The organism is Pirellula sp. SH-Sr6A (genome assembly GCF_001610875.1).
Taxonomy (GTDB): domain Bacteria; phylum Planctomycetota; class Planctomycetia; order Pirellulales; family Pirellulaceae; genus JBKCUI01.
Genome location: NZ_CP011272.1, coordinates 3044861 through 3160203, shown reverse-complemented (window position 1 = coordinate 3160203; position 115343 = coordinate 3044861). Strand labels below are relative to the sequence as shown.

Genomic DNA, 115343 nt, shown 5'->3' with positions numbered 1-115343 from the left:
GATCCATTTGAATCCGACGTGGATGTTTCCTTCGCAGCGAGCGCCGTAGCTTTCGGCAATGCGGCGGGTCAATTCGGTCGTCACCAGCGTCTTGATCACGTACGTCTGAGATGACAATGTTCCCGCCGCTTTCATCTTGCTCAACACAAAGTCGGTAAGAAGAGCGCCGAGTTGATTGCCGTTGATGGTTCCCCACAGCGAGTCTGGGGCAGGTGTGAGGGGAGCGGCGCATCCCATGCGATCGCAGTCGGGATCGGTGGCGAGGATCAAATCCGCGCCGCGTGCCTTGGCTTCCACGATGATGGCATCAAAGACCGCGCTGTTCTCGGGATTGCTCACATGGCCGGGAACATTTGGGAAATTGCCATCCGGTTTCGCATGCGGTTCGTAGACGGAAACGTCTTGGAATCCGCATGCCGAGAGGAGAGGCAGAACGGCATACCCTCCTACGCCGTGGAGGGGAGAGTAGATGACGCGGACATCGCGGGAGCCAGGCCACGCATACTTGGAGGCCGCTTGAAGATACTTTTGATCGATCTCCGAGGTGACGACGGTGACCTTCCCGGCGCTGACGGCTTCGGAAAAGGGAATCGTCTTGATTTGTTGAACATTCATGACTCCGTCGATGATGGCGGAGTCGTGCGGTGGCAAGACTTGCCCACCGGTCGACCAATAAACTTTCACAGCGTTGTCGCTGGGTGGATTGTGGGAGGCGGTGACCATGATTCCGCAGCTGCAGTTCTTCGTTCGGACGGCGTAGGAAAGCTGGGGGGTTGCCCGGTAGTCATCCAGGAAATAGACGTGAAAGCCATTCGCCACCATGACCGAAGCGCAGAGTTCCGCGAAGTGGCGTGAATTGTGTCGGGTGTCGTAGGCGATTGCGCAGGAGAGGGGTTTGGGGATATCGGATCGGCTCAGGATATAGTCCGCCAAGCCTTGGGCGCTCTCCCCGATGGTCCGATCGTTGATCGCGTTGGATCCGACCGGGTACATCCTGCCTCGACGTCCGCCGGTTCCGAACGGGATGATCGTCCAGAAGGCATCATCCAACGCTTGCCACTTCTCTTCTTCGACGTGTTGGCAGATCGAGTCCGCGTATTGGGAATACCGGGTTTCCGTTAGCCAGCATTTCAAGTTTTCAACGGCACCGGCGCTGATTTTGGCCTGTTCGTGAGCGGACTGGATCAAGGCGAGAGCGTTTTGCGTTGAAATCGGCATAGGAAGTTCGAATAGCAGAGTTTGGGAGGAAATGGATTTTCGGTAAAAGGAGGGGCTGATTTTAGGGGCAACCGCTCCGGGACGCTATAACGGGCTCGTTTGCCGGTAGATTCTGTCCGATAAGTACCCTTGCCAAATGGGTGCATATCGAAAAGATGTACACATTCGAACGTTGCCTTACTTAAAGAACGAGGAAAGATCAATTGAGTTACTTTCCAAACATGCCGCCAGTGTTTGATTCACATGCTTATCAGAGCTACCAGCGCCAGCGTCAGATGACGTTGGGGGATTTGCTTTTGGAGAACCGCATCGTGTTCCTCCAAGGAGAGATCTACACCGGCAACGCCAATGAAGTGGTGATGAAGCTCCTTTATTTGCAGAGCGAGAATCGTCGCAAGGACATTCACTTCTACATCAATTCGCCGGGTGGTGAAGTGGTTTCGACCTTGGCCATCTACGACACGATGCAGATGCTTTCTTGCCCGGTCGCGACATACTGCGTCGGTCAAGCGGCCAGCGGTGGCGCCGTTTTGCTCGCAGGTGGTTCCCCAGGAAAGCGATATTGTTTGCCCAACAGCACCGTGATGGTCCACCAGCCGCACGGTGGGGTTCGCGGCCAAGTCTCCGATATCGAAATCCAGGCCAAAGAGATTCTTCGTATGCGAACCCAGCTCAACGAGATTCTCTCCAAGCACACCGGCAAGCCGGTGGACCAGATCGCCAAAGACACCGAACGCGACTTCTTCTTGACCGCCCAACAGGCCAAGGATTATGGACTTGTAGATCACTTGCTCACCAAACAGCAGAGCGAAGAAGAGAGCAACTAGTCCCGCTAGCACCACCGAACTACGATCCATTCCTAGGAGTCACCAGTTATGCCATTGATCCCTTATGTCATCGAGAAAAGCGGACGCGAAGAGCGCGCTTACGACATTTACAGCCGATTGCTGAAAGATCGGATCATTTTCTTGGGTCAACAGGTGGATGACGAGATCGCCAATGCGCTCGTTGCCCAGATGTTGTTCCTGCAGAGCGATGATCCGAAGGCGGACATCCATATGTACATCAACAGCCCTGGCGGCAGCGTCAGCGCCGGGATGGCGATCTACGATACGATGCAATTTGTATCCTGCGATGTGGCGACCTACTGCATTGGCCAAGCTGCTTCGATGGGTGCGGTTTTGCTAACCGCGGGCGCAAAGAATAAGCGCTACTCGCTCCCGAATTCCCGTATCATGATCCACCAGCCTCTGGCGGGTATGCAGGGAACGGCCGAAGAAATTTCTATCCACGTAACAGAGTTCCGACGAACCAAACGACGCTTGAACGAGATTCTGATCAAGCACTGCGGTCAATCGCTCGAGAAGATCGAACAAGATACGGATCGCGACCGCTTTATGGATCCGGAAGAGGCAGTATCGTACGGTTTGATCGACAAGGTCATCGATTCGATGCCACGTGTCGAAGCCCCCGCGACTTGATCGCGTCGGACTCCTGCCAACAATCCTTGAGACTGCAACTATGCTAGACCTTTACGACAAAATCCAGGAATCGACCGACTTCATCCGCAAGGCTTGGAGTCGGACACCCCACGCAGGGATTATCCTGGGAACGGGTCTAGGTCCTTTGGTGCAGCGGATTGAAGTAGAAGCGGCGATCGATTACGCCGAGATTCCTCACTTTTTGAAGTCGACCGCCACGTCGCACCGAGGCCGGTTGGTTTGCGGCATGCTCTGCGGACTACCTGTCATGGCGATGGAAGGCCGATTTCACATGTACGAAGGGTATCCGCTCAAGGAGATCACCCTCCCGGTGCGGATCATGAAAGCGCTCGGTGCTGAGCTACTGCTGGTTTCGAATGCTTGCGGTGGAATGAATCCTCTGTACAAAGCAGGGGACATTATGCTCATCGACGATCATATCAATCTGCTGGGAGACAACCCGCTCATCGGCATCAACGACGATCGGCTCGGGCCTCGATTCCCGGATATGTCGGCGCCTTACGACGCCGAGTTGATCGACGCGGCGTTGCGCGTCGCCAGGAAAAACGATATCGTCGCCCATCGCGGCGTGTTTGTCGCCGTGGCGGGTCCGAATTTGGAGACGAGAGCTGAATATCGATTCCTGCGTATGATCGGCGCCGATGTGGTCGGAATGTCGACGGTTCCAGAAGTGATTGTGGCGGTCCATTCCTCCATGCGTTGCGTGGGATTCTCGGTGATCACCGATATGTGTCTACCCGATGCCCTCGAAGCAGCCGACGTCTCCAAGATCATTGCGATTGCCAACGATGCGGAGCCACGCTTGACCGCTTTGGTCACCGGTGTTCTCGAATACGAAAAGAATCGCAGCGGAAAGTAGTCCAACCATGATCAGTATCCACCCGGAAACAACTCGGCTTGGTTGGATCGGGACCGGAGTGATGGGGCGCAGTATGTGCACCCATTTGTTGAAAGCTGGCTACTCCCTTTCCGTCTACAATCGAACTCCCGAGAAGAGCGATTCACTGGTCCAGATGGGAGCTCGTCGTTGCGAGTCGCCTTTGCAAGTGGCTCAGAACAGCGATGTTGTCTTTTCGATGGTCGGGTACCCGAGCGATGTCGAAGAAGTCCTCTTGGGAGAGTCTGGTGCTCTTCGGGGATTGCGTTCCGGAGGAATCCTGGTCGATATGACCACCAGCCGCCCTGCTTTGGCGGAGGCGGTTTATGACAAGGCCAAGCAGATGGGGTGTCATGCTCTCGATGCGCCGGTCTCCGGAGGCGATATCGGAGCGAAAGAGGCACGGCTTTCCATCATGGTCGGCGGCGATCGAGACGTCTTCGATGCGCTGGTGCCCCTTTGGAAATCGATGGGTAAGACCTACGTTTACCAGGGGCCTGCAGGGAGTGGCCAACACACCAAGATGGTGAATCAGATTTTGATCGCATCCAGCATGGTTGGACTTTGCGAAGCGTTGCTTTATGCGACACGCAGCGGGCTGGATCCCCAGACGGTTCTCGAATCGGTGTCGTCGGGGGCAGCGGGTAGTTGGTCCTTGTCGAATCTCACCCCACGCATCTTGCGAGAGGACTATTCTCCGGGCTTTTTCGTCGATCACTTTGTCAAGGATTTGGGGATTGTTCTCGACGAGGCGGCCCGTATGCAATTGCAGTTGCCAGGGGTCGAGCTCGCGATCGATCTTTATCGAAAGCTTCAAGGGATGGGGCATGGCTCCAGCGGCACCCAAGCATTGTGGCTTGCGGTCAGTCGTTAACACGAAAGAGGCTTACCGATGGCGTGGCTCTATTTGATCGTCGCGGGCGTTTTGGAAGTAGTGTGGGCTTACTCGATGAAGCAATCCGAGGGGTTCACACGCTTCGTCCCCTCTGTCGTCACGATCGTCGTCATGATTGCGAGTTTCGCCCTCCTCTCGCTTTCGATGAAGTCGTTGCCGTTGGGAACCGCGTATATGGTCTGGACGGGGATCGGTGCCGTGGGGGCGTTTCTGGTGGGCCTCATTCTGTTGGGAGAGCCAATCCACTGGCTGCGTATTGTCGCTGCAATTTTGATCACGACGGGAGTCGTCGCGATGAAGCTTTCGTCGGATCACTGAGTTCGCACGCGATGTTCTTCGCCGTGCGAGCACGTGGATTCTTCGCGGTGCGCCCACATGAATTCTTTGTGTGGGAACGGACTCAGGTACCTGCTTCGTTTATACTCTCGGGTTGAAAACGCATTGCCCTGCCAAGCCCCATGATCGGCAATCGCGTCGGCCTCCCCCACTCACCCAACCTGAGACCATGATCCGTAAAGTTCTGTTACTCTCGCTTGTCGCACTGGCGACTACAGCATTGCAAGCCGACGCGCAGATGATTGTCGGCCACCGCGGTGCGTCGTTTGATGCCCCGGAAAACACAATGTCCGCATTTCGATTGGCGTTTGAGCAACAGGCCGATGGAGTGGAAGGAGACTTCTATTACACCAAGGATAAGCAGATCGTCTGCATTCACGACAAAACCACGTTGAGAACCACGGGTGAGGACCTCGACGTTTCGAAGTCGACTCTCGCAGAGCTTCGCAAACTAGAATACGGCTCGTGGAAAGACGAAAAATTCCAAGGAGAGCCCATCCCTACCTTTGCGGAAGTGCTTCAAAGTATCCCCGCGGACAAGAAATTCATTATCGAACTGAAGACCGGACCTGCGATCGTTCCCCTCCTCCAAGCGGAGTTGAAGAAATATCCAACCGATCCCAAAAAGCTCCTGATCATCTGTTTCAATGCAGACACCGTGATCGCATGCAAGAAATTCTTGCCCGATATCAAAGTCCACTGGCTCACCGGGTACAAGCAAAACGAGAAGACGGGCGAGTGGAAACCGCAACTAGCCGAAGTTGTCGAAACACTTCGTCGCACCCAAGCCGACGGGTTGGGAACTCAGGGGAATCGGGATATTGTCACGAAGGACTTTATCGCCGCACTGCGAAACGAAGGGCTCCGCGAGTTCCATGTTTGGACCGTCGATGTACCGGAAGACGCAATCTACTTCCAAAAACTTGGAGCAATGGGGATTACCACCAATCGCCCCGATTTGATTAGGAAAACGCTAAACAAATAGTTGCGCCTGAAAGCGACAACGAACTGCGGGGCCGAGCAACTGACGCGGCACAAGTCAGCAAGCGGCCGATCGTGGTTTTCGGTCGCATCGCTCTGTTCTGGTGTTTCTTCGTGCTCGTGCTCAGCATCGTTCTCGTGCTCGTGCTCGTGCTCAGCATCGCGGTGCTCGTAATCGTTCTCGTTACTGGCTCTTGGCGGCAGATGGAATCGTGAAGGGCTGCGTCCAAGCCTGTTGCTTCTGGTCATCGAAGACAGGGTCAGCTGGTGCGATCGAGCTTGTTACAACCGCTCGCACGATCGTTTCTCCCGGCGCGAGGGTGTAGCTCGATTGAAGATCCTGGAAGGTCTTCGCGACGCGTCCGATTTGATCGAGCTCCGCATCCTTGGAGGTGACGATGAATTCCGTCGTGTATTGCACGTTCGGTTCGGATTGGATTGCCACGGAGAGGGTGGAGGTCTCTTTGTTCCACTGGACGTCTTGGAGCGATAAGCCGCTCGATGCGTAGAAGTCACCTGATTCCATTGCGCGGATCAGATGTTCTGGCGTGAGATAGCGACTTCGGACCATCACCCAGCCCCTTCCAGGGCGGCTTCCCGGTTTGCCGTGGTATTCGTGGCTATCGTCGGTCGCGATACCGAGGAGGAGCGAACCGCCGAGTTTGTTGACGCGGAGGTGGTTGGCCAAATCCCAAATGCGTTCGACGCTCGGGTGATCTTTATCCCCTCGGTGATTGACGCCTGGGTGACCGTTGTAGACTTCAAAGAATTGCTCGCTCATGACGGCAGCAAGATCTTCGAAGGTAACGCCATAATGAAAATTTGGGTGATTGAGGTGTACCATGATTTCTCTACCCAGCTTCTTTTCTTGCTCAAGCACGGCGCGGAGATTGTTCTCCATCACCTCGCGCACGGTCGCGCCACCGACAGGCTTCACCGCCTCTGCTACGTTGGTAGCGTTCATGTGGACAGGCTTTCCCTCCGCTTTGTCCGAGATTTCTTCGGAGGGGATGAGGATGAATTTTTCGCTTTGTTCGAGCAGATAACGATACTCATCCAGAGGTTTCAAGCGGATCTCTGCGCTTTCGGTTCCCGGCTCGCCACGAGTTTCCACCCATGACTCGCCGAACCGACGGATGTACTTGGGAATAACTTCCTTGCCCCCTCGCGATTCCACCGCGGATTGTTTCATCCATCGCTGACCGCTTTGAAGCACGTTGTGATCGGAGATGGCCAAAAAAGAATATCCGCGGGTTCGGTACCAATCGGAGATCATTTCGGGGAAATCGTTTCCATCACTCCAAAACGAGTGGGTGTGAAGGTTCCCTTTGTACCAACCTGGAGATTGGGCGAGAGCACTGGAGACGGAAACGACCAAGGTGAGGCATGCAGGGAGCGCATAGCGCGAGGCGGTTGCTAAAGCGAATCGCCAGAGGGAATACGATTTCATGAGGTGGATCGTGGGGAAGCGAGAATGAAAGGCGGGAAATTTGGGCGGTGCGATGCTCTTAGCTTTTGTGGAAGCGTCCCATCTAGTTTAGCAAGAAACGTGGCCGACAAATTCCCCCAATGCCGTTCAAAGGGGGAGCATTCCCTCAAAATGAACGCACAGAAAATAGGCCTGCCGACGGAGCGGTTATTGCTCGTAGACCGACGTCGTGTTGAGAAGCGTGGATTGATCGAGAGGGTCCAAGCCTAGCGTGGCTTGCAGGGCAGCGATGGCTTGGTAATAGGTGCGTACCTCTTCCAGCAGTTTGACTTCCGCCTCGGTGACTTTCACTTCTTGCTGTAGGAAGAGTTGCAAATCAAAGTCACCTTGGGTGACAGCGAGTCGGAACAGGTCCAGGACCTTTTGTGTTTCCGCTAAGAAGTCTTGGGCGATCCTGACGTTTTGTTGCGCGATCTCAACTTGATTGCGGGCCATCAGCAGTTCGGCGTTGATTTTGTTCCGCTGAAATTCCAGTTTCTGCGCGATCTGAACCAGTTTGGCGTTCGTGCTTTGAATCTTACCGAACGCTTTGTTTCGTTGGATAGGCACACCGCCGACGATGCCGCTTTCCAGCTCGAACTCACGCTTATCGTTGGAGCTCGTTGCAGGTTCGCCAATGTCTTTCCCGGCTTGGATAGTGAAGTCGACGTTGGGCAAGGTTTGATTGCGCGCTAGCTGAAGATCGAGTCGAACTTCTTGGGCTTGAAGCTCGATCAGTCGAAGTTCGGGGCGAGAGGAGAGCGCACTCGAATAGTCCTGTTCGTAGGACGCGAGCGCAATGTCGACCGGCTTGGGGAATCGAGGAGGAAGCCATTCGGGAGGAGCCAGGAGCGGCTGTCCGTTTTCGTCTCGCAAGAAGATCGAGAGCTTGTACGCGGAGTCCCGGAACTTCATTTGCGTATCGTTCACCTTCAATTGTCGTGACAGGATCTCTTGCCGGTTGAGCGATACGGTCAACGCGGTCGCGACGCCGCGCTGGAAGGCTTCTTCGAATTGTCCCGCGCGCAGTTCTGCCAGTCGGAGCAGGTTGCGCTGGGCACGCAAAATGTTCCCTTGTTCGACCCATTGCCAGTAAGCAAATGCTGCGTCCCGGGTAGCGACAAGCAGTTGGAACTGCACTTCAGGTCCTACCGACTGACGTCGCAAATTGGCCTGGAAGAGCTCAACGCGTTGTGGGTCGATGGCTCGACCTTGCAAGAGAGGCTGCTGGTACGCGACTTTGAACTCACCCGCGTCGTCGGTTTGACGTTCTTTGTACCAAGGCTCGTAGTAGCCGCGACCGATGCGGTACCCGGTGCTTAAGTATCCGCCCCACCAGAGCTGGCGAGCGGCACCGATCCCGTTTCGATACGTTTCGTAGTAACCCAGCGGCTGATTGAGCGAGAAGTACTCGAGCTTGGTATCGTAGGCACCCCACGCCGATCGGTACTCACCGCTCGTAACCCCGGTTTGCTGCCGAGCGATTTCGATCAGAGGGAATCCGCGATAGGTCGAAGCGATGACATCGGAGAGAGTTAGGATATCCTGCTCGATGAACGCCGCATTGGGATCCGAGTCCAATGCATCCGCGGAGAGTGCGTCGGGGGTCGGCTTCGACTGGAGAATATTTGGTATGTTGAGCGCGGTCGGATCACTCGGCGGCTGGCTCGGCCCCTTGAGTTGCTGATTGAGTCGTTCCCGGATCGATTCCCCTTGTCGCGACGGCCGTGTCGGCATCGGCGCGGGGGTGGGTGGTTCGGCTTGTCCCCATGTCGGTTCGATAGGGGATATTGCCAAGCCTGATAGAAGAACCGCTTGCAGGATTACTTGAGTTTTGGAGCTTTGACGTCCTTCGATTTTCCACCATCGGGCCCTGCGCTGGCGCGGGTTGGTGGGAATCCGTTGAGTTGACGCCATATCTCAAAGCCTAACGGTACGCTGTCCAAGATAACCCAGGCATTCGCGCGAACACCCTGCCTAAGGTATCGTCTATCGGGCCACTTTTCTTTCGCCGGATCGTCCGGGTCCGGGCCAACAAAGATCTTAAAGTTACCCGTTCCGTCGTCGGCCGGATTGATAGCATTGACAACGCCACCGAAGGTACCTTTGGCGACGCTTGGCCAGCCGACGAACTGGATGGCAGGCCATCCTTCAAACTGCAAACGGACCTTGTCTCCAACCTGGATGAGCGGCTGGTCCATTCCTCGCACGCTGAGTTCGACCCACAAATCATCGGTGTCAGGGATGAGCTCAAAAAGCATATCCTTGACGTCGACCGCCTTGCCGACTTGCCCAAGGATCGACTGAACGCGTCCGGCAGTCGGGCTGACGATGCGAAGACGTTCGAGCTCGCCAAGTTTAACACTGATGTCTTGGGACTCTTTCTCGATATCGGCGAGCTTGTTGCGATACTCATCGACTTTCTGTCTCGCCTCGGAAACCTTCTTGTCGATTTCCTGGCGCTTGCTGTCGAGATCTCGTCGTTTGGCTTCTAGAAAATTCGCGGCTTCGTCTTTGGCGCGCTCAGCGCGGGTTAGCTTCTTGGCCTCGACGATTTCATCGTTGATCGCTTGTTGGTATTTCTGAATGCTGACTGTTTTTCCTGCGAGAGGTTCGTACGCATTGACATCGAATTCCGCCTGCGCGAGTCGCGCTAGCTGGGCCTCGACCTCCGCTTCAGCCGACTCCCATTTCGCATGGGCCGCATCAATTTCGGCTTGGGTGGCACGGATAAGTTGACGTCCGGATTCCTCGGTGTTTTCGACTTGGGTAACGGCAAATTCCAACTGCGATCGGGTGAAGGACTTCTTGTCTTCCAACTGCTTTTGTTGACTTTGGATCAGTTCAATTTGGTCCTTGGCGAGCGTGTCCAGGACCATGATGGTTTCCCCTGCAGCCACATGGGATCCCTCTTGCAGGCCGGGTTTTTGTTCGGCGATGATCCCTTTGGCAGTGCTGAGGAATACCTGGCGTCGTTCGTTGGGATTTCGAGCGGTCACGACTCCTTCGCATCGCGAGGTCTGTTGCCAAGGCACATAGATGGCGGCCAAGAGAAAGACGACCATCAAGAATGCGGTGGTGCGGGCGATGACTCGGCAGAACCAGCTGGAGCGGACCAAGTGCATGGCGGGGAAACGGGTACCTAACGCTTCGGTGGGGCGATACCGCACCATCCTCCGTTTGGGAGGGCTTTGCAACGCTGGAAGCGGCGTCAGTTCGGTTTCTACTTGTGTGCTACTAGGCATGATGACAAATCCTTGTGTCCGTCGCATTGTTCAATGATGACCGGGTCGTGGGTGACAACGACCAGGGTCCAAGGTTGTTTGCTGTCTCGCAAATGATCCCAAATGGCGTAACGCATTTTTGGAGGGAGAACGTCGAGGGTTCCATCGATCAAAAGCAAACGAGGTTTGGTCGCGATCGCTCTGGCAATGGTGAGACGCGCCATTTGAGTGTGGCTCAATGGGTAGCCGCCTGTTTGGAGCATCGTTTCAAGCCCCTTGGTCATCGCCAGGACCTCGTCCCACATCTCGGTGTTGATGAGGGAGTGCCGCACTTCGGAGGAAGGAACGGAGAGTCGGCGCAACGAGATGTTCTCGGAGATTGTTCCGTGGAAGATCTCAGGCGTCCCTGCTACAGAGACCATTGAGCCCTCCGCAAAGCGATTGACTTCTCGGGAATCGATTCCACCGATTTCTGCCATCCCTTCGGTGGGGGGACGCAATCCGGAAAGAGTCTGCAGGAGGAGCGATTTGCCACACTCCCCTTCTCCGCATAGGGCGAAACGCTCTCCGCTGGCGATTTTCATGTCGCCGATGTTGAAATGGAGGTTGCCCGAACCGCTCACCGTGAGGCCGCGCAATCGCACCTCCACAGGGCCGATGCCGGCGTCTAAGGAACGCGAGGGAGGAAGGGTCGGCAGGTCGAGCAAGTGGCCCACTTTGTCGGTCGCAGCCATAAGGTCGTAAAACGCTTCCAGTGACTTCCCGATCGACGCGAACGCCCCGACCACGACCGCGACGACCGATACGCTGGCCACAAGCTGTCCGATGTTCAAACTTTCCGAAAGAACCAACCATACACCCAACGACAAAATGGCGGTGATGGATATGGCGTAGAGCATCAACGAAAAGAGGGTTTGTCGAATGAGCACGACGAAGTGATCGCGACGGGCTCCCAAGTATTCGACAGTCAGTCGATTCGAGCGGTCGGTGACCAGTTCGCCTGCACCGTGCACTTGAAATGCGACAGGATTGCCAATCACATCCTGGAGCCAATGCGCGATCCGGTACTTGACGAGCGATTCTTCGATTGCAGTTCGCACCGCTCCGCGCCCAAGCAGCAGAAGAAAAATCGTCATGCAGATAATCAACACGACGTCGAATGCGAGCAAGTAGGGGCTGTAGATCGCCAACAGCAAAAGACCCGTTACCGTTCGGATTACCAGCGATAGGCCATCGATCAACAGCATGGCTGTCGACTTCTGCATGGTCATGACGTCAAAGAAACGATTCGCCAACTCGGGACCATGAAGTCCATCCATGGAAGACCGCTCTAGTCTCGGTAGACGCTCCGACAAATCTCCGACGATTCGCACGAACATACGTCGCTGAAGGATTTCGACGACGAAGTACTGGATGCCCTTGATCACTGCCGACAGCGACAGGATGCCAAAGAGAAGTACCGCTAACCAAATCAGAGGTTGCGTCAAACTCGCGAAGCCAATGGTGGTCACCATCTGCTCGACGGCGAGGGGGGTGGCTAACTCCAATACCCCAACAACGAAACCAAAAATGACCAAGGTCCAGATGTCGCGAGAGTCAAATTTCAGAAATCGAAGGAACCGCTGTTGGGGCGATATGCGAGGACGGTGGTCGTGCTGGTGGGGAGCATGGTGCGCATGGTCCGCTGCCACGCGCCGGACGCGATCCGTAGACGCGTTCGCTTGAGTCGTGGTGGGCTCGCAAACGAGCGCGCGCTCCGCAATGAAGAAAATCGACTTTTCCGAACTGGCTCGAACACGTCGCACTAGCTCCCGTTTCGACATCGAGTCCGATTGCTTGTTGCGAATCGTAAGCCGCGTCTCGTCGATTTTGCCGATATGGATATTCGAATAGACATAGGCAGTTTCTCCGTCGACCTCGCGCTGCAGCTGGACGATCGCGAATCCCTCGAGAAGTAGCTCCCACACGTCTGGGGCCTGCAACTCCACGGGCGAAAGACGAATTCCGATGCCCTGCGCCGAACGCATCATCAAGAGAGTGATCGCGTCCCAACTATCGTCCGCGATGTCCACGGCCGAATCGGCCAAGGATCGCTGGATCTCGTTGGACTCGATCGGTATATCCAATTTGGCGGCCAACTCACAAAGCGTTAGTCGCATCAATTCGCGGACCTGGTCGATCGACTGGCCTGGATCAGGTTGTTGTCGCAACATAAACGTTCTTAATAGGGAAGGCTGGTTTTCACAGTCGCCCGGTATTATTCGGCTTCCAAGTTCTTCGGAAAGTGGAGTTTACACAATATTTGTTGTGAAATATCGTGGATTTATCGAATTATTCGAGCTAGGCAACAAGCCGGGCCACATGCGGCGCGCCGACCACCGGTCTTTTCGATGGGATTCCATAACTTTCTGAAGCAAACTCGAGAGGGGCAACGGATTTTCCCTACAATGGAGAAGAGATTGCACTAACTAGAGGACGAAAGGAATTTCTGTGAAACCGAAGGCGGTGCTGGCTTACTGTCGCGAAAAAGGGATCCGTAGCTTCGATTTGCGCTACACGGATCTCGAAGGTGGCTGGAGACAAGTCACTCTGCCGATCGCCAATTTGTCGGAGGCGAGCTTTGAGGAAGGGTTAGGTCACGAGGTGGTCGTGGATCCGCAAATGCCCTATCACCCCTACGCGATTTTGGTGCCCCAAAGCCATGCTCACTATCTCGATCCATTCACGCAACAGCCCGCGTTGGTTTTGATCGCAACGATCCAGGATATTCTCCAACGTGAGGAAAGTCCCTTCGATTCCCGATTCGTTGCCGCCCAGTCGTTGCGCTATCTGCAGTCGACGGGAATCGCAGACGATGTTCGTATCCGTACATCGCTCCCCTTCACCTTGAGGACTGTCAAGGTTCTCGAGGAGACGCGCGCCTCGCGTGGGACTGATTCCCAGTACTTGATTCGCTCCCGAATCGCAGACTTTGCTGCCGAAGCGGGGGTAGCCGTCGACCGACATTTTCTGAACGCAAAAAATCTCTCCGAGTTTGCCATTCAACCCAAATCTGTTCTTGAAGCATGCGATGACTGCGCCATGCTTCGCTACCTAATCGAACAGACCGGTGCACAATCGGGATCAACACTCGACATCGCATCGCATTGGGCCGCGACCCAGTGGAGCTTCGTTCGAGCAGGGGAACCCGTTTTTTCAAGCGGTGCGTATCAAGGCCTGTCCGATTTGGGGCGACATGCCTTGGGAGGAATCCTACAGCATGCGGCAACCCTCACCTGCATCTTCTGGCTCTCGGAATCGGATCGTTCGCAGTCCCCATCGACCGTGCCGTTCTCTCAAGACTGCGAACCCCACTCGCCCGCTGCGTTTTGCAAGCCGGCGCATGATGCGACTTCGCCCCGCGAGTCTGTTCTCGAACTCCACGCGGTACCAGCATCCGGAAATCATTACCTGGCCTGTGCGGCAATAATCATGGCAATGATCGATGGTATTCATAACAAGACTCCTCTCCCCACCCGAGATCAAATCGATTCAGCTTCGGTGATTCCTGTTGTTCAGGGGCACTGGGATCGAATGAAAGCCTGCCAAACGTTGGAAATGGATGCCGACTTTCTGACTCAAGGGGATGTTTTTAGCGAGGAATTGGTCGAGTGGATTCGCCTTCGCATTCAGTCGCTCTCATGAATATTGCGGATCGGCTCACCAAGCAGGCGGCTGTACGACCGGATGCCCTCGCGATAGCTTCCCCAGTTGGAAGCTGGAAACAGGGTACCAACCGCAGCTACTCGACATTGAGCCTCGCGGATTTGGATCGCCGTTCGACTTCGATCGCAGCAGGGCTTCAAGCGATGGGGATCGGACCTGGAAAACGCATCGGGTTGTTGGTCCGGTTTGGGGAAGACTTTATTACCCTCGTGTTCGCGCTGCTGAAAGCGGGGGCCACGATGGTCTTGGTCGACCCAGGCATGGGGAAGAAAAATTTGATTCGATGTCTCGAAGCGACCAACCCCGACGGCTTCATCGCGATTCCGATGGCGCACGCTATTGTTCGGATACTGCAATCCCGATTTCCCAACGCGAAGCACAATGTACTGGTAGGGCGGTGGTTTCCGGGACTTCCTTCTGTTACCTTGAGCCGCCTCGAAAGTACCTCGCCCTCGAACTACCGAAATCCCATTGAAGATGTTCATGCCGATTCGGCCGTCATCTTCACCACTGGGAGCACAGGACCACCCAAAGGTGTCCTCTACACCCATCAAACGTTTCATTCGCAAGTCGATTTGGTGGCGGAGCGATTCGGGATCGTTCCGGGGGGCAGAGATTTAAGCTGCTTCCCCCTCTTTGGACTCTTCAATGCCGTGATGGGAACGGCGACCATTCTTCCCGATATGGATCCGACCCGCCCCGCGGATGTGGACCCCCCTCGGTTGCTCGATGCGATCGAACAATGGAATATCAATCAATCGTTTGGTTCGCCCGCCCTTTGGACTCGCATGGGAAACTATTGCCAAGTCACCGGCAGAACGATGAAGCCCCTCCAGTTGGTTCTCTCCGCAGGGGCCCCCGTTCCACCTCGCGTTCTCCAGTCGGTCCGCAATGGGATCGATCCTCAAGGACGTGTCTTCACACCCTATGGCGCGACCGAAGCTCTCCCGATTGCATCGATTGAGTCCCGCGAAGTCCTCGAGGAAACCGCCGCGAAAACCGCTGCCGGAATGGGTACTTGCGTTGGGAGTCGATTTCCATCGATCGAGTGGAAGGTGATTCGAATACGGGACGATGCAATGCACCGAATCGAAGAGACGGAAGAACAACGTCGCGGAGAAATCGGCGAGTTGATGGTCTCCGGTCCTGTCGTCTCGCAGCGTTACGTGACCCGGTTGGATCAAAACCCGCTGCACAAGATTTTCGATGGAGAGCGAGTATGGCACCGCATGGGGGATGTCGGATATCTCGATGATCAAGATCGATTCTGGTTTTGTGGCCGCAAAGCGCATCGAGTGGTCATGCGCGATCAAGTTCTCTTTACCGAGCCCATTGAAGCGATCGCAAACGGACATTCTGAGATCTATCGATCCGCATTGGTCGGAGTAGGACAGCCACCCACCCAAGTCCCCTGGGTGATCCTCGAGCCATGGAATCGGACCTCTCAACCAGATCGACTGGTCAACGAAGTGACGGAGCGATTGAGAGCGTCCGAGGTTTCGCGCTCTGTCGAAAAGGTCGTGGTGTATCCAACCAAACTGCCGACCGACATTCGACACAACTCGAAGATTTTTCGAGAGCAACTGGCCTCTTGGGCGCAGCGCACGAGCGAGAAGAAATAGCAAACGAAGGGGACGTTCCGCCCTTGGGAACGGCTTACCGTTCCTTCAAAACCTTGACCGCTTTCGACGCTCTCGACAGGAACTCCGATTTGGGTTCCCCTGGCTCCAAGAAGATAGGGTGCCCCACAGTAATCGAGCTGAGCAGGGGAACCGGCATGAACTCTCCTCGCGGAAGAATGCGATTGAGATTGTCCATATAGACCGGAATCAATTCCAAGTCCGGTCGCTTCTTCGCCAAGTAATACAGGCCGCTTTTGAATTCTCCCATCTCCCCGTCGGACGCCCGGCTTCCTTCCGGGAACACAATGAGGGAGTACATGTCCCCGATCTCGCGCATCATGACATCGACTGGACTTTGATGCACCTTGATCTGCTTTCGATCGATCAAAATCGCATTGAACGACTGGGCGAGGAATCGACGAAACGACGAGCAACCCCAGTAATCCTGGGCGGCAACGGGACGGGTCAACTGGCGAAGCGTTTTCGGCAAACACGACCACAAAACGACCGCGTCCAAATGGCTGGTGTGATTGGCAAAATAAACCCGCTGGCGGGTATCCGGTTCGGAACCTATCCAACGCACCGTAAATCCGCTCACCAGCTTCGCAGCCAACGCGATCGTGTGCCCTGTCAATTTGCAAAGCGCCGATCGACCCGCCAAATGCGGGGATTCGGGGGTTAACAAACTCGATTGATTGCTAGGAATTGCGGTCAAGGGACAAACTGGGGTGGAGAATGGGGGGCTGCCAACACCCCATCATATTCGCTGATTCGGAGGGGATGGCAAGAGCCAACGACGATTTACAGGCGGGTTCCTGGTATTGTGCGAGATTCCCCACAAACAACGGGGGACTAGCCCGCCGAGACAGGGAGAGGATCCTCTCCAGACCGAGGCCACGATCGGCGCAACTCCCGCTCCCCCAGTATCGCTCGCACCCTACAACCTGCTCAGTCGATACAGTTTGCCGCGAGTAGGCCAAATCCACCGGTATGGCCTGTTGGAGGGGGCCGGCTCGCGGGTTGTGTGGAATAATCGAACGAGTCGGTGCACAAGCGAAAACGGGGTATGAACGTGTCGAAAATCAATCGGGTACTGGTGACAGGCGGGGCGGGCTTTCTCGGATCGCATATTTGTGAACGCTTAGTTGAAGCCGGACACGACGTGATCTGCCTCGACAATTTTTTCACCTCGCAGAAGACGAATGTCGCTCACCTTCTCGGGCGTCCCAATTTCGAAGTGATTCGCCACGATGTGACGCTTCCTATTTTTCTGGAAGTGGATCAGATCTTCCATATGGCCTGCCCCGCAGCGCCGGGCCATTATCAGTTTAACCCCATCAAAACCGTTAAGACTTCGGTCATGGGCTCCATCAACATGCTGGGCATGGCCAAACGTTGCGGTGCCCGCATTCTACTCGCGAGCACCAGCGAAATTTACGGCGATCCGTTGATCCATCCTCAACCCGAGTCGTACTGGGGAAATGTGAACACCATCGGTGTACGATCTTGTTACGACGAAGGGAAACGAGTCGCTGAGACACTCTTCATGGACTACCATCGCAAAAACAAAGTCGACATTCGTATCGTCCGTATCTTCAATACCTATGGCCCTCGCATGCACCCCTACGATGGTCGGGTCGTGTCGAATTTCATCCGGCAAGCGATCCAGGGGGAACCGATCACTATCTTTGGCGAAGGGGAACAGACGCGATCCTTCTGCTATCGGGATGACCTCGTGGAAGGTATTTTCCGCTTGATGAACAATGAGCAAAACGTCATCGGTCCCATCAATATCGGCAATCCTTCCGAATTCACCATCCGCGAACTGGCGGAACTTGTCGTCCAACTCACCGGGGCCAAATCCTCGATTGAAAAGCGTCCATTGCCCCCAGACGATCCCACGCGTCGCCAACCGGACATCACCTTGGCAAAGAAGCATTTGAGTTGGGAACCGACCATTCCTCTGCGAGAGGGGCTTCAAAAGACCATCGATTGGTTCCGAACGATCGATCTCGATCACTATCGTCCACCTACTCCGAACTACGTGTAATCACCGCAGCGAGTAGGTGATTTGGCGCACGATCTCTTTGAGATGGTCTTCGAATATTTCCAGCCCGCTCGTGATCTCTAAATCGACGTCGAGACTCCATACCGGAACCGACTCGATAGCCGGAACAGCGATTTTGGCCAAGTCTTTTCCGGTGCAAAGAATGGCATCGCAGTGTCCTGCATCGTTCGCGCGACTGGCGATCTCACGAATGTCCCCTTCGTGATAGAGATGATGATCGGGGAAGGTGATCTTTCCTAGAAGGTTTGCTCCAAGCGATTCGGTGGTCTGGTGGAATGCTTCCGGACTTCCGATACCGCTGACGACCACCACTCGCTTGTCTCGCAACCAGTCAACGTCGAGAATGGCCCCTTGCGAGTTCCGCAGCCGAAGCGGACGATGCCGACTCTCCAACCAAGCTGCCTTGGGATTGTATCGCTGCACTTTCGTACGAATGCTCGCTAACCTCTGTGCATCGACTTGATCGGAACGGGTGGCGATCACGATGTCCGCACGCTTGAGCGATCGCAAGGGCTCGCGCAGAAGCCCTCGCGGCAAAAGATGGCCATATCCAAACGGCTCGCGAGCGTCCAATAGGACAATTTCCAAGTCGCGATGGATGCGTCGGTGCTGAAAGCCATCGTCCAAGAGCAAAACCTGCATATCCAATTCCTCCACTGCAATCTTCGCACTCGCGACGCGATCGGGGGATTGCAGATGGGGGACATCGCTCAGTCGAAGCTCCAATTCTTTGGCTTCATCATTAACGCCATCCGGACCGGCCCCGTAGCCGCGCGATAGGATCGCCACCCGAATGGCCCGGTCGCGAAACCACTGGGCGAGCCACGCGACGGTAGGGGTCTTACCCGTCCCGCCCGCCGTCAGATTCCCGACAGAGATGACCGGCACGCCTGCGCGCTGGATCTTCTGTATGCCACGGTCAAAGGAAAGATTCCTGAGCCAAATCGCCGCCGCATACGGTTGGCTCGCGCACCACAATGCCGCCCTGATGCTGATGTCGCTCAAGGAGTTCGAATTGTTCGCAATCGTCGCTCGGAGTCTGGGTATCAAGTTTCGAGGGGAAGGCAAAGGAAACGGGCGGGGCGAGCAAATGGAAATGGGCAGGTCAGGATCATAAGGTATCCAGCAGGAGGACGCGACATCGAAGCGGTGGATTATGGTGAAGTCCGCATGCTTCCCAGAATGCAATTGGACTGGCATTCACGAGCTCGAGGGATGTAGAACAATCAAGCCCTACCTATGCGATGAACAGCCCTGCTCCTCAACCCGATCTACTTCAGGCCGTCTACTCCGCGGCCTATCCAATCCCAACAAGGTGCCGACATGAAGACTCTCCTCCGCGGTCTATCTGCTACGTCTCTCGCTCTCGGCATTCTTTACGCTTGGAGCGCGACGACGCAGATGAGCTGGAGCCAAACCGGCGCAAGTCCTGTGCCGAACACTCTGCTCTCAATCTCAGCAATCGCTCCCGCACACGCCGCATCCGCAGGGACCACGGCCATGGCCAGCGCTATTCTCTCGAATGGTTTCCAACAAGTTGTATTGTTTGATCAAACAAAATCCACCATGGCGGTTTATCATGTCGACCCCTCGTCGGGTGATATCCAACTGAAAAGCGTCCGCAAAGTGGACGCGGATTTCGCTCTTCAAGAATTCAATCTGAGCGAGCCGACTCCTTCAACAATCCGCAAGAATGTCCGATAGATTCTCCCAAGCTCCCATCTCCGTCCTCTTCGGGTTCGATGTTCATGATGCTACCGAGTCGGACCGGGAGCTTGGACGCTCTGTGGTCGAGCTGCCGGTCGACAGCCGCCTGCACAATCCGATGGGGCGCGTCCACGGCGGGGTTCTAGCCGCTTTGGCCGATGCTGCGATGGGGATCGCGTTCGGTCGAACGCTGGACGAGGGGCAGGACTTTTCGACCATCGATTTGCACATCCACTTTATGCGACCCGTCGTCAGCAAAAAGTTGATCGCAACCGGCGAATTGATCCAACGCGGTCTCCGCGTCGGATTTGTGCAATGCCGTATCGTCGATGAACGAGGACGGCTGATTTGTCAAAGCACATGCAGCTGCACTGTAATCTAACAGCAATCTAACCGTAATCGAGCAGCAATCTCGCAGCGATTTGACAGCCTACCTCAGCTATTGAAGGGCGTAGAAGCGAGGTCGAAGTGGGTTGTAGGTGCCAGCCAGCAGCAATAAAAAAGCCGAGCGTTTAAGCTCGGCTTCTGGATTGGAGAGCGGGACTCGCTCGTTTGCAGATTTCTGGAACCAGTATCACCGCGAGTCAAAGACTCGCGGGGTAGCAACCGTTCCGTACTTCGGATGCCTCAGACTAGGTAGGCTTAACCGACTTGCTCTCGACACCATCCTCTGGCTTCTCATCGTACTTCGCTTCGGGAAGGGATTGAGTGACTGGGGCCACCAAGAATTCGACAGCGAACTCATCCGGTTCTGCCTTGAGGATCGAACCACCATCGGTGGAACTCAATTTGGCTTCGCCGACAATCGTTTCGATAACGCGTCGTTCCAGAATTTGGTTGCGGAGGGCGTCCATTTGCCCGCTTCGCTCTAGCTTGGCGCGAACTTGTCGAGGCGACAAATCGCTCTGGGTTGCAATCAGCTCGATTTCGGATTCGTATTCGGCTTCCGTTGGCTCGATCCCAAGATCTTCGGCGATCTTCTCGAGGACGAAGTGCTGTCGCAGCGCATCCTGAGTTGTGCCTTCGATGTTGCGTCGAACACCGTTGATCACCGATCGGATTTGATCGTCGGTGAAACCGCTTCGTCGCAGTTCCAAAACGCGGCGATGGAGCTCGCGATCCGCTTGACGGCGAACGACCGCTTGGGGCAATTCCCAATCCGCACCTTCCGTGAGCTTGGCCGTGACCTGCTCGCGGAGGAGTTGGTTTTGGTGGTATTCAGCTTGTCGCTCTAATTCCGCTCGCACAAAATCTCGCAGTTCGGTAGCGGTATCAAATCCCAGCATCTCGAGGGTAGCACCGCTCAAGCCTTCAACGTTGACGCGACGGATTTCGTCAACAGTGATCGTGGCGTCGACTTCCTTGCCTCGCAACGACTCGTTGAGCGACGTTTCGAAAATCTTTACCTTGGTCTCGCGGACGTCCCCTTCGCGGGTACCGACCATCAATTCACCGAAGTTCTCGATGATGGAGTCGGCCAAACTCAGCTTGCTGCGAAGGGTGACCATGCTCTCGTCCAGCGAGCTAACCTCTTTGCCGTCCAAACTAAATCGGATGCTGACGACTACGCGATCGCCGACTTGGGCTTCGCCATCGAAGGCTTCCCCAGCGGTGATCCGTTCCAAAGTCCTGATGAGTTGCTTGTCGACATCCTCGTCGCTCAGCTTGTACTCGGTCTTGGTGAGCTCCAAGCCCTTCCAGTTCGGTGTTTCGAATTCGGGACGAACCTCGATTTTGAACTCGTAGGTGAAGTCGCCGGTATCGGGAATATCGACGGCACCGTAGTCCATATCGGGCTCGGAAATCGCCGAAAATTCACCCCCTTCGGTGATCTGCTGAAGGGAGTCCATCACCAGACCGCTCTTGACCTGATCCAAAGCCGTTTGCTTGAATCGGCTTTCCAAAAGCTTGCGAGGAACCTTTCCAGGTCGGAAACCAGGAAGATCCGCACGGGGAGCGATCTCGTCAAACGTCTTGCGGAAATAACGATCTACTTCAGCCCGAGGAATCGTGACAACGACGTGCCGAAGGCAGGTCGACGGCTTGTCAATCTTGACGGTCAGTTGAAGCTTGGAATCTGGTGCCTGAGTGTCGACAGCTGACATTTCCTGAAAACGTCCTCTTAAAGAAGAAAAAAGGGCACAACCAGACAGAAAGAGCGGGTGATGGGATTCGAACCCACGACAACAACGTTGGCAACGTTGTGCTCTACCAACTGAGCTACACCCGCAGGGGAACCTGTCAAGTTATGCCCGCTGCGTCTATCGAATTTCCGCTTGTTCAGCTCTCTTGGCAAGATGCGCAATCGCTGACGCGGGACGCCGATTATAGGAATCCCGTCTTTCGCTGCAAGTCCGTTCGAACCGATTTATGAAAAAGTGAATGGTCGGATGGTAGGATGGGAGGGCCTTGCATCCAACCTTCCCTGCGACCGGCTATGAATCTTCGACTTACCCCTCCCCCTCGTAACCCATTTCGGGACGCCAGCACCCTGGTGTGCCTGCTTTTTCTACTGTTTTCCTGGGTCTTGGCCAACGACGCTTCTTCGCAGTCGCCGCCGAACCCCCATCCTGCGGACCTGCTGATCCGTAGCGGCAGGGTCCTGCAATGGTCCGGTGCCGATGCAGAGGCGGTGGCCGTTCGCGGAGGGAAAGTCGTTTGGGTCGGTCTCGATCGCGATTCCGCCGGCTGGATCGATCAAACAACGACGATCGTCGAGGCCCATGGGGGGCTTGTGACTCCAGGCCTCAACGACGCGCACGTTCATTTCCTGTCCGGTTCTCTGGGATTGCAGCAGATCGATTTGAATGACGCGCAGCACGCTTCGACGATCCTGGAGAGGGTGGAGGCCTTTGCGAAGCGATATCCGGAGCGACCCGTTATCGTCGGACGAGGTTGGCTCTACGGCGCGTTTGCCGGCGGTTTGCCGACTCGCGATATGCTCGACGCGGTCGTCGCGGACAAACCGGTTCTTTTGCGCTGCTACGACGGACACACGATTTGGGTCAACACCGTGGCACTCCGCCAAGCGGGAATCACCCGGGACTCTCCCGATCCGCCGCGAGGCCTGATCGTTCGCGACTCCACCACGGGCGAGCCGACCGGGGTTCTCAAAGAGTCTGCTCAGCGATTGGTCGATTCCCTTTTTCCAGTTCCGTCCCTCGATGAAAAGAAAGAAGCCTTGCTCCAAGGGATCGCGCTGGCGCATCGCGTCGGTGTGACGAGTATCCAAGAATGCGGCGTGGATGATGCCGAATTGATGGTCTTCGATACCATGATCCAAGAGGGCCGCTTCCCCCTTCGAACACACTTCGCTCTTTCCGGTCAAGTCGGCATGAACGACACGGATTTCGATCGCTTGATGGCAACACGACGCGCGAAAGAATCGATCGGCGTGCGTTCGGTGAAGCTGTTCATCGACGGTGTGATCGAGTCGCATACAGCCTATCTGCTTTCTCCCTATGCAAACCAAAGCACACTCGGGCTGCCCGCCTGCGACGCCACGGAACTGCAACGATTGATCGCTCGCCTGGATCGAGAGGAGTGGAATGTGATGGTACACGCGATCGGGGAAGGTGGCGTGCGGATGACACTCGATGCCTTCGAACATGCGATGCAATCGAATCCCGATCGAAAACGATTGCGCCGTCATCGTCTCGAGCATGTCGAAACCATCGATCCATCGGACATCACGCGTCTAAAGCCATTGGGTGTGATCGCGTCGATGCAGCCTCGACATGCTGAGCCCAATAGCAATATCTTCGACGTCTGGGTCGCGAATATAGGTCCATCTCGGGCTGAGCGGGCTTGGGCGTGGAAGTCGATTCTAGCGAGCGGTGGACGGCTCGCGTTCGGAACCGATTGGCCGGTCGTTCCGCTTGACCCTCGCCCCGGTCTGCAAATCGCCGTCACGCGCCAAACACTAGATGGCAAACCGGACGAACCCTTCGTTCGCTCGCAGCAATTGAAACTTGAGGAGGCTCTCTACGCCTACACCTACGGCGCTGCGTTCGCGGAAGGGCAAGAAACAGAGAAGGGAGCGATCGCACCGGGACAAATGGCCGACCTCGTGATCTGGAAAAAGGACCTGCGCACGCTTCCCGCCTCGGAACTGTATCGCGCGGAAGTCGAAGCAACCCTATTCAACGGCCAAGTCGTTTACCGAGCTGGCCAGTGATGAGGCCAGCCAGTGATGAGGCCAGCCAGTGATGAGGCCAGCCAGTAAGCTGAACAGTGAGCTGGACAGTGAGCGATGGGGCTTACCGCGGTGCGAACTGGCTCAAATATCGGTAGCTTTGGGCGAGCGCTTCGGTGCGTGACTCCACGGTGGCTTCATACGCCCGGTCCTCGACCTCGACACAAACGGGACCCACATATCCCTCATCGCTGAGAACAGAGAAGAACTGTCCCCAATCGATTTCGCCAAGACCCGGTAGCTTCGGGGAGTGGTAGAGCTTCGGATGCGCAAAGATGCCTACTTCATCCAAACGATGCCGATCGATTCGAACGTCTTTCGCATGCACATGAAAAATACGATCGATGAAGTCTCTCAGCGGTTTCAAGTAGTCCATGCACTGCCAGACCATGTGGGATGGATCGTAGTTGAGTCCCAAATTCGGGCTTCCCAAATCGGAAAATAAGCGGCGCCAAATCGCGGGGCTGGTCGCAATATTCTTTCCACCGGGCCATTCGTCCTGCGTGAAGAGCATCGGGCAGTTCTCGATGCCAATGCGGACACCCTGTTTTTCCGCCAAGTCAACGATGGGTTTCCAAGTCTTCAGGAGGCGCGGCCAGTTATCGTCTACGCTTTTCGTGAAGTCGCGCCCGATGAACGTGTTGACACGATCGATTCCTAGTTTGGGAGCTGCAGCAATCACCCTTTTCAAATGTTCGGTGCATCGCTCTGCTTCTGCCTCGTCCGGCGATAGGCAATTTGGGTAATAGCCCAGGCCACTGATGAAGACTCCTGTCTCCTGCTGCAATCGAGCGATGGTAGCTATCGAAGCATCGGACAGATCGTCGACATTGATATGGGTTATCCCAGCATAGCGACGTTCCGCTTTGCTCGGAGGCCAGCACATCACTTCGACGCATCGGTATCCGATCTGCGACGCGGATTGAAGTACCTGTGCCAGCTCCAGTTCAGGCAGGATGGCGCTGACGAATCCAAGTTGCATCATGATGGACTTTGAACCGGAACAGGATTCCGACTAGATTTCAAGGAACAAACGGGAGGGGTCTTCGATTACTTCTTTGATGGTCTTCAAGAAGGTGACTGCCTCGCGACCATCGATAATCCGGTGGTCATATGTCAGGGCCAAGTACATCATGGGGCGAATGACGACCTCTCCGTTGAGTGCAATCGGTCGCTCCTGGATCGAGTGGAGTCCCAAGATCCCGCTTTGGGGTGGGTTGACGATCGGCGTGGACAAGAGAGAACCGTAGATACCCCCGTTGCTGATGGTAAAGGTCCCGCCTTCAAGATCCTCTGGCATCAGTTTGTTGGCCATGGCTCGCGACGCGAATTCGCCGATCGTTCGCTCGATTTCTGCGAAGCCCATCTTCTCGACGTTGCGAAGGACGGGGACGACCAAACCCTTCCCGCCACCGATCGCAATCCCGATGTCGCAGTAGTTGCGGTAGACAATATTGTTGCCACGAATCTCAGCGTTAACCGATGGGTATCGTTTCAGGGCCTCGCAGGCCGCTTTGGCAAAAAAGGACATGAAGCCCAGCTTCACTCCATGCTTCTCAGCAAATGCGTCGCGGTACTTGTTGCGAAGCGTCATGACGGGCTGCATGTCGACTTCGTTGAAGGTGGTGAGCAGGGCTGCCGTGTGCTGAGCTTGAACAAGCCGGGAGGCGATGGTCCGGCGGATCATGCTCATCGGCTTGACCTCCTCGGACCGGTTTGAACTCCCCTGTTGAACCATTCCGGTGGAAGCTGTGGGTGCAGAAACCGGTGGCGCCAACGTCCCGGTGACGGTCTTGGTAGGAGCCGGTGCAGCAGGAGCGACGGGTGCGGGTGCAGCCGGGGCCGCTGGTGAGGTTTGACTGACGTAACGAACCACGTCTTCTTTGAGCAATCGACCGCCCGGGCCTGTCGCGGGTACCTGGGTGGCTTGCAAGTGATGATCGTCCAGCGCCCGCTGCGCAGCAGGCATGACGCGAGGGTCCGCGGCGGGCGATGCCGGTGCGGAAGATACGGGTTGCTGAGGTGCGGACGCTGGCTGCAGAGCAGGAGCGGCGCTGCCTGATGGCGAAGCACCCTTTGCCGCCGGTTGGAACGTAGCGAGGATGTCCCCTACCGAAGCGAACTCTTCATTGTTCTTAAGGATCTTCAAAAGGATCCCATCTTCCGGAGCGGAGATCTGCACGGACGCCTTCTCGGTTTCCAGATCGACGAGATCGGTTCCTGCCGCGACCCAGTCCCCTTCCTTCTTGAGCCATTTGCTGATTTGAACTTCAGAAATACTCTCACCGACCGACGGAACGACGATATCTACCATGGAATGAAACTGAATTTTCGGGGGCCGAGCACTAAAAGGATCGCAACTCGCGGCTGCTACAGGCGATGCTTCCACCCGTCTATCAATGGGAGAAGCAACGCTACTATGAGCATATAGCAAGGGGGTCGGGGTGTCACCCGCACCAACCCGATTTTCCGGGCGCAGAATACCCCTAGCCGTACGGATCTCTGTATCCTAACGGTTCCACCCCTTTTCCCACCTCTATCTCTTTCCTATCGCCTGCGAGTTTGCCATGAAGACATTCCGATGGTTTCGCCTTTTTTGTGCCATCACCTTGATAACGTCACTCCCGGTGTGGGCTCCGTCCCAAACTGCGTGGGCTCAAGGGCAAAACGTCACGAGCTCGGAATCGGCCGTCGAAAAGGACGTTCCCTACGCAGAGCCCGCTCTCGAACGCCAAGTCTTGGATATCTACCGGCCTTCCAATGCAAAGAATGCACCGGTCATCTTCTGGATCCATGGAGGTGGGTGGCAAACCGGAGATAAATCGCAGGTCCAACTCAAACCAAAATGGTTTGTCGATCAAGGATTCGTGTTTGTCTCCACCAATTATCGCCTCCTACCGAAAGTACCCATGGAGACAATCATTCGGGATGTTGCCAAATCGCTGGGGTGGGTGGCTAAGAACATCGGCTCCCATGGAGGCGATCCCAAACGAATCTACGTGATGGGGCACTCGGCAGGTGCCCAGCTCGCCGCGCTCCTCTGCATCGATGACCGCTACTTGGCCGCCGAAGGTGTTCCCTTCTCTTCTCTAAAAGGATGCGTTCCAGTCGATGGTGATACATACGACATTCCCGCCATCATCGAAACCGCCGAAACGCGCCGACGTGTCCATAAACAACCGCAAGCCAAATATGGTCATCGCGAGAAGTTTGGAAACGATCCTGCCAAACATGTCGACTTCTCCGCCGTCACCCACGTCGCAAAGGACAAGGGAATCCCACCCTTCCTGATCCTCTACGTTTCCAGCCATCCGGATACCAGCGCGCAAGCCCAGCGACTCGATGCGGTTCTCAAGGAAGCTGGCATCTCCTCCACCTTGTTTGGGGCCAAGGACTCGGAACACAGCAAACTGAACAACGACTTGGGGGTGCCCGATGACCCTGCTTCCGAAGCGTTGAAGAAATTCATTGCTGCGGACGCGAAGAAATAAATGAATCGAATGCATGAGTTCCTGTGAGCTGCTCGGAGATTGCGATGAAGAGAATGTTACTCCCCGTTACGATTGCTCTCCTTCTCGAAGCCTGGGGCGTCCCGCCCATCGCGCTCGAAAGGGCGAATGGCCAAGATCGAGCCGCCAAAGAGGCGGCGATTGTCGGCAAGCCCCCGTTGGTGGAACGATCCGAGGGTGATGGGAAAAATCTTCTCCATTCGGAAAAACTCTCTGGCGCGCGTTGGCACATCGAAGGGAATGGGATTCGAATTCCGGTCGTGGCCGTACGCGGAACCCCCTATGAGATGGGAGTGCAACTCGGGTCACAGATGCGCGACGAAATGCAGCGCCTCGTCCCCCCGTTGGTGACTGGCTTCCGATCCGAATTGAAGGTTAGCGAAGAACAACTGGATCATGTATGGGCAACGACATCGAGTTACACCGATCCGCGTCTGATGCAGCAATTGGTGGGACTCGCTGAAGGAAGTGGTATTCCTATTCGAACGCTCCAGCATGTCCACTGCTTGCCCCTCTTGATGCCCTACGCCTGCAGCAGCATCGCCGCGTGGGGGGATGCGACGGTGGATGGGCATCTCTACCAAACCCGGAACTTGGATTGGTCCCTCGAAGCAGGGGCGCACGAGTTTCCCGTTCTGGTCGTCTACTTCCCTGACACGGGAATACCCCACGTCTCTCCGTCATTCGCAGGATTTATTGGAGCCCATTGCGGCATGAACGCAGCTGGCATCGTCCTATCGGAAATCGGAGACGCGTCCGCAAAAGAAATGCCCTACGAAACGCACGCTTCCCACTTCACCGCATGGTTTCGCACACTGCTCTACGACGCGAATTCACTGACGGAGGCGATTCGTATGTTTGAACAGATCAAGCCGACTAAAAGTTATCACTTCGTTTTTGGAGATGGTGTAACGGACAAGCGATCGACGAAAATTCGCGCGGCGACCGGAGGTGGACGAGCCAAGCCGGAGATCGATCTCTGGAAGGACAATGACCCGAAGGATGAGCTTGCCCCCCAGGTACTATCGTGCGTTGTTTACCACGACGAAGGGCGAGGCGCGTTCCCAACCTTGGCCGCGCAGCGAGGTAAACTCGATGCGGAGAAACTTATCGCGCTGGCCAACCAGATTCCCATCCAGGGAGGGAACGTCATGAACGCGGTGTTCGATGCGACCGGAATGCGCCTTTGGGTTAGCTATGCCGGCCAAGACAAAGAGGCTTACCAACGCCCTTATCTGCAGCTCGATCTGATGACCATCGATATCGATCGAGACGGAAAGCCAGACTGGCGTCCTTCGCCTTGAACCCCGATCGACCTGAGCGGCCCGGCCCGTCTGACCGATGGCCGCCTGCTCATCAAGCGGAAGTGTGGCAGCGGGCGCGAAGCGCCCTACCGAACTACGCGTTCAATCCTGGGCGGGTTGGATCGATATGGAACGTGGCTCGCGTCTGCTTCGGTGCACCTGGTTTGTCCACAAATGCAACGGTCTGATACTCTGCCTTCCAGTCGCTTGGCGTGACGGTGCAGCTTACGTATCCTCGTTCCGCATTATGGAATTTGACAAACGGGTTCTCCGTAAGAAGAGTCTCCAAGTACTTCGGTTTCTCGACGCCGTTTCCACCCGACGAGATGGAGGTTCCCACGAGCTCGGTTGCTACGACAGGGCTATCCGGTTTGTCGAAATCGACATGGAGATGGTTCGCCCAATTGTTATGAATGTCGCCGGTAAGGACGACTGTACCGGTCCGTTTCAAGTCCGAAACGGCTTGGAGCAATCGTGTTCGCGATGCGTCGTAACCGGACCATTGGTCCATGCTGAACTTGCGATCCGCACCCGGTGCGCGATCCGCGCGTGCCATCATGACTTGCTGGCCGAGGATATTCCACCGTGCATTGGATTTGGCCAATCCTTCGATAAGCCACTTTTCTTGGGCATTGCCGAGCAACGTCGCGTTGGGATTGAGGACTTCGTCTGTAATCGGCTTGCTGCCATCGCCGTTCGGTTGGTCGGTTCGATACTGTCGTGTATCGAGCATATCAAACTGAGCAAGACGTCCGAACGGAACGCGTCGGAAGAGTTGCATATCGGGGCCCTTGGGCATCGACGAAGCGCGGAGTGGCATGTTCTCGTAGTACGCTTGATAGGCATCTGCTCGCCGTAGCGCGAATTGAGCTGGATCGATCCCTTTTTCTTCGGAGATCAAGTTCGCGTAGTTGTTGTCGAATTCATGGTCATCCCAAACGACGAGCCAAGGTGCTAATCGATGCGCGGCTTGCAGATGAGGATCGGATTTGTACTGAGCGTGCCGCGTACGGTAGTCGGCCAGGGACATGATCTCAGGACCCGCATGGACGCGAAGTCTGTCCTCTTTGCCAGCCCCTTCGTAGATATAGTCACCGAGATGCAAGATCAGATCGAGAGGTTCTTTGCACATGTGTTCGAAAGCCGTGTAGTAACCGGTCTCGAAGTGTTGGCACGAGGCGAACGCAAACCGAAGAGAGTCAGGCATCGCATCGGGGCGCGGAGTTGTTCGGGCCCGGCCCACGAGCGAAATCGCATCGCCGCATTGGAACCTGTATGCGTACCAGCGATCGGGCGAGAGACCTTCGACTTCGACGTGGACCGAATGCCCAAGCTTTGCGGTCGCTAATGACTTGCCCGATCGAAGGACTTTGCTGAACGATTCATCGTCGCTGATTTCCCAAGTCACTTCGTAGTCGCGGTCATCCATGCCCCCATTAACGGCAACGGGATCCATCGCGAGTCGGGTCCAGAGGACGAATCCGTCCGGCGTCGGATCCCCCGATGCGATGCCGATCTGAAAAGGATCCTTCGCGAAACTTGGCTTCGTGATGGTTTGCCCGAAACCGATTTGACTCACCCATGGCAGCACGGCGAGGGATCCCCCCGATAGCAAAAAGGTGCGTCGATCTCGCGCATATCGAACGGCTTGGTTAAACGATTCTCGTGACATGTTGTGCCTTGGTGGTAGTTGAGTAATTCAATAGGGCGATGGGTTAGGAATCTTCGCTAAGAATTAAGCGTACCCTAGTGGAATTGCGCACGCAGGGGCGGTATGGTGAAGAATTGGTAAAAGATGTGGTTTGCCCTAAACGCCCTCCTCTCCCTCTTCCGTTTATCTTTTTCCAAATCTGGAGAATTGCTGCATGCGAAAAAATTTGCTGGTGTTCGGTTTCTCTTTAGGTCTCTTGGGTTCGCCTGTCACGCCATCTTACTTGTCGACAGCGACGTTGTGTGCCGAGCCCCCCGTTGGGAGTCAGCGAACGGCGTTAGATGATTATGTCGCCAAACCCGATACTACGTATGAGTGGAAGGTAGAAGAAACGGTCGAGAATGCCGGATTCAAGACGGCGATCATCAAACTCAAGTCGCAGACTTGGCGAACCGAGAAAGATGTCGATCGACCTGTTTGGGAGCATTGGTTGGTCGTAACCGTGCCTCCTAAGGTAACCTCCGATCGCGCGTTCTTGATGATCGGAGGCGGTAGTCACAACAGCAAGCAGCCGACGGGACCCGATGCCATCACGGGGCAGATAGCGCTCGCCACGGGCGGCATTGTGGCCGAACTGAAAAATGTTCCCAATCAACCTCTGGTATTTCACGGTGATGGACAGCCTCGCGTTGAAGACGATTTGATCGGTTACGCATGGTCGCAGTTCTTAGAGACCGGCGATGCAACATGGTTACCTCGACTCCCGATGGTGAAGAGCGCCGTGCGCGCTATGGACTGCATGACGGAATACGCTGCGTCGGAAGCAGGGGGCAAGAACAAGGTTTCGAAGTTCGTTGTGGCGGGAGGCTCGAAGCGGGGCTGGACAACGTGGATGACGGGCGCGGCGGATAACCGTGTTGAAGCGATTGTCCCGATCGTCATCGATGTGGTGAACGTCGATCCTTCGCTCCGTCATCATGCTGAAGTGTATGGGTTCTGGTCCGAAGCGATTGGAAACTATTACCAACACAAAATCATGCAACGATTCGATCATCCGCGATTGAAAGAACTGTATTCCATCGTGGACCCGTATTTCTACCGCGGCCGATTGACGATGCCTAAGTACATCGTCAACGGTAGCGGAGATCAATTCTTCGTGCCCGACTCGTCGCAGTTCTATTATGATCAGCTGCAAGGTGAAAAGCTGATTCGTTATGTACCCAACGCCGACCATGGACTGAAGAACACCGACGCCGTCCAAAGCATCGCGAGCTTCTACCAGCTTATTGCATCGGGCAAACCCCGTCCGGAATACTCTTGGACCTTCGAAAAAGATGGAACCATTCGCGCGACCACCAAGTCAAAGCCTTCCAAGGTGCTGATGTGGCAAGCCAACAATCCCAAGGCTCGCGATTTCCGCCTCCAAACCATCGGACCCGCTTTCACTAGCACTCCTCTTACCGAATCAAGCCCCGGAGTTTACGTCGCTCCCAAAGCGGAGGCAAAGCCAGGATGGACAGCGACCTTCATCGAGCTTACCTACGATGTCGGAACCTCGTTCCCGCTCGTGGTGACGACGGCCGTTCGTATTTCACCCGATAACCGACCCTATGAAGGAGTCGATCTCACGAAAGTTGGGTACGAACCAGAGTTGAATGGCGCTAAAGAACGTACTGGCAAGTAAACCGACCCAGTTCCTTCACGACATTAGATATCAATTGTTCATGTAAGTATTTATTTTAAAGAGGGCAGGTTTATGAAAAAGGTTGTGTACAAGCAAGGTTTCACCCTCGTGGAACTTTTGGTGGTGATCGCGATTATCGGTATTTTGGTTGGTCTACTTTTGCCGGCGGTTCAAGCGGCCCGCGAAGCAGCGCGTCGGATGCAATGCTCCAATAATCTCAAACAACTCGGACTCGCGCTGCACAACCATGAGTCGGGATACAAGTGGGTTCCAGCTTGGCGACGAGAGTTCCCCCTCACGGATACCTACGCCGCAACCGGCAACCCCTATTTCACCCTAACAGGGGATGCTCGCAGCCCTCACGGTCCTCTGGGGCAATTGCTTCCCTTTTTGGAGCAATCCAATGTGACAAACATGTTCGATGCCAAGAAAGCGTTGTTGGATCCTGTCAACAACGTGCCCCCCTTTCCAGGTGCTCTTAACAATCCAGCGGCGATGGCCCGGGTTCCATCTTTCCTTTGTCCCTCCGTCCCGGAAAGCCCTTCGAATTACGGCCCCTATTTTGCGCCGCTCGGAATGCCAGCCAACGTGGCTTACAACTTGCCAAGAACCGACTACGCCCCCATGCGAGGTATCCACTCGTGGTTGGCTCAGTGCGTTGGTTTGCCTAGCCAAAACACCGAAAATGCTATGCTGGGAACGACCAATCCGATCACCAAGTACATGGTGAAATTTGGTGAAGTTCCCGATGGTCTCTCTGCTACCTTCTGCTTCCTGGAAATTGCGGGCAAGCAAAATGTGTACTTCTTGAATAAGAACATCACGGTGCAGCCAGCCTTTATCAACCTGAACTCCTTCTACGGCGATTGGAACATCGCTCGCCAAGTACGAGGGCTCAATACGGCCGTCGTTCCAACCCCGGCTGCCAGCAGCGGAGCCCAAGGCTGCTCGGTGATCAACGTGTTCAACGCGAATAATCCCTACTCCTTCCATACCGGGGGAATCCAAGCGGTTCGCGGGGATGGCTCGGTCGGGTTCTTTAGCCAGAGCATGGACAACCAAGTTTTTGTGGCACTCCTGTCGCGAGACGGCGGGGAAGTTGTCACTTCGGAAAACTAGGCTGCTCCGAGCACCTCCTTTGTTGATCTACAAGGCGAGAGTTCTGTTCTCTCGCCTTCTTTTTTTCCTATGTCAATCGATGCAGATGAGTCCTCAATTCCATTTGATGAAAGTGAATTCCATGTGTGTGGGTGAGAATCGTGTTGGAAGTACGGCAGGCGCGAAGCGAGTCTCCCTCGCGTTTCTAATTCTCGGGCTCGTCGCTTTCACTGGATGCGGGAGCGGCGGCCCATCGCTGGTCAAAGCCAAAGGCAAGGTAATGGTGGATGGCAATCCGGCTCCTGGCGCAATCGTGCTTCTTCACCCCGAACCCTCGACGAATTCGGCAGTAGCAAATGGAGTCACCGATGCCAACGGAGTCTTTGCTCCGTTGACAGGAACCGAAGAAGGAATCGCGGAGGGTACCTATCGGGTTACCGTGGTCTGGCCGGATCCAAAGATGAGTGGAGGTGAAGGCACATTGCAGTTCGGTGCGTCGCAATCGAAGGATCCCCCTGACCTTCTCAAGGGCCGGTATGTTTCGAGGGATAAGTCGAAATTGTCAGTTACCGTGAGTCGCTCCAGTCCGGAGCTCCCTCCGTTAGAACTCACCACCAAGTAGTCAACGTCGCGCGCGCGATACTAACGTTTTAAAAATTCGGTCGTGAAAGCCGCGTCAGGCTTTGCGACCGAGGCATCGATGATCTTGAGCTCCTGGAGCGTCTGCCCTAGCTCTTTCCAGCGATCAGCGGTCATCGTTCCCATCGAGACCGCAGGCTCGCCTTCCGGGTAGCAAAGTTTCTTCAAAGCGACGACCCCGTAATCCAATGCGGCTTTCTCCAGCCCCTGTTTGTTGTTCTTCAAAATCAACGCATTGGATTCCTCGGGGGACTCCAAGTATTTCTGCCAACCTTCGATGCAAGCCTGCGTCATCTTTTGGCAAACCTCTTTGTTCTTGCCGAGGAACGTATCGGTGGTGACCAACAGGCTCGCATAGGGATTGTATCCAATCGTCGACAGCATCAGCTCGTTCACCTCGACGCCCTGCTGACGGGCCATGAGTGGCTCGCTGAAGTTATAACCTTGGCAAGCCACATTCTTTTCGGCTACGAGCTGGGCTACCGAGCCGAAGTAGGGGACGACTTCCACGTTGTCTTGCAAGAAGCCCTTGCTTTTTAAGAAGGGAACATAGGGGCGAGTCGAATCGATTTGGAGCTTGATCCCCTTCAGCTTGTCAAAGGAATCCACGCCAGAGTCTTGCCGAGTTAAGATGCAGCGTGGGCCGTCTTGAATGGGAGCCATCAGGGCCACTAGCGGGATATCGGCATTGCGAGCGATCAATACATCATCCGCATTGGCGACGCCAAACGCGACTCGGCCAAGTAGCAGTTCTTCGCGCACGACGGTCGTCTTTCCACCCGGCTTGATCTCGACATCAAGACCGTGCTTTTGGAATATCCCGTGGACTTGGGCGGCGTAGAAGCCACCGTGCTCCGCCTCGGGGTACCAATTCAGCAGCAGAGAGACTTTCGTCAGCGGAGCTGTTCCACCTTTCCCAGTTAAATCTTTCGCCGCTTCGGCTTGTTCGGGGGAAAGCTTTTGGCTCGCGGATTTGTTCCCAGCAGAAGGAGCCGGACCACATCCTGCGATCCAGGAGGCGAGCAAGGAACAAAGAAGGGAAAAGCCCATGGAGAGCTTCGATGATTGACTCGATGACATGCGACGAACTGCGAGGTTGGTGTTGGGTGAACGATTTCAGCGTGCTGAAATGAGTTTACCAGGAAGGCAACTTCGTTGCATCGCGCAAGGCGTAGTTCGTCAGACGACGATTTCAAGAAGATCGGTTCGCCCGGAAACCAGGGACCGAACCACCGAGACCAATTCGGTCATGCTAAAAGGCTTTTGGAGCAATCGTTCGATGCCATACTTTTGCCGCATGAGATCGGTATCAAGCTCCAGCGTTTTCGCCGAACACATCACAATGTGCATGTCGTGGTTATGAAGCTCATTCCTCAGCATGTCACAAATCTGCTCCCCGTTGAGAATCGGCATCTCATAGTCGGTGAGGAGAATGTCGAAGTGCTCCTGTTGCAGAAGATGGATCGCCTCTTGACCGTTGGCGGCCAAAGTAGCGTCGAGACCCGCGCGTTCGAGATTAAATCGCAACAAATTACCGATGACGATACTGTCTTCGGCAATGAGTACCTTTGCGGCACGTGGCGATTGTTCTGAAACATGGGGGAATGACATATTCGGCTTCTTACATTGCTGAGTACATATAATGGTAATGGGCATGACATCGAGGCGAAGTAATCTAAGACGGAGCAATGCGCTTAGCAAATTTCTTTTCTAGATTTCTAGCGGAATGATTGATTTTGCGTGCTAGATAACTACGGAGGGTTATGCAAACCTTCCCAAGCCCATATCGCATTCCGCACGATCGCTACAAATGATACCAATTCGACAACCGCTGCTCTCGGGACGACATCTTGCTACGGCACATCGATGGGCAAGCGGATTAAGTGAATCGCTTGGGGGATTTCTATCCGTATATCAGCTCAGCTCCGAGCAATCGAGCGAGTACGAACCGATCATCCAGCTATGGTGCGAGCCCACCGAAGCGCTAACGGAGTGTCAACTGGAAACGCTGAGGGTACTAGCTGGCCAACCCATTGCCGGCCACGAAGAAAATACGATTGAGTTATTGGAATGCAATTGCCCGGGAGTCGATGGACGATGTTACGTCGGGTCCGTTCCTCTTTGGGGAATCCGTTTCGCGTGCGTCCTTCCCGCTTCGCTCGAAACCAATGGACGTCATGTGCGAAGCCTTGCCCTCGCACACTTGAAGATGGTGCAATCATTGGAAGAGAACCAAAGTTCCAAAATGCAGGGCCGCGCGTTCGTTCAACAAGTGACGCAGGACTTTGAAGAGTTGACTTGGCTGCGAGGAGTGAGTCAGCAGATTGGGATCGCCGACATTCGATCGTCCATGCTCGACGTTGCAACCTCGCAACTGCCTATGCTGCGAAGCGTGATCCGTAGCGAGCTGATCGCGTTGGTTCCTTCCGATCTGATCGAAAACCCATCAGAGGATAGCCTCTCCCGTATAACTTCCGTTGGAACCCCCCCGTGCGAATGGGAGGCGATTATTGAGTTCGTGCGACGCTGTTCGCAACGAAGCCCGGCTCCGACACTTGTATTCAATGTCCAAACGGTAGCAAATCTATTCGAACCATTTCCTGCTATCCGCAACTGCATTCTGGTTCGTGTGGAAAAGCAGAATCGAAAATTTGGTTACTTGGTTGCCCTCAATCGCGAAATGGAGTTTCTGGGTGACAGCCCGGAAGATTTCTTCAGTATCGATCCAAACGGTTTGCAGTTTGGAACCTTTGAAGCTGGTTTGCTCAGCGTTCTCGCTACGGTTCTTTCAGGGCATGCGACGAACGGAGAACTGTTTCGCGAGCAAGAAAATCTCCTGACCGGTGTCATACGCGCCGTGATCAATGCCATTGACGCGAAGGATGCCTACACATGTGGTCACAGCGACCGCGTGGCATCGTTCGCCAAAGCCATCGCCATGCAAATGGGGCTTGAGAAAGAAGAATGTGAACGGATCTACATGTCAGGGTTACTTCACGACGTGGGCAAGATCGGAGTCCCTGATTCTATCCTAGGCAAGCCAGGAAAATTGACCGATGAAGAATTCGCAGCGGTCAAGAAGCATCCGGAGATCGGGTATCAAATTCTCAAGCACCTCACCCCGCTACAATATGTACTCCCGGGGGTCTTGCATCACCATGAGGCAATCAACGGGAAGGGCTACCCCGCCGGTCTGGTCGGCGAAGCGATTCCGCTTCAAGGAAGGATCTTGGCCGTGGCGGATGCCTACGATGCAATGACAAGCGATCGGCCTTATCGCAAAGGGATGCCATCCGAAAAGGCTGAAGCCATCCTACGGAGCGAAGCCGGAGTCACTTGGGATGAAATGGCGGTTCAGGCGATTTTGAATTGCATCGCGGAAGGTAGCGTGTCGCCTCAATCGAGCGTCCCAGCGGCGATTGCAACCTTGCCTCCCGCCATCCCGTCGTTTCCCCTTGCGAACTCCATCAGCATCAGCGGTTAGCCTCCATCACGCATCCCGCGCGTCTCTCCCACCCTAGAGCGAGTCCCCCGCCCGCTCTCCCCCTTCCCAACTCACCGTCCCCAAAGCCTCCCCCCCAAAAGGGGGGTGCGACCTATTAGCCGTTTTCACCAACTACCCCCTCACAAGGTGGGTGCGACCTATTGGATGGTCCGACGTATTGGATGGTCGCAAGGCGAGTAAGCGTCCCCCTACGTAGGTGGGTGCCTCCTGTTTCTGTTGCGTCTTTGCGCCTTCGCGCGAAATCTTCCCTACCCCCCATTAGGTGGGTGCGGCCTATTGAGCCACTGAAAAGGTGGGTGCCCCCTATCGCTCCTAATTGGAGATTACAGTGCCATTCGTGGGTGCCTCCTATTTCTACCTCCTATTTCTTTACCCCCAGAAGGTGGGTGCGACCTATTGAGCCCCCTACCCCCCATTAGGTGGGTGCGACCTATTGAGCCACTGAAAAGGTGGGTGCGACCTATCGAATGGGAGTCACCAACTACCCCCCAAAAGGTGGGTGCCTCTTATTGGATGGTCATGCCTCTTATTGCTCATGCTCTCGATCGTAGTCGAAGAAGGTGGGTGTTATGCGATCTCTTGTCGAAGAAGGTGGGTGTGATGAGATCTATGAACCTGGGTGGCGATTAGGTTCGGGAGTGACGTGTCTGGTGCCACGGCAGGATCGCAAACGGGGGGCAATACTCTTTGCATCAGGCCCCGAAGATCGCTTTGTAAAGTGTATCTTCAAATTGACGGCGCCGGGATCAAACTGGTGACGCCCTAAGTGGTGCAACTCGTGATCTGGTATCGGCCCGTGATCGAAAGAAACGGTTTCCCTCAGGGGAAGACCACCTACTCGTCTCTTCTAGGCTTGAAGTTCCGTGGCTTGCCACTTCTTGGCACGCCGTTTGTTTCCTTCTACCTCCAACAAGATATTGTCGACGGTTGGTTTCGAAACGGAAGAAAGTGCGAAGGTGCATTATGGCTTGGTGGAAGTTCATTGGATCCAAGAGGATCTTCACGGCTTGGATCGGTTTGGTTTTGGGGCTTTCCATGTCAAGCAGCTCATGGGCCAGAAACCCGTGGTCGAGTGAAGTAGGGGATGCGCGCGCTGTTCAAAGTAAAACCGAAGACATCGCGGAGCGTTTGCGTGACAAGTTTCCGTTTTGCCCTGCGACCAGTATCGCCTCGCATCTGGACCAATCCGCCAATCAACTAGAATCGTTGATTGAGCAAGGCGCTTCGTGGTATCAAGTTCAATCGGCGCTTCGACAAACGCGCTCACTCTCCGGACAAACCCACCGTGCCGCATCGGCCGATCGTCATGTTCGGGAAGATGGACGATTGATGAACTACTTCGGCGAACTCAACCGACGACTCGATAAACTCGATCAAGAGTTGCGAGAAGCTTATGCCAAGTCCTCCTCGCCCGATTGTTTGCCTGATCGTCCTCACGGTGGATATAACGGTGGTTACCAAAGTGGCTACCACGGTGGGCATCCGGGGAGTTTCGCTGGCGACCATCCTATCGGTGGCGTCTATCCAGATCGGCCTTCGCACTATCCCTCCTGGAATGGGCCCTCCTGGAATGGGCCATCCCGCAACGGGCCGTCCTGGGATAGACCCAACGGGAACCCACCTGCATGGGGGACGCGACCCTCGGGGGGGCAACTTGAAATCCATTATCAATCGAATCGTCTCCCGACCCGAAATGCGCCGACGGTCGGCCGACAAGTCCTCTCTTCAGTCCTTAACGAACTGGTGAACGGCTTGTAACCTACGCCAACGGTGACGCTGCAGGAGGGAAGGAGCTCAACGCTCTCGGTGCCAGGCAGGATTGGCGTAGCGAGTTTGCATGAGCTGGTCGACCCAATCGGCCAGCTTGTCTTGGTAGGGATAGTTCTCCCAAGGTTGATCGGCTTGCCAAGTGCTTTGCAGTTGCCTTCCAAGCTCGCGTTCGAATGCGAGGCGATCTACCGAGGAGTCCTGCAAGAGATTTCTGACAAAGCTCCTGTGGGAACGGCGTTCTCGATACTCAGGCTGGCGAGGTGGCTCAAGCAAGTAACGCTCGATCCATTCGAGCGGCATGTCGAGAAGAAGTGTGCCGTGATAAATCATTGCGTGCCGTTTGCATCGAAGCGCATTTCCTGAGAACTTGTAGGGACCGTCGGTTAGATCGCAAGTCCCTTGGAGTGCAATTTTCTTTGTGATTCCGAACTCACGAAGAGCTGCTACCACTGCTTCTTTGGTCCGACTCATGACCTCGCGATGGGCAATATCGAGGGAACGCCATGTCGGCCGCTTGGTATACGAAATCTGCACGGAGACCATCAAGCAACCCGGGCCCGCAACGATGGTGGATCCCCCGCTCGCTCGTCGCAATACCGGGACCCCATCCGCCTCGCATCGCTCTAAACAAACCTCTTCACCGATGCGGCTCGCTCTACCCATGACGACGACAGGGGAATGGAAACTCCACACTCGTAAGGCCTCGAGCGGCGCTAGTTCGCCTGCCTCATCTGGCCGATTCCCGTTTTGGGTTTCTTGCTCGTGCAGTACTTCATCGGCGAGTTCGACGCAAGCTTCCTCCCATGCGACGTTTAACTCGGGTGCCTGAAATGAGTGCTCTGAAAAGTACATCTGGGAAGGGTGGGGTTGGTTGGATCGGCTTTCGGCGTTGACAACCGCGGCTTAGTGCGCTGCGGGTGACGAGGCTGGTTAGCCTAGAAGATACTTTGGAGGAGCCGTGTGAGCTATGCGATTTCCTTTCGTCGGATCCAGCAGCCCTACTTGGTTCCACGGCTGTATTGCCCGTCGCACGGCGGCGATTAGCGATTCTTCATCTTCCAACGCTCCAGCTTTCAATTGCCCGTACAGTCGCTCGGCTGGTTCACGCATCGCTCGACACCCTGACATCATATAGCCGTCGGGCCAATCGTCGGGAGAGCGAACCAATTGTTGCTCGAAAGCGATGGCGGCGATGAAATAGAAGCTGGCGAGCGCCCCGAATCGACGGAAGCCCGGGAGTCCCGCATAGGACAGAGCGACCAGCGAATCGATCCAATCGATCTCGTTTTGAAGTTGGGAATCGTAGTCAATCCATCCCGCATCCATCGTAAATTCCTTGCGTGCGAGCCGCTCCGCCACTCGCATTACTCCGCTCAGGCCGTGCGCTATTCCCGTGCTGTGCAAAGGATCGATAAACCCAAAGGACGTGGGTATCGCAACCCAACCAGGCCCACACGCTTTCTGCATACGCCGGCTGAGCCTGGGCGCGAATTGCAGTCCACCTTCTGGTGCGTCCCAAACAGACGACGCCATCATCGCCTCGATGGTCGGATAACGTTCGCAGGCTCGCTGCCATACTTTCCGACGTTGAGTCGTGTCGAGACAGGGAGTCCCGTCTGCTTGCCATGACTCGGTGGGGAGTACTAAGCCGACACTGGTGACTCCATGGTGAAACCGCAGCATCCAAAACCAGCCATCTTCCAGAACATGGTGCTGCGCCGAATCGTCTGGATCGAAGTAATCTTTAACATCGTTGGCGAACGAGCTCGAGTGTTCCCGCATCGATCCGACATTTCGGAAATGACCCCAAAGGGCACCGGTTTTCGTCCGCATGCGATCCGAATTGTCGCGATTGCCAAGCCATTTGGCTGAAAAACCTCCGCCGCCGCTCGCATCGACCAAGAACCGACTGCGATGATGCGTTCGATCGGTTCCATGGCTCGAGTTCGGTGCTATCGTCACCTTCCATCGATATTCCAACCTTCCCACTGCATCGGAATCTTGTTCAACATCCCGCACATCGCACCCTTCTAGGAGAGAACAACCTGCCTCGGCGGCTTGCTGTGCCAAGAAGTGATCGACATCGCTCCGCAACCATTGCGTGTCGCTCCAAACGTCTTTGGCCGACGCGGCGACCAAGTAGGAGCTCGAGTGATCTGCATCGTCGCGGTGTGGCTCTCCCGATCGATGTTGGTAATAGGCAAAGCCCCGTTTCTTTCCGCATCGCAACCGAGGGTAGGCTCGTTGCCAATCTCCCCAAGCCGCCAAGGGCCGCAACTCCTTCAATCCCCAGCGATCCGCTAGATGGGCGAGGAGAAAATCGGCAGTAGGTGTCGTGGACTCCCCCACAGCGAATCTAGGATGGGACTGCTTGTCGATGATCGTCACCGCCAATCCCTGCTTCGCCAAAATCCATCCCAAAATCGATCCGGTAAAGCTGGATCCGACTATCAAGACATCACTTCGGTGCATCGACATGCAATAACCTCATCCAGTTCACACCAATTTTGATCCAAGTTCACCTGTTCCATTCGCCGGAGTCGAGTTTCCGAACATTGTCCGCACTGACCTGGAATAGAGGACCAATCCCATGTGTCGGCAACGATGACCTGTTCTGGGAACTGTTCCAAACAGCGTTGAAGCGAAATCTCGAGCGCTTCGAGTGTTGGCAATTGATATAGTCCGTCAACTATCAATCGATCCAGCCATGGGTTTCCCCTCCGGGTCGGGATTACAGAGATATGACGCACCCCGGCATTTGCTGCAAACTGGACGGTTTCGATCAACGATGCGATCGCCTCGTCAGGGGATACGCCAGGCGGTTGAAGCAGTACGAAGGCCCGACCATCGATCCCCTCTTCTTGGAGCCACCCCATCGCGCACTCCAGATCTCTAGGGTGCATCTGTTTGTTCAAGACCTGCATGGCGAAAGGATGGACCGTTTCGAGCCCCATCGCGATCTCCAGTTTTCCCTGCAATCGATCTCGGAATCTCAACACGCGTTCGCGGTCCAGCAACCGGGGATGGTTCTCGACAATCACACGATCCAACGACGCGACTCTACGTCCAATTTCGAGCCGGTCCGCATCCGGGACCGCTCGTGGATCGAAGAAGTTGCTGGCGTTGTAGAGCTTGATCCAAGGAGTTGGCGGGAGACTTGCGAGGCCCACTTCGACTTGAGCAATCAAATCACCCGGCTTGGTGGCCGTGTCCAAGGTATGCTTCCAAAGATCGCACATCGAACAGGCAAAGGGGCACTCCGCTCCGGTCAAGAAGAGAGTCGCGACCTCAACGACCTCTCCGCGACGGGCGGGTTCTCGTTGCACGAAGACCTCTGTTGGTTCGCGTGGCGAGAGCGAGGGCTTGGGGCCGCGCGAACGGACGATCTCGGCACGCGTTGCGCGGGTTAAGATCGATTGCTCCTTTTCGCTCAACTCCATAACGACAGGAATATCTTCCGATATTCCATTTCGCTTTTCGGAAACAAGGCTTGGAATCGGGATTTCTCAATCGCCCCGTGTTGGAATCGCTTCTTTGGGAAGGAAGGCATGTCTATACCCGTGAGTGCTTTGATGCCGCTCCGAACGATTGCCCCTTTGAGATCGTATAGTTTCTCATGGTTCCACTGCGTTAAATCGATGAAGGGAATTCCTTCGGCGACTTCGATTACACGAGGCAATGCAAAGGGACTGAAGCCTTCAAAGCCGAAGTGCTCGGCAGGTGCCCAGGTACGGATGTGCCCGCGACTTTGGCCCCCGCTGTAAACGAGTGAATGTTTGATCGCGTGAACACCCCATCCTTCCTGATAGAGCATCAAATTGTTCAGCACGCTCCGAATGGTGAGCTCGGGGTTCTCTTCGATGGGATAGTCTTTGAGATTTTCGTCACCGCCATCGCCGTCGACGAGATATTTCCAATCGGGATAGCGCTGGCGAATTCCGCGGCAGAGCGCCATTGCCATGGTACCGCTTTGCACATCCAGAGGCTTGTAATCCTCCATGACTTGAATGGTCTCACGAACGTTGAGAGATTCGCTCGATTGGTCGATGACTTCCCAAAGTTCCTCGATGCCACACGCTCGAACGAATTCGTGGGATTGGTCTGCATCGGAGGAGTGGCCATCGATTCGAAGCGTGAATGCTTTCAAGCGGGATGGCGACTCTCCTCGCTTTAACAGCAAGTGATACAGCGTGAGGAGCACGGCGCCGGAATCGACTCCACCAGAAAAGAGTACACCGATCGGCGCACGCTTAGGGGTTCGGTCGAGCCATCGGTCGCATTCGTCACGCAAGCGTTCGATGTATTGAGTTCCAATCCACTCGACGTCGCTAGGCAGTTTGTTTCGATCCGGAGTAAAATAGCGGTCATATTGCGGATTGGGGTCAGGGCATCCGATCAATTCCAATTGCATCAAATAGTGCGCTGGGACCATTCGCGTGTAAGAGGGATGGAACTGATCCTCAAGTCCCATCTCTGTCAACTTTTGTCGGAGGGTAGACATTTTTTCGGCGACGATCAAACAGGGGCCCTCCGCCTTCTTCGCGAGGAAGTACCGCATCGGTCGACCGATAGAGCGAGCCATCCGAATCCTCTTCCCCTCTTGAGCCAGAATGGCGAATTGGCCATCGATCTCGCCCACCAATGCGGGGTCTCCCGAAGCAACCCTTCGATGGGCTTCGGAATAGTCCATGTTGAGAAGGATGTTTTGGTTGGGGTCGAGGAGATTCTCAACGCGCGAGATATATGCGTGCTGCTGCATGGGAACAAGGAAACTCCGTGGAGAGGGTGCTTAGTAAGACGTATAAGTTATCGCAGTCTTGGTGGCGAGGAGCAAGTTCCGACGAGGTTCCAGTCGAAATGCTCAAGCAGGGTGCGGACGCCCCGTTGTAATTTGCTTTCGAATCGATAGGCATTCCAGATCACTGCGATCTTGCGCTTGGGTACCGGTGCAGCCATCGATCGATACAAGATTTTTTTGGTGGTACTACAGGCCATATGTGGGACGAATGAAAGGCCCTGTCCAGCCGCGACCAGTTCCAAGACCGTGGCCATTTGCGCTGTTCGATCAAGATGGACAGACTGAATGGATCGTCTGCGGCAATAGGCATCGATTTGGTCGGAAAGGCAATGCCCTTCTCCGAGCATGATCAGGGGTTCGCCCGAAAGATCTTGTGGTTTGAGTTCAGGCTTGCCCGCGAGGGGATGATGAGCCGGAAGGGCGACGAGGAGCTCTTCCTCGTGCACTGTTTTGGAATCGAGATACCCCAGTTCAACGGGGAGGGCTGCGATAACCAAATCAAGTTCCCCCGAATTGCAAGCTTGGAGCAATCGATCGGTGACATCTTCCCGAATATTCCAAGTGGCGTCAGGGAAGGTTTCGCGAGCTTTTCTCAAAATCGGAGGCAAGCAGTAGGGGGCGATGGTGGGGATTGCACCGATGCGGATATTCCCTGTCTTTCCATCGTCACAGATTTCACGAGGGATCTCATCGAGCAGTTGCACAATCTGGAAAGCGCGTTGCTGAAGCACTTTGCCAGCATCGGTCAACACGACGCATCGCGTCTGCCGCTCAAAGACAGGCTGTCCCAACATTTCTTCGATCTTGGCAATCGACCGGCTAAGAGCGGGTTGCGATACCCCAAGCTCCTCGCTGGCGCGGGTGAAACTACCGAGTTCTGCTACTTTTAAGAAGTAGCGCAATTGTGCGATGTCCAAAGTACCTCCCGAAGGGCCTTCTGCGCTGACGTTTTCATCGATGCAAGCAAATTATTCATCTGCCCCCTATTATCCACGGGACGCATAACCTTGAACAGCACACCCTGCGTGAGAAAATCGAACTCCACGCGCCCATGAGGGCCAGGGGCACTAGGTACCCGTGACGAACCATCGTTCTCGACTATTTCCTTTGTCCCTCAAAGAGCACTTGAGCGATTCTGCGTTCTGCGATCGTCAGGTGAGATTTGACGAACCTGGTGGACGTTTCGAATTCGATTCGCATGAGTTGTCTTCGCGGACCATCACGTCTCGAAGAAGGGTTGAGGCGAGGGAATCGAGATTTGGTGAGGAAGAAGTGACGACCTGGGTGCATTCGCGTGTTTGGAGGGTTTCGGTTGCACGCGCGGAAATAGAATACCAGCGTTGCTGAGATTGATGGGGGGAGATCCGATTGCAAGCGTGCTCGGCGATATTGGCGCTGGTGACGAGGATGCCGTGCCAGCGACCGTCGCGGCAAGCCTCCAGAATGGGAGCTGGCCAAGCAGGTACCGGTTTTTGTTCGTACACATTGAGAGAAACGCATTTCGCTCCATGGCTTGTGAGAAGCTCGATGCCTTCGGTGCGGCCCGATTCGTTGCGGATGAACAAAATCGATGCACCGGGGGATTCGGGAATGAGAAGGGGCGCGAGAAACTCGATCCCTGAGACTTGCGGAGTGCGATCGGCCCGTAACGAGTAATGCTGCAACGCTTCGCTAGTTGCTGACCCGACGGATGCAATTTTTGAGCCGCTCAAGTGCCGTGCGTCGTATCCCAGGTGGAATAGTCGTTCCATAAAGGTCTTTACTCCGGCTGGACTGGTGAAAACGAGCCACGTATGTCGAGCCAGGTTGTGTAGGTGCGGATCGATCTCGGTCCAGTCGGCAACAGGTGACGTTTCCATCGCAGGTTGCAAGGTGACTTGGGCACCAAGTTCGCTCAGCATGCGGCTCAGTTTGCTTCCTGAATCCGGTGTGGCTGCAATGAGGTAACGCTTACCAAACAAGGGACGTTGCGAAAACCAATTCATGGTCGAGGTGAGATTGACCACTTCACCGATGATGCTGATGACCGGGGGACGAAACCCTGGGAGGGAGCGGATCGTTTCGCTCACATTCCCTAGCTCGCAGCGAACGACTTGCTGGTCTGGCCAGGAGATTCGACGAACCAAAGCGACCGGTGTCGCGGGAGATTTGCCCGCTGCGATCAATTGCTGGCTCCAGTGATGCGCGGTGGTGACTCCCATGTATAGAACGAGGGTCCCTGGGAATGGAGCGAGCGATTTCCAGTCGATACCGTCGTCGGCATCGAGGCTCCCATCGGAAGGCTGGAGTTGCCCGGTGACGAAGGCGACGGCCGAAGCCCAATCCCGGTGGGTCAATGGGATGCCCGCATAAGCCGTCGCAGCGAGGGCCGCCGTGATACCGGGTACAATTTCAAATGGAATAGCAAGCGCTGCAAGCTGCTCGACTTCTTCGGCTGTTCGCGCGAAGATGGCGGTATCTCCTCCTTTGAGCCGCACCACCGACTTGCCCTCTTTGGCGAAGGCGATCGTGCGCTGGTCGATCTCCTTTTGGGTCCACATCCCGCCATGCCCATGTTTGCCAACGCAGATTAGTTCGGCGTTGGGTGACGCATGCTGCAGGATTTCGGGATTGACCAATCCGTCGTAGAGGACGACATCGGCCGATGCGAGCAGTTGGATACCTCGCAGGGTGATAAGGTTGGCGTCACCCGGTCCTGCACCGACGAGAGACACTTTGCCCAGCGAAGTTGGACTCTTGATCGGTTCAGCCATGCGCTACGACATTCATAGGTCGAGTGTAGATTTTTATTTCGGGAAGAGAGATCAGTATCTCCTTCATGGAAGACGAATGCCTGCAGCCGTGGGCCAAGACATGTTCCAGGTCCAGCGTTTTCTCGAGACCGTTCCAGAAGCATTCCGGTACGGTTGCATTCTGAATATCGAGAACTTTGAGATTGGGTAAGTAGGCCCAGAGGTCGGAGATGGAGGGGGGCAGTTGCAGATCTCGCATCACGAGGACTTGGAGTCGATGCAATCCGACGCGAGCCATCTTTTGGATCTGCTTTTTGACAGGGAGCTCCGCGAAGGCTTGATCGGCGATCCAGATTTGATCGCAGTCACAGGGGGAGACCGCGACAAGCCCGAAGCCCGGTGCTTTCTCGTTCGAGCAGGTTTGGAACACGTGTACCGAGGAGGCAGAGGGGGAGGTAACGCGATTGTGTACCAGCGCCGCCATGAGTCCGACGAAGGCGAATAGCATGGCATAGTAGGTCGTGTATTGGACTTGCTGCGCCCACCATGGATTCCCGATGGCAGCCAAGATCGGCGCGGTAGCGATGGCTACGAGGGTCGTAGCTGTTACCCCGGTCAGAGCGATGGTAATGGGGGACCAGACGAAGTGTTTTTTTCGGCGCAATCGAGGAACTCCTTTTGAAGCCATTATGGGCGAGGGGGGGCGAATGAGCCAGATGGATAGGCCGTTACACTTTACCTAGGTGTTGGGTGAGGCAGGAGGCGTTTAAAGCGACCGGGGAGCGCGAACGAGCTTTGAAAAATACCAGAAGCTGCTTGCATGCCCAGTTTGAGAGCGCATTCTTAAGGCGAATGAGATTGCCAGGGCGAATCCCGCTGCGACAACGACTCGCGGTAAAAGTGGCTAGACGTTGCCACGTTCACAGGGTTTCTTCGCCCCTTCTCATCTTGTTTTCGAGCCGGAGATGCTCGAACGATTCTCACTGATCACACGTTGCGACAAGGGTGATTCTCCCCTTCGCTCTGATTCACGGATGACCCTCAAGTAGGTTGATTGAAACCATGCGATGCACGATGCAAGCAATTCTGCTAACGCTGTCTTTTTCCGTTAGCGTTTCGGCCCAGGAAATCGTCGGTACGACGACACCTTCACCTGTTCACGCTTCCCCGCAATTCCATAGTGAGTCCGGCCTTCCCCCCGTTGCTGCTTTGGGTGGGGAGGAAATGGTTGCGAATGCGGGTTGCGCTCGCTGTGCGAGTGGGACGGGTGTGGCGTTCCATCCGATGGGGTGCGATCGACCTTACTCACCGCTCGCGGCTCGAATGAGTTGCAACGAGAACAGCCCGATGTTGTGGTCCACTTATCCGGCTGAAAGGGCTGCCGCCATCGCGCACTCCATGCGTCACGTCAACGAGCAGTGCGACTGTTTGCATCATCGCAACTTGCTCCATCGCCAGGCAAGTGCGCCAGGCTGCGGTCCGATCGGTGGATGCCACGCCGCTCCCGGGTGCGATGCGAAACCGGGGTGCGATTCGGTCGTCGTGAATCGTTACCAAGTACCGTCCGAAGGTTCCGAACCTACGTTGGCGAATAAGTCCAACGACCGCAGCGTGTTCGGACTGAAGCTTCCAAGCTGGGGAGGGGCTTCGAGTCACAGCGACTCGATTAGCGTGAAGTCCTTCACACCGGCTCCCCCAGCGGCAGGTCCAACGAGTCCCTATTTGAAATCGGAACCACACACTCTGAAGACAGCCACGTTGAGTCCAGTCGCCACGGCTCCCGGGCCGGTCGTATTGGCCAGGTAATCTGTAACGCTTGGTGCCACTTCGCTACGTTTTCCGAGATGTATCGGTCGATACATTTAGCAACACGGATTGGGAAGTCGGATCATTCGCACCCACGGATCCTCCGACATAATGGTCATGGTGTGACGATGGAGCGGCATACCATGACCTTTTTTATTGCCATCGCGAGCAATTCTTTCCGGTACCCCGAAAAACTCCCCGCGTTAGTAGGACTTGGCAAAGACGGCCAGGTTGGACGTTTCTTTGCCGGTAAGGAAGCATTTGCCAGTCGTCTTCGATGGGGCATCGCTTTCTGCATCGGTCAGTGGGATGCAGCGGATGGTGACCTTTAGTTCATCCAGCAATCCCTGCACTTCCTCTTCGCTGGAAAACCAGCAGCGGGCAAATCCGCCTGCTGAGATCTTTGTCTTCTCATCATCGCCGGCGAAGTAGTCGCGAAATTCCTTTTCGGAGTGGAGATCGACCGTTCTGCTTTCACGCATTTGCAGAGCGCGGGTAAAGAGATTCGATTGCATTTCCTCGAGCATGGAGCTGATATTTGCAATCAGCTCCGCGCGAGGCATTCCCGCGGACTGGTTGGTATCGCGCCTCGCGACGAACGCAGCGTTTGCCGCCAAGTCTTTTGGACCTACTTCGATGCGGATGGGAACACCTCGGCGAACGTGGTACCACTTCTTCTCGCCGCCGCGCAAATCGCGGTCATCGATATCGACACGGATTTTTTCTTCGCCGAAGGATTGAGCGCGGAGTTCGCGTTGGAGAGATTTGCAATACTCGAGGACTTCGGCTCGTTGCGCATCATCGCGATAGATCGGCATGATGATCGCGTGGAGCGGCGCCAACCGTGGAGGGAGGACGAGTCCATCGTCGTCCGAGTGGGACATGATCAGGGCGCCGACGAGTCGCGTGGAAACTCCCCATGAGGTGGTCCACGCGTAGGCGATCTCGCTGTTCTGGTCTTGGAATTTAATCTCCTGGGCCTTGGAGAAGTTTTGACCAAGGAAGTGAGACGTTCCTGCCTGCAAAGCCTTTCCGTCCTGCATCATGGCTTCGATGGAAAAGGTGTGAACGGCACCGGGAAAGCGTTCGCCAGCTGTCTTTTCGCCTTTGATCACCGGCATCGCCATGTAATTTTCGGCGAAGTCGGCGTAGACATCGAGCATTTTGCGAGTCTCCTCCATCGCTTCTTCGGAAGTGGCGTGCACCGTGTGTCCTTCTTGCCAGAGGAATTCGGCGGTTCGAAGGAAGAGTCGGGTGCGCATTTCCCAGCGGACCACGTTGGCCCATTGGTTGATGAGGATGGGGAGATCGCGATAGGACTGGACCCATTTTGCGTAAGTCGCACCGATGATTGTCTCGCTGGTGGGGCGAACGATCAGCGGTTCCTCAAGGGGGCCGGCGGGACGAAGCCCACCTTTCCCGTCTGGTTCCAATCGATGGTGCGTGACGACCGCGCACTCCTTCGCGAATCCCTCGACGTGCTCCGCTTCCTTTTCCAAGTAGCTCATCGGGATAAAGAGCGGGAAATAGGCATTTTGGTGCCCCGTTTCCTTGAACATGCGATCCAGCGCGCGTTGCATGTTCTCCCAAATCGCGTATCCCCAAGGCTTGATGACCATGCAGCCCCGGACGGACGAGTTCTCGGCCAAGTCGGCTCCCCGGATGACTTGCTGGTACCACTCTGGGTAGTCTTCGGCTCGGGTTGGGGTAATCGCTGTTTTGGCGGCCATGGAATCTTCTGTCCTCAAGATGTTCTGGGAATGGGTTGGGAAAAGTGTATCGGAAACGCTCGTCCCTTCCAGCCGAGATCCCCATGCGAAGGGATCGCTAAGGGAGGGATCGCCAAGCTCGGAGTGCGTCCTGTGGAGGAATTGCCGAGACATGGCGAGATCGCGCTCATCGGGGCCTTTCCTAGCTCGCCACGGCTGCGAGTTTCCCAAGGGAGATAGGGGTGGAGTACAATACGGTTCCCGCCCCTGGCTCCATGGCTCGATAACATCTCCCTGTTTTCACAGAAGCTCCTTCCATTTTCATCATGCGCAATCCTTTCCGTCCTAGCCGCGTTTCTTCCGCATTCGGTTCGTTCTGCCTCGTCGCATCGTTGGCTTGTGTTTTCACAGCGAGCTGGAGTAATTGCATCGGGCGAGCTTGGGGAGACGAGTTTAAGCCGGACCAATCCAAAATCCCTGTCGCTCCACCCGAGAAGGCGATCGTGCTGGTGGGAGAAAAGGAGCATGCGTTTCTCGCGATGGATGGCAGCCCCATCAATTGGCCATTTCAAAACGGGGTTTTGACCTCGACCAAGGGTAAGAACCAGAACCATATCGTTTCCAAGTGGCACTTCCGTGATGCCGACATTCACGTCGAATTCAAAGTGAGCCCCCAAGGAGAGGGGAACAGCGGTATCTACATCCATGGCCACTACGAGCTCCAGATCCTCGACAGTCATGGAAGACCGGAGGACAAGCTTTCGCAGCAGGACGAAGGCTCGATCTACGGGTTTGCAAAACCCCTGGTGAACGCTGCGAAACCTGCTGGAGAATGGCAGGTCTATGACATCCGTTATCGCGCCCCACGGCGAAACGAATCGGGGGTCATCACGGAACCGGGCCGTATCACAGCTTGGTTGAACGGTTCGAAGGTTCAAGAGAACACACCGTTCGAAGAGCCCCGCTCCGTATTCCATCCCTTTCGCTTCGGCACGACTCCTTATTTACAAGTTATTGCACCTAAGTTAAAAGAGACTCAAGTGGGGCCTGTGTTTCTGCAAGATCACAACAGCCCCACCGAGTATCGAAATGTTTGGATCGTGCCGCTGGATGATTTGGCGAAGATGTACGAGCCTGGGAAGTAGTGCGAATGAGTCGCATCCCTGGCATGAGAACTTGTTCGTATTTCCTGCATGAGTTGGGGCGTTTGGAGATGTTTTCGATGAAGAACCTGTGGATGGTATGCGTGTTCGGAGCGTTGCTCGCGGGTGCGATGAACTCGGTCGCTTGGGCGGGTAGTCCAGTGGGAACTTGGAAGGGTCAGTGGAAAAGTCAGTCGACGGGTCATCAAGGACCAATGCGGGCGACGATTCGGGCCAACGGGCAAGGCGGATACGATGCTCGCTTCAGCGGTCGATTCTTTGTGGTGATTCCTTTTACGTACAAAGTTTCCATGCAACCCAGGATGGATGCGGCGGGGAATGTGCGGTTGATGGCCAACAAACCGCTGGGGCCGATGCTTGGCAGTTACCGCATGGACTCGATGGTGTTAGGAAATGGCTTGTACGGATCCTTTGCAGCGGCCAAGGATACGGGAACGATTTCGATGCGACGCGTACGGTAACGAGGAGGATACGACATGGCTAGACATTCGCAGAGGGTCGTCATTCCGACCTCGGATGGTTTGGAATTGACCGGCATCCTGGAGGTACCCGATGCGGAGCGGCTAGGGACGATACTTTTCTCGCATTGTTTTACATGCAGCAAAGATCTCAAAGCGATCGTTCGAATCTCTCGCGAGTTAGCGAATCTCGGTTGGATCGTCTTGCGATACGATTTTCGAGGGCTCGGAGGGAGCCAGGGAGAATTCGCCAAGTCGAATTTCAGCACCAATTGTGTGGATTTGCAGGCCGCCGCGGAGTTCTTAGAACAGGAGTACGACGGGGCGGATTTTCTGATGGGGCATAGTTTCGGCGGGGCTGCGAGTTTGGCCATGACTCAATCGATTGAGTCCGTGATCGGCGTGATCGCATTGGCTACCCCGAGCGATACCCACCATTTGGCTTCCCTCTTGGAGTCGATGGATCCATCCATCGTGCTAGAGGGGCGAGGGGAAGTCACGATTGGAGGATTTACCTATCCGGTTGAGCGGCAGATGCTCGAAGATTTCCGCAGTTTTGATCTTCCTGCGAGTGTTGCGGCGCTGAGAAAGCCGATGTTGGCATTGCACTCTCCGACGGATGAGACGGTTGCGTACGAGCACGCGTTATGGAATTGCGATTTCGCCAATGCAAGGACTCGGCCGGAGGGGCCTCGATCGCTGATAACCTTACCCAACTGCAATCACTTGCTCACCGACGAAAAGCATTGTCGATGGGTCGCAACTCAAATCAATAGTTGGTGCCAGTCGTTCGACTGATAGGTGCACTGATTGGTGATACTACTTTTTGAAACTTCATCCTCGTCCTTAATGGATTTATGAATAGCACAACCCTGGCCCCGGCCAGTACCACGGGAGTTTGCTCACCTCGATTCGAGTTCGTGTCGACCCAGATCTGTCGGCATCGGGTGATTGCGAAAGATACTTGGCAATTGACGGTCGCGATTCCTGCGTTTGCCCGCAGGACCTTGCCCGGACAATTCTTTATGGTGCGCATCGCCGGGGCAAACGATCCTTTGATCGGTCGAGCGTTTGCACTCTACGATGTCCATGATGGCGCCGATGGGAAGCCGGAGGCGATCAGCGTGGTCTATATCGTGAAAGGTAAATTCACGCGCGCCCTTTCGCAGTGTGTTGCGGGTGATCAAGTGGAGATTTGGGGGCCCTTGGGCAATCACTTCTCAACGTCCCCTGTCGAGCATTTGATCCTCGTTGCGGGAGGAGTCGGACAAACTCCCATGCTAACAACGGCTCTCGCCGCTCTCGGAAAACGAGCATTCGGAACAGATTCTTGCACCGAAGCCTACGCGAAGCGAGTTTCGCTTTGCTATGGAGCTAGGAATCGCGAGTATTTGGCAGGGCTTCCCGAATTTCAATCGGCCTGCAGCGATGTCCACATCGCGACCGAAGATGGTTCGATCGGAGTTTCAGGAAGGGTGACCGACGTGCTGGTCCCCTTGTTGGAGGAGAATCCCAGCAGTAGCAAGCGAATTGTTTGTTGCGGGCCGGAACCGATGATGCGCGCCGTGAGCCAGATCGCTGCTCGCTACAGCGTTCCATGTGAAGTCTCTTTGGAAACACCGATGGCATGCGGCATCGGCATTTGTTTCACATGCGTTGCCAAGGTCCGGCAAGAGGATGGCGAATGGGATTACAAGCGAACGTGCATCGATGGTCCGATCTTCCCGGGCGATACCATCGTTTGGGAATGAGCGACTAAGCAAGACCTTTTTCGATAGCGAGGGTCAGTGCATCCGGTTGTTCTAAACCGATAGAGAAGCGAAGCGTTCCGCCGTCGATCCCGAGTCGTTGCAACGCATCCGTCGCATAGGAGCGGTGGCTCGTGGATGCGGGGTGGCTCAACGTGGTTCGTGTGTCACCGAGGGAAGGGCAAAAGGGGATCGCGTTCTGGGTGCGTGCAATAAATCGATTCGCAGCGTCTATGCCTCCGTGAAGGTGCAGAGTCATCATGTTTCCGAAGCGTTGGCCAAATTGGGCGCGGGCGACGTGATTGCTTTTGTCGGTGGGAAGGCCCGGATAGTCGAGAAATCTTAAGGAAGCGTGGTTCGCGAAGCGTTCCGCGAGGATTTGGGCGGTTGCGGCAGCTCGTTCCATGCGGACATCGAGGGTCGCTAGGCCTCGCTGAGTCAGCCAGCAATCGAGCGGACTGCTAGCCAGTCCGTAGGCGCTGACCGTGCTTCGTATGCGGCCCCACACCTCCGAGTTGCCGCCCAGGAAGCCGAGCATGGCATCGCCATGCCCGCACGCGAATTTGCTCAAGCTTTCCATTACGAGATCGGCTCCGAAGCGACTCGGTTGACAAAGAGCGGGGGTCGCGAAGGTGTTGTCGACGAGAACGATGCAGGGGTCGGGGTTGGCTCCGTGGGCCCGATCGCAAATGGCTTGGAGATCCGGGACGCTCATCCGTGGGTTGGTGATGGTCTCGACGATGGCAAGTTGCGGTCGTTGGGCCAAGGCTGTATCCCAAGCGTTGAGATCGGTCGCATCGATATCGATCCACTTGATACCCCACCGGTGGAGCTCTTCTTTGACCAGGTAGGAGGTCTTGCCGTATAAGGGTTGAGCGAGGATCACCGTGTCGCGCGGTTTCAAGAGGGACAAGCAGGCTGCTGCCAGTGCGCTCATCCCTTGCGCGGTCACTATTCCGTGTTCGAAGCGATGGAGCGCTGCCAGCTGGTGGGCGAGGTCTGTGGCGTTGGGGTGGCCGTCGCGGCGATAGACGAAGCCTTCTGTGGTGCCTCCGAGAATCCCATCGGCTTGTTCGATAGAATCCATTTCCCAGACGCCGGAGAGTTGGATCGGAGGTGACAGGGGTCGTGGGTTGGGCTGTTTCATGTTTGGCTACCAAATCGCTTTGAACTGAAGATAGGACCACCAGCAGATCGCCGCGGTGATTCCGATCAAGGCGAGCGTATAGAGCGTGTTGATCACCGACCAAACTATTTTCTCACGCCGGGAGAATGCGCGGCTGAACCATAGGAGTGGCAGGCCGAGGAACCCAGTAACTCCGAACAGCGTGACGAATACAATCACACGAGTCGTCTGCCGATCGAGCAGCGGCGTGCGCCCAGAGGGAAGTTGTGGGGAAGGTTGCGGAGGAGCGGCCGTGGGTTCCGTCATGATCCGATTACAGTCTGATCCGATTACGAAGGAAGCTTTCCTTCTGCGATTTCTTGTTCCCATTGATCGATCAATGGCCAGCCGATGGCACAAGTTCCGAAATCGGAGAGGTGCAGATAGCTGTTCAGCCTCGCGATGACTTGATCGATCATTTTCGGATCCTTGCGAAAGTAAGGTCCATGGCTGGGAAGAAGCCACTCGACGTCCGCCTCTCGGATGCGTTTCAGGGATGCGATGAAGTCGGGAATATCGCTACCGTGGTGTGCGTCGATCGCCCCCACTCCCCCATCCCGATAGATATTGTCCCCGCTCAGCAGGAGGTTTCCAAGGCGAAAGGCGAGCTGACTGTCTGCGTGACCGGGAGTTGACCAAACTTCGAGCGAAAGGTTTCCGATGGTGATGATATCCCCATCGTTCACATGGTTCTCTACCGTGACAGCAGGCATCTCCTCATGGATACCTTGCGCTTCGATTTCGGCAAACGTCTTGAGCCGGTCTCCGGCCTCGAGCAAGCTAGCGGCTTTCGGGTGGGCCGTGACGGTGGTCTTGAGAATTTGTTTGAGTTTCGCGAGCCCTTGGCAGTGATCGACGTCAGCGTGCGTGGCGATCAGGGTTTTGCATTTCGAGAGGCCGAAGTCCAAATTTCGAATGAGCTCAACGATCTCATCGACATCGTCTTCGTATCCGACGTCGATCAGAGCCCACTCTTCCGAGTCGTGAATAAGGTAGACGTTGCATCCGATCAAATGTCCCGCTTGGACGTTCAGTTCGATCACATTGGGAAAGATGTATTTGCGCTGGAGCATTCGGTCTGCCTACGGAGTGGAAGAGAAGACGTGACGACTCGCCATCGGTGATGGTCGCGGCGTCGCCGACTGGGCATTGTAGGGAACAGGAAAGCAAATGAAAAACGGTTAGCGGAGTGGAATGTCTTCTGGCGGGGAGTTTTCGGTGGTCAGGGTCATCAGGGTACCCGATTCGTATTTGACTTGGATCAAGGCCTGCATGTGCTCAACCTGTCGGGTGGCGAGTTCGCGTTCCGCGGCGACCAACCGCATTTCGGCATCGATCAATTCGTTGAGGATCGAGCTGGTAGACCCGTTTTCCGAGAAGTAGTCTTCCAGTCGGGAATCGTACGCTTCCACTTCTGCGGCAGCGGCTTCGGCGGCTCGCAGCGCTGCGAAGATAGAGAGATAAGTCCCCTTGGTCCGTTCCACCGATCGGTAAACTTGCGCTCCTGCTTCCATGAGTTTGTATTCGAAATCGCACACGAGTTTTTCGAGCGCGAGCGATTTACCGAGTTGGTTCGCTCGCGCGGTTCGGTTATGGAGCGGGTTCTGATAAACGAATCCTCCCGCGTAGCTCGGCGCGCCGGTATCGAACTGTCTGAGGAAGGACTGCATGAGTTGTTTGTCCCCTTCCAGTCCGCGCACGTAGCCTTCCAAGACCAGATCCAGGGTAGGTTTCAGTTCTTGGTAGGCCATTTGTTTTTGGATCGAGGCGATCGCAATTTCGTGTCGAATCGCTTGGACATCCCCACGGTACATAATCGCGTTGTAGTATTCGTCCTCGAACGAATCGATCGGGGGGAGGGATGCGACGGGCAGGGTCATCGGGATCAGTTCATCGCAAACGGTCCGTTGGATGTCGGGTGCCCCTACCATGACGGCGAGTTCCGCTTGGAAGCCACGTATTTTGGCTTTGAGTTCGGCGATCAACGCGTCTTGTTCGGCAATGGTCTTGTCGGCACGAAGCAGATACATGGCGAGCAAGTCCCGGCCTTCTCGGTATTGCAACCGGGTCTTCAAATCTTCAAAGCGGGACCTCGCATTGATGGCTTGGACCATTTGAAATCGGGCGAGGACAAGTTCCCAATAGATCGAGTGGATACGAATCGTCTGGTCTTGCAATTCCCGGTTAGCGACCGCGATAGACCCTGCCGTCTTGGTTTCGTTGATGACGACGGTGGAGGTATTGTAGAAGACTCCGGACCCACGCATTAAAGGTTGGGTGTAATTGAGGGTCAGTTTCGAGTCGACTTGGTTTTTCGGCAGAAAGAAAAGGGAATTGCTATCCCGCGCGTTGAAGGATTGGCTGAACTCCGTCTTGCCACCGAACGAATTGCGATCGCGAATACCGGCTGCGTTTTCCCAGAAATAGTCGTTGAGTCGGCGTGGGCCGCCCGTGGTGAGGGTATTGCCAACTGGGTCCGAGGTGTCGTGGAATGTCGATTGCGCGAAGCTGCGGGGGTCGAAGTCGCCGCGAGCGACATCGATTTCCGTCCGCTGGATGCGAGGTACTTTCAGGATGCTCTGCAGGCGTTTGGAGTACTGGGTCGAAAGCCAGACGAGTTGGTCCAATTCCACGTAACAAATGCGATCCTGGCGTGAGGTCAGCAGGGGGCGTTGGGCACCGCTGGTGGGGGATTCCCACCAGGCTCCTCCCCAAGGCTGGAAAGGTATCTGGTCCTTTTCGTCCGGCATATAGGCTTCGACTGCGGGTTGTCGGGATAGCGGAGGCCGGACATCAGGCTGCGGGAGAGGAAGCGGCGGAGAGAGTCGGATCGGCTGTGGGGCCGGGGAGGGAGCCGTAGGTATCGCGGTGGCGGCAACGGCGACGGGGAGGTTTGGAGCGAGATTCCGGGGATTGGATTGGAGAAAGCGTTCGAAATCCTCGCTGGAGACGTCTCGGTGGAAAGCAGGGGGGGAGGGTGGTTGCCATGCTTGGAGGGGCCGCGACATCAGGGCGCAGAGCGATACGGACGCGATAAACGCCCACCCTACGGCTCCTTGAGTCACCCTGCCCCGCAAAAACACTCGACACTCCTTTGATCGTGTTACGGTCCTTCCTGGCCCGCATTCCACGTTATCGTTCGGTTAACCGCTTCCCTCAAAACAAACCGCGCGGAGTGCGGCTTATTCCTGATGAATCGGTTGATTGCGAGGCAAGGAGTGCAAGGTTTTCCCAGGCGGAACATCCTGCCCAGTTGTCAAAGCGTACGCTTCCGCTGGAGCGGGAGGGGGCGGCTGTTTCCCGCGATCGTCAAAATCGTTACGGTCGTTTTATTCTCACGACGATAAGCCGCAATTGATTGCAATTTGAGCGGTTATCGGGGCGCGACTTCTAAATTGTTCAACAGTTGGGAGGTTTCTTCTGCAGATTATGCGGTGGAAATCCGAGCACGCGTGTTTTCCGTCGCACCCCCCCAAGTTTCATCTCCCATGCCAAGGTTAAAGATCACCTACAAGATGGCGATCATCCTCGCGACGATGTCGTTTGGACCGATGGTGGCTGGGCAGTTGACGGGACTTTTTCAAGACGAGACGATCGAGTTGCAGAAGGAGCGGGTGGAGAAAAGTCGGTTGGTTGCGACGGCTTGCTCGACCCAGCTCAATAACGTCGACAGCATCAAGTTGCAGATGGGGTGCCGAGACTTGCTGCGTAAAATTGAGGACTTGCGAAGCCTTCGGATTCTGCGTCATGATGGGTTGGTGCTCTATGCCAGCCCTGGGCACGAGCAGTATTGGACACTCCCGATCGAGTCCCCCTCGACGTTGGATCAAGTGCGCATACCCCTGATGCGTGGGAATTCGGTTTTTGCCGAATTGGAAATAGCGTTTCAACCGGCAGCCCCCGATATGGTGGCCATGCTTGCTCGGTGGTTGGTGGTAGCAGCGATTGGCTTTGCGTTGAACTTCGGAAGTTTCTCTTTGTTTCTAAACAAGGCGCTGAGTGTGCTCGATCCGAAGAGCGCGGTGCCGAAACGCGTGCGGAATACATTGGACACCATCGTCGGTGGGGTGGTGATTCTCGATGCCGAAGGGAAGATCCTTTTGGTCAATGACTCGTTTGCCAAGTACGTTTCGCAATCGATAGATGAACTGACCCGTCAGCGGCTCAATCAGCTGGGGTGGTCGCGCGAGGCTTCGGAAGAAGATTGGCCATGGGAGTATGTCATTCGTGAGAAGTCGCAAAAGGCTGGTGTGAAGATCCACTTGAAGTCCGGTGATGAACCGAGGACCTTCATGGTGAATGCCACTCCGGTATTCGATGCTCAAGAGAATATCTCCGGTGCATTGGTTAGTTTCGAAGACATCACGTTGATGGAAGTGCAACGGCGACATTTGTTGACAGTGTTGAGCGATTTGGAAACATCGAAGGAGCAAATTCGCAGGCAGAACGAGGTGCTGCATGAGTTGGCCACACGCGACGGGCTAACAGGAGCATTGAATCGCCGCGCGTTGCTGGAGAAGATCGACAAGCTGTGGGGGGCAAGGAATCAGGGGGATCGGGGGTTGGTGACCATCATGATGGACATCGACCATTTCAAAAAGTTGAACGACCAACATGGCCACTCCGCAGGGGATGCGGTTTTGAAGGAAGTCGTGAAGACTGTTTCGCGGATTGTCGAAGGTCGGGCGGTTTTAGGACGGTTCGGCGGGGAGGAGTTCTGTGTGGTCCTTTCTCAAGCGACTTTGGAGGAAGGGGCTGCATTGGCGGAGGAGATTCGTGGAGGAATCGCCACCGAGCTTGCGAATCCCTATCGAGTGACCGCGAGTCTTGGGGTATCGAGCAGCCTCCATGGGGCACCGACGATCGAGGCCCAGATCGAGCAGGCGGACCAGGGGCTTTATGCGGCCAAGCATGGGGGGCGAAATGGGTATCGAGTCTGGAGTCCAGAATTGGAGGAGCAGTCGAAGGAAGAAGAGCGAAAGAAGGCGGCCAAATTGGCGTCGACCGACGTGGAGGAGCAACCTGTTTCCTACCATGCTGTCGTTACGTTGAACTCCGCGTTGATTGCGAAGTCGCCGGTGATAGCAGCGCACTCGCATCGCGTGGCCGAGATTTGCGTGACGATGGCCCGAGGGGTACTGCCGGTCGGGCAGCTCTATACGTTGGAAATCGCTGGGATGTTGCATGACATCGGCTGTTTGGCGACCCATCAGGACGCGGAGCATTCGGACGAGCATGTCAGTCCTGACCGCGTGGCGAAGGGGGTTCAGATTCTCCGATCCGCGTTCCAGAGTCAGGTGCTTTTGGGGATCGTTACGCACCAAAACGCATCGGTCCGAGAGATGGACGCTTTGGAGGACATCGCTGTGGTCGCGGGAGCGAAGATCCTTGCGATTGCGAATGCCTACGACATCGCTACTTCCGAGCTTTCTGAGTCACCTTTGTCGCATGAAGAGGCCATTGCGTGGTTGAGACAGGAGGTAGGGAGTCGTTTCGATAGCGAGTGGGTCGAGCGGTTTGCCGATTCGCCTTATGGATGGCGACCTGTATCTGGAATGGGAGACGTGGCGATGCTCGACAGCGCGTTGATGGTGGGGTATCAGTTGGAGCGGGTGATTCATTGTTTTGAGTCGGGGAATTTGATGGGGCTCAAGCCTCGGTTGGAGAGTTTGCAGACGTTGGCGCGGAAGATCGAGATGCCTTGGATTGGTAGGATCATCGAGGAGCTTCAAGGGGATTTGGAGCGGAAGGCGGTTGCGGATTGGGGATCCCTCGCGCCGCTGGTGCAGGATTTGGTGGAGATCTGTTTGAGCATCCAGCGCGCCCACTTGCGCTCGGACCTTGCCGTTTGCGAGCCGACCGTTGCGAGTGTTCGGTAGCCGGCCTTCGATAGCGGGACTACTTTACCGCGAGTGGGACGGGTTGTTACACCAAGCTTTTCATTTTGTCCCGAGCGCGGGATAGGAGCGGCCCGACGCTGTTTTCGGGCATCCCGATTCGGGATCCGATTTCTTGGTAGGTGCAGCCTTCCAGGTGGAACATTTTCAGCGCTGTCGCCTCGTTGGGAGAGAGTTTGGCGAGTGCGGATTGGAAGTCGAGCGAATTGTGGAGATGCGGGGCGGGTGCGGATCCTGGTACGTCGAACAGGAGGCTGGTGTGGGAGTTGGGGATTCTTAGTTGGGAGAGTCTGCGAACGATAACGCGTCGAGCGATGACGGTGAGGTAGGTAGCTAAGGAGCTTCGGCCGCGGAATCGTCGGAGTGCTGCGAAGTCCTTTTCGATCCAGGAGAGGAAGACTTCGGCGACCAGATCATCCCGAGATTCGGTGGTGATTTGGATATTTCGTGAGGCTGCAGTGTGGTTGACGACGTGGACGATCAAGGCGAGGAAGCGGTCCGTGAACTCTTGCCAGGCAGCGGTGTCCTTAGCGAGGCACTTGTCGAGCAGTTCGCGATCGAGATTGGAGAGTGCCACGGCATTGCTGGGAAAAGGGGCGAACGAATTCGAGTCGCCGGGAGCGATTCGGTTGCAGCGGGATTTACTCAATATTAGGTAGCGAGATGGACGACAGCAAGCAGATTCAAGTTTCTTGACACCTGGTTTCCTCGCCCCTACGATGCGAGTCGCGTTTGTTCCGGCTTGGAAAAACCAGATTGATTTGGGCTTGCCCGACAATCTTTTCGATAGGTTTCGCACAAAGAAAGAGGGAATGGAAATGACGCACGTTGTAACCCAACCATGCGTTGGCTGCCGATACACAGACTGCGTGGTGGTCTGCCCCGTGGAGTGTTTCTATGAAGGGGAGAAGATGCTCTATATCCATCCGGATGAGTGCATCGACTGCGAGGCGTGCGTCGCCGAGTGCCCGGTAGAAGCGATCTTCCACGAGGACAATGTACCTGCGGAGTGGCAGAGCTATATCGCGATGAATGCGGAGCAAGCACCTCAGAGCAAGGTTATTACCGAGAAGAAGAAGCCGTTGGTCGATTCGTGATTCTTGGGAATCTTGGGAATTCTGGAGCAGACGGCTCAAGAATGGACTGAGAAGGAACGATAAACTGGTCTCCGCAAGGATGCACGGCAGACCTTGAAAAAGCGGGTCGACGTGGTTTTTGGAAAAACCGCGTTGACAGGAGCGAAGAGATCGATAGGATTCTCGCTCCTGGTTCCGGCCAGGAACCCGCTAGTTGGATTCGCGCACGTAGCTCAGTTGGTTAGAGCGCGTCGCTGATAACGACGAGGTCCGTGGTTCGAATCCACGCGTGCGCACTGGTTAGTTCGGGGGTGTAGCTCAGTTGGGAGAGCATCTGCTTTGCAAGCAGAGGGTCATGGGTTCAAGTCCCTTCACCTCCACTCGAAAATCATCCAAAACAATTTCAAAAAAGGCCTTGCGGCCGACAAAGAAATCTGGATGATTCTCGCCTCCTCGACCGACGCAAATCGGACGCGACGCAAGTCGCCGAAAGAAATGCGAAAGTCGAGACGGTCAAAAAAATCTTACAAAACCACTTGACGCGAGTCAGTGACCTCAGTAAGATGGTGACCCCTCGCAAGTGACGGAAGTCGCGAGCGAAACTGATCTTTGGCAATTTGGTTGGATTGGTAGATGGCATCTGAAATCGTGCTGAGTCCTTGATTTTTCCGGTTAAGGACGAGAGCACGAATGATATGTTTAAACCGGTTCTGAGAAGAACGCTTGCTGATTATTCAGTTGAGCTTTAATGAACCGTTTTGAACGAGCGCAAAAAAGGATAGGCGAACCGGTGTTGCGATGTGAATCGCGATAACTGGTTGGATGATCGGATCGAGCGGCTCGGTGCAGTGTTGTTGGTTGTTGGCTGCGAAAGCGGTGAATGAACAATGATGTTGGGTTGAGTTGAGTTCGAGATTCCGATGGTCAAGTTACTAAGGGCGCACGGGGGATGTCTTGGTATTGAGAGGCGATGAAGGGCGTGAAAGTCTGCGAAAAGCTTGGGTGAGTCGACAAATAGGCGTTGATCCCGAGATACCCGAATTAGCGTACACTGAATTCATAGGTGTACGCGGCCAACCCAGGGAATTGAAACATCTTAGTACCTGGTGGAAAAGAAAGAAAAATCGATTCCGTTAGTAGCGGCGAGCGAAAGCGGAAGAGCCCAAACCGAGGAGGTTTCCTCTTCGGGGTTGTAGGGCCACTCACATGGGAGTTACAAAGCGACAACTAGCTGAAGTGTCCAGGAACGGCACACCATAGATGGTGACAGTCCAGTAAGCGAAAGTTGAGCGCCTCCCGAGTGGTACCTGAGTAGGGCCAGTCACGTGAAACCTGGTCTGAATCTGCGGGGACCATCCCGTAAGGCTAAATACTCCTCAATGACCGATAGTGAACTCAGTACAGCGATGGAAAGGTGAGAAGAACCCCTGTTAGGGGAGGATAGTGAACCTGAAACCGTGTGCTTACAAGCGGTCGGAGCACTATTAAAAGTGTGACGGCGTGCCTTTTGCAAAATGATCCGGCGAGTTAGCGTTTGCAGCAGGTTAAGGCTCTACGGGCCGAAGCCAGAGGGAAACCGAGTCTGAATAGGGCGACTAAGTTGCGGGCGCTAGGCGCGAAACTGCGTGATCTACCCATGGACAGGTTGAAGCGTGGGTTAAACTGCGTGGAGGACCGAACTCATTTGGGTTGAAAACCGATGGGATGATCTGTGGGGAGGAGTGAAAGTCTAATCAAACGCAGAGATAGCTCGTTCTCTCCGAAATATTTTGAGGGATAGCCTCGAGCCACTATGCAGCGGGGGTAGAGAGACTGAATCGGACGGGGGCCCTTCCTTGGGTACCTCGCCGAACCAAACTCCGAATACCGTTGTAACTATCTCGGGAGTCAGTCTGTGGGGGATAAGCTCCATGGTCAAGAGGGAAACAACCCAGATCGTCAGCTAAGGTCCCGAAGTTCTATTCAGTCACTAAGAAAGTTGAATCTCTGTGACAGCCAGGATGTTGGCTTAGAAGCAGCCACCATTTAAAAAGTGCGTAACAGCTTACTGGTCGAGAGGTTCTGCGTCGATAATGAACGGGAGTAAATAGAACACCGAAGCTGCGGGATCCGTAAGGATCGGTAGGAGAGCGCTGATGGGGAGATACAAGACGTACCGTAAGGAGCGTTGTCGGCCCCATCAGGTGATTATGCCGGAATGAGTAACGATTAAACAGGTGAGAATCCTGTTCGCCGAACACCTAAGGTTTCCTGGGCAAGGTAAATCCGCCCAGGGTTAGCCGGTACCTTAGTCGAGGCCGAAAGGCGTAGACGATGGATGGACGGTTAATATTCCGTCGCCGGCCTTGTGAAGTGATGGAGGGACGGTATCCGAAAATACAGCAGTACGACTAGAAATGTCTGTTGGTCCTGATGAGGCGTCCGGTTGGCAAATCCGCCGGGCACAAGCCAAGACAGGATCACGAGGGCACTTAAGATCCCGAAGTGTGTGGCAGGATATCCAAGAAAAGCTTCTAAACGTTAAAGCAAGGTCGACCGTACTAAAACTGACACAGGTAGGTGAGAAGAGTATTCTAAGGCGCTCGGGAGAACGGTGGTTAAGGAACTCTGCAAAATGGCTCCGTAAGTTCGCGATAAGGGGCGCCTACGAAAGTAGGCCACAGAAAATCGGCAGCAGCGACTGTTTATCAAAAACACAGGACTCTGCGAACTCGTAAGAGGAGGTATAGAGTCTGACGCCTGCCCGGTGCTGGTAGGTTAAGGAAGAGGGTTAGCGAAAGCGAAGCTCGCGACCGAAGCCCCAGTAAACGGCGGCCCTAACTATGAGGGTCCTAAGGTAGCGAAGTTCCTTGTCGGGTAAGTTCCGACCTGCATGAAAGGCGTAACGACTGCTGCACTGTCTCAACCACCGACCCGGTGAAATTGTAGTTGTGGTGAAGATGCCACATACCCGCGGCTAGACGGAAAGACCCCATGAACCTTCACTGTAGGCTGATATTGGGTTGAGGTATGTTCTGTGCAGAATAGCTGGGAGGCTTTGAACTGGGGACGCAAGTTCTCAGGGAGCCATCGTTGAGATACCAGCCTGGATATGCTTTAATTCTAACTTTGACCCATGAATCTGGGCTTAGGACATTGTCAGTTGGGCAGTTTGACTGGGGCGGTCTCCTCCTAAAAAGTAACGGAGGAGCGCAATGGTACCCTCAGCCTGGTCGGCAATCAGGCAAAGAGCGTAAAGGTAAAAGGGTGCTTGACTGTGAGACAAATAAGTCGAACAGGTACGAAAGTAGGCCTTAGTGATCCGGTAATTCCGAATGGAAGGGTTATCGCTCATCAGATAAAAGGTACTCTGGGGATAACAGGCTTATCGCCACCGAGCGTCCACAGCGGCGTGGCGGTTTGGCACCTCGATGTCGGCTCATCGCATCCTGGGGGTGAAGAAGCTCCCAAGGGTTTGGCTGTTCGCCAATGAAAGCGGTACGTGAGCTGGGTTCAGACCGTCGTGAGACAGGTCGGTCCCTATCTACCGTGGGCGCACGAAACTTGAGGAGGATCAACCTTAGTACGAGAGGATTTGGTTGGACGTAGCTCTGGTGTACCAGTTGTCACGCTAGTGGCACGGCTGGATAGCTAACTACGGAAAGGATAAACGCTGAAAGCATCTAAGCGTGAAGCCCTCTCCAAGACTAGGTTTCGTAGCTACTTGTAGCGAGAGTCCCCTGGTAGACTACCAGGTTGATAGGATGGATGTGTAAGCAGGGTAACCTGTTAAGCTAACCATTACTAACGGACGAACGCTTGACCATCGGTATCTTGCACTTAACCGTGCACGATCCGATAACTATCCTAGACGCAGATAACATTTACCAATCCAACATGGGCAACGACGGGTTACCACCCTCGTTGCTCCCTTCCGGTGACTATATCGAAAAGGATCACCTGTTCCCATCCCGAACACAGTAGTTAAGCTTTTCGAGCCGATGATAGTGCCCACCAGTGCGAAAGTAGGTATTGCCGGATTTTAAAAAACCCTTTGTGGATTCGTCCACAGAGGGTTTTTTTATTGCTATTTCGCTCTTTCCCTCCAAGACCCCCTATTCTCCCCTCTTTGCTATATTGAACGGACGCTCTGTTCGCTCTTTCTCCACCGTCGATATAGCAACGCCATGCCCAAGAGCAATACGACATCAACCGTTCGGTCGTTTGGAATTGCATCTCTCATCGTTGGATTGCTCGCTTGTTGGGGGTTTCTTAAATGGTCAACTCCCCCAGCTCCGCCGTTGGAGTTCGCCGCGTCCCCTGATTCGGATCCAAAGGTGATCCTTTACCGTGGTGCCGACGCCCAAAGTAAAGAGGAAATGGCTTCGCTATTGAAGAAGCGATTGGAAAGTTTGGACGCTCCCAAATTGGGGGTGATTGACGTCTCTGTAGATTTGCTGGAGGAACGCGCACAACAAAACCCCCATTTTGCAGATAGCTTGCTGCGCGGGGATCAAATCCCACTTCTTCCGAAAGATGATCCCGCCCGTCGAGGTCCCTTTCAAGCGGCTGCGAGGGTGATGGTCGAAGATTTTTATCGGGCCAATCCATCCGCCGCGGAGTCATTAGGAAAGTCCCAGCAGGAATGGATCGAGTATCTAGCCGATAGTTGGATGGCAAGTTTTCCGTCCCGTTCGAAAGTCGAAGCGGCGGCAAAGCAATCGCTCGAGGATCCGTTTATTGCATATCTGCAAATGCGCACTTCGAAGTCGTTCGAGGAATTGGTGCGCGCGAGCGAGAATGGTATGCGTTGGTGGAAAGAGGACAATCGCTCCCCGGTTCTAAGAATTTTGCTCGCGGCAAACCGTACCAACATCTACGGGCGGATGGCGTCGGAGTTCCAAGGACGGGACATTGAGGACGGGATCGAGGCGATCGTAGCTTGCGCGAAGTTGGTTGATACATCTCCTGAACTGGAGGAGTTTCTATTTTTGCGATTCCATCGACTCGTAAGTAGCTACAACGTCCATTCGCAACTTTTTCTGCTTGATCGTTTGGATTCCGAGACAGAGGGTAGGTGCTCAGAATTGTTCCGAAGTGCTCTTCGTGGTCGAATTGCAGAAGTGATTGCGTTCAAATACCGGGGAGCTTCCTATACGTACTTGGTCGAAGAGAAGGATTTGGAGCAGTTTGGGAATTGGGCGGAGATTGCGACCCGGTTTTATTTGGAAACGCTGCAACATTCTGCCGAGTTGGCCCCGGTCGTCGATGCCTTGATGAGGTTGGAACGCTCTGCAGGGTGTACCGGCGTCGCGCCGGACCACTGGTTTCGGTATGTTCTGTCGGTCGATCCCGAGTATCTCCCCGCCCACGGGACATTTTTGTCCTCTCGGGAGACCAAATGGGGAGGTGGAGAGGCGTCTTTGCTTCGTTACGCGGATCAATTGCATGAGGCGTTTCCGAAATCCCCAACCCTAGGACTCTTTTCTTTGCAAGTTTTGGAGGAATGGGCCGAGGAACGAGGATTCGGAGCAACTTTCGATTCGGAGCGGGTAAAGTCGATCTGCGATTCCACGATGAATTATCTCCAAAGCGACGTTGGGAAAGCGGATCACTGGATGCTTCCGCCCAACTCGGTCCGTATTCTGGCTCGATTTCTCTGGGATTGTGGTGAGTTCGAGGGCTTGCACTGGCTTCTTACCACTCATGGGGAGGACCTTTCGGTCCCATACGGAGTGGGGGTGGAGTTTGATTTGGAGCTTGCAAAGGATTTTTGTGGCGCAGCAACCAGCCCCATTGGCAGTGAAGTGGATTGGTTCACGCTTCAGCGAGGGCTTTTTTTCGAGGAAGCAATCCGGATTTCCCACCCCTTGGATCGCGTTCGCAAGGAGCTCGACACACTAAATACCGCGCCGCAAAGGCTCGATTCGGCGCCACTCGCGAAGATTGCGAGCCTTTGCCAGAAGGTTTTCCAATGGCGTGAGGATTGGGAGACCCAAGGAGAAGTGGTTTTGGACTTCGGAAGCGACGCGCGGGGATGGCTTGCGATTGGGGATTTCAAGGTGACTTCGCAGGGATCGATGGAATGGGCCGTGAAAATGGACGATGCGTCCTCCGTCATCATCCCGCGATTTCGGTTCTCGCCCCCTTTGTTGGTGGAAGTCGACGTGCACTATGACAAATCCAGTGTGGATCTGTACGGATTCGCGCTCTTGTTCGGTCCGCTGACCCGCGACACACTCGATGGGAATGGCGTTTTGTTTCGAATGATTGGAACCCGCCGGCTTGGGATGCTAGATCATCTCCCTCAAGCCAACGGGAAATTGGAGGGAATTTCGTCGACGGAAATACCTTGGAACTATCTCGTGACCCACAAAATGCTCCTTCATGCGGACGGGGTAGAGGTCAAGGCGAGCATCGATGGTAGAAATCTGCCGCCCGTGAAGGAAACGTTGAAAACCCAAGGGCTATTCAAGATCGGCCGCTGGGCCCCTTACCAGGCGAGAGGGGATTTGAGCGCGACGGGGCGCTATGAAATTCAAAAAGTGCGTTTCGCTAAGGCGCCGTAGAAACAGGATTGGCGTTCGGGGGTCCAGAATTCGGACCATTGTTGCAGACTTCGGTCTAGTTCCTGATTGTCGGCCGAGATCTGCTTCTCGAGAAATGCCTGGTCTTTGCGCCTTTTCCTGCCGCATTGATAACCGCGAAGCATTCGTATTCGGACGGCCAAGTCGTTGATTTCCCCCAACATCCTTTGGACTTGGGACAGGAGCGACTCGTCCATCGACAAGGAAATTTCGCCGGCGATGGAGGTTGCCAGTTCCAGGCTGTACCGGAGTTTCTTGATGCGAAGCCGAAGTTGGTGCGCTGATTCCGTGTCCCACTCACCAACGTGGATATCGCTAAGAATCTGAAGGGCAACCTTTTGGAATTCCTGCTTGGCCCAATCGGCGGCGGATGCCACTGGGGCGGCCTGAGTGGGGGCAAGGGATGGAGCTAGCATTTGGGAATGTAGCTTTGTTTTCATGGAACCGAATTCGAGTTTGCCTACTTTCTTTTGAACATCTCGAAACTCCCGCTTTCGATCCTTTTTCAATCGTCGAAGGAGTTGGGCTGCTCCTTGCGAATCGTCCTCTTTTAAGGCTTGGATGATCACATCCAAATCTCGCCCTAAGTTGCTTCTGCGTAGGAATTTCCGGAGCTTGGACCTCAGTCGTTCGTGGCAACTCTGGGGAATGACGGGTTTGTAGAAGTCCAGAGCTGCGAGACCTTTGCGGCAATCGACCCGCAGATCGTGGATCGGTTCACCAAGATTCGAGGTCGAACGAGATATCAGCGAACCCTTTCGTTGGATCTCGTCGAGACATTTTTCTAGGGATCCGAAGACGAGAAGAGAAAGAGGGTGGTGGGTGGACATGGAGAGGTCCTAAAAATCAGGTGGCGGGCTCGCGGTCTGCTGGCACCCGTTGGGACTCCAGCAACCTTATCGCAAATAGTCTGGCCTTTTCTAGGTCGCGAGCATTGGGACGGCCACGGTGTATGCCTCCAATGTACTGGAGCGGTCCGACGGTGTCCCAACCTGGTGAGCAAAACTGACCGATCACTTCGCACCCTCTTTCTTCCAGGATGCGGACCAGCGGCTGGTGCCAGAGCTTATACATCCACCGGATACCGGCCGTTGAGAAAACGAAGCAACGGTGCGGAAGGTGGGAGCATTCTTTCGCAAAGCTCAAAACCCGTGGATGGTGTTTGCCAAAGAAGACTCCCGATCCGATTCCGAGGACATCGAATCGCGTGAGGTCGTGGTCGGTAATCTCACCCAGCGGGATCACCTCAGCCTGAACGGATTCCGCCATGGCTTGGGCAATCACCTCCGTGTTGTGGTGGTGGATGCTCAAGTGAACAATTGCGATTCGCAAACTAGCATTTATTCCGTACTACAAAGAAAGATTATTTACGTTGAATCCGTTCGCCGCCACTTGGAGTGATCATTGCCCGGAGCGCTGCTTCGTCGATTGATTTCTCCACAAATAGTACGGATCCGTCGGCTCGTGCGGCGTTGAATCCGGCGTCCGTGAAACCACCCAATTTCGGAAGTGGGCCAGTTGGATCGAAAGCAATGTCTTCCGGCTTTGTCCACGGAATATTGCTCTTTGCCTCTACGACCAAAAGGGTCGCAGAGGTCCCATCGGAGATGTCGGAAATCTTACTTGGTTTGTTAGGTTGGAAAATGGTTGCTTCCCCAACGAGAACAACATAGTCGGTCGTGGTCGAATCGAGGGGTTGGGAAGGATGTCGAAACAGGGATGGCATTTTCGCGAGGAGCTTTTTGTTGTTTTCGCTATCCCACGGTTCGTCGAATCTGTACAGGTCGTAAAGCTCTTGTTGTTCGATATAAGGAAGGATGGCAACTCGCCAGCTATAGGGATAGACGCTGTTAGTCGCGGTCAGCTTGGAATGAGGGAACTTTTGGAAGGAACCCTCGTAGTTGTAAAATCCGAGAGCGATTTGTTTTAGGTTGTTGCTACTGTTGCTTCTGGAAGCTGCTTCTCTCGAAGCAACTAGCAGACTTGGCAAACGCTTGGCCAAAACCCCATCACACCGAATGGTCGTTTCAGCGAAAATCGTGTTCGCCTCTTTACCGATCTTGGCAGACTGCAGCGAGGTTAATACGATTTCACCTGCCTGCCGTACCGTATCGTTTACGGAGGGATCGTTCGCGATCACGTTTTGAAGGTCCCTTGACGGAGCGGAGGCAGCCCCCAGCATTTGGCTGGAGCCTGCATCGCTTTTCGTTACACGTTGAAACTCTCGAACGAAAATTTTTGCGAGTGTAGTCGTGGCTTCGAGAGATTCTTTTGCAATTTGGCTATTTGCCTCGTCTGAACTTAACACGCGAAGGTTCAAGACCAATTCGTCTGTCGAGGCGGAGGTACCTATTCCCCAAAAGTCTGCTTCCTGCATGATGGTTGCAATCATGGCGAGCATTCCATTTCCGCGAGCAACTTGCGGTCTTAGCGCCAACATTAGCAACGTGGATTGTTTTTTGTTTGCGACGAATAACGCATCGCCTTGGCTAAGCCGTTTCCAAACATCGGACTGAGTAATGGCGGAAGGAATCTGTTGCCCTTCGATGAGGTTTTCGATTCTGTTCCCAACACCTTTTTCTCGAATGACGAAGGAATTCCGAGTCGGAAACCATGCGAGAAAGCCACGCGGCATTTCGTAAAAGGTCGTCTCACCCAGCTTGCTGCTTTTACCGTTCGGAGAGATTGCTATTTTCTCAAACGACTCGAACGAGGAACTCGATTGCGCGAAGAAGGAGATCCATTTCAATTCGGATTTCGCGATAGTTCCTTCTATTACAATTTGCTCGACGGTTTGAATCTCGATTCCCAACTGAGTTGTTAAAGATTGGACGATAGGGAGAGATTCGAAAGCATGGAACGCTTCCCTTAGTAAGTGATTCTTGAGCAGATCCTTTGGCCGCAGTGCAATTAAAAAACTGCCTTGGTCACCGACGTAGCGCAATTCAAATTCTTTCTTGGGCTCTCCATCTGTGGCAGCGGTCTCGCTTGACTCGATGGATTTCACTACAGGTGCAGCGATGGAATCGGCTGGTCTCAGTCCAAGCAAACCGAAAAGCAGCAGTATGATGAGAACGCATGCAACATAGGGTATAGCCCTATAGTTCGACCTTGAAGAAACGTTAGTGCTCTTTAACATCTTGACTCTCCTCAATAAAGTTCGCCCACCCAGGAATTGAGTTGCGGGCCATCCAGTGAAACATTTGGGACGAGATTCCTGCTTCAAAGCAAGTTCTGCTAAAAGGGACAGATAGTTTTTGCTTCCACCCAACGATTCGGCTGCCCAATGATCCGCGGCCCATTCTTGTTCCAAGCGGAGTCGATTCACCAGCCAATGGATGATTGGATTGTAGAAATGGAATGCTAAGCAAGTTTGTGCAGCGAGTTGCGCCAGATGGTCACGGTTTCGAATGTGGGTCACTTCGTGTGCCAAAATCCCTCGCAATTCGAGGTCGGTCCATTCGCTCCAATCCATGGGTAACCACAAGACCTGTTTGATGATTCCGGTCGTTGCAGGCGATAACACGCTGGGGGAAGTGCGAGTTTCGAACAATATCCCCTGTTTCGAATGGTCGGGTAGCTCAACGAGCAATTGGCTCAATCGAGGATCATCGATTACGGTACTGTTCCGCTTGAACTTTCTTACGCTAACGGCTCCGGCGATCAATCGAAATAGCCCAATTGGTATTGCTAGGATAGGAATCGAATATGCCCACCAGATCCATGAAAAGGAGTTGTTCGGTGAACCGACTTGTTTCGGTCCGGAGGTCGCGATTGGAATGGTCTCGGTCGCAGGCGCGATCCCTTTCGGTAACCAGGACCTCCAACCCTCAGTACTGAGGGTTTCCAAAGAGATCTGCTGTTGATTGCTCCCAAAATTCTTCCCTGCGTTTGCTGTGAACCGCTTACCCTCGGGACGCGATTGCAATGTCGAATCGAGGGTTTTCCCTTCAAGAACCTTGCGTTCGACCCAGTCCAGTGAATTGTTTGTCCAGCCGGGCAGGGCAACGAACTTTCCCAGGGTTAGAACTAAGATTGCGAGCAGCCCCATCAGTGGAATATTTGGTCCCTGAGGGGTCCAAGTCCGAATGCAAAGTAGCGATACAATGATCGCAAAAATGGCAACTTGAGACGCGCACGAAAGCAATCGTGGGCCGAAGGTCGAAATCCAGTCAATGATCATGATTTGTTCTCCTTTAATACCCTCTCTAATGCTTCGCGCTCTTTGCGAGTCAGTTTCCCGCTGTCGAACAATCGGAGAACAAGTTGTTCGCGAGAACCTCCAAAGAGTCGTTCTAATAGATCGCCAACCATGCTCTTTGAGACATCTTCAAAGGGGCGTGATGGTTTAAAAGAGTAGGGACGTTGATCACCCGTTTGTGTGAGAAAATCTTTCTCATGAAGAATCTTGATCAGTGTAGCTACTGTCGTGTAGGCCAAGTTCCGCCCCGTCGATGCTAGATGATCTCTCACCTGAGGCGCTGTTAACTCTCCCTTATCCCAAAAAATATGCATGATCTCTAGCTCCCGCTCGGTTAACTCTTTTGCTGCAGGTCGAGCCATTTGTGCCTCACGTTTGGTTTGTTAGATTTGGTTTGATAGTAGTGATCGCGTGCAAGCGAGTCAACGTATTTGTAAAAATTCTCGAAGCGAGTCTAGGGACAGACGGAGGCTAGGCTGAGGAACCGGCTCACATAATCACATAGGCTCATGGGGCCGTATGCGCTTCGATTCGTTGCAGTAGCAGGTGGATGAGAATGGCGGCGGCGATGAGATCGGCGTGCGTTCCTGGATTGGCAAGTCGCTTCCCTTTTGTGCTTCGTAGAGATCGCAACCAGCTGTCCAGGTCTTGCCAAGCTTCCCGCCAATCCGGAGACGGTCGGGTGGAAAGACGGAGTACGTGCGCCGCCCTCACTCGGACTTCTTCGGCCAGCTCTTTGCCCCCCTTCCTGGCGATGAGGCTGTCCGGACGGGCGGCGAGGAGTTCGAGTTGAAGCAAGGTAATTGCATCGAGTGTTCCTGCGTAATCCCCCCCAGGAGATAGGATCGATAGTCTATGAGCTAACGCGAAACACAATTCAAATCGAGAGACGTACTGCAGTGCGACGTCATCGTAGCTAGACGCAAAAGCCATGGCGTCCAGAAGTCGAACCGGGGGACTGGAGGCGATATCCATTTCTGCCGTGGCCCCCAACCCGCCCGGACTGCAGAGTCGAATCGCTTCATAAACATCCCGCGAATCCTCCGAGCTGAGCCTCTGCAGAACGTCTTCATCGAGTAATCGCTGCCAATGCTCCGAGGAGACGCCATGCGCGTTGGCTGCATGCAACGTACGAGCGAAAGATTTGATCAGCGGTGCGACAAGAAGAATGGTACCGAGGCTCGTGTTGCAATCCACCGATTCGAGCATCGCTCGGGTGCACTGAAGAACTGCGTCCCCAGGTGCAACGTTTTGCTTATCGTCCCCGTCCGAGTACAATCGATCGATACGATGGCCGATCGCGCTTCCTGCCGCGAGAAAGGTGTCATGGTTCATGTCCTCGAAAGGGTGACCCGGGTAGACATTCCCAAGTTTGGGAGCGGTGCACTCCAGCTCGATGCTCCGACGGACAAACTCTCCTAGCGTTGGCTTCATAGTCTGTCGTCGTAGAGTGTGATCACCGAATCTCGAAAGTGGCTATCACCGGATGGTGATCGCTGATATCCCGTTCGGCGCGGTCCTTTGTATACCGAGTATCCCAGTGGTCCATGTCTGCTTGTTCCCCTCGGATATTCAGGTCGCTTCGAACTTGAATCGATTGGAATAGGATCCCGTTTCCATCCTTTTTGAGCATGGAAGGGGAAGCGACCATGCGATCAAACTCCTTTTCCAAAATGAGATGCGTCTGACGCTTGTCGGAGGGAGCGTATTCAAGTAGATCGATGAGATCATCTTTCTCGTCGGGGGTGTGTTTTCCCAGGATGATGTGCATGCCATCGCCATCGGGCTGGATTTGTCCGACGCGTTCTTCGACATTGAGATCGCCTAGGACCAACACATTTTCGCCTGCGGCCACACGAGCTCGAACCCAAGCGTGCGCGAGTTTGCATTGACGCTTTCGCAGATCCGCTGCATCGGCGGTTGCTCGCAGATGGAGTACCAGCAGTGTAAGAGCTTCGGTGCGATTGCCTACCTGCCATTCAAAGCGGGCGAAGAGATGTTTGGATAAATTGTAAAACTCATTGGATCGAAACATCTCATTGGTCTGCTCGCGGCGAGAGAACTCCACCAGTCCTGACTGGAATAGAATCCCAACATCCTGTTCGGTCCCGCCATCAAACCCTTCGATGAAAGCGACTCGGTAGGAGAGATTGTGCCGCTCCTTCAGTACCTTCGTGAGGGATTGCAGAACGCTTCGGTCCTCGATTTCCTGCAACGCCAGGATCGTCGGCTGCATTTTTGCGATCGCGTTAGCTGCGATGTTCTGCTTCCATTCCCATTCTTCGCGGCTAGGGGACGATTGCTGTTTTGCCACGTCACTTCGATTGTTGCTCAGATCCTCGTCGAAAAACCATTCCAAGTTCCATGTAGCGACCGTCAGCGGTTGAGGAGGAGTATCCGCTTGGCACAGTGAAACAGAAAAGAGTGAAACAGAAAAGATAGAGGCTGCGGCGACGAGCGTCCGAGCTAGGGTCGCGTGCAAGCCAAAAACGAATGGAGAGGAACTCAGAGATCGGAACTCGAAAGAGATCATGCCGTAATACCCTTGTTGTTCTTTCTGCCGGGCGTTGGCCAACGATCTTGTACGAAAGGAAATAGAAGCTGGGACGATTGCCTCCTCGTGAGTAGGATAGCAGTCCGTAAGGCGATAGCCAGTCGTCCTATCGCAACAATTTGGTACCTTCCCAAAGGCGAACGAGATGAATGTGGATCTTGGGCCCGCAAGGTGGCGTTTACTGGTGTGCAACACGGTCGGCTGCTTGATTTGGTTGATTGCAAGCGTCTTGCCCTGCATCGCGCAAAGCGACCCAATTACGATAGCGCGCGGGGCGCTACCGACAATTGCCGAGAAATCCGCCTACACCTCCACGGCCAGCGGGCCGGAAGTGGCCGAGTTTCTGACCCTGCTCTCGGAACGCCATCCGGAAGCGACGTTAAGTTCAATCGGTGAGACGACGGAACGTCGTTCTTTGGATGCGATTGTCCTGTCGAAAGAGCCGCAATTGCAGCTTCCTTTGCCTGAAAGCGATCCCCGCTTAACGGTTTTGATTTTGGGGGGCATACACAGTGGTGAATGCGATAGCAAAGAGGCGATCTTGTCTCTTACGCGAGACTGGTTGGCCAACCCTCAGAAGAAACGAGCGTTGCTCGAAGCGATGGTCTTTGTCATTGTGCCGAACTTCAATGCCGACGGAAACGAAAGGGTTGGAGCCCAGCACCGCCCAGGTCAAGAAGGGCCGACCGGGGGAATGGGAACACGCGAGAATGCCATGGGGCTCGATCTCAATCGCGACTTTGTCAAATTGGAAAGTCCGGAAGTCCGATCCCTGGTGCGAACCCTCGATGCTTGGGATATCGACGTCCTCTTCGACGCGCACACCACCAACGGATCCCTTCATCAATACGATCTTACCTACGATCTTCCTCACAACCCTGCAGCGCATCCGAAGTTGCAAAATTGGATTAGGGCCGAGTTTCTTCCCACGGTGACCAAGCAGCTGGAATCAGCGGGCCTACCTACCTTCTACTACGGCAATTTTTCGCCGGACCACAAGCGATGGGAGTCCTTCGGACACGAACTTCGTTACAGCACCGAGTACATGGGAGTGCGAAGTAAAATCGGGATTCTCGTGGAGTCCTATTCGTATGCGAGTTACCAGCGCAGGATCGAAGCCTCCTATCAATTTATCGATGCGTGTGTCGAACAATTGCGATTGCGCCGCGAGCAAATTCGAAGCTTGCTGGCGACACCTGCTTGGGACGACAACCGGATTCCTATTCAAGGCCGTATTGTTGCCGCATCGGACAAGGTCGATGTTCGGGGATATGCGTGGGGCGATACATCGACGTCTGAAGAGAAGCAAGATGCGGAGGTGGATGCGTCGCACCATGACGGGGTTTCGAAGAAAGAGCTCCCCTCCCCGCGCGGAGCGTTCCCGTCTCCTCGCGATCGAAACCGAAAGAAGGAGATAGTTCCCAGTACCTACTCCGTTGAACTGGTGAATGTCGGTGAAGGTAAATTGCATGTGACTGCACCGAAGTACTATTTCGTTCCCTTCGACAACGCTTGGGCGGCCGGACGATTACGGTTACATGGCGTGGAACTCCTGGAGAGTGTCGATCCACGTGCGTCGGAGCAACGAGAAGTGAGCGGCTATCGCGTTCGATCCATTCGCGAGCTGCCTGAGTTCCAGGGGCATGCCATCAAGAGGTTTGAAGTGATGGAGGAATCATTTCAAATCTCCATGCAGAATGGATGGTTGGTGCCTACGGATCAACCGCTAGGTGTCTTGGCGACATGTTTGTTGGAACCGCACGCAGATGACTCGTTGGCAGCTTGGAATTTCTTTGACCCATCGTTGAACGTCGACACAATTTATCCGGTGTGCAAAGTCAACGATCTGCCTGCCGATTGGAAGTCCAAGCCGATCGCGAAGCTGGGGCAGAACGATCGCCAACCTCGCGACATGGCGTTCGAGAAACTGACCCTTGAGAAGCTCTTCAAGCGAGGGGAGAAAGTGGCATATACACCGACTGCAACATCCGCTCCGCGATGGATTGCGGACCGAGACGCTTATTTGATCGTGCAAGCGGATCGCGTATGGGAGGTCGATTGCAAAACGGGCGCGATGAGTCCCTTTGATAAAACCAGCAAACTAGCCGATGCCCTCGCAAAGGAGGATGCATTTCAAGATGGCAAGGCGGCGTCCTACCGTCGCAACTTTTCCGTTTTCGATCCTACTTTTTCCCATGCGCTGATCGAACAAAAGAATGACTTGTATCTTTACACATCGGAAACCGATTCCGTCAAACGCTTAACCCGTTCTCCAGATGGGGAAAAGAAGGTCCCGACGCTGAGTCCCGATGGGAAAAATGTGGCGTATGTCCAAAACGGAAACTTGTGTGTCGTGCATCGAGAAACGGGCGAGACACGTGCTCTCACCCGCGATGGGGGTGGTGAAATACTCAATGGTTATCTGGATTGGGTGTATCAAGAGGAGGTGTATGGACGAGGAAAGTTCCAAGCCTATTGGTGGAGCCCCGATGGGAAACGATTAGCCTTTTTGCGGCTGGATGAGAGTCCCGTCCCTACCTTTGTTATCGACAACTCGATTCCATTCGCGCAGTCCCTCGAGCGAATGCGGTATCCCAAAGCGGGTCAGAACAATCCGCACGTCTCCCTGCATGTGGTCTCGTTGGAGACGGGAGCGATTCAAGACGTACCGTTGTCGGACTATGCCCAAGATGACCGACTCGTTGTTCGCGTCGGCTGGTCACATTCCTCGCCGAATGTGTTGGTTTATCAGATTCAAAACCGGATCCAATCCTTCTTGCACGTGTGGTCCTTTGATTGCGATAAGAGCGAGAACCGTAAATGGCTGGAGGAATCGTCGCCGGCTTGGGTGGATGTGATCGAGGAGCCTCGTTGGTTGCCGGATGGAAGTTTCTTGTGGCTTAGCGATTCAGCCAGCGGTCGACGTCATCTGTATCGTGTTATGCAGGGTGGTGAGAAGCTTCCTGTGACCGAGGGAGATTGGGATATTCGTGAGCTCTTGTGGGCAAGCGAGGATCGGGCATTGGTCACCGCTCGACGCAGCGGGCTGGCCAACACCGATTTGCTCGCCATCGATTTGGCGACCAAGAGTATCACCGAGCTCGGGGAACCGGGAGGGAATCATCGGGTATCCGTTCATCCGCGTGGCGACTTTTGGTTCGATACTTGGAGCGACAACGATACGCCAGGGGAGCTATGGCTTTGCGATCGAGAAGGGAAGCGGCTGCGCTATTTGGGAGGAGTGAAAAAGGATCGGTTGGAATATGTGCGATCCAAGCATCCCGAACTTTTTTCGATTCCTGCCCGCGACGGATTCGCCATGCAAGCGTTGTTGTACAAGCCATCCGATTGGGAGGCGAGAAAAGTGACCGGGAAGATGCCGGTGCTCATCCATGTCTACGGGGGTCCGCAAGCGCCGACGGTTGAGAACACTTGGACGCACCGAAGTGATCTTTGGCATCGATGGATGGCGGAACAAGGGATCGCGGTGTTGTTGTGCGACAACCGTTCCGCATTGGGGCGAGGGAACCAGGATACTTGGACCATTTACCAAGACATGGGGCGAGTGGAGCTGCGCGACTTGGAGGATGCTGTGAAGTGGCTTCAGGGGCAATCGTGGGTGGATGCCGAGCGGATTGGAATGTGGGGATGGAGTTACGGCGGTTACTTTACCGCCTATGCCATGACCCATTCGAAGCTCTTTCGGGCGGGAGTGGCCGGAGCCCCTGTCACCGATTGGCACAATTACGACTCGATCTATACCGAGCGTTACATGTCGACTCCGCAGCTGAATCCTGAAGGGTATCGGACCAGTTCCGCGGTGGGAGCGGCCAAACATTTGCAGGGTCGGCTCATGATCTTGCACGGAGAGATAGATGACAATGTCCACATGGCCAATTCGATGCAATTGGCCCAAGCCTTACAAAAGGGGGGCAAGACATTCGATCTGATGATCTATCCGGGCAACCGGCACGGGATCACCGATCCCGATCAATCCGAGCACCAGTATCGGACGATGTCGGAATTTTTCTTCCGGGAGCTCTTGGGCAAGCCCCTTGCTCCATGATCCGGCTCGTAACCCGGTTGGCGAGCCATCGGTTGCCCGATCGTGCTCGCCGCCCAACGCCAGAAACGACGGAAATGCTGCTATTCGGCCTTGGACGGACGGGTCCGCTGAGGGCTGATTCGGGGCGGCGATTGGGCAGGTCCACGGCGTGGGGGTGGCCGGCGGTTGTCAATCTGCGAAAGCTTTGGTAGTTTGCTCGGAAGTTTTGGGATGTTACTCAGATTAGGAAACGGATTGAATAACATGCGACTGGTTTTAGCAACTCTATTGATGGTATTGGTAACAATGAGCAGTGCATCGGCAGAATCCCCGTCCAAGGGAAAGATCACCACGAGCGTCTTTTTTGACATCGCGATCGATGGCAAGGATGCTGGTCGAATTGTCATCGGTCTCTTTGGCGAAGACGTTCCTCGCACCGCCGAAAACTTCCGAGCTTTGTGCACGGGCGAAAAGGGGAAGGGAAAGAACCGCGAAGGAAAGAATCTTCACTACAAAGGGAGCTTCTTCCACCGAGTGATTCCTGATTTCATGCTTCAAGGTGGCGACTTCACCCGCGGCGACGGAACAGGTGGTGAAAGCATTTACGGGGAGAAGTTCAAGGATGAGTCGTTCAAGTTCGTGCACGACGCACCTGGCTTGTTGAGCATGGCCAATGCGGGCCCCAACACGAATGGTTCCCAATTCTTCATCACGACCGTCAAAACCGAATGGCTCGATGGCAAGCACGTTGTGTTCGGACGCGTGACCGAGGGTATGGATGTGGTGAAGGCGATCGAAGCCTTGGGAAGCCGTAGCGGTAGCACCCGATCCAAGATCGAGATCAAAGACAGCGGCGAGATCAAGGCTGCGAAGTAATCCATCGCATTGCGGTCGTGCAATGAGCAGAGATAGTCTGCGAAATCAATAAAAAGGGCTGCTCGACCGAGCAGCCCTTTTTGTTTGGTGCATCTTTTTGTTTGCTATTCGATGGGGGCGGAAGAGGTTTCTCGCCAAGGCGCTAAGACGCAAAGGGGAGGAACCACGGAATACACTGAACACACAGAAATAAGTTCACTTTCATTTGGCATTCCCTTTCCGTGTGTACCGTGTCGTCCGTGGTTAAAATCTGTTACTTGGATTCGAGTTGGAAGTCGAAGGTGTTCTTACCGGACACGACTTCGACCTTCAGTTCGCTCTTTGTGTTGTAGCGAGCGGGGACGACGGGCTTTCCGGACTTCGACTTCTTCGAAGCCGTCTGTGCTTCGCCATCGCCCACTTCTGGTTCCTCGGACTCTTCACCTTCTTCACTCGGCGCGATCTCTACACGATTCGGACCTACTTTCGACCCTTTGGTTTGTCGAATGTAAACCAATTCGTATTTGCCTTCGGCATTCGTCATTCCCCGAGCTGGGCGACCGTTCTCGGGTTGGAAGACGACCGCCACCCCTGTTAGGGGTTTGCCGTCCAAAGTAATCGTACCGGTGACTTGTCCCAATTCGGGTTGATCACTGCTGGTGCATCCCGATGCAAACAGGGACAACCCGATGAGAACCAAACTCCAACATCGAAACACATTCATATTAACTATGCCAACCGGGGAAAGGATTGTTTAGGAAAACTACTCGGTGAAGCTAGCGGACTCCCCGCCATTGCGAGTGCTAATCGCTTGGTAGGTTTTCATGTCCATATTCTCAGAAAAGAATTGAATACTTCCGTCACCAATCAAGAAATGCGCTCCGCCGGTGTGCCAGCTTCCTGCCGCTTCTTCCGCACCGCCGTTGATAGGGTCGTTACCTTCAGCAGCGATGAGAAACTCGGTCATTTCCGTGGGAGGATTGGAGTCTGCCCCACCCGAAAACATGGCTTTTCGATCCGCACCTGCGCCGAAGCCACCCATCGCATTTCCGCCCGAGTCAGGTACTTCGCTGACGAAGATGGTATTCGACAAGCCATCCGACACATCGCTGAACTTCGTTTTGCTTCGGACGTAGAAGACCCCATTGCCGTTCATGCAGCCCCATGGATTGGACATCATATCGGCCAGAGTAGCCACTCCGGTGCAAATGCAGTCATCGTTTCCGTTGCCAATGCGCGTCCCCATGTTGCCGTTGTAGTTGGACGGTTGGTAGCCATCTTTCTGCGCACCATTGCGGACGTCTGGCTGAGATGGGCACCAGAACAAAGGCACGACATTCGCTTTGACCACTAGTGGTTTACCGGAAGTCGTACCGCCGAGTTCATTCCCCATTCCGTCGGGACCTTGAATCGCGTCATAGAGATTCGTCTGTTCGATGTACGGCAACAGGCTGGCATGCCAAGTCCATCCGTGGCCGTTGAAGTTGGTCCCTGCTGCATTGGTGATACCATTGCAACCTGCTGGCAAGGCTTTGAAGGCTGTTTCGTAATTATGGATGGCGAGTCCGATTTGTTTGAGGTTATTCGAACATTGCATTCGCCTTGCCGCTTCGCGTGCCGCTTGAACGGCTGGCAACAAAAGTCCGACCAAAATCCCGATGATGGCAATGACAACCAGCAACTCAACAAGGGTAAATCCGCGACGAATCTTGGATACTCTCAGCATGGGGTATGAATCCTTTAGGGATGAAATTCGATGTCGGTGGAGGTCGTGAGCGATCTCATTTAAGACCAGCTGCGACTCCTCCAAACCGTTTGGGAGGGAGGTCCTAACGTTTGGCGAGCAAGTTATCGAATCGACCCCAAATCGTCGATCCTCTGAACACAATGTTCATGCAAACTTCACAATATAGCGGAGGTGCAGGCTTCGGAGTTACGTTTCCCGGATTACCGGGAGCCGTATTACCATAAACGTGTTAGGAAGACGCGGAGAATCGTTGAAACGAAGGATACTACTGCAAATGGGAAATGCGTCGCTCGCGATGGGAAAATTAGCTGCATTGGAGGCCATGGCGGATACACTCCCGAAGACCGACACTATGCCCGGCCTGTTTGTCGGTCACGGTAGCCCCATGAATGCGGTCGAGGAAAATGAGTTTGTACGAGGCTTCCGAGAGATCGCACGTTCGATCCCCAAGCCCGAAGCGATTTTGTGTATTTCGGCTCACTGGTTTGTCGATGGCACCAAAGTCACTGCGATGGAAAAGCCTCGCACGATTCACGATTTCGGCGGATTCCCTCCCGAGCTCTACGGGATCCAATATCCTGCGCCGGGTAATTCGACTCTTGCTGGTTTAGCCGCAGAGATGGCGAAACCCACTCCGGTGGACTTGGATCTCAGCTGGGGCTTGGATCATGGTGCCTGGACCGTTGCGATGCACATGTATCCTGAAGCGGACGTTCCGATCGTTCAGCTTAGCGTTGATCGGAAGCTTGCACCGCACGGGCATTTCGAGTTAGGTGCACGACTCAATGCGCTTCGCAGTCGAGGCGTCTTGATCCTTGGCAGCGGCAATATCGTTCACAACTTGCGGTTGGTGGATTTCCAGAGTTTTCACCGGAAGAACTACGGATTTGATTGGGCGATCGAAGCTCGCGAATTCGTCAATCGCTGTATTCAAAGCGGGAGTTACCAACCTTTATGGGAGGTCGCCGAGCGGAATCGGGCGATGCAATTAGCGGTGCCGACTCCCGAGCACTTTTTGCCGCTGCTCTATATCTTGGGGCTAAAACATGACCCCGCAAATCATCGGTTGTTCAATGATGAGATGCTGGCGGGGAGTCTGAGCATGACGTCGCTGAAGGTATTTTAAAAGGACAGAATGTCAACACAGGTCGTAAACGGATGTGACAGTCGACGCGGCGCACTAATCGGGTGTGTAAACAATTTCTCCAGACTCCAATCGGTAAGCGGTTCCAAGACGCGTTCCTTTCCCTGTCAATTCGGAATCGGTTGCCCGAAAGGTTTCGATAGGAAGGGAGTCTTTGGTTGCCGCGAATGGGTCATCGACTCGCGATTGCATGCTCGGGACTTGCTGTGCCGACTTGGCCAGAACGAGGATCAACGCGATGACAACAACAATCCATAAGTCGAATAGGTTAACAAGACCGCTGAGCGGATCTTCTTCTCGATCCAGATCCCAGCGCCGAGTCTTCTTCGTCATGATTGGCTCCTGACTGCAATGCGGGAGAGAGATTACCGAGCGAGTGGATCAAATCCAGATCCGCGAGATCCTTTTCCGCCCAAGAGCGATGAAGGATGAACAAGGCGTATGCGAGCGCGCCGATCATGATGCCGAAAACGGTCATCGTGAAGGCGATATTCATATGTTCACCGAGCGCTCCGATGTCGGAATGGGCAAGGCCTTCGAGCGCGGGGCCCAGAGGAAGGAGTGTACCTACCAAACCGAGCATCGGCCCGGTTCTTACCAGGACCTGCAATCGACTCAGCTTTCGATGGACCATCACTTCCGCGTCTCGGACGAAAACCTCGATATCGTGCGTACTTTTACTGCGGTGAGCAACCCATCGATGGAGGGGGAATCGAGCCTCGTGAGGCCACGCCTCGGGCGAGACCACCCTCTTGCGAACTCCATCGATGTACTGACACCAAGATGCGCCAGTCATCCAACGGTCGAGGGCTTGCCGAAGGGTCAAGCCGGTTTGGAAGACAAGCCATAAACCCGCAAGCGACATTCCGATCAGGATTGGAAAGAGCAGATACTGCGAGATTTGGTAGAAGAGGGATAGAACGTATTCTTGCATTAGATCTTTTGCCGAAGAGCAAACCCTCCTAAGAATACCATCGCGATAACAAGCCCGATCCACCAGTACGAGTTTCGAGCATCCGATGCGGGGCTCGCATCGGAGACGTTGGAAAGTTGCTGGCCACGAACCATGGATTCGGCATCTTCCAAAGATGCATCCTGAGACGCATCCTGAGAGCTTGAGGTCGAATCGGCGGACAGGAGATCCGGCGATTCGGGGGGCAGTGCCAAGGGAGGAGGGGCTGCGTCGATCGCAGGTTCCGGTAGCGGCTCGTTTGCCGGCGAAGGTGATTGCGTCGCAACATCCGAGGGCGCGACTTTGCGTTGGTAGGTCTCCACCAACTCCGGGGCGTTTTGAGCAATCAATCCTTGGACGAGAGTGTGAAGCTTTTCGTTTCCACCGCTGGTAAGGTGTCCGGAAAGTCCGTGTTTCGCGACATTGGCTGCGTATCGATTCGCAAGATCGGACAGGGTCAGTTCATCGGCGCGCCAGTATCCTTTTCGGGAAGACTCCAGCATAGTCGCCATGGCATCTTGGAAAGCGTAGGGGTTGTTTCTTTCGAACCAGTCGTTGAGCCCAAGATTTAGTTTGTCGTCGACAAGAACCCGTTTCATTTCGTCCCAATTGTCATTTCCGACACTCCCTGGTCGTGTTACCTCCCAACCGAAACTATTGGATACTAGAAATCGCATGTGGTCGGCTCCTGCGTAGCCTTCCTTCATCATCCCCTCTAGCCATTTTCTATTGAAAAGTCTCGTTCGGTACTCACGTCGAAGTGCATCTTCGGCTGGGATCATTCCTGCGCGATCGGGATCGCGAACATCCGAGAACACATATTCCGGGCGTCGTCCTGTCATTCTTTCGATAGCCAAGCAGAGGGAGCCTCCGTGCAACCATGTGTAACGGCTGGCCAATGGTCCGGTCAAATGGTCCGACCAACTGCGAACCACGGTGTGGGTCCCTTGGATTGTTTTGTCGTATGCTTCGCCTGCGGCCTCTCCCCATGCGCCTTCGGTGTAGATATGTTTGTGCGTGGCGAGGTAGGTGTCGGCGATATCCTCGCGCGTGTCCCATTCTCCGGAACGAGCGACGCGGTAACTGAGCATCCCTCCATTCTCGCGGCCCGGTGCGATTCCAAATATCCGACCTCGAGAGAGAATTCGTGCGCGCTCTTCATTCATTCCCTCTTGCATGAGATCGCTCGCAATGGATTGCGCATGTTGTTGGATGACGTTGTCTGGCTCGTTTGATTCGGTCACCAAGCGGATCGCCTTGTCCCACAGTTGCAATCGACTCGGTAAATTGGATTCGTACCAACCTCCCGCGGCGATGAAGACGTCCACTCGTGGGCGTCCTAACGTTTCCCGTGAGATCAATCGGACATCGGTAACCAGTCGCTTGTCATCCCAGACGGGCTCGACGCCGAGGAGGTAAAGGATCTGGGCCTCCATGACGCCGTAATCTCGGAAAGTCGCGCTGCTCCGCAAATCAAAGCCGATCCTCGTAGGCATCGTTCCGTGGTGCTGCGTGTGATTGGCAATCATGTCTTTGGCTAGTCGGACACCAAGTTCCCAACTGGGGCGCGAGGGGATTTCTTCTGGATTGAGCAGAACCATATTGCGACCGGTCGGGACAACATTGGGATTGCGAATGGGGCTATTTCCAGGACCAGGTGGAACAAACCGCCCATCGAGTCCTCGCAGCAAGTTCTCGACTTCGTCCCCCGTTTTCAAAAAGGCTTCGTTCAGTTCGACGGCCAGCCGAAGTCCTTTTTCGATCGCTTCCGGTAGTGACTCGAATGGACGACCCGCCACCATCCCGACGGCCATGCGAGGTTCTACCTTCTGACGAACGACTAGTTCCACGATGCGTTCTGCCGTCGAACGAAGCTGATGATCGGGGTGGTCATGGGAATGGCCTGGTCCATTCGGTCCTTCGTCCTGTCCGTGCCCGTCGAGGAGATGTTGCAATTCATGCAGGAACGGGCGTCTCAGGATTTGGACCAAATACGGAATGAGCAAGTCTTCCCGGGGAGTCTCTCCGAAGACATGGAGATTGGTCGGGATGCTCTCCTCCTTGATATCGTGCAGATACTTCGCAACCGCCGTCAACTGTTCGTCTGTCAAGGCGTTGGTGTCGGGCTGGGTCAGATGAAGATCGGTGTCCAGTCTCGTTTGTCGCACGAGCTTGGTCAGCTCTTTGCGAAACCCCTCTTTGAGGGCCCCCTCTTCAAGAGTCTCCCATTTGTCGAGCAGTTCGTGCAGACTTTCCAGTTCATCGCTTAAATCCGCATCGACCATCGGAGGTGGGAGATGGCTGATAAGTGTCCCATAGACGCGGCGACGAACAGGGGAGGATTCGACCATGTTTTCGACAATCCACGGATTGAAATTTGGCATGCGCCCCATGAGGATGTCCGGCCAATCTCGCCGCACCAATCCATTCGGTTTTCCCGGAAGAGCGAACTCCGAGCCATGGGTGCCGAAGTGGACCACCGCATCCGCCTGGTACTCCTGTTCCAGCCAGAAGTAAGTTGCCATGTAGTTGTGCGGAGGGGCTGTGACCTTGTCATGCGTTTGCGAGGAGACGGATTCCCCTTCGTGCAATTCCCCTCTTAGTGGCTGAGGTAGGAGAACGACATTTCCCAGGTCGATGCGTGGCACGACGATGTAGGACTCCTTACCATCATTCCAAACCATGAATTTGCCGGGCGGCGGTCCCCACTTTTCCTCCATCTGCAACCGGCGATCGGAAGGGATTTTCGCTTCATACCACTGACGATATTGTTCGGCAGGAATCAATGCTGGAGATCCCTTACGTACCAATCGCTCCAGTTCGGAGGGGGCCCAAACCCCAATTTGTCGTCCGCGCTCCATCATCCATCCGAGCAACTCCTCTTCGGCCGAGGGGGCAGGAGCGATGCGATATCCTCGTTCCCGCATCTTGGCGAGAACATTGATCAAGCTTCGGGGGGCATTCATATGCATGCCGGTCGAGCTACCTCGCATCAATTCCCCTTTCCCCAACTCGCGATCGTAGTAGACGATTGCAACTCGCTTGTCCTCGGGTGGAGAGTGACGAAGTCTCGCATGGGCTAGTGCTCGGGCAATCAAGTGTTCGACTCGCTCGGGAATGGGCTGGATTGCCTCCGCGCTTCCTTGACCTGTGCGAGTGCCTCCTCCGATTTGTGGCTCGATCGCACCGATCAATTCTTGCCCGATGATATGAAATGCCAGTTCGCTCCCCGCGAGTCCGTCGACGCTTTCTTGGTACTCAACTATCGATTGCTTTCGGAAGAAGATCGAGTGAAGATGCGGGACATCGAGCTGCAATCGAAACGCTAAGGAATCGGTGCTGTGGCAAGTGTGGATCACTACCGACGGGGAAAAGGATTTGGCCAACACTTCATATTCTCGGTACCTGCCATCGATGAGAGCCGCGGCAACTGCACCTTGCTTCTCCGCTTCGAGGATGATCGCATCGACGACGGCAGGCTGCTGGAAGGCGAGATGGGTTCCGTGAACCGCGATGAGCAACCGAGGTTGATCGGGGTGGATGTTTCGCTTGGCTCGTTGCCATAGAAGGAACTCCTCGGCAGTCTCGAAGAGGTCTTGGTGGGCAGGGTGGTAAAGACCGATGCGATCGATCTCGACAGGTGGTTCGATTTTCCAATCTTTTTTCAGGTACTTCGAGCCTGTGTAACGCAGCAATCTCCGCAGATTCTCCTTGGTACTCCCGTAATAAGCGCCTGCTTGCTCGTCTTGGGTGAGGAGTGGAGAGATCCCTAGGCTGGCGAAAAGTTCGTTCGTGTTCGCTTGAAAGGCAATGATTTGAAGCGATGGGTTTCGCTCCTTCGCACTCTGGAAGAGCGTTTTGTACTGTTCCCGGTCCTCGGCACGTGTGTGTTGGATGTAGAGGATCTTTACTGAACCGAAGTCTGCTTCGCCTCGCTGAATCGCGGAATCTTCAAAGTAACGAAGGGATAGATCGAGCTCAGGTGCAAAGGTTTGCAATTGTTCATAAATACCCCCATGAAGGCCTAGGAAACCGATGTCCGCTGGAGATGTCTCGACCGGAGTCTCCGATTGCGCCCAGGAATGCGACGGCATCCATCCCAACGCCATCGTCACGAAGGTCCAGATCACGAAGAGGCGCTGTCGTTCCATATCGTTGGGGTTTTCTGTTGCCATGTGCTAATTGCCTTATTCGTTGGCGGTGACTTCACCGCCGCTGCGCGTGCCGAACGACTCGTAGACGATCGGGTCGATGGCAGAGGAAAGAAACCGAACCGATCCGTCTGCTGATCCCATATTGACACCCCCGGTATGAAAACTCCTTGCTGCAAAGTTGGTGCTTCCCAAGCTTGGCCCCCAGCAATCGACATAGTGGTCGTTGGGTGGGCGTGTGGTGACGAACGTGCTATTCAAAGCTTGCCCGCCTATCCACGTACCTCCGCGGTCGCTGAAGTTCGGTGCAAGTGCTTGGCAGGTCGCGATATCCCCCGCATTGGAAACATTTCGAACACCAACGTAGTTGTCTCGAAGTGTGGCAACATTGAAATCCCCGCGGAGGCATTCGCTGAGAAGGTAGGTGTTGGATGACCCATCGGTCAGATCCCCAAACCGGATTTTGGAGTTTCGATAGAAGACACCATTACCCGATGTGAAATTGACCGAAGAGCCTTGATTGCCGACGTAGTTTGTCGGAGCTCGCCCGCCATCTGCATCAGGTTGGCGGGTCGATCCAGCGGGATCCGACGGGCAAATAAAGGTTGGTATCCATACACGCGACGCAGGCAGATTGTTCTGGTCGATCGCATTACCCAAGGCCGAATTGTCAACATTCGACGTCGAGTAATACGGATCATCCACTCGGCGTGATGGAAAGGATACAAGGTTCCAGACGTTGTCCTGTTCGATGTAAGGCAACGTATACGTGATCCAGTTGTGCTGTGTGGAGTAAGTGGGGCCGCTGCTCCCAGTCGTCAAGATAGGTGGGAAGGCCTTCTTCGCGTCGTGGTGATTGTGGTTGGCGAGAGCCACCTGCTTTACGTTGTTGGAGCATTGCATACGTCGCGCCGCTTCGCGAGCCGCTTGGACCGCGGGCAAAAGCAGTCCTACCAGAATGCCAATGATCGCCACGACGACAAGGAGTTCGACGAGCGTGAAACCTCTTCGGTGCAATGTCATGTTTTTATCGGTCGATATCTTGAGTGTGAAGCTACGGAGGCTGTGGGGTTCCGCATTTATTTCTGAGTGGGAGTGCCGAATTGGGCGCGATGCCATGCCATCTGTTTGTTTTTGCAATCGGAGCTGCAGACGATGTATTGACCCGCTCCGATTTGAAGCCGGTTTTCCGTTTGAGCACTATCCAGTCTCTTGCCGCATTGATGGCATGTAATCCACAAGGGGCTCTCGCCTGAGGGGAGTTCTGGGTACCCGCCTTCGGAGCTGCAGCCCGACACCGTACCTATCCAAATCCCAAGGATGACGAGCAAGAGAGTACGATTCTTCATCACTTAACCTATCGATTCGAGGATACGCGTTCGCGGCGAGAGTCGTGGCATGAACCAAACTTGGTCGCGGAGAAGCAATCCTAAAAGAGAGGCGAGAATCGATCACGCGTTGGCGAAAGATTGTCCAAGCCGTCGATGTATCTCAACCCATCTGGAGAAAGATGGTGAGCTAGGTGGAGCCAGGAATGGCTATGGCGTCGAAGTGGTCCCAACGGGTGACATCGGCTTCTTCGATGCGCTCGTGGGGGTCGATATTATGAACCGGATCGGTGGTATAGACGGTGTACCCAAGCCGAGTGAGGTAGGCCCAGAGCATTTTGCGTCGCTCGGTGCTGAGATGCTTGTAGAACTCCACATGAATGGTGGGACGCTGTCGCACAAGTGTGGTTTCGAGCGACCGAAGAACCTCGAGATCAAAGCCTTCCGTGTCCACCTTCACAAACCGAATCTTGGCAGTCCATTGGGGGTACTCACGTTCCAGCCAGCTTTCGACCCGCATTGCTGGGACTTGCAACTCGAAAGCGTGGCCATGGGTCCATCGACTGATGCCAGCCAAGTTGCCGCCGTTCGAAAAGCCGGGATCGGAGTAGTGGAATAGGAGTTGGCAATCCTCCGGCGCCGCGGCGGCTTGAACAGGCACGATGCGCGTCGCATGCCGATTGAGGGAAGCGTTCTTCTCGAGAATTTCGTAGACGTATGGGTTGGGCTCCCAAGCGAAGACAATTCCCTCAGGGCCAGCGGCGAGAGCAAGGGGAACGGTGAAATCACCGCAATGGGCGCCGATATCGAGAATTGCGTCCCCAGGCTTGATGTAATCCCGAAGGCGGTCGATATAGGATTGCCGAAAGGGGACGAAGCGATCCTTAGGGTGCAACCACCGTTCGAACGAGATAGGTCCTTCCCGTTCCAGCTGGAATTCGAGTCGCTCCGAACCATACTTCCGTATGGAGGGTTTGAGTCCCAAGGTCCATAGGAGAGATTTCAGCTTCATGCTGATCTTTCGCTGCTAGGTCGATCCATCACGTGTTCGACAGATTCAGTTGCGCCGTCCGTTTGCTAATCACCATCTCTTTGTACCGGGTGCGTACATGCGCCATCCAAAAGAATTGATAGATGTTGATCACGAGCAACATCAAAGTGATCAGGGGAAGCAATTTATCAAAGGTCACGCCTGGTTGAGTATCTGCAGGAGACAAAACACTCGAGGGGATCCCATTCGCATTGGGGAGGTTTCCCGCGTTTGGATTTCCTAAGTTTTGGGCGGCAGGGTTAGGTGGAAGTCCAGTGCCCGCCGGATTCGATAAAGGAGCGGGAACTGCGGACGCCAACCGGGGATCGTAAGGAGCAGGCTGGAGGAGCGGCAATCCATAACCTTGCGATGCGCCCGGATTGCTGCTGGGGGTGTTGGGCTGGTTGTAACCAACGGGTGCACCGTAGTTCGTCCCGTTTTGGTTTGGAAGCGGATTGGACGCAACATGCGGGACGGCGGGACTGGAGCTGGCGTAGGGGGGGCTCAGGCTTCCTGCACCGGTTGTCGGATTTGTGGAGGGAAGAGGTTGTGTGCCGCCTGTGAGGCGACCCAGCATAGAACCCGCATTGGAATCGGCGCGAAAGCCATCCGTTCGACCCATGTTCGTAGACGATGGATTCGGCATTGCTGGATTGGGTGAGGTCGGGTTCTGGAAGGTGGAACCATTGCCGGTCGGCGCACCGGAGAGGGCCAGGCCGCTCGGAGGGACGATGCCACTATTGGTCACGGGAGGAAGTGGGCTGGGCTGCCTCGTTCCGGAGTTGCCGAGCAAGCTGGGAGCGTCGTTGCCGTTCGGGGACATGCCAGGTGGCAAAATACTTCCACTGCCGGACCCTGGGTTGCCCATACCGCTATTTCCAAGACCACCTTGGCCTGCAGCAGGCAGGACGGGGTCGATATCGGACAAGGAGTTGCGGTCGTCGAGCATGGTCATCATCGGCGGTGCGTTGCGGGTGATAGCGGCCCGCATCTCCGGTGTCGGGGCGGTTCGAGGCAGAGTGCCGGTTCCAATCCGAATGATGACTTCTTCCACGAAGGGACGGATGTCGGGCGGAATAGGGGCACCGAGATCGTTGCCGAAACGCCCGGCCGTGAAGGCGGCCAGCGATTCCGGGGGAATCTGAATGGTGAAGACAAATTTCTTGGTCAAGGGGTCCATTCCCCAGCCTGACTGAACCAAGCTCGCCAGCCGCTCGATTTCGGCCGTGTTGTTCTGGGCGCCACTCAAGGTGTTAGGCAGGATCGCTTGTTCCTGCAAGAACAAGGTCGTCAGGATTAGAAAAGCTTGGATCATGCTGAGGCCTTGAACGTCCGTTAATCGACAGAGCCGCGGATCTCGCTGGAATGGATTGGAACACAGGGAACAGTCGGCAACGAAGGTCCTTCCTGGATCGCTGCAGCCTGCGTGGCTTGGCAATCATAGAGGAACTGGAGGACTCGCGTAAAGGTTGATCGCCGGGGTGGACCTGGCAAAACGGGCAAGCTTTCGAAAAAGTTACGCGAGCTTATTGGGGGAGATTGAGGAGGATGTAGGTCCCGCTCTTGCCCGCGACAGCGATATCGGCTCTGCCGTCCCCGTTGAGATCGCCGGTCGCGATTTGGAGTCCTACCCCAATATGGCCTTGCTCGATCGCGCGCTTGACAAACTCCTTACCGTTCCAGTGGTAGGAATGGATTTCGGGCATGTCTTTTCCACCTGGGTCACCACCATTATGGGCGAAGTAGCGTTTTCCGGAGATCAAATCCTCGACGCCGTCCCCATCGAGATCGCACAATGCCAACGCATGGGGCTGAGAAAAGGACTTGTCGATCACGACCGAGTCGAATGCTAGCGGTTCGCCGGCTGGCGTCTTCTTTCGCTTCCACCAGTAAAGTCCGTAATCGTGCCCGGCTCCGACGAGCAAGTCGTTGAGGCCGTCGCCGTCGACATCCTTTACGAGCATAGGAATGCTCCCTTGGATATTCCAATCGGCATGGTATTGCCACGGTTGGTCCCACATCTTCTCGGTGGGTTGTTCGTACCAGCCGGAGCCGATCAGCACATCGACGCGACCGTCGTTGTTGATATCCCCGACTCCGAGTCCGTGTTGGTTTCCTTCTTTGCCGACGGTGCTCCCTACCAATTCGAATTTGGCTGGGTTTTCCTTTGTCGCTTCGCGGGGGACGAATCGCCACACGACCGTGGGGTTCTGCTTGTTCCAGCTGTTGACCACCCATTCCGGTCGTCCGTCTCCATCGAGGTCGGCCATGAGCTGGGCCTCGTTTTGGCTCGCTTTCGTATCGACCAGTAAATGCTTTTTCCAGGTTTGACCGAGACGCCAACCTTCAGCCCCCGGGTTTTGGTACCAGTGGACTTGGGTGGGGATAAAGGAGCCGGCGACGACATCGAGCAATCCGTCTAGGTCAACGTCCATCAGGAAGTCCCCGTTGGATTCTACGTATCCGTTCCAGTCCTCGATGGTTCGCAGCGGTCGGGGCTTGAAGTCGGGAGCGGCATACCAATTGCGGCCCGCGACGACATCGTTTTTACCGTCGCCATTCAAATCGCCGATGGCACACCCTTCGTTGGCATCGAGGGTCAGCATCTCGACCTTCCATTTCGATGAACTGGGGGCCAGGGTGGGCTCGGCGGCCGTACTCGTGTTGGCTCCGAGGCAGGAGACGCCCGTTGCGAGGAGGGCGGCGAACAAAGATCGATGTTTCATGGCGGGTGGATGCGATGGGAGAGGAAGGGAGGGTTCGTGCGAATACCCCGTTGTGCGAATACCCCGTTGAACGCTCGGTTCGAACGCTCGGGTTCCATGTCGGCTGGGATCGCATCCTAGTTTACCTAAACGGCCGATCGAAAGAGACACCGACGGTGCGATTCTCGGCAACTTGTCGGAGTCTCTTTCGATTGCCAGCTTCCAGCGTACCAACTACACTGTGGTTGTGAATTGGAGAGTGCGGGAGAGTGTTGCCCTGGACCAGGGAAACCACCGAAGGCGCAAGATGCGAGCCCATAACCGCTCAGGTATCGAGAACTGCATCCTCCTTTATTCATCTCTGGAGAGCGGTCTTGTTCGATCAAGACCCACCGAAGGGGAAAGACTTTATCGCACGGCAATGCCATCTCTGGTTATCGCAATCAGGGGATGGGAATGCCGGTCGAGCGGGTCGAGATCTCTCAGGTAAAGGGACAGAGGGGCCAGCCATCGCAGTGCGATCGACCGCGCGATTTGTTCGTTGCTGGTTCTTTCAAATGCGATTGCCGTTCCTGTTCTTTTACAATCGCACGATCGAGGATCTCGGATGTCGAACGCAACCCCGCTGTCTCCTTTTGTCTCCCGCCACATTGGCCCTCGCGATCACGAGATTCGCGAAATGCTGTCCATGTTGGGGTACGAGTCCCTCGACCATCTCACCGATACGGTCGTTCCGAATGGAATCGCTTATCGCGATCGATTGCACTTGTCAGGCGGTGTGAGCGAGGAAGAAGCACTCGCCGAACTGAAGCAAATCGCTTCGAAGAACCGAGTGGTCAAGAATCTTATTGGACAAGGCTACTACGGAACATTTACTCCAAAAGTCATTCTCCGCAACGTTCTCGAGAACCCAGCGTGGTATACGGCCTACACGCCTTACCAACCCGAAATCTCTCAAGGCCGCTTGGAGGTCTTGTTCTACTTCCAGACGATGGTTTGCGAATTGACCGGAATGGAAATCGCCGGTGCCTCCTTGCTCGACGAAGGAACCGCAGCGGCGGAAGCGATGACGCTTTGCTTGCGATCGACCAAGAAGAAAGGAACGCAGTTCTTGGTGGCGAAGCAATGCCACCGCCAGACCATCGAGCTTGTCGAGACGAGGGCTAAGCCGCTGGGGATTGAAGTCGTAGTGGTCGATCAAGCCGACGCGGCCCTCGATTGGGCCAACGCATTCGGCGTTTTGGTCCAGTACCCAGCGACGGACGGTTCGGTTCCTGGTTTGAAAGAGTTTTGTGACGCTGCCCACGCGTCGGATTGCATGGTCGTCGCAGCGACAGATCTGCTGGCATTGACATTGCTCAAGCCGCCGAGTTCCTTTGGAGCGGATGCGGTGATCGGCAATGCGCAGCGCTTCGGTGTACCCTTTGGTTACGGAGGTCCTCACGCTGCGTTCTTAGCGACACGCGATGCCTACAAGCGGACTTTGCCTGGTCGATTGGTAGGGCAATCGGTGGACTCTCACGGCAAACCTGCCTATCGATTGGCGCTCCAGACGCGGGAGCAGCATATTCGCCGCGAGAAAGCCACCTCGAATATTTGCACAGCGCAAGCTTTGTTGGCGATCATGTCGACGTTGTATGCGTGTTATCACGGCCCGCAGGGTTTGCAAGGGATCGCCAGACGTGTTCATGGACAGACGATGCGATTGATCCGTTCGTTGCGAGCGGCTGGATGGGAAGTTCTCAGCGATCAAGTCTTCGATACGTTCGTCATCAAGACAAGAGATGAAGATGCTTGCAAGCTGATGGAGCGGGCTGTTGCTGCGGGATTCAATCTTCGTTACGTCGATGCGAGGCACGTTGGGCTTTCGCTGGATGAAACGATTTCTTCAGAGGACTTGGTCGAGATCGCTGGAATTTTTCAGGCGCAGCTCGTGGAGAGCCATGGAGATTCGGAGCGATCGACGTTGCCGGTCGACGGGTTCCGCGATGATGCTTACATGACGCAAAGCGTTTTCCATCGCTACAGAAGCGAAACAGAGATGATGCGGTATCTGCGGCGATTGTCCGAAATGGATATCGCCTTGGATCGGGCGATGATTCCGCTCGGTTCGTGCACAATGAAGCTCAATGCCGCGTCGGAGATGACTCCGGTGACATGGCCGGAGTTCAATGCGATCCATCCCTTTGCGCCGGCGGATCAAACAGTGGGCTATCGCGAAATGATCGCATCCCTCGAATCGATGTTGTGCGAAATCACCGGTTACGATTCCATTTCCCTGCAGCCCAATGCGGGGTCGCAAGGAGAGTACGCGGGCTTGCTCGCGATCAAGCGATACCACGAATCGCGAGGGGATCACCAGAGAGATATCTGCCTGATTCCCAGTAGTGCGCACGGTACGAATCCCGCCAGCGCCCAGATGGCGAACATGCAAGTCGTCGTGGTGAAATGCGACCAGTACGGCAATATCGACGTGGCCGATCTCGACGCCAAGATCGCGGCTTACCCAGGTCGCGTCGCGGCGATCATGATCACCTATCCTTCGACACACGGAGTCTTTGAAGAGGTAGTCACCGAGGTATGTGAGAAGGTCCATGCGGCGGGTGGGCAAGTCTACATCGACGGTGCAAATCTCAACGCGCTCGTGGGAGTTGCCAAGCCGGGTAAGTTTGGAGGGGATGTCTCGCACCTGAACCTGCACAAGACCTTCTGCATTCCCCACGGTGGCGGTGGTCCAGGCGTTGGGCCAGTCGCGGTGAGAAGCCATTTGGCGCCGTTTCTTCCTAAGGATGGTGTGAATGCGGATCGCCAGGGACCGATCGTCAGTTCCGCTCCGTTCGGCAGCGCGAGCATTTTGCCTATTTCCTGGATGTACATTCGGATGATGGGGGCGGAGGGGCTTCGGCGGGCCACACAAGTCGCGATCTTGAACGCCAATTACATCGCACACCGTTTGAAGAAGCATTATCCGATTCTGTATACGGGGCACCGAGGTTTGGTAGCGCACGAATGCATCCTGGATACCCGTCCGATGGGGCAGCACCATGTCAGCGTGGAGGACATTGCGAAGCGTCTGATCGACTATGGTTTCCATGCTCCGACGATGTCGTTCCCGGTCGGTGGGACACTGATGATCGAGCCGACTGAAAGCGAATCGCTGCAGGAGTTGGATCGCTTTTGCAGGGCGATGGCATTGATTTTTGAGGAATATGAAAAGGTGCGCGAGGGAGTGTGGCCGGCGGATAATAATCCCTTGCACAATGCACCCCATACGCTGGACACACTGCTCGAGGGAGCGGAGTTCCCTTATTCGCGTCGTGAAGCGGTTTGTCCGGACAGCGAACAAGACTATGCCGTCAAGTACTGGCCACCGGTAGGACGTGTCGACAATGTCTACGGCGATCGCAATCTCGTTTGCGCGTGCCCGCCGATGGAGACCTACGCGGCAGCTGAGTAAACGATCCAGCTCGCACCCCTACGCCCTGCTCTTAGGAGCACGGCGTAGGGAGTCTGTTCGGAGAGGCTGCAATGTCCGGGATAGCGGATCATCGACTGGGAGCGATGGACGGGTCCCGTCGATCTCGACGTTTAGGCAGAATGGCAAAGATCCAAATCGCAAGCCCGATGGCGATTCCGATTGCGCTGATCCACTGCGAGATACTCAGGTCCGTTCCAAACTGGCCTCCTTCATCCACTCGAGTGTATTCTTCCATCGAGCGAACGACACCATAGGCGATCAGTCCGGTAGCAAAGAGTGTCCCGGTGCGGAGGAGAAATGGTGAAAGAGCGACCGTCCAAAGGAATAGGACCAATCCACCGGCGGAGGCGTAGATCTGGGAAGGGTGAACCCCCACCGAGGAGCGAGGCACTTCCTCCGACGGGATGTAAAAAGTCTGGCCGTCGACGACCAATACCCCTTCAAAGGCGGGGCGTCGCAACGGTTCTTGGGGGTTGGGGCCATCGACCGGAGTCCAGCTCAGGCGATCGATCCGTCCTCCTTCGCGAATTCTCTTCTTCGCCCCCCATGAGTCAGGCTTGACGGAAACGATGCGTCGATCCTCCGTTTCGATTCCTAGAATTCGACCCGTGGAAAGTTGTTCCTCGTACACCGGCGATCCGGCCGGAAAGGAAATCGATGGCAATTCCGCTTCGCAGACACCGCCATAGCAGCAACCGTTGAGCAAGCATCCAATGCGTCCAAAGGCCAGGCCTAGAAAAAACGCGGGCGTCACCGCGTCCGCGACGAGCAAAATGGATACGCGATGGCGAAGGGTCCAAAAAATCATCGCAGCCAAACCACCGATCACGCTCCCATAGACGACCAACCCTCCCTCGGTGATCTGCAGAACGGAGAAGAGTTTGGCTACCAGCGTATCCCCCTCCATCTCGTCCCAATATTGAACGACATAGAACAAACGAGCGCCCACGATCCCAGAGACAACGGTCCACGTCGCCAGGGAAAAAAAGGACTCCGTAGAAATTCCGCGCGCGCGAGCGCGGCGAAGCGCTACCCAGACGCCGAACAAAACCCCCAGCATGAGCAAAACACCGTACCCGCGAACCGGGAGCCCAACAGGCCAGTCGTCGATTCGCGTTTCGATGCGAGGGAGCAGCAGGGCGTTGAGAAGCAGCATTGCTCCCCAAACAAACCCGTTGTTCTTCAGAAGAGATTCTCGCAGTTCGGCCGTCCGAGCCGCCGCCAATGCCAGGATCGCAATGACGATAAGAACCAGCGTTCCCCAACTCACCAATCCGAACACGGGGAGCCCAAGGAACGCATGGGGAATATGAAATAATGTTTGCCTCATGCCTTAACGTTAAAGCATGAGCCCCACGAAAGATAGAGAGCTATTTCTTCTCCATTTGAGAAAGCTCATCTCCAAAATCCAAAACCGGTTCGGAACCAGCAAACGGGTCCGCCGCCTCGCTCTCCTGCTCCGCTGCCTTGCCCTTTTTAGGCTTCTTGGGCCGTGCCCGAATCGCCGCCACGATCACGGCGAGAATTGCCCCTACGAGAAGAGCAAGCCAAAAATAAGGAAGCAAAGGAAACAAAAAGTTCATGGGTGGAAATCGCAGGGCAGGAAATGGCCATCCGTCCAGTCGGGTCTCCTCTAACCCTAATCTCCGATTCCCCCCTCTTCAAGTTGACAAGATCGACTTTCCTTGCGAAGATACCAAGCCCAAGACTTTTGTATAAGTTTTTTCGATTTTGGGAACCAACGGGTTCGCTGGAGTTTACTGTGCCGAATATTCAAAGCGCTAAGAAGCGTCTTCGACAATCCCTAGAGCGACGCTCTCGCAACCGAGCAGCCAAATCGCAGCTCAAAACGGCTATTAAAAAGTTGCGTGAATCGGTGACGGCGAAGAATTTTGACGAAGCGAAAGAGCAATTCAACAAGCTCTGCAAGATGCTGGATCAGACTGCTTCGAAGAGAATCATTCACGTCAACAAAGCCGCTCGCACCAAGAGCCGTTTGAACGCCTACATCAAAAAGGCATCGGCTGCTTAAGCGGTCGATGGAGCGATCGAACGATCCAGGGCTTGAGTTGGCAGTTTGCTAGCTTGTGGCGTCCTCGTGAACGCAGGGAGCTTCGATTTGAAGATACTCCCTTGTTGGTCACCACGGACCTGATAGAGCCCGATTCAGGTGATTGCCACCCCTCTCAAACCGATTTGTTGTTCTGGAAACAGGTCGTGGGCTATCGGTACGCCCAATTCTCACTTCGTGCGCTGGATGTCGGTAAGGATGTTTTTGCGTTCGAATTTGCCCCTCGTTGGGTGCCTTGCTTTGCCAGCCGCTGGGATGTTCTGCAAGACAGTCTTCGGCCTCGCGTCCCGGACGGGGATTGTGTCGTCTATTACGCGTTTCCCTATCGAAGTCCAGGGTTTATGGCCGTTCAGTATTTGGTTTGCGGTAGGCATACCCCGTACGGGACTTTGAGACGATGCGTCCAGTTGGTGGCTTGGCTCGCACAGGTCCGGCGATGCCAGGCGGTGGTTTGCCAAGCCATTTCGGACCGGTTGACCGAGCGATTGATGGATCGCTGGGGTTATGTGAGGCATGCGAAAACCTTAGGGCCCGGCCACTATATCCACCGCTTGCCAGACCCCTCACCCGACTAGGTTTTACAAATCTTTGACAGACCGATAACCTCGCCTCGACATAGAAATCCGGGGACGAACGTTATTCTTTATAGCCGCACGCTTCCATTGGGAGCCGCGATCCATCCGGCTAGGAGCGGAGCATGGCGGCTCAGGGCTATGGCGATCTCATCGAAGGTTCGCTACGAATCAACACAAGGAAAAAGGATACAGCCGAATGAAAGGCTCCACTGCAAACCATGAAGCCGGACCACAAGCCCGGAACCACCATCCAGGCAATTTGGTCGCTCCCGTCCAACCCATTGTGGACGAAATCGGCAATGCCTCGCACAAAGGGGTGTCGGGTGGAAGCAAGGCTTCGCCTGTTCCCGAGATCTACCACATTCAGTGGGGACCTTCGGCTTGGCTTGTTGTATTGCATATCGGCGTGCTGTTCGCACCTTGGACCTTCACCTGGTCAGGCTTGGCGTTGGCCCTCGTTCTCCACTGGGCGACAGGTAGTTTGGGCATTTGTCTTGGATTTCACCGGCTGTTGACCCATACCGGGCTGGTCGTTCCCAAGTGGCTTTACAATACGCTCGCTTTGATCGGAACCCTGGCTGGTGAAGGGGGCCCGATTTCTTGGACGGCCAACCACCGAAAACACCATGCCTATAGTGATCAGCCTGGAGATCCTCACTCTCCTCACGATGGCCCTTGGTGGGCTCACATGTTTTGGTTGGCATTCACCACCGACAACGGCGATTTCAAGGGATACGCTCGCAAGTGGGTTCCCGACTTGTTGAAACATCCGTTCTTGATGACGTTGGAAAATTGGTTCCTCCCGATTCACCTGGCGTTTGCTGCGATGATCACCGGAGCTGGATACCTGATCGGCGGTACCGAGCTAGCCGTCTCGTGGTTGATTTGGGCGGTCTGCGTCCGCATGGTCGGTGTGCTCCACGCTACTTGGTTTGTCAACTCGGCCTCGCACATGTTCGGTTATAAGAACTACGAGACCAAGGACGATAGCCGGAACAATTGGTGGGTGGCGATCATCGCTTACGGCGAAGGCTGGCACAACAATCACCACGCACATCCCCGCTTGGCACAGCACGGGCACAAGTGGTGGGAGTTCGATATCACTTACGCCGCAATCCGACTCCTGCGAGCCGTCGGTTTGGCCACCGACGTGGTCGATCTGGCGAGCATGCAAGAAAAGAAGCGTGCCCACGCGGAACGCAACGCCGCTTAATGACGAGCGGACGATTATCCGGCTGGGGTCATCGATCCCAGCCTAATACGGCGAAGGCTGCGATACCCGCGTAATGCGTGGCGCTAGCGAGGATTACCATCACGTGCCACACGGGATGGAAATACCATTCTTTATGATCGTTCTGCAAGAACAGAACGCCTAGCGTGTAGAGCACTCCCCCCAAAAGCATCGTCGCGAAGCAAAGGGTGGATACGAAGAAAAAGAGAACCATCGCGGGTCCCCAGCCCAGCAGGATGCACCACAAAGGATTCATATCGTCGATCCGGTGCTTGCTGAAAACCTTCGATAGAAATCCAGCTATCGCTGCGACCCATATGGCAGCGAGCAGCGTACCGCGACCCCAGCCCTCCATGTTTGCCCAAATGAAAGGGGTAAAAGTCCCGGAGATCAAGGTATAAATGACGCCTTGATCGAGCGCTCGCATGCGATGCCGCTGATCCGGATTCTTTACCGCGTGGGAGAGCATCGAGAACAGGTACATCGCCGATAGGCTGCATCCATAAACGATGCACGCGACCAAGAGCCCTGTATCTCGATCGAACGAAAGGCTCGCCAGAAAAAGAAGCGCAGGAATGCTAAGCAGAAATCCGATTCCGTGAATCAACGCGTTCAGCTTCTCTTCAGAAGCATTCTCGAGCGTCCATGTTTTGGCCATGTTCAGAAGTTGGGAGTAAGACCGGCGTTAGGAAAAGAATCGTGCGTTAGGTTCTCGAGAGGCTACCCACTCGACGCGCTGATTCGTAATGGGGTGCCGCAGCGCCATACGGTGGCAGTGAAGCTGCATCGGTTGTGCCATTCTAACTTCATCTGGCTGCGAACGCGTGTTCCCCCCTGGTAAATACAAAGGATCATTGACGACCGGGTGTCCCAGCGATGCCAGGTGCAATCGGAGTTGATGGGTGCGTCCGGTGATCAGTCTCGCTTCCAACGTGGTCGAATTCTCGCTTCGCTCCAAAACGGTAAAGATCGAATGGGCATGTTGCCCCTTTCGATCGATGCACCGACCGCCATTGGGGAGCGACTCTTTCGAGATGGGCTCATTGCATTCGATGCAATCCCACTCCACGATCCCGTCCACTTGAACGCGATACACCTTCTCCACCAATCCATCGGCGAACTGCTGTTGAACGGCTTGCGCAACCTTGTAGCGTCTCGCAAACACCACCAATCCTGTCGTGTTCATGTCCAGACGATGGCAGGGGCGAAGCTTCTCCGGCGCGTACGCCTCCTGCAAGATCGATACCAGCGTATTCCTCGCGTAACGTCCAGAGGGGTGAACCGGCAGGGGAGCCCCTTTGCTCACCACAACGAGCGCTTCGTCTTCATCGATCAAGTCGATCGACTCGCTCACCGGTGGTTCGACTGTCCCGGGCTGGGAGTGAAGGAATCTCGCCCCTTCTTGAACAATCTCCTGCGCCGAAGCGGGCTGGTAGTTTCTTCGAGGGCATTGCACGAGTCCTTGATCGATCGCTTCGATCCAAGCCTCCTTGCCATATCCCGGCATGAACTGGCAAAGCGCGTCGAGTAACGGCAGGCCGGCGAATCGTTGTGGGATGGAGATCCAGCGTCGATTTTCGTACGGGACACACCCTCGCTGCTCCGAAGCGATCTGACGAATGCGAGTTTGTCTCGCCTCTTTTCGCTCCTCTTCGGCTTGGTAGCAGTAGGGGCAAAACTGGCCTTCGCGGTACCGATCGGATTGGATCTCTTCGGAACTGAGAACGTGCTTGCACGCAAAGCACTCGTACGAGTCGGAGGGGGACAAGTTTGGGTCGACGGCAACGCGTTGATCAAAGACGAAACAATCGCCATGGTAATGGGACTGTTGGCACTCTTCGAAGTACTTGAGAATCCCACCCTCCAGCTGATAGATGTTCTCGAAGCCAAGCCCCTTCATGTAGGGACCGATTTTCTCGCAGCGAATGCCGCCGGTGCAGAACATCACGACCGGATTCTTTTTGACTTCGTCAGGCAGGGAGGCGGCAGCCTGTGGGAATTCGCGAAAGGTTCGCAGCCGTAAATCGATGGCACCCTCGAATGTACCCAAATCGGTTTCGTAGGTATTGCGGGTGTCTAACAATGCGATCGGCTTCCCTTCGTCCAGCCACCGTTTCAACTCCTGGGGGGGGAGTTTTGGGGACGCATTTTCCATTGGCTCGACCTCCACCACGCGGTCTTGAACCTGCACGGCGAGTTTGCCTCCATCACCGACGGGGATGATCTCCTTCTTGAGCTTGACCAACATGCGATGAAACGGTTGGTAGTCGGTGAGGCTTTCCTTTACCACCAAATCGGCCAGGCCTGGATGGGATGCGCGGAGAAAACCCAAAAAGGCATCGATCGCGACCCGTTCTCCGGCTAGGAACAAGTTGATACCTTCGTGGCTCAGAAGAATGGTTCCTTTGAGCTGCCACTCCGCGGTAATTTGTTTGAGATGAAGGCGACGATTGTCTAGGTCGTCGAGCTCAACGTACTTGTATGCGGCGATGTTGACGATGCTGGACATGCAAAAACCTGAACGGCAAACGAACCCTTAAATCCAAAGATGAAGCCGACCGTCGAGCCGGTCGGGGATCGCTTTGTCAACCCAACGGCGGATCTGCGAATCGTTGTAGCGCGTGCTAAAGTGACCGCAGATGACGACTTCATTCTGAAAATCGTCCCGTCGTGCGACGATGTCGTCCAGGTGCATATGCCCGTGTTTGTGGATTTTCTCTTTGCGATGTTCGGGGGCTACGAAGGTCATTTCTGTGATCAGAATCTTGGCACGGTAAACGTCGGGATTCGTATCCAGGCCTTGCGGGGCGGTGTCCCCCGTGTAAGCGATCAGCGGAATGCGCACCTCATTGGTCACGTCGACACCGCTCATCTTGATATCTCGAATCTGCTCACCGGTGAGTTCCGCGTACTCCGGTTTGAGTTTGCGTCGTCGGTCCCACACGATGAAGCCGAGCGAAGGAACGGTATGCTTCATGGGGATGGCTGTAACGACTAGCTCGCGAGAGAGTTCGATCTCTTGATGGGCCGTCAGCGGAATCAATTCGCAAGGTAATCGTCCGCGGTCGAGACGCGAAAAAGCCTTGAGCATCGAATCCACTGGCGATACGGCGGATTCGGGCAGATAGATAGTTGGCCGATCCATCTTCATCATCCGACGGCGTGCGACATACGAGGGGAGCGCCGCGACGTGATCGAGGTGGGTGTGGGAGACAAAATACCGGGGGAGCGCCATGTGATCCCAAGGTTGCGCTCCGAGATCGAATCCGATTTTCAGTTCGGCGATCCGCCAATAGGTCTGCACAGCCGCTCGAGAATATCCATCGATCGTGAGGTTGCCATGCGCGAGCTCCAGTGTCGGGGCATTGTCCACCGAGCCGATGGTTTCGGCGAGCTGCGAATCCATGTTGTCCGTCGATTTGGTGCGTCGGACCGAAGCGTCGTGGGAGGAAGAAGGATTGTTTGACAAGGAACCTGACTCGGCGAGAGGGAAATGAATCTTAGGTCAAGGAGGAGACGTTGCTTCGATCCAGAACATGCGGGGCTGGTATGGAAGAGGGGGACCGCCGCCAATCCATCACTTGCAATTCAACACGATGGTTCCCCCCAAACTCGTTGATGCTCGGGCGAAAGGCGATATCGATGAAACCGGAGTGCTGATTGATCGTCTCCACCCACTCGCTTTGCCCAAAAGCGATCGCGCGAATGGCTGTCCCGTGTTGGACAAAGCGGGCTTGGAAGTGGCGATCTCCATTTCCCATCGTCTTCGCCGGCTCTGTCAATTGGACTTGATTGGCTACGAAAATGGGCCGAGGGTTCGAGGCTCCGAATGGAGCCAATCGCTCAATTCTTTGGACCAACGACAGACTGCTAATCTGCTTGAGCGTCACTTCCGCATCGATTTCGAGCGTGGGGTTAGGGCGTGAACCGCCCAGTCGCGATGCAACCGCTTCTAAAAGCGCTGCACGGAAGCTCGGTATGCAATGTTCCTGGATCTTGAGCCCTGCCGCTGCAGCATGACCACCACAGCTTACGAGATGTTCGCGGCAATCTTGAAAAGCTTCGTACAAGTTCACCACGCCAGCCGATCGCGCCGAGCCCGTTCCCGGTTTTTGCCCTAACGGATCCAAGCCAACGACGACGACAGGGCGATGGAATTTCTCTGCTAAACGCCCCGCCACCACTCCGATCACTCCGAGATGCCAGCCCGCGCCATGCACGACCAAGGCCGGATCGTTCTCCACGTCGAACTGCTCTTTGATTTGCTTAGTTGCCGCCAACGTGACCGAGCGCTCGAGGGATTCCCGATCGCTATTGAGGCGGTCCAGGTATTCGGCCAGCGCTTTGGCTCGGTCTGGATCCTGGGTGGTCAGGAGTTCGACCCCCAACTGCGCCTGCCCCAATCGCCCTGCCGCGTTGAGTCGCGGGGCCAACGTGAACGCGATGTCCTCGGCTCCGAGGGAGGACTTCGTGTGCAACTTGGCTCTCTCCATCAAGGCCTTGAGGCCAAGGGGGGCGTGTTGCAGAAGCAGCTTCAACGCGCTTCGAACGATAATCCGATTTTCATCCACCAAGGGTACAACATCGGCGACCGTCGCAATGGCCGCAATACAAGTCGATTCCAATAAGAACTGCCGATGGGCGGGTGTGACACGTTTGTCCTGGCTGTCCAGTTGGCAAAGCGCCCACGCTAGCTTGAACGCAACGCCTCCGCCGCACAAGCCATGAAAGGGATAGCCAAAATCGGGAAGCGCGGGATGCACGATCGCTGCCGCATCTGGCAGCACTTCGCCGATGGTGTGGTGATCCGTGACGATCAAGTCCAGTCCGAGCTCTCGGCAGTGCGCAGCTTCCGCGACCGAACCGATTCCACAATCCACGGAGATCACCAATCGCCGCCCTCGCTGGTGCAGCTTTGACAATGCCTCGCAGCTCAGTCCGTAACTGTCCTCGAGCCGGTTTGGAATGAAGTACTGAACATCCGCTCGCAGCATCTTCAAGCAGTTGTAGAGAATGGCGGTCCCGCACATCCCATCGGCATCGTAATCACCATAAATCACGATGGGCGTTCGGTCTTGAACGGCCCGATAGATGCGTTGGGAGGCCGGCTCCATGTTGGGAAGCAAATTAGGCTCCCGGAGCTCCGAGAATTTCGGCTCTAAGAAGGTTTGAATGAATCCGGGGTCGGTGATTCCCCGCTGAAAGAGCAGCTGGGCGACGACGGTTTCGACGCCCGCGGTCTTCGCCAAATGCTGAATTGCTGCGGCGTCAAAGCCGCGATACCGCCACTGCTTGGTCATGACTTACCCTCCCAAGACTTGGCCCCTCCAAGAATAGGCCCTCCCAAAAATGGGCCCGCCCCGGAATCAGCCCTCCTCGGAATCGGCCAGGAATCCCCAAGCAAACCAAAACCGAACCACTTTCGACAACTCGATTCAGGCAGGAGCTGCGTTCAAGTCCGCGCAGGGGCGAACCCAAACGAAATAAAGGCTCCGAAGACCGAGGTTTACTTGCGCTTTTCGATGTGAAGCGTCACGCGGCGAAGACGTGGGCTGTATTTCTTCAGCTGCAACTTCTCACCCCCTGGCTTTCTCAACATCACGTAATTGATGTCCCCGGTTTCTTGGCAAACGAGGAACGTCGTTTCCTTTTTCTTTTTGCTCTTAGCCATGGTCGGTCGGTAGAGATCTCAGATGGAAAAAAATGAATTCCCGCATGGGAACCGCGTATTATGCTGTCGGGCCGTCGACATGACTAGCTCAATTCCAATCCGTTCTGAGCGGAACTATCCCGAGAATCGCTGCATCCAAACCCAAGCCACCCGATTTCGCCAGTTTACCACCGCGAGGTTTACCAAGTCTCCAGGGGGAGATCTCCTCGACGAATCGACGGATTATCTGGCGTAACCCTCAAATTCACACGGCGGACCGTCCGAGAATGAGGACTACGGAGAGTGGAACGACGCTGGTCGCTGGCGGCGCGAATATGATTGGGATTACCCAGACACCCAGGGTTCGGCCCAAACTCCTTTTCACCCTTTCTAGCACCCCCTCCCAAGAGGGGCAGGAATGAGACGCATGGCTCCTGTTGAGAGATCGCCCCTACAAGATCATTCGCTTTCCGAGGCAAGAAACTGGTTTCGCGCTCTCCTGCGGCGGGTTCTCGATGACGGCTCGACGAGGACAACTCGACCGATTCACTTTGAACCCCTGGAAACACGCCAATTGATGGCGTCCGACTTTTATTCCAGTGCAGCGGGCTACTCCAACGGTCTCGATTCCTCCGCATTCGGAGACTCGGCCTACTACACGAGCGGCGTCATGGACAGTTCCTCCTTGGTCGGGGAAGGAGAAGACGCGCCCAATCTGGTCGAGTTCGCCAAGGCTTTGCAGCAGGCGGGGGTACGGTTCTTCGGCGCGGACTGGTGTCCTTTGTGCACCGAGCAAAAGAATCTGTTCCAAGACGGGAAGAATTACCTCCCATTTATCGAAATGACCAACCCTGATCGCACGCGTAATGCGACGGCGATCAGCGAAAATGTGACCGAATATCCCACTTGGGAATTCGCCAATGGGACCCGTGTCACGGGGGTCCAGACCCTAGCCCAGCTTTCGGCCCTGTCGGGTGTTGCGATTCCATCCGGAAGCGATCCGACCATCGTCGAGATCCCGAACCAGACGGTTCTCAACGGATCTCCGTTGCACGTTCCTATCGACGCGTATGACCCCAACGGCGGTCCGCTGACGATCACCGTGCAGAGCAGCAACCCCTCGGTGATCGCCGCCGAGATGGTGACCAACCAGAAATCGCTCCGCTTGAATATCAACGGTTATGGCGAGATGGTCTTCCGGCTCTTCGCCGACGAGGCGCCCCGTCCGGTGTCCCGCATTGAACAGTTGGTAAACAGCGGTTTCTACAACCAGTCTGGTTCGAACAAGATTATTTTCCACCGAGTGATCGATAACTTCGTTTTGCAGGCAGGCGATCCGACCGGAACCGGCAGTGGTGGCTCTACCCTTGCCGATTTTGACGACCAGTTCGATTTCGATTTGCAGCACAACCGAACGGGGATTCTTTCCTACGCCAAGTCGGCGGACGATACCAACGATTCCCAGTTCTTCATCACCGAAGGGGCTCAACGGCACCTTGATTTCAACCACTCGATCTTTGGTCAATTGGTCGAGGGAGACGCCGTTCGCGAAGGAATCTCTCGAACGCAGGTTTCCAACTCACGGCCTGTGAACGAAATTTCGATCAACAGCGCCGAGATCTTCAATGACACCGAAAACGGAATGATCCGATTGCGGGCGCTCGCTAACACGGGGACCTCCACCATCACGGTCACTGTGACGGATTCCACAGGGCGCAGTTCGACGAGGACCTTCACCGCGACAGCTGGCGCCGATACCGCCAACGGGGGTCCCTTCCTGAGCGATATCACCGTTCCCGCTTCGATCGTCGCAGGCCAAGCCACGACGGTTCAGCTGCAAGGGAACGATGTGGAAGGGGACGCGGTTTACTACGACGCGACGCGGGTGGGATCGGTCAATTACACGTTCAATATCAACAACGACACCGGTCTTCTTACGGTGACCCCGCCGGCCAACTACACGGGCCAGCTTCAGATCTCGGTCGGCGTGCGCGCAAAGACCGGAACGCCGACGACACAGGACACGTTCGATACGCAGCTGCTGACGTTCAACGTGGTGGCCAACAATCTCTCAGCGCCGACGAGTGTCGATTTGCTGGCCAACTCCGATACCGGTTCGAGCGACTCGGACAATACCACCAGCGCACCGACCATGGAGTTTGTCGTCAATGGGACGGCGGCCGGAGCAACCGTGAATCTTCGCGTCGGGAACGATATCGTTGGGACTGCGGTCGCTACAGGCTCCACCACCACCATCACGACAGCCCTCGTGGCGCAGTTGGGAGCGGGGACGCGGAGCATCGTTGCCACGCAGACTTTGAACGGTGTCACCACTTCGCCATCTCCCGCGCTCTCGCTCACTTACGACAACACCCCACCCGCCGCCATCCCGACCAATCAATTGCCAACGAATGTGAACCTCGGTTCCACGTTGACCTACGACTTGGCCCATCCCGAGGAAGGACAAGGGCTGCGGTATGTGCTTGAAAACGCACCCGCAGGCCTATCGATCAATGCAACGACCGGCGTGATGACTTGGACTCCCAGTCAATCGCAGCTTGGTCCCCAGACCGCCTCGCTCCGTCTAACGGATACCGCCGGGAACTCTCAGGTGCAGCAAGTTGCAATCAATGTCGCGGAAGCGGCAAAGATTTCCGTGCAATTGCTACCGGTCGATTCGCAGGGGAATGTGCTGACCTCCCTCTCGCTAGGCCAAGAGTTTTTCCTACGGGTCGTCGTGAATGACTTGCGAAATACGGGCAGTCCTGCCGGAGACGGAGTTTTCTCGGCCTACATGGATATCCAGTACGATGCGAGCCGAATCGAACTCGTTGGCGATCAACCGATCGAATACAGCAATACTTTCGGCAATGGCCGAACGACGCCTAGCACCTCAACGGCGGGATTGATCGATGAGCTCGGAGCGTTCTCCAGCTTTACGGTTGGTCCTGGCCGCGATCCGCAAGTCTTGGCCGCAATCCGTATGCGTGCAAAAGCGAGCGGGCAAGCTCTCTTCTCGGCAAATCCAGCCGAAGGGGCCAGCCGTGGCTTCTCGATCTTCAAGGTGGATGGTGCGATCGATTCCGCGCTGGTGAATTTCATCCCAACTAACGTTTCCGTCGCTCAGAACTTCACGGCGGTGAACGATACGTACAACTTCAACGAAGACTCTACGAACAACACACTCAATGTTCTTGCCAACGACACCATCGTCGCGGGTTCGGGTGCCGTGCTCACCATTCAATCGGTAGGGGCGACTTCCAATGGCGGTACTGTCACGATTGCATCGAACGGACAATCGCTAACCTACGCTCCCGCCGCAAACTTCAACGGTCAAGAAACGTTCACTTACACCGTGCGTGATCAATCCGGGGCCTTGGGGACGGCGACCGTGACAGTGCAAGTCGCTTCGGTGAACGACAATCCCGTCGCGGTTGCGGACACGATTACGACAGTGAGAGCTGGGGATCAAAATGTCTTCTTGAATGTCCTGCAAAACGACACCATGGGACCTGACACAGGGGAAACCCTTATCGTCACCAGTGTCACGACGCCTTCGCAAGGCGGCACGGCCACGGTGGCATCGGCAGGGACTGGAATCGTCTATACGCCTCGAACCGGCTTCACCGGAACCGAGACGTTGACGTACACCATCAGCGATGGACGCGGCGGAACTTCGACGGCGACCGTCACGATCGTTGTCGGTCCCGCGGTACCACCTCCTACTGTCGTCGGCGATGCCTTCACCGTAACCGAGGACGCAGCGGCTGCCGAGTTCCATGTTCTTGCCAACGATACGCCGGCAGCGACCGGCGATACATTGACCATCATCAATGTGACCGCACCTAACGGTACCGCGTCGATCACCAGCAACGGCACCCGTATTACCTACGCGCCCAAAGCGAATGCGACCGGGACCGAACTGGTTGTCTATACGGCGCGCAGCACGAACGGTGGCGTCGCAACCGGCACGATCACCTTCACCATCACGGCAGTGAACGACGCGCCCAACGCGGTCGACGATAGCTTGGATGTCCTGTCCCAGCCCAATCAAACGGTCAACGTCCTGGCCAACGATACGAATGTCGATACAGGCGAGTCTTACACCATCACGTCGGTTACCCAACCAGCATCTGGGCAAGGAACTGTGCAGATCGGCCCCAATGGTAAGACCCTGATCTACACCGCTCCGAGTACCACGTACACCGGCACGGTTACTTTTTCCTACACCATCAGCGACGGAAGCACGTTAACCGATTCCGCGAATGTTACGCTGCGCGTGTTGAACTTTGTACCTCGCGACGTGGGCATCGTTCTCGATAGCAACCTGCAAGGCCTGCCAATCACTGCTTACTACGCCTCGTCGGTTGGCGCTTCGACCTCGCCGGTCGCTCAAACCATCGTTCGCAATTCGAACGGTGTGCAAGTCTCGGATGTGGGGCCTGGGGAAGTCCAGTTCGTGATTCCAAAACTGCCGTTCCTTACCGGGGAAGCCCAAACGATTCGCGTGCAGTCCGCGTTCAACGATGGAGACTCACTTTCCAATCCGGTCAGCGTCGGTACCCGCGATGCTCGATTCGTCGACATTCGGGACTTCATGGGCCAAAACCTGCGAGGGGGAGTAACCGCCGCGGTCGTCCCCAATCAATCGGCTCGCTGGTTCGAATCGCAAGGGACTTGGGGGACCTACCGAAATGTCTCTATCACCATGAACCAAGCGGGAACGTCGGTCACCCTGCGAGCGATCAATCCATCGAACCAATCGGTCGAGGCGACGCTTCCTGTCACCGATAGCCGAATCCAAATTCGAGCTCGGGATGGCAATGCAATGCTGATTCGCCTTCGCGCGGAGCCAGCGCAGATATTCACCAGTACGAGCACCAGCACCAGTACGAGCACGAATGGTAACGGCGAAGGCGAAGGGGGAGCGACAGCGGATTCTGTTCTAAGTCCTACCTCGGTGGATGCCGCGATGGAGCAAATTCGCACGAGTGAAAGTTCCCCATCCACGGAAAGTGCCTCGTCCACAGCGTCCACGCCACCCGCGGCTCCCGCGACGTGGGATACTTCGGCAGTCCCTATCGAAGAACTGGACGCTATCGCTCAGTCGATATCGACTGGGTACCGACGTGGGTTTCGAACTCGGTAACCCTATCTCGGCGGCGATGTGACCTCCAAACACTGCTTCCTATTCTGCTTTCTATTTCTCGCGCCGCTGCAGATCCTGTCGGTCTGCGGCAGCCCATGGTTCTCGCAACCTCCTAAGCCGATCGGCGATGGAATCGACTACGAAGCGATCGGTTACTCCGTCTCCAAAGGTGACGGCTGGTCCACTCACTTCTCGGATCCCATTTGGAAATCAAGCTACCTTCAAGCTGATTCCTTTCAATACGGATTTTTGGTAGCCAAGCCAGGACCCATCGTTCCCGATACGAATCGCCCGCCTCTGCTGCCCACCTGGATCGCTGCGGTCTACCAAATCCTTCCGCGCGGACCCGTCGCGTTTGCTGTTGTCCGAATTTCCCTCGCATTGGCTTTGGCCGCAGGTTGTTCCCTCTTTGCATGCTGGGGGTTTCAACTCGTTTCGAATTCCCCATCGGAGCCTCTTCGGCAACTCACTCCGTGGCTTGCCCCCGGCCTAGTTGCGATCGCGTACAGTGAGCGAAACCTTCGCAATTACTTGACGGACTTTCTCACGGAACCTTTCGCATTCCTCCTCACCGCCGCCTTTTTGCTGATCCTTTGGGATGCCTGCCGCCGTCCATCCTTGGTTCGTATCGCGATCGTCGGTGCATCGTTTAGTTTTTTGATTTACTGCCGAAGCTCGTTTCTCTTGTGGCTCCCCTTTTTGGCGATCACGATTCCCTTCTTCCTCGCATGGAGCGCTCCGTCCTTTCCGCGTCGATGGAGTCATGCAATTCGATACACGGCCTTCTTTCTTGTCATCGTTTTCGTCGTCCAATCCCCGTGGTGGATCCGCAATAGTCTGGTTCTCGGGAGATTTCAACCGCTTGGAACCAAAGGTTCGACCACTCTCTTAGGGGGCTATTGTGATGAATCGGTTGCCAGCCGGGGCGAGTGGCAATTCGCGCCGGAACGCCGCCTTCGAGCGCTGATTCCTCCTCCTGTCGAATCGAACCATGCCAGCGATTGGATTGCCAACGAACTCGCGATCGCCGCTCAAGCCGCCGAAGAAGTGAGGGGGTGGACGACCGAGAATATGTCCATCCTGCCTGGGTTGATGGTGCAGCGAGTTGTTACAGAGTGGAACCCTTATACGGGCAAGGCGCTTTTGCTGAAGATCTTTGCCTTGCTCGGAGCCATAGGACTGGTCTTCCGGGACCGGCGCACTCTCGCGTGGCTCGCGGTTCCGCTGCTCATGCAGACAATCGTTACCGCGTTGACCTATTCGGTTGGCGGTCGATTTCTGGTCCCCGTCTACGGATGCGTTTACCTCTTAGCGGTAATCGGCATGGCTGAGCTAGCTCGCTTGAGCCAACAAGCCATTCGCTCCTTCGCCTCGGCCCGCTCAAGGCCCACCGGACGTTACACCGCCGGAGTTGGCACCGCCAGAATTAACATCTCCAGAATTGACACCGCCGGAATTGACATCGCCGGAATTGACATCCCCGGAACTGCTCCCACCTGATTGGGCACCCGTTCCACCCCCTTGCATCACGCCCGGGCGAGGCGGTCTGCCTCCACCGCCGGATCCGCTATTGGATCCAGGTCCTGCCGCCCCGACTCCTGCCGGTGCGCCGGGGCGGTTGGAACCGTTCGCACCAAATTGTGGCGGGCCTCCTGTGGGACCGCCCATTCCTGCTCCTTGAAGCGCCTGCATCGCTCCCATGCCCTGAAGCACCAGGGATTTGAGATCGCGTAGGCAATCATCGACGTCGGACTGGCTTTCGGCTTCGGCCAGAATCCCGATGGTCAACGCGGCGGCGGCGGATGCTTGGAGAATCTGTCGATTGATCACTTTTTTGTCCTGCTTTGCCAACGCCTGGATTTGGACGGGCAGTTGCTTGGCCTGTTGCACACTGTTTTGATCGACCCACTTTCCGTCCAGCCGCACCCAAAGAGTCGTTCGAGGTGGCATCCCAAACGCGGCGACGGTGACCTCGGCTTCGGTTGGTGTTCGCTGCTTCGATTGGACCCCCTTGATGTAGTCGGACATCGAAAATTGCAGCTGCTCCACTTCCGGTATCTCTTTCAGCACCCGTTCGACTTTTGGAGAAATTTGTTCCACTGAGAGCTTGATGAGATCTCGCAATTTTCCATTCTGGATCGCGGAGACATCCCAAGCGTCGTTGGGGAGGATCGTCTCCAAAAGGTCCACAATCGGGTCGTACAGCCGTTGGACCCTTTCCAGAGTCTCTTCATCCAACTCCAGTTCTTTGCTCGCCAACAACCACTCTTTTTTGGTTCGTAGGGTCGTGATCAAGCTTTTGCTGGTCTTACCTAGTTCCTTAACGGTCGCGGGATCGATGAGCCCGACTGCTGTTTTGACTAGGGTTTCAAGATCCTTTTGGAATGTGGCTGGTAATCCATCCCAAGAAACCATGTAGTTCTTGGCTTCGTACTCCTGCCCGACAATATCTAAGAATTGCTGGATGTTACTCTCTTTCGGAAACTCGACAGGAGTATCCGATAGATGGAGGGGGGTGGCCAAGAACTCCGGCTTCGCACCTTCCCCAGCCGAAGCCACAGATGCTAGCTTCGCTTTGGCCATTTTCCGCGCTTGCAATCGACTGGCATCATCGAGCTTGTAAAGAGGAATGACGACTTCGGCTCCATCCCCTTTTTTCAAGGTGAGTTGGATTCCTTCCAGTTGGACAAACTCTGCCTCCAAGGTCTTGGTTCCGGAGCTGTCGGTCCACTTGTCCGCACCGCATGCCGCGCTAGACACCCATACCGCAAACAAGCACGCTGCGGCAGGCTTTGGAAGATTCATTCGCCATTTCATGGTTGTGGCATCCAGTACGAAAACGTCGAGGTAGGGGAAACGAAGGTTTTATTGTAACGATCGGTGCGGTGTCGGAAAAACAAATTCGGCGCCGGAGGGGACGCTCGTTCGATGATCTGCGTGCGTTATTTGCGTCGGTTCAGCGTGTAATAGGCTTCACGATGCAGCAATGGTTTTCCAGCCGCCGACCGCATCGCTGCTCCGATTCTCAATTCATGCACGTGCCCAATCTGCAGTCCCTCCACGTCCAATTCAACCTCCTTGCCGTCCGCGGAGACACGGACCGCGCTAAGGGTCGGCTTTGTATGATCGACTTCGGGGCTGCCATACTGCTCGCGGTAGATGTAGGTATAGGTCTCCATGGCGTATTGGCTGAGGTCTCCTGCTGCAACTGGGTCGACAGGCTCGGTAAATTCAAGCTTGAAACCTTGCGGAGTGAGTCGCATCGTTTTGATCTCAAAAGGGGTCTTGCCCGTCCAATCCAATCGTTCCAACGCAAAGTCCTTCGGGCCGCGCGAGCCCCAACCCCGGTTGGTCCCGCCGACAAAGACCGAACCATTCGGCCCCATTTCCATTCCGACCACACCGGAACCAAATCCTCCGCGAAACGGAAAACAAGCTCCTTGATAAACACCGTCCACGACTTCTAGATCGACTCGCATCAGCGTGCTATGCGTCTGGTCTCCCACGAACAACTGATCGACAAAGGGACCCCATTTTCCACCGCTCTTGTCGCACACAATCCCGCTCGCCGATTGACCCATCTTGTTGTAGGGAAATAACACAGCGGTGGGGACCAAGTCCTGGTGCTTGGCCGCTTCGATCGCCATACGGCTATTATCAAGTGGCTGCACCGGTGTAACTCCTTGAAAGGGTTTTGCGTCCCGAATCCATTTGTTGCCACCAGGATGTCCTACAAACTTTCCAGGTACCAACTGTTTGAGACCACATGTCCCGTTCCAGGGGCCTTGATTGTCTGTGTAGAAGACATCTCCTTTTGCATTGAAGCCGATACCTCCTGGGGATCGCAATCCGTAGGTGGTCGGAATGGTCTCTCCATCCTCTGTCACTCGCAGGGCCCAGCCCCGAAACGGGACATCGCTTCCAAAAGATCCGGTCAAGCACAACGCGACCCAGAGATTGCCATCCCGGTCGAATTTGGACCCGAACGCATACTCGTGGTAGTCACCGTTGATCTCCCAACCATCCGCAACGACTTCGAAATCGTCCGCAACGCCATCAGCGTCACGGTCTCTCAAACGCGATACGTCACTGCGTTGTGTTACGTAAAGCCAACCATCCTTTTCCGCCAAACCAAGCGGTTCGTGCAATCCGTGCGCGAAGCGAACAAACTGCGAGGCTTTGACCTGCGGCGCTAGAGGGTCACGGACCATCCAAATCTCGCCGCGGCGGGTCGCCACGGCCAGCCTGCCGTCGCTCATCCACTGCATCGCCCCGATCTCGAGTACGGCACCCGGTGGTGTTTCGAAGGTTGTGATCGAATAGTACTCGTCTTCGCGAATGCTCCCTGTCCCTTGCGAGATGGCAAGGCCGACCCAGCTGAGCACTATGCAAATGGCCAAG

General features: G+C 55.1%; 89 protein-coding genes, 3 tRNA genes, 2 rRNA genes and 1 riboswitch (2 of these 95 running past the window's edge). Of the genes, 42 read left to right on the top strand and 52 right to left on the bottom strand.

All coding sequences use genetic code 11. From position 1 onward, the window contains the following. Positions 1–1218, bottom strand: partial view of a phospho-sugar mutase gene (locus tag VN12_RS12305; RefSeq protein ID WP_146677119.1) — the 5' portion only. Its footprint begins 603 nt before the window's first position; only the first 1218 of its 1821 coding nucleotides appear in the window; it begins with the start codon at positions 1216–1218; its stop codon lies beyond the left edge, outside the window. Between the two features lie 221 nt (positions 1219–1439). Between VN12_RS12305 and VN12_RS12300 the strand changes: the two genes are divergently transcribed. The 6 genes from VN12_RS12300 to VN12_RS12275 all read left to right on the top strand — a co-directional run bounded on the left by VN12_RS12300 (position 1440) and on the right by VN12_RS12275 (position 5813). Next, positions 1440–2045, top strand: a complete 606-nt coding sequence (locus tag VN12_RS12300; protein ID WP_146677118.1) for a ClpP family protease — start codon at positions 1440–1442, stop codon at positions 2043–2045. A 48-nt stretch (positions 2046–2093) separates the two neighbouring features. Beyond that, positions 2094–2699, top strand: a complete 606-nt coding sequence (locus VN12_RS12295; RefSeq protein WP_146677117.1) for an ATP-dependent Clp protease proteolytic subunit — start codon at positions 2094–2096, stop codon at positions 2697–2699. A 40-nt stretch (positions 2700–2739) separates the two neighbouring features. Further along, a complete protein-coding gene (locus VN12_RS12290; protein ID WP_146677116.1) occupies positions 2740–3579 on the top strand; it encodes a purine-nucleoside phosphorylase in 840 nt (279 codons plus the stop codon). Positions 3580–3586: 7 nt separating this feature from the next. Further along, positions 3587–4471, top strand: coding sequence for an NAD(P)-dependent oxidoreductase (locus VN12_RS12285; protein WP_146677115.1), 885 nt, complete (start codon positions 3587–3589; stop codon positions 4469–4471). 18 nt (positions 4472–4489) lie between these two features. Beyond that, positions 4490–4810, top strand: a complete 321-nt coding sequence (locus VN12_RS12280; RefSeq protein WP_146677114.1) for a DMT family transporter — start codon at positions 4490–4492, stop codon at positions 4808–4810. Between the two features lie 187 nt (positions 4811–4997). Further along, the gene (locus VN12_RS12275) at positions 4998–5813 is read left to right on the top strand and encodes a glycerophosphodiester phosphodiesterase (protein ID WP_146677113.1); all 816 of its coding nucleotides are present in this window, start codon (positions 4998–5000) and stop codon (positions 5811–5813) included. A 180-nt stretch (positions 5814–5993) separates the two neighbouring features. On the opposite strand, the gene VN12_RS12270 is transcribed toward VN12_RS12275, so the two are convergent. From VN12_RS12270 to VN12_RS12255, 4 genes are all read right to left on the bottom strand, one after another. Continuing rightward, positions 5994–7259 carry a PHP domain-containing protein gene (locus VN12_RS12270; protein WP_146677112.1) on the bottom strand — a complete coding sequence of 422 codons (1266 nt, stop codon included), beginning with the start codon at positions 7257–7259 and terminating at the stop codon, positions 5994–5996. A 186-nt stretch (positions 7260–7445) separates the two neighbouring features. Then, the gene (locus VN12_RS12265; protein ID WP_168164362.1) at positions 7446–9014 is read right to left on the bottom strand and encodes a TolC family protein; all 1569 of its coding nucleotides are present in this window, start codon (positions 9012–9014) and stop codon (positions 7446–7448) included. Between the two features lie 86 nt (positions 9015–9100). Further along, positions 9101–10522: an HlyD family secretion protein gene (locus VN12_RS12260; RefSeq protein WP_168164361.1), complete on the bottom strand. Its 1422-nt coding sequence runs from the start codon at positions 10520–10522 to the stop codon at positions 9101–9103. Continuing rightward, a complete protein-coding gene (locus VN12_RS12255) occupies positions 10501–12714 on the bottom strand; it encodes an ABC transporter ATP-binding protein (RefSeq protein WP_146677109.1) in 2214 nt (737 codons plus the stop codon). Before VN12_RS12255 ends, VN12_RS12260 begins: the two co-directional genes overlap by 22 nt. 277 nt (positions 12715–12991) lie before the next feature. Here VN12_RS12255 and VN12_RS12250 point away from each other — a divergent pair, with 277 nt between their 5' ends. Together VN12_RS12250 and VN12_RS12245 are read left to right on the top strand one after the other, a co-directional pair. Further along, the gene (locus VN12_RS12250; protein WP_146677108.1) at positions 12992–14185 is read left to right on the top strand and encodes a hypothetical protein; all 1194 of its coding nucleotides are present in this window, start codon (positions 12992–12994) and stop codon (positions 14183–14185) included. Further along, entirely contained in the window at positions 14182–15828 is a 1647-nt protein-coding gene (locus VN12_RS12245) for a fatty acid CoA ligase family protein (protein ID WP_146677107.1), read from the top strand. The genes VN12_RS12250 and VN12_RS12245 overlap by 4 nt, the downstream gene beginning before the upstream one ends. Before the next feature lie 34 nt (positions 15829–15862). On the opposite strand, the gene VN12_RS12240 is transcribed toward VN12_RS12245, so the two are convergent. Next, complete coding sequence (locus VN12_RS12240) at positions 15863–16462, bottom strand: lysophospholipid acyltransferase family protein (protein WP_315850190.1); 600 nt, start codon at positions 16460–16462, stop codon at positions 15863–15865. 432 nt (positions 16463–16894) lie between these two features. Here VN12_RS12240 and VN12_RS12235 point away from each other — a divergent pair, with 432 nt between their 5' ends. Then, on the top strand, positions 16895–17878 hold the full coding sequence (locus VN12_RS12235) for a UDP-glucuronic acid decarboxylase family protein (RefSeq protein ID WP_146677106.1): 984 nt from the start codon (positions 16895–16897) through the stop codon (positions 17876–17878). Here the strand turns inward: VN12_RS12235 and lpxK are convergent, their stop codons facing one another. Beyond that, entirely contained in the window at positions 17879–18874 is a 996-nt protein-coding gene (gene lpxK / locus VN12_RS12230; protein ID WP_240491430.1) for a tetraacyldisaccharide 4'-kinase, read from the bottom strand. It abuts the gene before it with no gap. Here lpxK and VN12_RS26470 point away from each other — a divergent pair. From VN12_RS26470 to VN12_RS12220, 3 genes are all read left to right on the top strand, one after another. After that, on the top strand, positions 18807–19013 hold the full coding sequence (locus VN12_RS26470; protein ID WP_240491465.1) for a hypothetical protein: 207 nt from the start codon (positions 18807–18809) through the stop codon (positions 19011–19013). The genes lpxK and VN12_RS26470 overlap by 68 nt on opposite strands. Positions 19014–19219: 206 nt before the next feature. Continuing rightward, a complete protein-coding gene (locus VN12_RS12225; RefSeq protein ID WP_146677104.1) occupies positions 19220–19600 on the top strand; it encodes a hypothetical protein in 381 nt (126 codons plus the stop codon). Then, complete coding sequence (locus VN12_RS12220) at positions 19590–19985, top strand: PaaI family thioesterase (RefSeq protein ID WP_146677103.1); 396 nt, start codon at positions 19590–19592, stop codon at positions 19983–19985. The genes VN12_RS12225 and VN12_RS12220 overlap by 11 nt, the downstream gene beginning before the upstream one ends. A gap of 250 nt (positions 19986–20235) precedes the next feature. Here the strand turns inward: VN12_RS12220 and tig are convergent, their stop codons facing one another. Next, positions 20236–21708, bottom strand: a complete 1473-nt coding sequence (tig, locus tag VN12_RS12215) for a trigger factor (protein ID WP_146677102.1) — start codon at positions 21706–21708, stop codon at positions 20236–20238. A gap of 52 nt (positions 21709–21760) precedes the next feature. Beyond that, positions 21761–21833, bottom strand: a tRNA-Gly gene (locus VN12_RS12210). Positions 21834–22040: 207 nt separating this feature from the next. On the opposite strand from VN12_RS12210, the gene VN12_RS12205 reads away from it, so the two are divergent. After that, positions 22041–23780: an amidohydrolase gene (locus VN12_RS12205; RefSeq protein WP_168164360.1), complete on the top strand. Its 1740-nt coding sequence runs from the start codon at positions 22041–22043 to the stop codon at positions 23778–23780. A gap of 82 nt (positions 23781–23862) precedes the next feature. Here VN12_RS12205 and VN12_RS12200 read toward each other — a convergent pair whose 3' ends face one another. Next, positions 23863–24783, bottom strand: coding sequence for a sugar phosphate isomerase/epimerase family protein (locus VN12_RS12200; RefSeq protein WP_240491406.1), 921 nt, complete (start codon positions 24781–24783; stop codon positions 23863–23865). A 30-nt stretch (positions 24784–24813) separates the two neighbouring features. Continuing rightward, positions 24814–26112: a 2-oxoglutarate dehydrogenase complex dihydrolipoyllysine-residue succinyltransferase gene (gene odhB / locus VN12_RS12195; protein ID WP_146677100.1), complete on the bottom strand. Its 1299-nt coding sequence runs from the start codon at positions 26110–26112 to the stop codon at positions 24814–24816. Between the two features lie 253 nt (positions 26113–26365). Between odhB and VN12_RS12190 the strand changes: the two genes are divergently transcribed. Together VN12_RS12190 and VN12_RS12185 are read left to right on the top strand one after the other, a co-directional pair. Beyond that, on the top strand, positions 26366–27289 hold the full coding sequence (locus VN12_RS12190) for an alpha/beta hydrolase (RefSeq protein ID WP_146677099.1): 924 nt from the start codon (positions 26366–26368) through the stop codon (positions 27287–27289). A gap of 44 nt (positions 27290–27333) precedes the next feature. Further along, complete coding sequence (locus VN12_RS12185; protein WP_146677098.1) at positions 27334–28611, top strand: C45 family autoproteolytic acyltransferase/hydolase; 1278 nt, start codon at positions 27334–27336, stop codon at positions 28609–28611. 94 nt (positions 28612–28705) lie between these two features. Here VN12_RS12185 and VN12_RS12180 read toward each other — a convergent pair whose 3' ends face one another. Next, a complete protein-coding gene (locus VN12_RS12180; RefSeq protein WP_146677097.1) occupies positions 28706–30283 on the bottom strand; it encodes an alkaline phosphatase D family protein in 1578 nt (525 codons plus the stop codon). A gap of 193 nt (positions 30284–30476) precedes the next feature. Between VN12_RS12180 and VN12_RS12175 the strand changes: the two genes are divergently transcribed. The 3 genes from VN12_RS12175 (at position 30477) to VN12_RS12165 (ending at position 33666) form a co-directional block, all read left to right on the top strand. Beyond that, positions 30477–31946, top strand: a complete 1470-nt coding sequence (locus VN12_RS12175) for a PhoPQ-activated pathogenicity-related family protein (protein ID WP_146677096.1) — start codon at positions 30477–30479, stop codon at positions 31944–31946. 72 nt (positions 31947–32018) lie between these two features. Next, a complete protein-coding gene (locus VN12_RS12170) occupies positions 32019–33065 on the top strand; it encodes a DUF1559 domain-containing protein (RefSeq protein WP_146677095.1) in 1047 nt (348 codons plus the stop codon). Between the two features lie 85 nt (positions 33066–33150). Next, the gene (locus VN12_RS12165) at positions 33151–33666 is read left to right on the top strand and encodes a hypothetical protein (protein ID WP_146677094.1); all 516 of its coding nucleotides are present in this window, start codon (positions 33151–33153) and stop codon (positions 33664–33666) included. Between the two features lie 20 nt (positions 33667–33686). On the opposite strand, the gene VN12_RS12160 is transcribed toward VN12_RS12165, so the two are convergent. Then, on the bottom strand, positions 33687–34733 hold the full coding sequence (locus VN12_RS12160; RefSeq protein WP_168164359.1) for an ABC transporter substrate-binding protein: 1047 nt from the start codon (positions 34731–34733) through the stop codon (positions 33687–33689). A 129-nt stretch (positions 34734–34862) separates the two neighbouring features. Beyond that, positions 34863–35294: a response regulator gene (locus VN12_RS12155; protein ID WP_168164358.1), complete on the bottom strand. Its 432-nt coding sequence runs from the start codon at positions 35292–35294 to the stop codon at positions 34863–34865. Positions 35295–35493: 199 nt separating this feature from the next. Between VN12_RS12155 and VN12_RS12150 the strand changes: the two genes are divergently transcribed. Then, the gene (locus tag VN12_RS12150; protein ID WP_146677091.1) at positions 35494–37167 is read left to right on the top strand and encodes an HD-GYP domain-containing protein; all 1674 of its coding nucleotides are present in this window, start codon (positions 35494–35496) and stop codon (positions 37165–37167) included. Between the two features lie 984 nt (positions 37168–38151). After that, positions 38152–38946 (top strand): hypothetical protein, encoded by a 795-nt coding sequence (locus VN12_RS12145; RefSeq protein WP_146677090.1) that lies wholly within the window; start codon positions 38152–38154, stop codon positions 38944–38946. 36 nt (positions 38947–38982) lie between these two features. On the opposite strand, the gene VN12_RS12140 is transcribed toward VN12_RS12145, so the two are convergent. From VN12_RS12140 to VN12_RS12110, 7 genes are all read right to left on the bottom strand, one after another. Next, positions 38983–39810: a biotin/lipoate A/B protein ligase family protein gene (locus tag VN12_RS12140; RefSeq protein ID WP_146677089.1), complete on the bottom strand. Its 828-nt coding sequence runs from the start codon at positions 39808–39810 to the stop codon at positions 38983–38985. A 78-nt stretch (positions 39811–39888) separates the two neighbouring features. Continuing rightward, the gene (locus VN12_RS12135) at positions 39889–41436 is read right to left on the bottom strand and encodes an NAD(P)/FAD-dependent oxidoreductase (RefSeq protein ID WP_146677088.1); all 1548 of its coding nucleotides are present in this window, start codon (positions 41434–41436) and stop codon (positions 39889–39891) included. Beyond that, positions 41409–42398 carry a radical SAM protein gene (locus VN12_RS12130; protein WP_146677087.1) on the bottom strand — a complete coding sequence of 330 codons (990 nt, stop codon included), beginning with the start codon at positions 42396–42398 and terminating at the stop codon, positions 41409–41411. Before VN12_RS12130 ends, VN12_RS12135 begins: the two co-directional genes overlap by 28 nt. Then, the gene (locus VN12_RS12125; RefSeq protein ID WP_146677086.1) at positions 42389–43717 is read right to left on the bottom strand and encodes an asparagine synthase-related protein; all 1329 of its coding nucleotides are present in this window, start codon (positions 43715–43717) and stop codon (positions 42389–42391) included. The genes VN12_RS12130 and VN12_RS12125 overlap by 10 nt, the downstream gene beginning before the upstream one ends. 47 nt (positions 43718–43764) lie before the next feature. Further along, positions 43765–44673, bottom strand: coding sequence for a LysR family transcriptional regulator (locus tag VN12_RS12120; RefSeq protein WP_146677085.1), 909 nt, complete (start codon positions 44671–44673; stop codon positions 43765–43767). A 234-nt stretch (positions 44674–44907) separates the two neighbouring features. Beyond that, complete coding sequence (gene cobA, locus VN12_RS12115; protein WP_146677084.1) at positions 44908–46509, bottom strand: uroporphyrinogen-III C-methyltransferase; 1602 nt, start codon at positions 46507–46509, stop codon at positions 44908–44910. Beyond that, positions 46502–47152 (bottom strand): hypothetical protein, encoded by a 651-nt coding sequence (locus tag VN12_RS12110; RefSeq protein ID WP_146677083.1) that lies wholly within the window; start codon positions 47150–47152, stop codon positions 46502–46504. Before VN12_RS12110 ends, cobA begins: the two co-directional genes overlap by 8 nt. 398 nt (positions 47153–47550) lie before the next feature. Here VN12_RS12110 and VN12_RS12105 point away from each other — a divergent pair, with 398 nt between their 5' ends. After that, positions 47551–48294, top strand: coding sequence for a hypothetical protein (locus VN12_RS12105; protein WP_146677082.1), 744 nt, complete (start codon positions 47551–47553; stop codon positions 48292–48294). A 203-nt stretch (positions 48295–48497) separates the two neighbouring features. Here VN12_RS12105 and proS read toward each other — a convergent pair whose 3' ends face one another. Beyond that, positions 48498–50024 carry a proline--tRNA ligase gene (gene proS, locus VN12_RS12100; protein ID WP_146677081.1) on the bottom strand — a complete coding sequence of 509 codons (1527 nt, stop codon included), beginning with the start codon at positions 50022–50024 and terminating at the stop codon, positions 48498–48500. A 305-nt stretch (positions 50025–50329) separates the two neighbouring features. On the opposite strand from proS, the gene VN12_RS12095 reads away from it, so the two are divergent. From VN12_RS12095 to VN12_RS12080, 4 genes are read left to right on the top strand one after another with little or no spacing between them, the layout of a single operon-like run. After that, entirely contained in the window at positions 50330–51148 is an 819-nt protein-coding gene (locus VN12_RS12095; protein ID WP_146677080.1) for a DUF1080 domain-containing protein, read from the top strand. A 5-nt stretch (positions 51149–51153) separates the two neighbouring features. After that, positions 51154–51627, top strand: coding sequence for a hypothetical protein (locus VN12_RS12090; protein WP_146677079.1), 474 nt, complete (start codon positions 51154–51156; stop codon positions 51625–51627). A gap of 15 nt (positions 51628–51642) precedes the next feature. Continuing rightward, positions 51643–52422 carry an alpha/beta hydrolase family protein gene (locus VN12_RS12085; protein WP_146677078.1) on the top strand — a complete coding sequence of 260 codons (780 nt, stop codon included), beginning with the start codon at positions 51643–51645 and terminating at the stop codon, positions 52420–52422. A 59-nt stretch (positions 52423–52481) separates the two neighbouring features. Beyond that, positions 52482–53375, top strand: coding sequence for a dihydroorotate dehydrogenase electron transfer subunit (locus VN12_RS12080; protein ID WP_146677077.1), 894 nt, complete (start codon positions 52482–52484; stop codon positions 53373–53375). Between the two features lie 4 nt (positions 53376–53379). Here VN12_RS12080 and VN12_RS12075 read toward each other — a convergent pair whose 3' ends face one another. The 4 genes from VN12_RS12075 to VN12_RS12060 all read right to left on the bottom strand — a co-directional run bounded on the left by VN12_RS12075 (position 53380) and on the right by VN12_RS12060 (position 57620). After that, a complete protein-coding gene (locus VN12_RS12075; protein WP_146677076.1) occupies positions 53380–54519 on the bottom strand; it encodes a trans-sulfuration enzyme family protein in 1140 nt (379 codons plus the stop codon). A 6-nt stretch (positions 54520–54525) separates the two neighbouring features. Then, positions 54526–54804 (bottom strand): hypothetical protein, encoded by a 279-nt coding sequence (locus tag VN12_RS12070; RefSeq protein ID WP_146677075.1) that lies wholly within the window; start codon positions 54802–54804, stop codon positions 54526–54528. Between the two features lie 23 nt (positions 54805–54827). Beyond that, a complete protein-coding gene (locus tag VN12_RS12065) occupies positions 54828–55610 on the bottom strand; it encodes an MBL fold metallo-hydrolase (protein ID WP_146677074.1) in 783 nt (260 codons plus the stop codon). Positions 55611–55718: 108 nt separating this feature from the next. Next, complete coding sequence (locus VN12_RS12060) at positions 55719–57620, bottom strand: TolC family protein (protein WP_146677073.1); 1902 nt, start codon at positions 57618–57620, stop codon at positions 55719–55721. Between the two features lie 405 nt (positions 57621–58025). Between VN12_RS12060 and VN12_RS12055 the strand changes: the two genes are divergently transcribed. Then, complete coding sequence (locus VN12_RS12055) at positions 58026–60416, top strand: diguanylate cyclase (RefSeq protein WP_146677072.1); 2391 nt, start codon at positions 58026–58028, stop codon at positions 60414–60416. A gap of 46 nt (positions 60417–60462) precedes the next feature. Here VN12_RS12055 and VN12_RS12050 read toward each other — a convergent pair whose 3' ends face one another. Then, on the bottom strand, positions 60463–61011 hold the full coding sequence (locus VN12_RS12050) for an RNA polymerase sigma factor (RefSeq protein WP_146677071.1): 549 nt from the start codon (positions 61009–61011) through the stop codon (positions 60463–60465). Positions 61012–61252: 241 nt separating this feature from the next. Here VN12_RS12050 and VN12_RS12045 point away from each other — a divergent pair, with 241 nt between their 5' ends. From VN12_RS12045 to VN12_RS12020, 6 genes are all read left to right on the top strand, one after another. Next, on the top strand, positions 61253–61531 hold the full coding sequence (locus VN12_RS12045) for a ferredoxin family protein (RefSeq protein ID WP_146677070.1): 279 nt from the start codon (positions 61253–61255) through the stop codon (positions 61529–61531). A gap of 201 nt (positions 61532–61732) precedes the next feature. Then, positions 61733–61806: transfer RNA gene (locus VN12_RS12040), tRNA-Ile, on the top strand. Between the two features lie 11 nt (positions 61807–61817). Continuing rightward, positions 61818–61890 (top strand) — tRNA-Ala (locus tag VN12_RS12035). A 542-nt stretch (positions 61891–62432) separates the two neighbouring features. After that, positions 62433–65316 (top strand): 23S ribosomal RNA (locus VN12_RS12030). A 106-nt stretch (positions 65317–65422) separates the two neighbouring features. Next, a 5S ribosomal RNA gene (gene rrf / locus VN12_RS12025) occupies positions 65423–65530 on the top strand. A 146-nt stretch (positions 65531–65676) separates the two neighbouring features. After that, entirely contained in the window at positions 65677–68058 is a 2382-nt protein-coding gene (locus tag VN12_RS12020) for a hypothetical protein (protein WP_146677069.1), read from the top strand. Here VN12_RS12020 and VN12_RS12015 read toward each other — a convergent pair. The 6 genes from VN12_RS12015 to VN12_RS11990 form a co-directional block, all read right to left on the bottom strand. Further along, positions 68028–68906: a CHAD domain-containing protein gene (locus VN12_RS12015; RefSeq protein WP_146677068.1), complete on the bottom strand. Its 879-nt coding sequence runs from the start codon at positions 68904–68906 to the stop codon at positions 68028–68030. The two genes, VN12_RS12020 and VN12_RS12015, sit on opposite strands and share 31 nt — an antisense overlap. A 16-nt stretch (positions 68907–68922) precedes the next feature. Further along, entirely contained in the window at positions 68923–69408 is a 486-nt protein-coding gene (locus VN12_RS12010) for a flavodoxin domain-containing protein (protein ID WP_146677067.1), read from the bottom strand. Between the two features lie 31 nt (positions 69409–69439). Further along, on the bottom strand, positions 69440–72259 hold the full coding sequence (locus VN12_RS12005) for a M56 family metallopeptidase (RefSeq protein WP_146677066.1): 2820 nt from the start codon (positions 72257–72259) through the stop codon (positions 69440–69442). Next, positions 72256–72639, bottom strand: a complete 384-nt coding sequence (locus tag VN12_RS12000; RefSeq protein ID WP_146677065.1) for a BlaI/MecI/CopY family transcriptional regulator — start codon at positions 72637–72639, stop codon at positions 72256–72258. Before VN12_RS12000 ends, VN12_RS12005 begins: the two co-directional genes overlap by 4 nt. A gap of 145 nt (positions 72640–72784) precedes the next feature. Next, the gene (locus tag VN12_RS11995; RefSeq protein WP_146677064.1) at positions 72785–73711 is read right to left on the bottom strand and encodes a triphosphoribosyl-dephospho-CoA synthase; all 927 of its coding nucleotides are present in this window, start codon (positions 73709–73711) and stop codon (positions 72785–72787) included. 22 nt (positions 73712–73733) lie between these two features. Further along, positions 73734–74810, bottom strand: a complete 1077-nt coding sequence (locus VN12_RS11990; protein WP_168164357.1) for an endonuclease/exonuclease/phosphatase family protein — start codon at positions 74808–74810, stop codon at positions 73734–73736. 166 nt (positions 74811–74976) lie between these two features. Between VN12_RS11990 and VN12_RS11985 the strand changes: the two genes are divergently transcribed. Together VN12_RS11985 and VN12_RS11980 are read left to right on the top strand one after the other, a co-directional pair. Beyond that, entirely contained in the window at positions 74977–78897 is a 3921-nt protein-coding gene (locus VN12_RS11985) for a DPP IV N-terminal domain-containing protein (RefSeq protein ID WP_146677062.1), read from the top strand. A gap of 285 nt (positions 78898–79182) precedes the next feature. Then, positions 79183–79752: a peptidylprolyl isomerase gene (locus tag VN12_RS11980; RefSeq protein WP_146679892.1), complete on the top strand. Its 570-nt coding sequence runs from the start codon at positions 79183–79185 to the stop codon at positions 79750–79752. Between the two features lie 253 nt (positions 79753–80005). Here VN12_RS11980 and VN12_RS11975 read toward each other — a convergent pair whose 3' ends face one another. Next, the gene (locus tag VN12_RS11975) at positions 80006–80455 is read right to left on the bottom strand and encodes a carboxypeptidase regulatory-like domain-containing protein (RefSeq protein WP_146677061.1); all 450 of its coding nucleotides are present in this window, start codon (positions 80453–80455) and stop codon (positions 80006–80008) included. 39 nt (positions 80456–80494) lie between these two features. Then, positions 80495–81457 (bottom strand): DUF1559 domain-containing protein, encoded by a 963-nt coding sequence (locus VN12_RS11970; RefSeq protein WP_146677060.1) that lies wholly within the window; start codon positions 81455–81457, stop codon positions 80495–80497. Between the two features lie 271 nt (positions 81458–81728). Between VN12_RS11970 and ygiD the strand changes: the two genes are divergently transcribed. Next, positions 81729–82604, top strand: a complete 876-nt coding sequence (gene ygiD, locus VN12_RS11965) for a 4,5-DOPA dioxygenase extradiol (protein WP_240491405.1) — start codon at positions 81729–81731, stop codon at positions 82602–82604. Between the two features lie 54 nt (positions 82605–82658). On the opposite strand, the gene VN12_RS11960 is transcribed toward ygiD, so the two are convergent. From VN12_RS11960 to VN12_RS11925, 8 genes are all read right to left on the bottom strand, one after another. Continuing rightward, positions 82659–82955: a DUF2149 domain-containing protein gene (locus VN12_RS11960; RefSeq protein WP_146677059.1), complete on the bottom strand. Its 297-nt coding sequence runs from the start codon at positions 82953–82955 to the stop codon at positions 82659–82661. Then, positions 82891–83556 carry a MotA/TolQ/ExbB proton channel family protein gene (locus VN12_RS11955; RefSeq protein ID WP_146677058.1) on the bottom strand — a complete coding sequence of 222 codons (666 nt, stop codon included), beginning with the start codon at positions 83554–83556 and terminating at the stop codon, positions 82891–82893. Before VN12_RS11955 ends, VN12_RS11960 begins: the two co-directional genes overlap by 65 nt. Further along, on the bottom strand, positions 83556–87749 hold the full coding sequence (locus VN12_RS11950; protein WP_146677057.1) for a cobaltochelatase subunit CobN: 4194 nt from the start codon (positions 87747–87749) through the stop codon (positions 83556–83558). Before VN12_RS11950 ends, VN12_RS11955 begins: the two co-directional genes overlap by 1 nt. Before the next feature lie 12 nt (positions 87750–87761). Beyond that, positions 87762–88748 (bottom strand): DUF1559 domain-containing protein, encoded by a 987-nt coding sequence (locus tag VN12_RS11945; RefSeq protein WP_168164356.1) that lies wholly within the window; start codon positions 88746–88748, stop codon positions 87762–87764. 56 nt (positions 88749–88804) lie between these two features. Beyond that, on the bottom strand, positions 88805–89074 hold the full coding sequence (locus tag VN12_RS11940; protein WP_146677055.1) for a hypothetical protein: 270 nt from the start codon (positions 89072–89074) through the stop codon (positions 88805–88807). Positions 89075–89243: 169 nt separating this feature from the next. Further along, on the bottom strand, positions 89244–90065 hold the full coding sequence (locus VN12_RS11935) for an FkbM family methyltransferase (RefSeq protein ID WP_146677054.1): 822 nt from the start codon (positions 90063–90065) through the stop codon (positions 89244–89246). A gap of 28 nt (positions 90066–90093) precedes the next feature. Beyond that, on the bottom strand, positions 90094–91398 hold the full coding sequence (locus VN12_RS11930) for a hypothetical protein (protein ID WP_146677053.1): 1305 nt from the start codon (positions 91396–91398) through the stop codon (positions 90094–90096). A 211-nt stretch (positions 91399–91609) separates the two neighbouring features. Continuing rightward, positions 91610–92809 carry an FG-GAP repeat domain-containing protein gene (locus VN12_RS11925; RefSeq protein ID WP_146677052.1) on the bottom strand — a complete coding sequence of 400 codons (1200 nt, stop codon included), beginning with the start codon at positions 92807–92809 and terminating at the stop codon, positions 91610–91612. Positions 92810–93139: 330 nt separating this feature from the next. Then, positions 93140–93296, top strand: a riboswitch (glycine riboswitch). A gap of 99 nt (positions 93297–93395) precedes the next feature. On the opposite strand from VN12_RS11925, the gene gcvP reads away from it, so the two are divergent. Then, the gene (gene gcvP / locus VN12_RS11920) at positions 93396–96245 is read left to right on the top strand and encodes an aminomethyl-transferring glycine dehydrogenase (protein ID WP_146677051.1); all 2850 of its coding nucleotides are present in this window, start codon (positions 93396–93398) and stop codon (positions 96243–96245) included. An 88-nt stretch (positions 96246–96333) separates the two neighbouring features. Here the strand turns inward: gcvP and VN12_RS11915 are convergent, their stop codons facing one another. Both VN12_RS11915 and VN12_RS11910 read right to left on the bottom strand, forming a co-directional pair. Then, positions 96334–97596 (bottom strand): prolipoprotein diacylglyceryl transferase, encoded by a 1263-nt coding sequence (locus VN12_RS11915; protein WP_146677050.1) that lies wholly within the window; start codon positions 97594–97596, stop codon positions 96334–96336. A gap of 40 nt (positions 97597–97636) precedes the next feature. Continuing rightward, positions 97637–97849: a hypothetical protein gene (locus tag VN12_RS11910; protein ID WP_146677049.1), complete on the bottom strand. Its 213-nt coding sequence runs from the start codon at positions 97847–97849 to the stop codon at positions 97637–97639. Between the two features lie 179 nt (positions 97850–98028). Here VN12_RS11910 and rpsT point away from each other — a divergent pair, with 179 nt between their 5' ends. The 3 genes from rpsT to VN12_RS11895 all read left to right on the top strand — a co-directional run bounded on the left by rpsT (position 98029) and on the right by VN12_RS11895 (position 100125). Beyond that, entirely contained in the window at positions 98029–98298 is a 270-nt protein-coding gene (rpsT, locus tag VN12_RS11905) for a 30S ribosomal protein S20 (RefSeq protein ID WP_146677048.1), read from the top strand. A 32-nt stretch (positions 98299–98330) separates the two neighbouring features. Beyond that, positions 98331–98912, top strand: coding sequence for a hypothetical protein (locus tag VN12_RS11900; RefSeq protein WP_146677047.1), 582 nt, complete (start codon positions 98331–98333; stop codon positions 98910–98912). A 196-nt stretch (positions 98913–99108) separates the two neighbouring features. Beyond that, complete coding sequence (locus VN12_RS11895; RefSeq protein WP_146677046.1) at positions 99109–100125, top strand: acyl-CoA desaturase; 1017 nt, start codon at positions 99109–99111, stop codon at positions 100123–100125. A gap of 28 nt (positions 100126–100153) precedes the next feature. Here the strand turns inward: VN12_RS11895 and trhA are convergent, their stop codons facing one another. From trhA to rpmG, 5 genes are all read right to left on the bottom strand, one after another. Further along, entirely contained in the window at positions 100154–100801 is a 648-nt protein-coding gene (trhA, locus tag VN12_RS11890) for a PAQR family membrane homeostasis protein TrhA (protein WP_146677045.1), read from the bottom strand. A 27-nt stretch (positions 100802–100828) separates the two neighbouring features. After that, positions 100829–102652 carry a pseudouridine synthase gene (locus VN12_RS11885; protein ID WP_146677044.1) on the bottom strand — a complete coding sequence of 608 codons (1824 nt, stop codon included), beginning with the start codon at positions 102650–102652 and terminating at the stop codon, positions 100829–100831. A gap of 27 nt (positions 102653–102679) precedes the next feature. Further along, entirely contained in the window at positions 102680–103549 is an 870-nt protein-coding gene (locus VN12_RS11880) for an MBL fold metallo-hydrolase (RefSeq protein ID WP_146677043.1), read from the bottom strand. A gap of 94 nt (positions 103550–103643) precedes the next feature. Beyond that, positions 103644–105443 carry a single-stranded-DNA-specific exonuclease RecJ gene (gene recJ, locus VN12_RS11875; protein WP_146677042.1) on the bottom strand — a complete coding sequence of 600 codons (1800 nt, stop codon included), beginning with the start codon at positions 105441–105443 and terminating at the stop codon, positions 103644–103646. Between the two features lie 206 nt (positions 105444–105649). Beyond that, complete coding sequence (gene rpmG / locus VN12_RS11870) at positions 105650–105814, bottom strand: 50S ribosomal protein L33 (RefSeq protein ID WP_146677041.1); 165 nt, start codon at positions 105812–105814, stop codon at positions 105650–105652. 79 nt (positions 105815–105893) lie between these two features. On the opposite strand from rpmG, the gene VN12_RS25820 reads away from it, so the two are divergent. From VN12_RS25820 to VN12_RS11860, 3 genes are all read left to right on the top strand, one after another. Beyond that, positions 105894–106049, top strand: a complete 156-nt coding sequence (locus VN12_RS25820; RefSeq protein ID WP_168164355.1) for a hypothetical protein — start codon at positions 105894–105896, stop codon at positions 106047–106049. A 171-nt stretch (positions 106050–106220) separates the two neighbouring features. Then, positions 106221–110942: an Ig-like domain-containing protein gene (locus VN12_RS11865; protein WP_168164354.1), complete on the top strand. Its 4722-nt coding sequence runs from the start codon at positions 106221–106223 to the stop codon at positions 110940–110942. Between the two features lie 18 nt (positions 110943–110960). Next, positions 110961–112442, top strand: a complete 1482-nt coding sequence (locus tag VN12_RS11860; RefSeq protein ID WP_146677039.1) for a hypothetical protein — start codon at positions 110961–110963, stop codon at positions 112440–112442. Here VN12_RS11860 and VN12_RS11855 read toward each other — a convergent pair. Both VN12_RS11855 and VN12_RS11850 read right to left on the bottom strand, forming a co-directional pair. Next, on the bottom strand, positions 112323–113759 hold the full coding sequence (locus VN12_RS11855) for a hypothetical protein (RefSeq protein ID WP_146677038.1): 1437 nt from the start codon (positions 113757–113759) through the stop codon (positions 112323–112325). The genes VN12_RS11860 and VN12_RS11855 overlap by 120 nt on opposite strands. A 125-nt stretch (positions 113760–113884) precedes the next feature. Next, positions 113885–115343, bottom strand: partial view of a PQQ-dependent sugar dehydrogenase gene (locus VN12_RS11850; protein ID WP_240491404.1) — the 3' portion only. 47 nt of this gene lie beyond the right edge of the window; 1459 of the gene's 1506 nt are visible here — the last part of the coding sequence; its start codon lies beyond the right edge, outside the window; its stop codon occupies positions 113885–113887.

What these genes read in the sequence shown, in the direction of transcription:
- VN12_RS12300 (WP_146677118.1), top strand. Translation starts at nt 1,440, where the DNA reads ATGCCGCCAGTGTTTGATTCACATGCTTATCAGAGCTACCAGCGCCAG.
- VN12_RS12295 (WP_146677117.1), top strand. Translation starts at nt 2,094, where the DNA reads ATGCCATTGATCCCTTATGTCATCGAGAAAAGCGGACGCGAAGAGCGC.
- VN12_RS12290 (WP_146677116.1), top strand. Translation starts at nt 2,740, where the DNA reads ATGCTAGACCTTTACGACAAAATCCAGGAATCGACCGACTTCATCCGC.
- VN12_RS12285 (WP_146677115.1), top strand. Translation starts at nt 3,587, where the DNA reads ATGATCAGTATCCACCCGGAAACAACTCGGCTTGGTTGGATCGGGACC.
- VN12_RS12280 (WP_146677114.1), top strand. Translation starts at nt 4,490, where the DNA reads ATGGCGTGGCTCTATTTGATCGTCGCGGGCGTTTTGGAAGTAGTGTGG.
- VN12_RS12275 (WP_146677113.1), top strand. Translation starts at nt 4,998, where the DNA reads ATGATCCGTAAAGTTCTGTTACTCTCGCTTGTCGCACTGGCGACTACA.
- VN12_RS12270 (WP_146677112.1), bottom strand. Translation starts at nt 7,259, where the DNA reads ATGAAATCGTATTCCCTCTGGCGATTCGCTTTAGCAACCGCCTCGCGC.
- VN12_RS12265 (WP_168164362.1), bottom strand. Translation starts at nt 9,014, where the DNA reads ATGCCGACACGGCCGTCGCGACAAGGGGAATCGATCCGGGAACGACTC.
- VN12_RS12260 (WP_168164361.1), bottom strand. Translation starts at nt 10,522, where the DNA reads ATGCCTAGTAGCACACAAGTAGAAACCGAACTGACGCCGCTTCCAGCG.
- VN12_RS12255 (WP_146677109.1), bottom strand. Translation starts at nt 12,714, where the DNA reads ATGTTGCGACAACAACCTGATCCAGGCCAGTCGATCGACCAGGTCCGC.
- VN12_RS12245 (WP_146677107.1), top strand. Translation starts at nt 14,182, where the DNA reads ATGAATATTGCGGATCGGCTCACCAAGCAGGCGGCTGTACGACCGGAT.
- VN12_RS12235 (WP_146677106.1), top strand. Translation starts at nt 16,895, where the DNA reads ATGAACGTGTCGAAAATCAATCGGGTACTGGTGACAGGCGGGGCGGGC.
- VN12_RS26470 (WP_240491465.1), top strand. Translation starts at nt 18,807, where the DNA reads ATGCCACGGTCAAAGGAAAGATTCCTGAGCCAAATCGCCGCCGCATAC.
- VN12_RS12225 (WP_146677104.1), top strand. Translation starts at nt 19,220, where the DNA reads ATGAAGACTCTCCTCCGCGGTCTATCTGCTACGTCTCTCGCTCTCGGC.
- VN12_RS12220 (WP_146677103.1), top strand. Translation starts at nt 19,590, where the DNA reads ATGTCCGATAGATTCTCCCAAGCTCCCATCTCCGTCCTCTTCGGGTTC.
- tig (WP_146677102.1), bottom strand. Translation starts at nt 21,708, where the DNA reads ATGTCAGCTGTCGACACTCAGGCACCAGATTCCAAGCTTCAACTGACC.
- VN12_RS12205 (WP_168164360.1), top strand. Translation starts at nt 22,041, where the DNA reads ATGAATCTTCGACTTACCCCTCCCCCTCGTAACCCATTTCGGGACGCC.
- VN12_RS12200 (WP_240491406.1), bottom strand. Translation starts at nt 24,783, where the DNA reads ATGATGCAACTTGGATTCGTCAGCGCCATCCTGCCTGAACTGGAGCTG.
- odhB (WP_146677100.1), bottom strand. Translation starts at nt 26,112, where the DNA reads ATGGTAGATATCGTCGTTCCGTCGGTCGGTGAGAGTATTTCTGAAGTT.
- VN12_RS12190 (WP_146677099.1), top strand. Translation starts at nt 26,366, where the DNA reads ATGAAGACATTCCGATGGTTTCGCCTTTTTTGTGCCATCACCTTGATA.
- VN12_RS12185 (WP_146677098.1), top strand. Translation starts at nt 27,334, where the DNA reads ATGAAGAGAATGTTACTCCCCGTTACGATTGCTCTCCTTCTCGAAGCC.
- VN12_RS12180 (WP_146677097.1), bottom strand. Translation starts at nt 30,283, where the DNA reads ATGTCACGAGAATCGTTTAACCAAGCCGTTCGATATGCGCGAGATCGA.
- VN12_RS12175 (WP_146677096.1), top strand. Translation starts at nt 30,477, where the DNA reads ATGCGAAAAAATTTGCTGGTGTTCGGTTTCTCTTTAGGTCTCTTGGGT.
- VN12_RS12170 (WP_146677095.1), top strand. Translation starts at nt 32,019, where the DNA reads ATGAAAAAGGTTGTGTACAAGCAAGGTTTCACCCTCGTGGAACTTTTG.
- VN12_RS12165 (WP_146677094.1), top strand. Translation starts at nt 33,151, where the DNA reads ATGAGTCCTCAATTCCATTTGATGAAAGTGAATTCCATGTGTGTGGGT.
- VN12_RS12160 (WP_168164359.1), bottom strand. Translation starts at nt 34,733, where the DNA reads ATGGGCTTTTCCCTTCTTTGTTCCTTGCTCGCCTCCTGGATCGCAGGA.
- VN12_RS12155 (WP_168164358.1), bottom strand. Translation starts at nt 35,294, where the DNA reads ATGTCATTCCCCCATGTTTCAGAACAATCGCCACGTGCCGCAAAGGTA.
- VN12_RS12150 (WP_146677091.1), top strand. Translation starts at nt 35,494, where the DNA reads ATGATACCAATTCGACAACCGCTGCTCTCGGGACGACATCTTGCTACG.
- VN12_RS12145 (WP_146677090.1), top strand. Translation starts at nt 38,152, where the DNA reads ATGGCTTGGTGGAAGTTCATTGGATCCAAGAGGATCTTCACGGCTTGG.
- VN12_RS12140 (WP_146677089.1), bottom strand. Translation starts at nt 39,810, where the DNA reads ATGTACTTTTCAGAGCACTCATTTCAGGCACCCGAGTTAAACGTCGCA.
- VN12_RS12135 (WP_146677088.1), bottom strand. Translation starts at nt 41,436, where the DNA reads ATGTCGATGCACCGAAGTGATGTCTTGATAGTCGGATCCAGCTTTACC.
- VN12_RS12130 (WP_146677087.1), bottom strand. Translation starts at nt 42,398, where the DNA reads ATGGAGTTGAGCGAAAAGGAGCAATCGATCTTAACCCGCGCAACGCGT.
- VN12_RS12125 (WP_146677086.1), bottom strand. Translation starts at nt 43,717, where the DNA reads ATGCAGCAGCACGCATATATCTCGCGCGTTGAGAATCTCCTCGACCCC.
- cobA (WP_146677084.1), bottom strand. Translation starts at nt 46,509, where the DNA reads ATGGCTGAACCGATCAAGAGTCCAACTTCGCTGGGCAAAGTGTCTCTC.
- VN12_RS12105 (WP_146677082.1), top strand. Translation starts at nt 47,551, where the DNA reads ATGCGATGCACGATGCAAGCAATTCTGCTAACGCTGTCTTTTTCCGTT.
- proS (WP_146677081.1), bottom strand. Translation starts at nt 50,024, where the DNA reads ATGGCCGCCAAAACAGCGATTACCCCAACCCGAGCCGAAGACTACCCA.
- VN12_RS12095 (WP_146677080.1), top strand. Translation starts at nt 50,330, where the DNA reads ATGCGCAATCCTTTCCGTCCTAGCCGCGTTTCTTCCGCATTCGGTTCG.
- VN12_RS12090 (WP_146677079.1), top strand. Translation starts at nt 51,154, where the DNA reads ATGAGTCGCATCCCTGGCATGAGAACTTGTTCGTATTTCCTGCATGAG.
- VN12_RS12085 (WP_146677078.1), top strand. Translation starts at nt 51,643, where the DNA reads ATGGCTAGACATTCGCAGAGGGTCGTCATTCCGACCTCGGATGGTTTG.
- VN12_RS12080 (WP_146677077.1), top strand. Translation starts at nt 52,482, where the DNA reads ATGAATAGCACAACCCTGGCCCCGGCCAGTACCACGGGAGTTTGCTCA.
- VN12_RS12075 (WP_146677076.1), bottom strand. Translation starts at nt 54,519, where the DNA reads ATGAAACAGCCCAACCCACGACCCCTGTCACCTCCGATCCAACTCTCC.
- VN12_RS12070 (WP_146677075.1), bottom strand. Translation starts at nt 54,804, where the DNA reads ATGACGGAACCCACGGCCGCTCCTCCGCAACCTTCCCCACAACTTCCC.
- VN12_RS12065 (WP_146677074.1), bottom strand. Translation starts at nt 55,610, where the DNA reads ATGCTCCAGCGCAAATACATCTTTCCCAATGTGATCGAACTGAACGTC.
- VN12_RS12055 (WP_146677072.1), top strand. Translation starts at nt 58,026, where the DNA reads ATGCCAAGGTTAAAGATCACCTACAAGATGGCGATCATCCTCGCGACG.
- VN12_RS12045 (WP_146677070.1), top strand. Translation starts at nt 61,253, where the DNA reads ATGACGCACGTTGTAACCCAACCATGCGTTGGCTGCCGATACACAGAC.
- VN12_RS12020 (WP_146677069.1), top strand. Translation starts at nt 65,677, where the DNA reads ATGCCCAAGAGCAATACGACATCAACCGTTCGGTCGTTTGGAATTGCA.
- VN12_RS12015 (WP_146677068.1), bottom strand. Translation starts at nt 68,906, where the DNA reads ATGTCCACCCACCACCCTCTTTCTCTTCTCGTCTTCGGATCCCTAGAA.
- VN12_RS12005 (WP_146677066.1), bottom strand. Translation starts at nt 72,259, where the DNA reads ATGATCATTGACTGGATTTCGACCTTCGGCCCACGATTGCTTTCGTGC.
- VN12_RS12000 (WP_146677065.1), bottom strand. Translation starts at nt 72,639, where the DNA reads ATGGCTCGACCTGCAGCAAAAGAGTTAACCGAGCGGGAGCTAGAGATC.
- VN12_RS11995 (WP_146677064.1), bottom strand. Translation starts at nt 73,711, where the DNA reads ATGAAGCCAACGCTAGGAGAGTTTGTCCGTCGGAGCATCGAGCTGGAG.
- VN12_RS11990 (WP_168164357.1), bottom strand. Translation starts at nt 74,810, where the DNA reads ATGATCTCTTTCGAGTTCCGATCTCTGAGTTCCTCTCCATTCGTTTTT.
- VN12_RS11985 (WP_146677062.1), top strand. Translation starts at nt 74,977, where the DNA reads ATGAATGTGGATCTTGGGCCCGCAAGGTGGCGTTTACTGGTGTGCAAC.
- VN12_RS11980 (WP_146679892.1), top strand. Translation starts at nt 79,183, where the DNA reads ATGAGCAGTGCATCGGCAGAATCCCCGTCCAAGGGAAAGATCACCACG.
- VN12_RS11975 (WP_146677061.1), bottom strand. Translation starts at nt 80,455, where the DNA reads ATGAATGTGTTTCGATGTTGGAGTTTGGTTCTCATCGGGTTGTCCCTG.
- VN12_RS11970 (WP_146677060.1), bottom strand. Translation starts at nt 81,457, where the DNA reads ATGCTGAGAGTATCCAAGATTCGTCGCGGATTTACCCTTGTTGAGTTG.
- VN12_RS11960 (WP_146677059.1), bottom strand. Translation starts at nt 82,955, where the DNA reads ATGACGAAGAAGACTCGGCGCTGGGATCTGGATCGAGAAGAAGATCCG.
- VN12_RS11955 (WP_146677058.1), bottom strand. Translation starts at nt 83,556, where the DNA reads ATGCAAGAATACGTTCTATCCCTCTTCTACCAAATCTCGCAGTATCTG.
- VN12_RS11950 (WP_146677057.1), bottom strand. Translation starts at nt 87,749, where the DNA reads ATGGCAACAGAAAACCCCAACGATATGGAACGACAGCGCCTCTTCGTG.
- VN12_RS11945 (WP_168164356.1), bottom strand. Translation starts at nt 88,748, where the DNA reads ATGACATTGCACCGAAGAGGTTTCACGCTCGTCGAACTCCTTGTCGTC.
- VN12_RS11940 (WP_146677055.1), bottom strand. Translation starts at nt 89,074, where the DNA reads ATGAAGAATCGTACTCTCTTGCTCGTCATCCTTGGGATTTGGATAGGT.
- VN12_RS11935 (WP_146677054.1), bottom strand. Translation starts at nt 90,065, where the DNA reads ATGAAGCTGAAATCTCTCCTATGGACCTTGGGACTCAAACCCTCCATA.
- VN12_RS11930 (WP_146677053.1), bottom strand. Translation starts at nt 91,398, where the DNA reads ATGATCCAAGCTTTTCTAATCCTGACGACCTTGTTCTTGCAGGAACAA.
- VN12_RS11925 (WP_146677052.1), bottom strand. Translation starts at nt 92,809, where the DNA reads ATGAAACATCGATCTTTGTTCGCCGCCCTCCTCGCAACGGGCGTCTCC.
- gcvP (WP_146677051.1), top strand. Translation starts at nt 93,396, where the DNA reads ATGTCGAACGCAACCCCGCTGTCTCCTTTTGTCTCCCGCCACATTGGC.
- VN12_RS11915 (WP_146677050.1), bottom strand. Translation starts at nt 97,596, where the DNA reads ATGAGGCAAACATTATTTCATATTCCCCATGCGTTCCTTGGGCTCCCC.
- VN12_RS11910 (WP_146677049.1), bottom strand. Translation starts at nt 97,849, where the DNA reads ATGAACTTTTTGTTTCCTTTGCTTCCTTATTTTTGGCTTGCTCTTCTC.
- VN12_RS11895 (WP_146677046.1), top strand. Translation starts at nt 99,109, where the DNA reads ATGAAAGGCTCCACTGCAAACCATGAAGCCGGACCACAAGCCCGGAAC.
- trhA (WP_146677045.1), bottom strand. Translation starts at nt 100,801, where the DNA reads ATGGCCAAAACATGGACGCTCGAGAATGCTTCTGAAGAGAAGCTGAAC.
- VN12_RS11885 (WP_146677044.1), bottom strand. Translation starts at nt 102,652, where the DNA reads ATGTCCAGCATCGTCAACATCGCCGCATACAAGTACGTTGAGCTCGAC.
- VN12_RS11880 (WP_146677043.1), bottom strand. Translation starts at nt 103,549, where the DNA reads ATGGATTCGCAGCTCGCCGAAACCATCGGCTCGGTGGACAATGCCCCG.
- recJ (WP_146677042.1), bottom strand. Translation starts at nt 105,443, where the DNA reads ATGACCAAGCAGTGGCGGTATCGCGGCTTTGACGCCGCAGCAATTCAG.
- rpmG (WP_146677041.1), bottom strand. Translation starts at nt 105,814, where the DNA reads ATGGCTAAGAGCAAAAAGAAAAAGGAAACGACGTTCCTCGTTTGCCAA.
- VN12_RS25820 (WP_168164355.1), top strand. Translation starts at nt 105,894, where the DNA reads ATGACTAGCTCAATTCCAATCCGTTCTGAGCGGAACTATCCCGAGAAT.
- VN12_RS11865 (WP_168164354.1), top strand. Translation starts at nt 106,221, where the DNA reads ATGGCTCCTGTTGAGAGATCGCCCCTACAAGATCATTCGCTTTCCGAG.
- VN12_RS11855 (WP_146677038.1), bottom strand. Translation starts at nt 113,759, where the DNA reads ATGAAATGGCGAATGAATCTTCCAAAGCCTGCCGCAGCGTGCTTGTTT.